At 33.4% G+C, this 115,343-nt stretch carries 104 protein-coding genes, 1 pseudogene and 1 riboswitch (2 of these 106 running past the window's edge); of the genes and pseudogenes, 88 read left to right on the top strand and 17 right to left on the bottom strand.

Annotated features, from left to right (window positions below; all coding sequences use genetic code 11):
* Positions 1-491, top strand: partial view of a glycosyl hydrolase family 18 protein gene (locus VQL36_RS04250; protein WP_349248117.1) — the 3' portion only. Its footprint begins 2,017 nt before the window's first position; 491 of the gene's 2,508 nt are visible here — the last part of the coding sequence; its start codon lies beyond the left edge, outside the window; its stop codon occupies positions 489-491.
* A gap of 302 nt (positions 492-793) precedes the next feature.
* Positions 794-1,693, top strand: a complete 900-nt coding sequence (locus VQL36_RS04255) for a 5'-3' exonuclease (RefSeq protein ID WP_349248118.1) — start codon at positions 794-796, stop codon at positions 1,691-1,693.
* Between the two features lie 64 nt (positions 1,694-1,757).
* Here VQL36_RS04255 and VQL36_RS04260 read toward each other — a convergent pair whose 3' ends face one another.
* The 3 genes from VQL36_RS04260 to VQL36_RS04270 form a co-directional block, all read right to left on the bottom strand.
* On the bottom strand, positions 1,758-2,018 hold the full coding sequence (locus VQL36_RS04260; protein ID WP_349248119.1) for a hypothetical protein: 261 nt from the start codon (positions 2,016-2,018) through the stop codon (positions 1,758-1,760).
* A 138-nt stretch (positions 2,019-2,156) separates the two neighbouring features.
* Complete coding sequence (locus tag VQL36_RS04265) at positions 2,157-2,459, bottom strand: DUF3055 domain-containing protein (RefSeq protein WP_349248120.1); 303 nt, start codon at positions 2,457-2,459, stop codon at positions 2,157-2,159.
* 45 nt (positions 2,460-2,504) lie between these two features.
* Positions 2,505-2,969, bottom strand: a complete 465-nt coding sequence (locus tag VQL36_RS04270) for a DUF2269 family protein (RefSeq protein ID WP_349248121.1) — start codon at positions 2,967-2,969, stop codon at positions 2,505-2,507.
* A gap of 275 nt (positions 2,970-3,244) precedes the next feature.
* Here VQL36_RS04270 and VQL36_RS04275 point away from each other — a divergent pair, with 275 nt between their 5' ends.
* Positions 3,245-3,880, top strand: coding sequence for an HRDC domain-containing protein (locus VQL36_RS04275; protein ID WP_349248122.1), 636 nt, complete (start codon positions 3,245-3,247; stop codon positions 3,878-3,880).
* 5 nt (positions 3,881-3,885) lie between these two features.
* Here VQL36_RS04275 and mgtE read toward each other — a convergent pair whose 3' ends face one another.
* Entirely contained in the window at positions 3,886-5,238 is a 1,353-nt protein-coding gene (gene mgtE, locus VQL36_RS04280) for a magnesium transporter (protein WP_349248123.1), read from the bottom strand.
* A 177-nt stretch (positions 5,239-5,415) separates the two neighbouring features.
* A riboswitch (SAM riboswitch) is annotated at positions 5,416-5,521 on the top strand.
* Positions 5,522-5,641: 120 nt separating this feature from the next.
* Here mgtE and metA point away from each other — a divergent pair.
* Both metA and VQL36_RS04290 read left to right on the top strand, forming a co-directional pair.
* Complete coding sequence (gene metA, locus VQL36_RS04285) at positions 5,642-6,553, top strand: homoserine O-acetyltransferase MetA (RefSeq protein WP_349248124.1); 912 nt, start codon at positions 5,642-5,644, stop codon at positions 6,551-6,553.
* Positions 6,554-6,567: 14 nt separating this feature from the next.
* The gene (locus VQL36_RS04290; RefSeq protein WP_349248125.1) at positions 6,568-7,728 is read left to right on the top strand and encodes a PLP-dependent transferase; all 1,161 of its coding nucleotides are present in this window, start codon (positions 6,568-6,570) and stop codon (positions 7,726-7,728) included.
* A gap of 93 nt (positions 7,729-7,821) precedes the next feature.
* Here the strand turns inward: VQL36_RS04290 and VQL36_RS04295 are convergent, their stop codons facing one another.
* The gene (locus VQL36_RS04295) at positions 7,822-9,615 is read right to left on the bottom strand and encodes an MDR family MFS transporter (protein ID WP_349248126.1); all 1,794 of its coding nucleotides are present in this window, start codon (positions 9,613-9,615) and stop codon (positions 7,822-7,824) included.
* 176 nt (positions 9,616-9,791) lie between these two features.
* On the opposite strand from VQL36_RS04295, the gene VQL36_RS04300 reads away from it, so the two are divergent.
* From VQL36_RS04300 to serC, 16 genes are all read left to right on the top strand, one after another.
* Positions 9,792-10,688, top strand: a complete 897-nt coding sequence (locus tag VQL36_RS04300; protein WP_349248127.1) for a TetR/AcrR family transcriptional regulator — start codon at positions 9,792-9,794, stop codon at positions 10,686-10,688.
* Positions 10,689-10,778: 90 nt separating this feature from the next.
* Positions 10,779-11,909 carry a cyclic dehypoxanthinyl futalosine synthase gene (gene mqnC / locus VQL36_RS04305; RefSeq protein ID WP_349248128.1) on the top strand — a complete coding sequence of 377 codons (1,131 nt, stop codon included), beginning with the start codon at positions 10,779-10,781 and terminating at the stop codon, positions 11,907-11,909.
* A 152-nt stretch (positions 11,910-12,061) separates the two neighbouring features.
* Positions 12,062-12,955 (top strand): putative sporulation protein YtxC, encoded by an 894-nt coding sequence (gene ytxC / locus VQL36_RS04310; protein WP_349248129.1) that lies wholly within the window; start codon positions 12,062-12,064, stop codon positions 12,953-12,955.
* Positions 12,956-13,319: 364 nt separating this feature from the next.
* On the top strand, positions 13,320-15,260 hold the full coding sequence (gene thrS, locus VQL36_RS04315; protein WP_349248130.1) for a threonine--tRNA ligase: 1,941 nt from the start codon (positions 13,320-13,322) through the stop codon (positions 15,258-15,260).
* Positions 15,261-15,423: 163 nt separating this feature from the next.
* Positions 15,424-16,140, top strand: a complete 717-nt coding sequence (locus tag VQL36_RS04320; protein ID WP_349248131.1) for a 3D domain-containing protein — start codon at positions 15,424-15,426, stop codon at positions 16,138-16,140.
* A 103-nt stretch (positions 16,141-16,243) separates the two neighbouring features.
* Positions 16,244-16,393 carry a hypothetical protein gene (locus VQL36_RS04325; RefSeq protein WP_349248132.1) on the top strand — a complete coding sequence of 50 codons (150 nt, stop codon included), beginning with the start codon at positions 16,244-16,246 and terminating at the stop codon, positions 16,391-16,393.
* A gap of 121 nt (positions 16,394-16,514) precedes the next feature.
* On the top strand, positions 16,515-16,925 hold the full coding sequence (locus VQL36_RS04330; RefSeq protein WP_349248133.1) for a YugN family protein: 411 nt from the start codon (positions 16,515-16,517) through the stop codon (positions 16,923-16,925).
* Positions 16,926-17,094: 169 nt separating this feature from the next.
* Positions 17,095-18,579, top strand: coding sequence for a S1C family serine protease (locus tag VQL36_RS04335; RefSeq protein WP_349248134.1), 1,485 nt, complete (start codon positions 17,095-17,097; stop codon positions 18,577-18,579).
* Between the two features lie 146 nt (positions 18,580-18,725).
* Entirely contained in the window at positions 18,726-19,406 is a 681-nt protein-coding gene (locus tag VQL36_RS04340; RefSeq protein ID WP_349248135.1) for a response regulator transcription factor, read from the top strand.
* 41 nt (positions 19,407-19,447) lie between these two features.
* A complete protein-coding gene (locus VQL36_RS04345) occupies positions 19,448-20,917 on the top strand; it encodes a HAMP domain-containing sensor histidine kinase (RefSeq protein ID WP_349248136.1) in 1,470 nt (489 codons plus the stop codon).
* A gap of 61 nt (positions 20,918-20,978) precedes the next feature.
* Complete coding sequence (locus VQL36_RS04350) at positions 20,979-21,929, top strand: 4-hydroxy-3-methylbut-2-enyl diphosphate reductase (RefSeq protein ID WP_349248137.1); 951 nt, start codon at positions 20,979-20,981, stop codon at positions 21,927-21,929.
* Between the two features lie 205 nt (positions 21,930-22,134).
* Positions 22,135-23,178: a 3-deoxy-7-phosphoheptulonate synthase gene (gene aroF, locus VQL36_RS04355; protein ID WP_349248138.1), complete on the top strand. Its 1,044-nt coding sequence runs from the start codon at positions 22,135-22,137 to the stop codon at positions 23,176-23,178.
* 299 nt (positions 23,179-23,477) lie between these two features.
* Positions 23,478-24,902, top strand: coding sequence for a type I glutamate--ammonia ligase (gene glnA / locus VQL36_RS04360; RefSeq protein WP_349248139.1), 1,425 nt, complete (start codon positions 23,478-23,480; stop codon positions 24,900-24,902).
* Positions 24,903-25,495: 593 nt separating this feature from the next.
* The gene (locus VQL36_RS04365) at positions 25,496-26,692 is read left to right on the top strand and encodes a hypothetical protein (RefSeq protein WP_349248140.1); all 1,197 of its coding nucleotides are present in this window, start codon (positions 25,496-25,498) and stop codon (positions 26,690-26,692) included.
* A gap of 49 nt (positions 26,693-26,741) precedes the next feature.
* Entirely contained in the window at positions 26,742-28,946 is a 2,205-nt protein-coding gene (locus VQL36_RS04370; protein ID WP_349248141.1) for a tetratricopeptide repeat protein, read from the top strand.
* Positions 28,947-29,105: 159 nt separating this feature from the next.
* A complete protein-coding gene (serC, locus tag VQL36_RS04375) occupies positions 29,106-30,188 on the top strand; it encodes a 3-phosphoserine/phosphohydroxythreonine transaminase (RefSeq protein WP_349248142.1) in 1,083 nt (360 codons plus the stop codon).
* Positions 30,189-30,323: 135 nt separating this feature from the next.
* Here the strand turns inward: serC and VQL36_RS04380 are convergent, their stop codons facing one another.
* A complete protein-coding gene (locus VQL36_RS04380) occupies positions 30,324-30,836 on the bottom strand; it encodes a hypothetical protein (protein WP_349248143.1) in 513 nt (170 codons plus the stop codon).
* A 197-nt stretch (positions 30,837-31,033) separates the two neighbouring features.
* On the opposite strand from VQL36_RS04380, the gene trmL reads away from it, so the two are divergent.
* On the top strand, positions 31,034-31,495 hold the full coding sequence (gene trmL, locus VQL36_RS04385) for a tRNA (uridine(34)/cytosine(34)/5-carboxymethylaminomethyluridine(34)-2'-O)-methyltransferase TrmL (RefSeq protein ID WP_349248144.1): 462 nt from the start codon (positions 31,034-31,036) through the stop codon (positions 31,493-31,495).
* A 102-nt stretch (positions 31,496-31,597) separates the two neighbouring features.
* Positions 31,598-31,843 (top strand): AbrB/MazE/SpoVT family DNA-binding domain-containing protein, encoded by a 246-nt coding sequence (locus VQL36_RS04390; protein WP_160647100.1) that lies wholly within the window; start codon positions 31,598-31,600, stop codon positions 31,841-31,843.
* Positions 31,844-32,187: 344 nt separating this feature from the next.
* On the opposite strand, the gene VQL36_RS04395 is transcribed toward VQL36_RS04390, so the two are convergent.
* Both VQL36_RS04395 and VQL36_RS04400 read right to left on the bottom strand, forming a co-directional pair.
* The gene (locus tag VQL36_RS04395) at positions 32,188-33,255 is read right to left on the bottom strand and encodes a phosphodiester glycosidase family protein (RefSeq protein ID WP_349248145.1); all 1,068 of its coding nucleotides are present in this window, start codon (positions 33,253-33,255) and stop codon (positions 32,188-32,190) included.
* A complete protein-coding gene (locus VQL36_RS04400) occupies positions 33,252-33,644 on the bottom strand; it encodes a hypothetical protein (protein ID WP_349248146.1) in 393 nt (130 codons plus the stop codon). The genes VQL36_RS04395 and VQL36_RS04400 overlap by 4 nt, the downstream gene beginning before the upstream one ends.
* A 297-nt stretch (positions 33,645-33,941) precedes the next feature.
* Between VQL36_RS04400 and VQL36_RS04405 the strand changes: the two genes are divergently transcribed.
* The 17 genes from VQL36_RS04405 to VQL36_RS04485 all read left to right on the top strand — a co-directional run bounded on the left by VQL36_RS04405 (position 33,942) and on the right by VQL36_RS04485 (position 60,689).
* Positions 33,942-34,712, top strand: a complete 771-nt coding sequence (locus tag VQL36_RS04405) for a sulfite exporter TauE/SafE family protein (protein ID WP_349248147.1) — start codon at positions 33,942-33,944, stop codon at positions 34,710-34,712.
* A gap of 85 nt (positions 34,713-34,797) precedes the next feature.
* Entirely contained in the window at positions 34,798-35,703 is a 906-nt protein-coding gene (locus VQL36_RS04410) for an NAD(P)/FAD-dependent oxidoreductase (protein WP_349251120.1), read from the top strand.
* An 83-nt stretch (positions 35,704-35,786) separates the two neighbouring features.
* The gene (locus VQL36_RS04415) at positions 35,787-35,924 is read left to right on the top strand and encodes a hypothetical protein (RefSeq protein ID WP_349248148.1); all 138 of its coding nucleotides are present in this window, start codon (positions 35,787-35,789) and stop codon (positions 35,922-35,924) included.
* Between the two features lie 152 nt (positions 35,925-36,076).
* Positions 36,077-37,972, top strand: a complete 1,896-nt coding sequence (locus VQL36_RS04420; RefSeq protein ID WP_349248149.1) for a PrkA family serine protein kinase — start codon at positions 36,077-36,079, stop codon at positions 37,970-37,972.
* A gap of 266 nt (positions 37,973-38,238) precedes the next feature.
* Positions 38,239-40,017 carry a sensor histidine kinase gene (locus tag VQL36_RS04425; RefSeq protein WP_349248150.1) on the top strand — a complete coding sequence of 593 codons (1,779 nt, stop codon included), beginning with the start codon at positions 38,239-38,241 and terminating at the stop codon, positions 40,015-40,017.
* Positions 40,018-40,051: 34 nt separating this feature from the next.
* The gene (locus tag VQL36_RS04430) at positions 40,052-41,380 is read left to right on the top strand and encodes an ABC transporter substrate-binding protein (protein ID WP_349248151.1); all 1,329 of its coding nucleotides are present in this window, start codon (positions 40,052-40,054) and stop codon (positions 41,378-41,380) included.
* 70 nt (positions 41,381-41,450) lie between these two features.
* The gene (locus tag VQL36_RS04435; protein WP_349248152.1) at positions 41,451-42,647 is read left to right on the top strand and encodes a response regulator transcription factor; all 1,197 of its coding nucleotides are present in this window, start codon (positions 41,451-41,453) and stop codon (positions 42,645-42,647) included.
* Positions 42,648-42,735: 88 nt separating this feature from the next.
* Positions 42,736-45,957 carry a cellobiose phosphorylase gene (locus VQL36_RS04440; RefSeq protein WP_349248153.1) on the top strand — a complete coding sequence of 1,074 codons (3,222 nt, stop codon included), beginning with the start codon at positions 42,736-42,738 and terminating at the stop codon, positions 45,955-45,957.
* A 351-nt stretch (positions 45,958-46,308) separates the two neighbouring features.
* Entirely contained in the window at positions 46,309-49,851 is a 3,543-nt protein-coding gene (locus tag VQL36_RS04445) for a carbohydrate binding domain-containing protein (protein WP_349248154.1), read from the top strand.
* 330 nt (positions 49,852-50,181) lie between these two features.
* Positions 50,182-51,648 carry a protein adenylyltransferase SelO gene (locus VQL36_RS04450; RefSeq protein ID WP_349248155.1) on the top strand — a complete coding sequence of 489 codons (1,467 nt, stop codon included), beginning with the start codon at positions 50,182-50,184 and terminating at the stop codon, positions 51,646-51,648.
* Positions 51,649-51,947: 299 nt separating this feature from the next.
* Positions 51,948-53,255, top strand: coding sequence for an ABC transporter substrate-binding protein (locus VQL36_RS04455; RefSeq protein ID WP_349248156.1), 1,308 nt, complete (start codon positions 51,948-51,950; stop codon positions 53,253-53,255).
* A 119-nt stretch (positions 53,256-53,374) separates the two neighbouring features.
* Positions 53,375-54,295, top strand: coding sequence for a sugar ABC transporter permease (locus VQL36_RS04460; RefSeq protein ID WP_349248157.1), 921 nt, complete (start codon positions 53,375-53,377; stop codon positions 54,293-54,295).
* 15 nt (positions 54,296-54,310) lie between these two features.
* Positions 54,311-55,132 (top strand): carbohydrate ABC transporter permease, encoded by an 822-nt coding sequence (locus VQL36_RS04465; protein WP_349248158.1) that lies wholly within the window; start codon positions 54,311-54,313, stop codon positions 55,130-55,132.
* Between the two features lie 212 nt (positions 55,133-55,344).
* Positions 55,345-56,676, top strand: coding sequence for an ABC transporter substrate-binding protein (locus VQL36_RS04470; protein WP_349248159.1), 1,332 nt, complete (start codon positions 55,345-55,347; stop codon positions 56,674-56,676).
* 191 nt (positions 56,677-56,867) lie between these two features.
* A complete protein-coding gene (locus VQL36_RS04475; RefSeq protein WP_349248160.1) occupies positions 56,868-57,806 on the top strand; it encodes a sugar ABC transporter permease in 939 nt (312 codons plus the stop codon).
* A 17-nt stretch (positions 57,807-57,823) separates the two neighbouring features.
* Complete coding sequence (locus VQL36_RS04480) at positions 57,824-58,645, top strand: carbohydrate ABC transporter permease (RefSeq protein ID WP_349248161.1); 822 nt, start codon at positions 57,824-57,826, stop codon at positions 58,643-58,645.
* A 304-nt stretch (positions 58,646-58,949) separates the two neighbouring features.
* On the top strand, positions 58,950-60,689 hold the full coding sequence (locus VQL36_RS04485; protein ID WP_349248162.1) for a methyl-accepting chemotaxis protein: 1,740 nt from the start codon (positions 58,950-58,952) through the stop codon (positions 60,687-60,689).
* A 131-nt stretch (positions 60,690-60,820) separates the two neighbouring features.
* On the opposite strand, the gene VQL36_RS04490 is transcribed toward VQL36_RS04485, so the two are convergent.
* On the bottom strand, positions 60,821-61,900 hold the full coding sequence (locus tag VQL36_RS04490; RefSeq protein WP_349248163.1) for a M15 family metallopeptidase: 1,080 nt from the start codon (positions 61,898-61,900) through the stop codon (positions 60,821-60,823).
* 258 nt (positions 61,901-62,158) lie between these two features.
* On the opposite strand from VQL36_RS04490, the gene VQL36_RS04495 reads away from it, so the two are divergent.
* The 5 genes from VQL36_RS04495 (at position 62,159) to VQL36_RS04515 (ending at position 65,439) form a co-directional block, all read left to right on the top strand.
* A complete protein-coding gene (locus tag VQL36_RS04495) occupies positions 62,159-62,545 on the top strand; it encodes a rhodanese-like domain-containing protein (protein ID WP_349248164.1) in 387 nt (128 codons plus the stop codon).
* 77 nt (positions 62,546-62,622) lie between these two features.
* Positions 62,623-63,201, top strand: coding sequence for a TetR/AcrR family transcriptional regulator (locus VQL36_RS04500; protein WP_349248165.1), 579 nt, complete (start codon positions 62,623-62,625; stop codon positions 63,199-63,201).
* Positions 63,202-63,332: 131 nt separating this feature from the next.
* Positions 63,333-64,319: an aldo/keto reductase gene (locus VQL36_RS04505; protein ID WP_349248166.1), complete on the top strand. Its 987-nt coding sequence runs from the start codon at positions 63,333-63,335 to the stop codon at positions 64,317-64,319.
* Between the two features lie 89 nt (positions 64,320-64,408).
* Positions 64,409-64,861, top strand: coding sequence for a VOC family protein (locus VQL36_RS04510; RefSeq protein ID WP_349248167.1), 453 nt, complete (start codon positions 64,409-64,411; stop codon positions 64,859-64,861).
* A gap of 221 nt (positions 64,862-65,082) precedes the next feature.
* Entirely contained in the window at positions 65,083-65,439 is a 357-nt protein-coding gene (locus tag VQL36_RS04515) for a hypothetical protein (RefSeq protein WP_349248168.1), read from the top strand.
* Positions 65,440-65,506: 67 nt separating this feature from the next.
* On the opposite strand, the gene VQL36_RS04520 is transcribed toward VQL36_RS04515, so the two are convergent.
* A complete protein-coding gene (locus VQL36_RS04520) occupies positions 65,507-66,535 on the bottom strand; it encodes a YeiH family protein (protein ID WP_349248169.1) in 1,029 nt (342 codons plus the stop codon).
* 145 nt (positions 66,536-66,680) lie between these two features.
* On the opposite strand from VQL36_RS04520, the gene VQL36_RS04525 reads away from it, so the two are divergent.
* Positions 66,681-67,562, top strand: coding sequence for a LysR family transcriptional regulator (locus tag VQL36_RS04525; protein ID WP_349248170.1), 882 nt, complete (start codon positions 66,681-66,683; stop codon positions 67,560-67,562).
* A 52-nt stretch (positions 67,563-67,614) separates the two neighbouring features.
* Positions 67,615-68,127 (top strand): GrpB family protein, encoded by a 513-nt coding sequence (locus VQL36_RS04530; RefSeq protein ID WP_349248171.1) that lies wholly within the window; start codon positions 67,615-67,617, stop codon positions 68,125-68,127.
* A gap of 145 nt (positions 68,128-68,272) precedes the next feature.
* On the opposite strand, the gene VQL36_RS04535 is transcribed toward VQL36_RS04530, so the two are convergent.
* Positions 68,273-69,112 (bottom strand): 1,4-dihydroxy-6-naphthoate synthase, encoded by an 840-nt coding sequence (locus VQL36_RS04535; RefSeq protein ID WP_349248172.1) that lies wholly within the window; start codon positions 69,110-69,112, stop codon positions 68,273-68,275.
* Entirely contained in the window at positions 69,109-69,765 is a 657-nt protein-coding gene (locus VQL36_RS04540) for a futalosine hydrolase (RefSeq protein WP_349248173.1), read from the bottom strand. The genes VQL36_RS04535 and VQL36_RS04540 overlap by 4 nt, the downstream gene beginning before the upstream one ends.
* Positions 69,766-70,075: 310 nt before the next feature.
* Here VQL36_RS04540 and VQL36_RS04545 point away from each other — a divergent pair, with 310 nt between their 5' ends.
* From VQL36_RS04545 to VQL36_RS04560, 4 genes are all read left to right on the top strand, one after another.
* A complete protein-coding gene (locus tag VQL36_RS04545; RefSeq protein ID WP_349248174.1) occupies positions 70,076-71,974 on the top strand; it encodes a Xaa-Pro dipeptidyl-peptidase in 1,899 nt (632 codons plus the stop codon).
* Positions 71,975-72,123: 149 nt separating this feature from the next.
* On the top strand, positions 72,124-72,591 hold the full coding sequence (locus VQL36_RS04550) for an SRPBCC family protein (RefSeq protein WP_349248175.1): 468 nt from the start codon (positions 72,124-72,126) through the stop codon (positions 72,589-72,591).
* Positions 72,592-72,771: 180 nt separating this feature from the next.
* Positions 72,772-74,058, top strand: a complete 1,287-nt coding sequence (locus VQL36_RS04555) for a stalk domain-containing protein (RefSeq protein ID WP_349248176.1) — start codon at positions 72,772-72,774, stop codon at positions 74,056-74,058.
* A gap of 224 nt (positions 74,059-74,282) precedes the next feature.
* Positions 74,283-74,795, top strand: coding sequence for a hypothetical protein (locus VQL36_RS04560; RefSeq protein ID WP_349248177.1), 513 nt, complete (start codon positions 74,283-74,285; stop codon positions 74,793-74,795).
* 198 nt (positions 74,796-74,993) lie between these two features.
* On the opposite strand, the pseudogene VQL36_RS04565 reads toward VQL36_RS04560, so the two are convergent.
* Positions 74,994-75,572, bottom strand: a pseudogene (locus VQL36_RS04565) (SpoVR family protein); the annotation flags it as partial.
* Between the two features lie 127 nt (positions 75,573-75,699).
* On the opposite strand from VQL36_RS04565, the gene VQL36_RS04570 reads away from it, so the two are divergent.
* From VQL36_RS04570 to VQL36_RS04590, 5 genes are read left to right on the top strand one after another with little or no spacing between them, the layout of a single operon-like run.
* On the top strand, positions 75,700-76,098 hold the full coding sequence (locus VQL36_RS04570) for a TOTE conflict system archaeo-eukaryotic primase domain-containing protein (RefSeq protein ID WP_349248178.1): 399 nt from the start codon (positions 75,700-75,702) through the stop codon (positions 76,096-76,098).
* On the top strand, positions 76,031-77,911 hold the full coding sequence (locus VQL36_RS04575; RefSeq protein WP_349248179.1) for a TOTE conflict system archaeo-eukaryotic primase domain-containing protein: 1,881 nt from the start codon (positions 76,031-76,033) through the stop codon (positions 77,909-77,911). Before VQL36_RS04570 ends, VQL36_RS04575 begins: the two co-directional genes overlap by 68 nt.
* 53 nt (positions 77,912-77,964) lie before the next feature.
* Positions 77,965-78,285, top strand: coding sequence for a hypothetical protein (locus VQL36_RS04580; RefSeq protein ID WP_349248180.1), 321 nt, complete (start codon positions 77,965-77,967; stop codon positions 78,283-78,285).
* Positions 78,286-78,340: 55 nt separating this feature from the next.
* Entirely contained in the window at positions 78,341-78,631 is a 291-nt protein-coding gene (locus tag VQL36_RS04585; RefSeq protein WP_349248181.1) for a hypothetical protein, read from the top strand.
* The gene (locus VQL36_RS04590; protein WP_349248182.1) at positions 78,621-78,935 is read left to right on the top strand and encodes a hypothetical protein; all 315 of its coding nucleotides are present in this window, start codon (positions 78,621-78,623) and stop codon (positions 78,933-78,935) included. The genes VQL36_RS04585 and VQL36_RS04590 overlap by 11 nt, the downstream gene beginning before the upstream one ends.
* A 71-nt stretch (positions 78,936-79,006) precedes the next feature.
* On the opposite strand, the gene VQL36_RS04595 is transcribed toward VQL36_RS04590, so the two are convergent.
* Both VQL36_RS04595 and yhbH read right to left on the bottom strand, forming a co-directional pair.
* Positions 79,007-80,368 (bottom strand): SpoVR family protein, encoded by a 1,362-nt coding sequence (locus VQL36_RS04595; protein ID WP_413789556.1) that lies wholly within the window; start codon positions 80,366-80,368, stop codon positions 79,007-79,009.
* 20 nt (positions 80,369-80,388) lie between these two features.
* Positions 80,389-81,531 (bottom strand): sporulation protein YhbH, encoded by a 1,143-nt coding sequence (gene yhbH / locus VQL36_RS04600; protein WP_349248184.1) that lies wholly within the window; start codon positions 81,529-81,531, stop codon positions 80,389-80,391.
* Positions 81,532-81,862: 331 nt separating this feature from the next.
* Here yhbH and VQL36_RS04605 point away from each other — a divergent pair, with 331 nt between their 5' ends.
* From VQL36_RS04605 to sufB, 8 genes are all read left to right on the top strand, one after another.
* Positions 81,863-83,389, top strand: coding sequence for a bifunctional diguanylate cyclase/phosphodiesterase (locus tag VQL36_RS04605; RefSeq protein WP_349248185.1), 1,527 nt, complete (start codon positions 81,863-81,865; stop codon positions 83,387-83,389).
* A 146-nt stretch (positions 83,390-83,535) separates the two neighbouring features.
* Positions 83,536-83,838, top strand: a complete 303-nt coding sequence (locus tag VQL36_RS04610; protein ID WP_349248186.1) for a YunC family protein — start codon at positions 83,536-83,538, stop codon at positions 83,836-83,838.
* A gap of 231 nt (positions 83,839-84,069) precedes the next feature.
* A complete protein-coding gene (gene hcp, locus VQL36_RS04615; protein WP_349248187.1) occupies positions 84,070-85,386 on the top strand; it encodes a hydroxylamine reductase in 1,317 nt (438 codons plus the stop codon).
* Between the two features lie 477 nt (positions 85,387-85,863).
* Positions 85,864-86,697 (top strand): Fe-S cluster assembly ATPase SufC, encoded by an 834-nt coding sequence (sufC, locus tag VQL36_RS04620; RefSeq protein WP_349248188.1) that lies wholly within the window; start codon positions 85,864-85,866, stop codon positions 86,695-86,697.
* Between the two features lie 16 nt (positions 86,698-86,713).
* Positions 86,714-88,015 (top strand): Fe-S cluster assembly protein SufD, encoded by a 1,302-nt coding sequence (gene sufD / locus VQL36_RS04625; RefSeq protein ID WP_349248189.1) that lies wholly within the window; start codon positions 86,714-86,716, stop codon positions 88,013-88,015.
* Positions 88,012-89,238 (top strand): cysteine desulfurase, encoded by a 1,227-nt coding sequence (locus VQL36_RS04630; RefSeq protein WP_349248190.1) that lies wholly within the window; start codon positions 88,012-88,014, stop codon positions 89,236-89,238. Before sufD ends, VQL36_RS04630 begins: the two co-directional genes overlap by 4 nt.
* Complete coding sequence (gene sufU / locus VQL36_RS04635) at positions 89,225-89,644, top strand: Fe-S cluster assembly sulfur transfer protein SufU (RefSeq protein WP_349248191.1); 420 nt, start codon at positions 89,225-89,227, stop codon at positions 89,642-89,644. Before VQL36_RS04630 ends, sufU begins: the two co-directional genes overlap by 14 nt.
* Before the next feature lie 91 nt (positions 89,645-89,735).
* On the top strand, positions 89,736-91,133 hold the full coding sequence (sufB, locus tag VQL36_RS04640) for a Fe-S cluster assembly protein SufB (protein ID WP_349248192.1): 1,398 nt from the start codon (positions 89,736-89,738) through the stop codon (positions 91,131-91,133).
* A gap of 61 nt (positions 91,134-91,194) precedes the next feature.
* On the opposite strand, the gene VQL36_RS04645 is transcribed toward sufB, so the two are convergent.
* Both VQL36_RS04645 and VQL36_RS04650 read right to left on the bottom strand, forming a co-directional pair.
* Positions 91,195-92,346, bottom strand: coding sequence for a tyrosine-type recombinase/integrase (locus VQL36_RS04645; protein ID WP_349248193.1), 1,152 nt, complete (start codon positions 92,344-92,346; stop codon positions 91,195-91,197).
* A 21-nt stretch (positions 92,347-92,367) separates the two neighbouring features.
* Positions 92,368-92,763, bottom strand: a complete 396-nt coding sequence (locus VQL36_RS04650) for a helix-turn-helix transcriptional regulator (protein ID WP_349248194.1) — start codon at positions 92,761-92,763, stop codon at positions 92,368-92,370.
* A gap of 101 nt (positions 92,764-92,864) precedes the next feature.
* On the opposite strand from VQL36_RS04650, the gene VQL36_RS04655 reads away from it, so the two are divergent.
* From VQL36_RS04655 to VQL36_RS04770, 24 genes are all read left to right on the top strand, one after another.
* Positions 92,865-93,080 carry a helix-turn-helix transcriptional regulator gene (locus tag VQL36_RS04655; RefSeq protein ID WP_349248195.1) on the top strand — a complete coding sequence of 72 codons (216 nt, stop codon included), beginning with the start codon at positions 92,865-92,867 and terminating at the stop codon, positions 93,078-93,080.
* 139 nt (positions 93,081-93,219) lie between these two features.
* A complete protein-coding gene (locus VQL36_RS04660; RefSeq protein WP_349248196.1) occupies positions 93,220-93,507 on the top strand; it encodes a group-specific protein in 288 nt (95 codons plus the stop codon).
* Between the two features lie 41 nt (positions 93,508-93,548).
* On the top strand, positions 93,549-93,737 hold the full coding sequence (locus tag VQL36_RS04665) for a hypothetical protein (protein WP_349248197.1): 189 nt from the start codon (positions 93,549-93,551) through the stop codon (positions 93,735-93,737).
* A 29-nt stretch (positions 93,738-93,766) separates the two neighbouring features.
* Complete coding sequence (locus VQL36_RS04670) at positions 93,767-94,477, top strand: phage regulatory protein/antirepressor Ant (protein ID WP_349248198.1); 711 nt, start codon at positions 93,767-93,769, stop codon at positions 94,475-94,477.
* Complete coding sequence (locus tag VQL36_RS04675; RefSeq protein WP_349248199.1) at positions 94,474-94,734, top strand: hypothetical protein; 261 nt, start codon at positions 94,474-94,476, stop codon at positions 94,732-94,734. Before VQL36_RS04670 ends, VQL36_RS04675 begins: the two co-directional genes overlap by 4 nt.
* A complete protein-coding gene (locus VQL36_RS04680) occupies positions 94,731-94,928 on the top strand; it encodes a hypothetical protein (RefSeq protein WP_349248200.1) in 198 nt (65 codons plus the stop codon). Before VQL36_RS04675 ends, VQL36_RS04680 begins: the two co-directional genes overlap by 4 nt.
* Positions 94,919-95,287, top strand: a complete 369-nt coding sequence (locus VQL36_RS04685; protein ID WP_349248201.1) for a hypothetical protein — start codon at positions 94,919-94,921, stop codon at positions 95,285-95,287. Before VQL36_RS04680 ends, VQL36_RS04685 begins: the two co-directional genes overlap by 10 nt.
* A 71-nt stretch (positions 95,288-95,358) precedes the next feature.
* On the top strand, positions 95,359-95,610 hold the full coding sequence (locus VQL36_RS04690; protein ID WP_349248202.1) for an AbrB/MazE/SpoVT family DNA-binding domain-containing protein: 252 nt from the start codon (positions 95,359-95,361) through the stop codon (positions 95,608-95,610).
* 46 nt (positions 95,611-95,656) lie between these two features.
* Positions 95,657-96,451, top strand: coding sequence for a hypothetical protein (locus tag VQL36_RS04695; RefSeq protein WP_349251121.1), 795 nt, complete (start codon positions 95,657-95,659; stop codon positions 96,449-96,451).
* Entirely contained in the window at positions 96,432-97,250 is an 819-nt protein-coding gene (locus VQL36_RS04700; RefSeq protein ID WP_349248203.1) for a PD-(D/E)XK nuclease-like domain-containing protein, read from the top strand. Before VQL36_RS04695 ends, VQL36_RS04700 begins: the two co-directional genes overlap by 20 nt.
* 16 nt (positions 97,251-97,266) lie before the next feature.
* The gene (locus VQL36_RS04705; RefSeq protein ID WP_349248204.1) at positions 97,267-97,566 is read left to right on the top strand and encodes an HNH endonuclease; all 300 of its coding nucleotides are present in this window, start codon (positions 97,267-97,269) and stop codon (positions 97,564-97,566) included.
* 103 nt (positions 97,567-97,669) lie between these two features.
* Entirely contained in the window at positions 97,670-98,623 is a 954-nt protein-coding gene (locus tag VQL36_RS04710; protein WP_349248205.1) for a DnaD domain protein, read from the top strand.
* Complete coding sequence (locus VQL36_RS04715) at positions 98,624-98,911, top strand: hypothetical protein (protein ID WP_349248206.1); 288 nt, start codon at positions 98,624-98,626, stop codon at positions 98,909-98,911.
* Complete coding sequence (locus VQL36_RS04720; protein WP_349248207.1) at positions 98,908-99,432, top strand: Holliday junction resolvase RecU; 525 nt, start codon at positions 98,908-98,910, stop codon at positions 99,430-99,432. Before VQL36_RS04715 ends, VQL36_RS04720 begins: the two co-directional genes overlap by 4 nt.
* Before the next feature lie 57 nt (positions 99,433-99,489).
* Complete coding sequence (locus tag VQL36_RS04725; RefSeq protein ID WP_349248208.1) at positions 99,490-99,924, top strand: ArpU family phage packaging/lysis transcriptional regulator; 435 nt, start codon at positions 99,490-99,492, stop codon at positions 99,922-99,924.
* A 99-nt stretch (positions 99,925-100,023) separates the two neighbouring features.
* The gene (locus VQL36_RS04730; protein ID WP_349248209.1) at positions 100,024-100,764 is read left to right on the top strand and encodes a DUF5986 family protein; all 741 of its coding nucleotides are present in this window, start codon (positions 100,024-100,026) and stop codon (positions 100,762-100,764) included.
* A gap of 27 nt (positions 100,765-100,791) precedes the next feature.
* Positions 100,792-101,937 (top strand): XRE family transcriptional regulator, encoded by a 1,146-nt coding sequence (locus tag VQL36_RS04735; protein WP_349248210.1) that lies wholly within the window; start codon positions 100,792-100,794, stop codon positions 101,935-101,937.
* 193 nt (positions 101,938-102,130) lie between these two features.
* Positions 102,131-102,604 carry a hypothetical protein gene (locus VQL36_RS04740; RefSeq protein WP_349248211.1) on the top strand — a complete coding sequence of 158 codons (474 nt, stop codon included), beginning with the start codon at positions 102,131-102,133 and terminating at the stop codon, positions 102,602-102,604.
* Between the two features lie 470 nt (positions 102,605-103,074).
* The gene (locus tag VQL36_RS04745) at positions 103,075-105,582 is read left to right on the top strand and encodes a hypothetical protein (protein ID WP_349248212.1); all 2,508 of its coding nucleotides are present in this window, start codon (positions 103,075-103,077) and stop codon (positions 105,580-105,582) included.
* A gap of 37 nt (positions 105,583-105,619) precedes the next feature.
* Positions 105,620-112,405: a S8 family serine peptidase gene (locus tag VQL36_RS04750; protein WP_349248213.1), complete on the top strand. Its 6,786-nt coding sequence runs from the start codon at positions 105,620-105,622 to the stop codon at positions 112,403-112,405.
* 20 nt (positions 112,406-112,425) lie between these two features.
* On the top strand, positions 112,426-112,974 hold the full coding sequence (locus tag VQL36_RS04755) for a hypothetical protein (protein WP_349248214.1): 549 nt from the start codon (positions 112,426-112,428) through the stop codon (positions 112,972-112,974).
* Between the two features lie 1,135 nt (positions 112,975-114,109).
* Entirely contained in the window at positions 114,110-114,454 is a 345-nt protein-coding gene (locus tag VQL36_RS04760) for a hypothetical protein (RefSeq protein ID WP_349248215.1), read from the top strand.
* Between the two features lie 81 nt (positions 114,455-114,535).
* Entirely contained in the window at positions 114,536-114,895 is a 360-nt protein-coding gene (locus VQL36_RS04765; protein ID WP_349248216.1) for a hypothetical protein, read from the top strand.
* Between the two features lie 233 nt (positions 114,896-115,128).
* On the top strand, positions 115,129-115,343 hold the 5' portion of the coding sequence (locus VQL36_RS04770) for an HNH endonuclease signature motif containing protein (protein ID WP_349248217.1). The gene runs 100 nt beyond the window's last position; only the first 215 of its 315 coding nucleotides appear in the window; the start codon lies at positions 115,129-115,131; the stop codon falls past the right edge of the window.

Raw genomic sequence — 115,343 nt, forward strand, 5'->3', positions numbered from 1 at the left:
ATCAAAGTGGGGAATGGGGCGTGTGGAAATATATTAGTACATGTGATGGTGGCGGAGGCGAAATAGATAATGAAGCACCAAGCGTTCCAAGCAATCTCCAAATCACAGGAAAAAGTTCAAACAGTGTAAGTTTAGCTTGGAATGCTTCAACAGATAATGTGGGTGTAACCGGATACACGATCACATATGATTTAGGCAGTGTAGGGGCAACAAATACAACGACAACCATCAATGGATTAAATGCGGATACAACGTATACTTTTAGTGTGACAGCAAAGGATGCGGCGGGGAATGAGTCAGAAGCGGTGTCCATTCAAGCCACTACAGATAAAGGTGATCCATCGGGTGCTGAGCCTTGGGAAGCTGGGATTAGTTACAGTGTAAATGATGAGGTAACCTATAATGGGAACACTTATTATTGTATTCAAGCTCACACTTCTCAGATCGGTTGGGAGCCGCCAAATGTTCCTGCTTTATGGGGTTTAAAATAAATTTGCTGAATAATCACAACAGTAGTCATCAATGAATTTGTCTTAGTTGTTCAATTTTAAACAAAGAGGCTGGGACAAAACCCAATTAAAATGAATAAATCGCATGAAATCAATTTTATAATCCTTGATTTCATGCGATTTTATTTATGCTTATTATGCAAAAATCAGTTAGTTTTCAACTTATGTCCCAGCCTCTTTGTTATAGTGGATAATGTTACTTGTTCAATTTTCCAAAAGGAAAATCCCTAGTTGTTGTAGAAATAGTTTATAATTAGAACTATCACAAATCTAAGGAGACAAAAATGACAGGGAATAATGATTTAAAAGATCAAGAAAATTCTATATTAATTATTGATAGCTTTGCATTATTATTTAGAGGTTTTTACGCTACAGCCGTTACTGGAAACTATATGAGAAATTCTCAGGGTCTTTATACGAATGGTATATATCAATTTACTAGATATATGCTTGATGCCATTGAGCGATTTAAACCTACCCATGTAATCTGTGCTTTTGATATGGGGGAAAAAACGTTTCGCAACGAGATGTATTCTGATTATAAAGCAAATCGGGGAGCTCCACCAGACGAACTCATCCCACAATTTGATAAGCTGTGGGAATTAGTAGAAGCATTTGAAATTCCTTGTATGGGGAAGGTTGGTTATGAAGCAGATGATATGATCGGTTCCATTGCTAAACACTACTCGGATCAAGGCTTAGAGATAAATGTTTTAACAGGGGATAAAGATACTTTACAATTAATCAATGAAAAAACGAAAGTTACACTTATGAAAAAAGGATTCGGTAATTACTTAACAATTGGTATGGATAACTTTAAGGAAGAAACAGGTGTAACTTATCCATATCAAATTATTGAAATGAAAGGATTAATGGGGGATGCGTCAGATAATATACCTGGATGCCCTAAAGTAGGTCCTAAAACCGCAATCAAATTAATTGATGAGTTTGAAAATATAGATCAATTGTTTGAAAACATAGATCAAGTTAAAGGTAAATTACAAGAAAGATTGTTGGAAAATAAGGAATTAATTTATTTATCAAGGGAATTGGCAACGATTCATACTAATGTTAAATTCCAATGTGATTTAGATGACTGTACTTATGTGATTAATCAAGAGAAACTTATTCATAAATTAAAAGAATTTGAGTTTAAATCTTTAATTAGAAAGTTTGCAGTCTAAATATTATTGATTTAATTAGATTAATACCCGCAAAAGTATTCGAACTATGCATCACTTTTGTGGGTTATTCGTCATGAGTAGCATGTCCAGGGGGATCTTGACGAGGAAGCCCCTCATGTAATTCTCGATTTTCATAAGTGAATCGGTTAGGCGGTCGTTGGTCTTCTCTCCAAGGAGTGCTTTTTCCTAAAGATTCACTTAATAAATCCATACCATAAGCCCCTTCTGGAAATTCTTCAGCTGTTAAATCATTACGCTGAGATTCTACTGTTTTTAGATCTGTAAATTTACTTTTTCTTTCTTTTTGAAATGGTTTGTTATTCATGAAAAAACCTCCTAGAAAAGATGTGATAGTACTGTCACATTATTTTTCCCTGGGAGGTTTGTTCTATGCGTAATATTATCCTTGGAAATAAAAATTTATCCGTCTAATTCCCATCTAACTTATATACATTAAATTGGATTATAGGTCAGAGAAATTAACAACACCTACGATAAGGTCTAAAAAGGCACGCAGCTCTATTCCTTCTTCTTCATTTAATTGGTATACATGCTCTAAATAACCTTCTTCTTCTAAATCATCAGGACCAAGAATTGCCGTTTTACCTGATTGTAAATCTGCAACTAATTTTTTGCCGTAAAACCTTCCTGTTGTTGTAATAGCTAAGTCATATCGCTTTAAGCTTTGTTCCCCAACAAATGTAACAAAACGTGTTGATGTTTCTTCAGTGCTATCTGATAGAAAATCAAATGAAATATCAGACATGGGATCACCTCTTTTGCTGAATATATTCTTTTATATTACAACATATTATACAAATACTAAAGGTTTAAGTATCATTAATACAAAAATGAATAATATCAGTGTAGTACTAATATAAAACAATAAGTTTACTTGATTTCGTAATGTTATAATTTCTATAGGTAAATCTGTTTCGCTTTTATTTTTTGGATCAAACACCCAAGCAGCTATTTTTTTTTGCTTTGGAGCGATGACACCTAATAAAATGACTTGGGCGATGATATATAAAACTAAGGAACCAACTAACCATAGTTGAAAAAAGGAACCGTAATTGTTTAAAAGTATGATTAAGAGTCCGGTTAAAACTGCAGTTAAACCACCTATTTTAGGAAATAACAGCAGTTTTTTTGCAATTTTCATTGAAAAACGAAGCTCTTCTACAGATTGCTCTTTTCTTAATAATACATGAATGAAAAAGATCGGGCCCACTCCAATTACAGCGAATAACACATGAGTTAATATTAATAAATTCATTTTTTCCTCCTACATAATTTGAATGTGTATAATCACATGTTTTATAAGTTAATTAAATCGTAAAGAAAAACAGTCTCTATTTCAATAATTAAAATATCGTGGACGTTAGCTTTACTTAGAAAAAATAATATGTAAGTCCTATTGATATCAATAAGGAAATTTTATATGATTTTAAAAAAGATAAGAAATACGAGGGAGCACCTCTTTTGCAAACTTTGTAGAAGAGGTGTTTTTTGTTTTATTACTATCTGATAAAGATGGAAAGGAAGTATAGTATGATAGAAAATTTATTTTACATGAATACGTTGAAAAAGGAATCACAAGAAAAAAATGAAAGCAGTCTTGCTCAAGTTTATTTATTCCAACTTAATTCATCTTGGCAAATGAATTGGAAGGTGATAAGTGATGGGGAAATGGTTAGAGATTTGAAGATTGAGGACAAACGTTTAGAGGATATTTTACTAAAATTAAGATTTGAGTTTAAACAGTATATTGGGGAGGGTTATTTCCCTATGTATGGTGACCATTTCAATCATTCTACATCACTTTCTCCAAAAAATAAAAGAACTCAGTTATTATATTTTTATAGTGAACAAGTGACAAATCATGAGTTGTTTGATCTATTGCGTGGTTGGAGGAGAGAGGAGTCTGATAAGTTAGAAAAACCCCCCTATATTATTGCTTCTAATCGAGTATTAAAGATGTTAAGTACGTTTATTCCAAAAACGAAGGAGGAACTGTTGCAAATCCCTGGATTTGCAACAGCCAAAGTTGAACAATTTGGTGATTCAATCTTAAATATAACGAATCAATTTGAACGTTTAACTACATTTCCTCTTACGTGGGTTGAAGAAGAAATAAACGTTCGGAAATTTGATGATTGGTTTTACAAAAAACAAATGATGAAGTAAACATGTTAAAAATAAGAAATAAACAAGGTGGCTAAACCGAAATAAACAGTCAATGAAAAAATATCATTTAATGTTGTAATTAGTGGTCCAGAAGCAATAGCTGGGTCTACTTTGAACTGATATAAAATTAATGGAATAATCGTACCTGCTAATGTACCTATAATCAGTGTTAAAAATAATGATGAGCCAATGACGAAACTAAGTATCAAATTACCTTGCCAAAAAAAGGAGATCAGTAAAATTAGTAACCCACAAACAGTTCCAATGATAAGGCCCACGCCAATTTCTCGAAACAATAATTTAAATAAAGAAGCTTTATCCAAGTGTTGGGTAGTTAGCCCCCTTACTGCAATGGCTAAAGATTGAGTACCTGTGTTTCCTGTCATACCTGCTATCATAGGCATAAAAAAGGTCAATGCAACTACTTTTTCTAAAGTTCCTTCAAAGCTTGAGATAACATTACCTGACAACAATCCGAGAAATAATAATAGAACTAACCATGGTAAACGACGAATAGACGCAGTTATAGTACTTGTATTAAAATCAATGGATTTACCACTGGCGGATAGTTTATGAATATCCTCATTAGCTTCTGTAATCATAACATCAATAACATCATCAACTGTAATAATACCGGCTAGTCTTTGTTCTTCATCTACAACGGGAACAGCGATAAAGTCATATCTTTCAATTATTGTAGCAACATGTTCCTGATCCATAGTTACAGGCACAGAGATCACTCTGTTATACATGATGTCCTTAATTGAATCTTGAATATCAGCCAATAGTAAATCCCTGTAAGATACAACACCAACTAATTTTTTATCTTCATCTAATACATATAGGTAATAAATATTTTCAGCTATTTGAGCAAATGCTTTTATTTTGTCTATGGCTTCACGTACAGAATAATAACTGCGTATCCATACATAACGGTTCGTCATCATTCCCCCTGCAGTTTCAGGTGGATATTGCATTAAATTTTGAACCGTTTTGGATTCTTCTATTTGCATGGAAGACAAAAATTCTTCCATTTTTTCATCAGACAGCTCATTCAATAAATCAGCAAGATCATCATTTTCCATTATATCCATTACTTTTGATGATTTTTCTATTCCTAGAGCTTGTAATATTTCTAGTTGAAGTTCGCTTTCCAATTCTTGTATTAAAATAGCTAAATGCTTCGGTGATAAACACAAAATAAACTTCATTCTATGTTTATCTGGTAAAGCTTTGTAAAGTTCAGCAATATCATAAGGTTGCAGTTCATCAAATAAATTTTGAACTTCCTCTTTTTTATAATCCTTAATGTATTTAATGACTGTTAAAAGAACATTTTCAATTTGTGAATGTTTCATCTAAGTATTCACCCAAATTCGTTAATATAATTGTAAATTGCCCCATAATGAACAATAGCATAAACAAAATTTTAAATAAATGAAATTTAGCACATTTATTTCATTATATTTATTATTTTTCTTCTTGACTCAAATTCTTTTTTCAATTAAAGTAATAATAATTAAATAATCGTGAAACTCTTATCAAGAGCAGGTGGAGGGACTAGCCCGATGAAACCCGGCAACCGGCAATTTTATGCACGGTGCTAATTCTTGCAGAAGTGAAACTTCTGAGAGATGAGAGAGGATATCATTGAATAATGATATAAAAAACCTTTCTCAGTAAGCAGTGAGAAAGGTTTTTTTCTAACTACTCTGATGAGTTTTGTGATTGATACATTCAAACTAAAGGAGTGAAGTTGAGATGCCCGTTAAAATTCCAGATCATCTACCAGCCAGAGAAGTATTAAATAATGAGAATATTTTCGTAATGGATGAATCGAGAGCTTTTCATCAGGATATTCGCCCATTGAAGGTGATTATGTTAAATTTAATGCCTACCAAGGAGACGACTGAAACACAAATTTTACGCTTATTAAGTAATACCCCTTTACAAGTAGAATTTACCTTAATTCACCCTAAAACACATGCAAGTAAAAATACATCACAAGAACATTTAAAACAATTTTATAAAACGTTTGAAGAGGTTAGGCATCTGCGTTTTGATGGGATGATCATTACTGGAGCTCCCGTTGAGACTTTAAACTTTGAAGATGTGAACTATTGGGAAGAATTAAAGGATATTATGGAATGGTCTAAAGAACACGTTACCTCAACATTGCATATATGTTGGGCGTCACAAGCAGGCTTATATCATCACTTTGATGTTCCTAAATATTTGTTGGATGAAAAAATATTTGGAGTATTCCAACACCAAACGAATGTAAAAAACGTGAAATTATTTAGAGGCTTTGATGAAGTATTTAATGCCCCCCAGTCAAGACATACAGAGATACGTAGAGAAGACATTGAAAAACACGAAAATTTAGAAATATTATCTGAGTCAGAAGAGGCAGGAGTTTACATTGTAGGAACTAAAGATGGCAAGCAAATTTTTGTAACAGGTCATGCTGAGTACGATGCAGAGACTTTAAAATGGGAATATGACAGAGATATTAATAAAGGAATGGAATGTGCGATCCCCAAAAATTATTTTCCTAAAGATGATCCTGCTAATAAACCTTATAGTACTTGGAGAGCACATGGAAGTTTATTGTTTTCAAATTGGTTGAACTATTATGTATATCAAGAAACATCCTATGATTGGGTTATTTAAAGGAGGACATAGTTATGAGAATAGAAAGCCGCTTAGCTCAAATAGGTTCACAAGCTGATCCTAAAACTGGGGCTGTTAGTTACCCCATTTATCACTCTACTGCATTTAGGCATCCAAAACTAGGGGAAAGTACTGGATTTGATTATGCTAGAACTAAAAGTCCAACACGTACCATATTAGAAGATGCCATAGCAGACCTGGAAAGTGGAGACGCTGGGTTTGCATGCAGTTCAGGAATGGCTGCATTACAGACTATATTTGCTTTATTTTCACAAGGGGATCATTTGATTGTTTCATTAGATCTTTACGGTGGAACATATAGATTATTGGAGCAAACAATGTCTCGATTTGGTGTTACATCAAGTTATGTGGATACTAATAATATTGAAGAGATGGAAAAGCTTGTGACTCCAAATACGAAAGCAGTTTTGATCGAAACACCAACAAACCCTTTAATGATGGTGACAGATATTGAGAAAGTCAGCACATGGGCAAATTCGAAAAATATGCTTACCATTGTGGATAATACATTGCTTTCACCATACTTTCAAAGACCACTTGAATTAGGTGCGGATATTATCATTCACAGTGCCTCAAAATACCTTGGCGGGCATAATGATGTTATTGCAGGGTTAATTATTACAAAAGGTGATCAGTTATCTGAGAAGATGTTTGAGTTACATAATTCCATTGGTGCCATATTAGGACCTCAGGATTGTTGGTTATTAATGAGAGGTATGAAGACGTTAGCGCTCAGAATGGAACGTCATCAAGAAAATGCAACGAAAATAGCCGAATTTTTACTTGAACATCCAATGGTGGATGAAGTGTTTTATCCTGCTATACCAACACACCCTGCACATGAAATTCAAAATCGACAATCTTCAGGAAACACGGGTATTTTCTCTTTTAAAATGAAAGATGTAAGAATGATTGAGCCTATATTACGTCATATTGAAATTATTGCATTTGCAGAGAGTTTGGGGGGAGTAGAATCACTAATGACTTATCCTTCAGTACAAACTCATGCTGATATTCCAAAAGAAATTCGTGAAAAAGTAGGAGTAGATGATCGTTTATTACGTTACTCAGTAGGTATAGAACATGTTGAGGATTTAATTACAGATTTATCTCAGGCTTTTGAAAAGGCAAGGATTGAGGTTGACGGGGAATAAGAGCACTCATAACTAATTTCTTCATTAAAATAACCATAAAAACATAAACTAACGCCAGAACTAGTGGAGTTAGTTTATGTTTTGTTTATATATTTATTCCGTCACAAGATCTTTTTTCATTCCCTGTTCTTTCTTTTCTTTTCCAATGATCACAGATTTCTTTTTATCCCGTTTAATACGTCCGTTTCCTACGGAAAGAGCAACAAATATACCTAAAGCAATAATACTTAATCCTGTTAAAAATACAAAGGAGAACGATTGTGACCATGCGGTTTTAATTGCAAGTACAACCCCATGTAATGTTTCTTCAGGAATAGGCAATATTTCTTTTAGTTTATTAGGTGTTGTAATTAAAATGCCAAATAAATCATCTGGTTCATCACCAATAGTAGTTAAAGTAGAGACTACAGTTGGATCACTTTGCTGACTTGTTACATCCGACATTTTATTACTTAATGTATTGTTCATAACAACATTGAAGATCGTTACTCCAATGGTACCTCCAATAGATCTAAAGAATGTAGATGCAGATGTTACAGAGCCCAACTTTTCTTTTGGAAAAGCATTTTGTACAGCAATCATCAATGTAGGCATGACTAGCCCCATCCCAAATCCCATGACAATCATAAATCCATAAGCGGTCCATATCGTTGAATTGAGCCCCATCGTACTCATTAGGAAAAATCCAATACTTGTAATAATCATTCCTACGGTAAGGTTTGTTCTATATTTAATTCGTAATAACAACCTACCACCTATGACGCTAGCAACAATCAATGAAATCATCATCGGTGTCATAGTAGATCCTGCTTCTGTTGGGGAAACACCTAAGATTGCTTGCATAAACATAGGAACAAACATGATGGCACCAAACATCCCTAATCCTAACAGAAAGCCTAGACCATTAGTCGTGGCAAACACTCTATTTTTAAACAGACTTAGATCTAATATCGGTTCATCCGTTTTTCGTTCAATGAAGATGAAAATAATGATTAATAGTATGGAAATTCCAAAAATAATATAACTAGTAAATGATAGCCAAGCAAATTTATCTCCTCCGAAAGTTAAACCGAGCAATAATAAAGTCAGTGCTGGGATTAATGTCATGATTCCAAAAAAATCAATATTTAGTTCTTTCCGTTTTATAAAACCAAACAAAATAAAGATGAAGAGAGGAATTCCGAATATCAAATAACTTTCTATGGAGTTCCATTCAAAGGTATCTCCACCAAGAATTAAACCAATCAATAACAGGGTGCCTGCAATAACTAAAGAAATTTTACTAGTCAATCCGATGCTAACTTTTTCTGTTTGTTGTACAATTTCATTTTTCATACCTATAAAAATTAACGTAGCAGATAAAACTCCAAATGGTACATTAATTAAAAAGATCCAGTGCCAGCTAATCGTATCTACAAAAAAGCCTCCAACTAACGGACCGATAACTGAGCTCAGGCCAAAAATGGCTCCAAATACTCCTTGCCATTTTGCACGCTGTTCAGCTGTGAAAATATCTCCCACAATGGTTTGTGACAATGGCATAATCATACCGCCGCCTATACCTTGAATACCGCGGAAAATGATTAACTGTTCCATTGTAGTTGCAGTTGCACACAACGCAGATCCTACTATGAAAATGACCATTCCAGTTAAGTATAAGTATCTTCTTCCAAATAAATCAGATATTTTCCCAACAATAGGAATAACAGCAGTAGATGTAATTAAGTATGCTGTAGTTACCCATGCAAAAATTTCAAAACCATTTAACTCACCAATAATGGTCGGCATAGCCGTACCAACTACTGTTTGTTCAAGTGCACTGAAAAACATACCAATCATTAAACCTAACAAAACAATTCTTGTATTTATTTGTTTTTGTTGTATCATCTTAAGACTCCCCTTTCTAAGCTATTTGTGTTGACTAAACAGTCATTGTATAATAAAAACAATAAGTCAATTATTTTTACGACCATGTAGACACATTATATATAAAACATAGTGACAGGTCAATTGATAACAAATATAATAAAACTAACTTATTTTTAGATTGAGGGTTGTTTTTTATGAGTGATAAGCGGAAGAATATTATGGAATCTGCAATGAAATTAATATCTCAAAAAGGGTACCACGCAACGTCTATGAAAGAAATTGCAGATGATATTGGTATGGCTAAAGGATCAATATATAATTATTTTGATTCAAAAGAGGATCTTATGATATCCATGTTGAGATATTATTTCGACCCTATGTATGAGAAAGTTGAAATGGTTCGAGAAAATGAAGGGAATTTATCACCAAAAGAAATTTTTACAAGGCAATTAATGGTACAAATGGAACAACAGTCTAAATATAAAGAATTTATAAAAATGATCATGAGCGAACAGGTTTCTCAGATTAATGAAGAAATAAAGCAATTTATGTTTAAAATTAGGGCAAAAACAATTAATTGGGTTACAGGACATATTATTGAGATTTATGGGGAAGAAGTAAAAAAATATGCTTATGATTGTGCAACAATATTAATCGGTATGATGAGAGAGTATATGTTTTATGTCATTATTGATAAAAAGAAAATTGAAATAGAACGATTGCCTAATTTATTAATCTCTGTACTGGATCAAGTGGTATATCATTTTAAACAGACTCAAAATGAACCCTTTCTAACAGAAGATTTATTGGAAAATTTTATAAATATAGAAGAAGAAATAAGAAAGACTACGATTAAAAAGATCAAAAAAATAATAGATGAAACGAAGAACCTATTAACGAATTTAAATTTAAATAAAAATGTAAACAATAAAATTAACGCTTCATTGGTAGCCATGGACGAAGAATTGGAGCTAGAAAACCCACGAATTATCATTTTAGAAGGACTTATGTTGGTTTTAGAAAATGCAGGGATTTCTAAACTAGATGATTATATTAAGGAGTTGAACTCAAAGTTAGAATCTTTAACTTAATGTTTCCATTATATCCAAAAGGTTCATCTACCAAAATAATGACTCTCTTATTTTTTTGTGATAAGATTTGATAGATAAGGAGTGATCGTAATGAGTCAAATAGATCAAATATTAAATAAAGCATTATCTGGTGAAAGATTAACCTTAGAAGATGGTGTTATTTTATTTGAATCTGATGAGATTGAAAAAATCGGTCAAGCTGCGAATAAAAAAATGCTTCAATTTCATCCTGATCCAATCACTACATTTGTGATAGGCAGAAATATAAATTATACTAATTTTTGTGACGTATACTGTAAGTTTTGTGCCTTTTATCGACCACCCGGTCATGAAGAAGGGTATGTACTTCCTAATGAAGTGATATTTCAGAAAATCCAAGAAACCTTAGATGTAGGTGGTACAGAAATATTAATGCAGGGCGGTGTAAATCCTGACCTTCCATTTGAATATTATTTAAATTTATTGAAAGAAATTAAACAAAGATTTGATATTCATATGCATTCATTGTCTACCGTTGAAATTCGTAAAATGAAAGAAATGTCAGGTTTACCATATGAAGAAGTTTTGAAGCAATTACATGAAGCAGGTCTGGATTCCCTTCCTGGGGCTGGAGCAGAAATGCTTATTGATCGTATTCGTAATAAAGTCAGCCGTTTAAAAGGATCATGGAGGGAATGGATGGACATTCACCAAGCAGCACATAAAGTAGGCATGAATACAACGGCTACGATGGTTATAGGGTTTGGTGAAACTTTAGAAGAAAGAGTACTGCACATGTTGAGAGTCAGGGAGGCTCAAGATGAATGCATTCAGAATAATTGGGATTCAGCTGGCTTCCTAGCTTTTATTATTTGGACTTTTCAACCGGAAAACACAAATTATAAACAAGAAAAAGCATCACCTGATGATTACTTAAAAACATTAGCAATCAGCCGATTAATGATAGATAATATCCCTAATTTTCAAGCTTCTTGGGTAACATTAGGAGCTGAAATTGGAAAGAAATCCTTGGAATATGGTTGTAATGATTTTGGCAGTACCATGATGGAAGAAAATGTGGTGTCTGCAGCGGGAACAACACATAAGGTAAATATAGAAACAATTTTGAAATTAATTCGCGAAGCTGGAAAAATACCTGCCCAAAGAAATACAGCTTATGATACTTTAAAAGTTTTTAATGAAGGCTCAAGTGTAGATAAAGATTTTATTATGCAAAATTAAGAAATGTATGATTGATTCCGCCCGATTCAATGGGCGGTTTTTTTCTGTCACCATTTTTTTGGGTATCTAATCCCATTCTTTTCCTTTGTATATCTGCTTCATCTGAAACATATACTTTAGATGGCAGTTATATATGTGAAAGGAGTGTGAATATGGACCTGATTACCATTAATATGGACAATTTTTCAGAAGAAGAAATACAAAAATATTATGCAAAACTACAAAATGAAATCACCCTTCTACATAAAAAAAACAAGCAAAAAAAACAGATTTTTAAAATTATAAAAGTAAATAATAGCCTTGTTACTACAGGTGTCTTACCGCAATTTCAACTAACTAAACATGCGGCAATGCTGTATTATTCAATAAGTCAATCGCTTGCAGATTTTATCATCTCAGATTTACAAAATATAATTGTTCATCGGCTTTTGCAAAAGGAGCAGCCTCAACTTGATAAAAACGAAATTTCAAGGTTGAATGAATATTGCACTGACCTTTTAAACGAATCATCACTATCCACAAGCTTTAATCGAAAAAAACATAAAAAAATAGAAGAGCAGTTGTATCAATATATTGAAAATAATACACAACTAAATTTAGATGCTTTCATTCGTTTTAGATTACAGTTCTATATACAAGAACTTAACGAAGTTGTTGAATATGCAATTGAAGAGTATATCAGTGATCAACAATATAAAGAATTTATGACTTTGTTAAAATCGTTTGTTTTTTCTCAGGAATATAAAGTACCTACTGTTCACATTATCCATGATGGGGAAAGCAATTTTTTGATTTTAGATGAAGAGCTGAAATGTATAGATCAGAATGAAGATATTAATAATGATTCTTATGATAAAAATTTTGATGATCTGATTATAACAAAATTAGTATCTTTATCTCCTCACAAGATCATAATTCATACTAGAAAACCTGAAATACAGGTTATTCATGTCATAGAGCAAATTTTTGAACAACGTACTATTGTTTGTAAAAGGTGTAATGTGTGTGAGAAAATTCTTTCAAACTATCGCAAAGTAGAGAAGTGAAAAATAAATAAACTTGACAAATAGGTATGCTCCACTATAATACAATTATAAAAGTTTAATAATTTGATTAAATAGCAAACATCAAAGACACGAATCATTTTGTTGAATCTGACCAGAGAGAGGCAACCATAGCTGAAAGTTCCTCCTGAATTCAAATTTGATTTACCACTTTGTAGCTGTGAGAATGAACATGAATTTACATAAAGTAGTTCCCACCGAGTTATTCACGTTAACGAATATGAATTGAGGATCGATGTTTTATCGATTGAACTAGGGTGGAACCACGAGCTAAACGCACTCGTCCCTTTTTTGGGAGATTGCGTTTTTTTGTTGAAAAAAAGTATGTAAAATGGAGGAAAATGACATGTCAGTACAAATTACATTTCCTGATGGTGCAAGTCGTTCATTTGAAAAAGGGATTAGCATTGAAGGCATTGCTGCATCAATCAGTCCAGGTTTAAAAAAGAAAGCCGTTGCTGGTAAAGTAGATGGTGAAGTTGTAGATTTAAGTTATAACTTAAATGAAGATGCAAAGATTGAAATTGTGACATTGGACGGCGAGGAAGGTCTAGAAGTTTATCGTCATAGTACTGCTCATTTAATGGCACAAGCAATCAAAAGAATATATGGTGAGAAAAATGTGAAATTAGGAATAGGTCCTGTTATTGAAAATGGTTTTTATTATGATATTGATCTCGATCAATCCATTACTCCTGAAGATTTGAGTAAAATTGAAAAGGAAATGAAGAAAATTATTAATGAGAATTTAAAGATCTCAAGACGTGAAGTAAGTAGAGAAGAAGCGTTAAATATATATACTGATCTTGATGATCCTTTAAAGTTAGAATTAATTCAAGATTTACCGCAGGATTCAGTCATTACAATTTATGATCAAGGTGAGTTTTTTGATTTATGTAGAGGTCCTCATTTGCCATCTACAAGTAAAATAAAAGCTTTTAAATTATTAAGTGTTGCTGGTGCATATTGGCGTGGAGACTCAAAAAATAAGATGCTGCAACGTATTTATGGAACTGCATTTCCTAAAAAAGCCGATCTTGATGAACATTTACGGTTATTAGAGGAAGCTAAGAAACGAGATCATAGAAAACTTGGCAAAGAATTTAAAATGTTTACTTTTTCACAAGAAGTAGGACAAGGGTTGCCATTGTGGCTTCCAAATGGTGCTAAGTTAAGAAGGACGCTTGAAAGATACATTGTTGATTTGGAGGAAAGATTAGGTTATAACCATGTATATACACCTGTTTTAGCTAATGTTGAATTATATAAAACTTCAGGTCACTGGGAGCATTATCAAGAAGATATGTTTCCTAAAATGGAGTTGGATAATGAAGAATTAGTATTGAGACCTATGAACTGTCCACATCACATGATGGTATTTAAAGACGATATGCGTAGTTATCGAGATTTGCCTTTAAGAATCGCTGAATTAGGGACAATGCATAGATATGAAATGTCAGGTGCATTAACTGGACTACATCGTGTGAGGGCAATGACATTAAATGATGCTCATATTTTTTGTAGACCAGATCAAATTAAAGAAGAGTTTGCAAGAGTGATCCATTTAATAAGACAGGTATATAAAGATTTTGGAATTAAAGACTATCGTTTTAGGCTTTCATATCGCGATCCAGAAGATAAAGAGAAATATTTTCCTGATGACAACATGTGGGAATTGTCTCAAAAAATGTTGCGTGAAGTAGTTGAAGAACTAGAACTTGAGTTCTATGAAGCTGAAGGTGAAGCGGCATTTTATGGACCAAAATTAGATGTGCAAATTAAAACTGCACTTGGTAAAGAAGAAACTTTGTCTACAGCTCAAATTGATTTCTTATTGCCAGAAAGGTTTGAATTAGAATATATTGCTGAGGATGGGAATAAACATCGTCCAGTTGTAATACACAGAGGAATAATTAGCACAATGGAAAGAATGACTGCCTTTTTATTAGAGAATTTTGCTGGAGATTTACCAACATGGTTAGCCCCAGTCCAAGCAAAAGTAATTCCTGTTTCAAATTCCTATGACGAATATGCAAAACAAGTAGCTGAAAAAATGCAGCTTAGTGGAATCCGAGTGGAGTCGGATTTGAGAAATGAAAAATTAGGATATAAAATTCGTGAAGCACAGCTTGAAAAAGTAAAATATATGTTAGTCGTAGGTGAAAACGAGAAAAGCTCTGAAAGTGTGTCAGTACGTATTCGTGGTGAGGGTGATGTAGGTGCGAAATCCATTACTGAAGTCATAAATCAGATCACGGAAGAGGTTAATAATAAAGTTATTAATTAATGAAACAATATATTAATATAAGGAAACCGTAGTTGTTAAAATCTTAACACTGCTGTTTCCTTTTTTACTTTTTATAAACGGATATGTTCGTTTTGCTACATAGTGGAAAGGTATATTTCATAGTATTTTTGGAAAACCTCCTTTATTAGGGGAGGTTAGTAAAATGTTTTTTAAAAAGTTAAAAGTGAAAATGATTTCTATTTTGTTTTTGCCAATGATTGCAATCTTAACTACATCAAGTATAACTCCACATATAAAACAGGTTGATAGTGTTGAAGGTTTAGAATATGAAGAGTCTAACAAACAAGTATCTCTAATAAAAACAACAGATTTAACATCAGCTACTCTTCAAAAAGATATTATATTGGAAGAAATAAAAAAAATGAAACAAGAGATCTTAAAAAGAAAAAGTGAAAAAGAACTTCAAAATGCAAATATAAAAAGCGATAAATTAAGCCATTCGGTAGAAATTTTAAGTGAAAACCAAATGCGTAATCAATATCAAGCTGTAGAAGTTGTGGCAACTGGATATTATGCTGGTGTAGAATCGACTGGTAAAACTCCAGATCATCCTGAATATGGCATTACATATTCAGGAGTAAAGGTTAGAAGAATGCCTGACTCAGTATCAACGATTGCAGCAGATTTGAATTTATTTCCTTTGGGTACGGTACTCTATATTCCAGGATACGGTTATGGAATAGTAGCTGATATTGGTTCTGCAATTAAAGGAAATGTCATTGATTTATATTTTAATTCAAAGGAAGACGTTTATAAGTTATGGGGTAAAAAGAAATTAGACGTTTTTATTATTGAGGAAGGTAATGGTCGAATTACAGAGGCTATACTTCAACAGAAAATGGATATCTTTCGAAGTTAAATAATGTTCACAATCCACGAAAATCATATGCATAAAATGTTTTTTATGTGAAATAATACTATCGAATACGAATGAAAGTATTGTGGTGGGAGGTGAATTCATAGTGGCTAAAAATAGAAACAATCAGAGAAATCAGAACAATCAAAATAATCAAAACAATGAGCAGTTTAACGAAGAATTTGCAGAAGAAGTAACTGCTAAGAATACTAAAAAAACGGGTCAGAATGCAAGAAATCAAGAAGCGAACGAGTAAATAGTTCATTTATTATTTAAGGGAAGTGATTTGCAATTGCAAATCACTTTCTTTTTCACACTCTAAGAATTTATAAATATATTTAATCTGACATTAATAAATCATTTGGAGGTAAGAAACGTTGAAACCTATTCAATCTGAAATCGAAAATAAAGAGGATTTATTCTCAAATATATATAAAGGAATAAAACCTTTGCAATTTTCTCTTGGCAGCAATTGGGAGTATGATCATGGTTATTTTGATCATGCGTTAGATGATAAATCACAGGTATGGTTACGTATTCCATTTCAAGTGACTAGTGGACAATTAGATGGTGAAATTGAAAATCAATCAACAATGATTCAATTAGGCACTCCATTTGTACTTAAACATGTCTATAATGAAGGAACTGATCCAAATGCACATATGATGATATATGGGTCCTTAATTAATCAATTTCAAACTCCAATAGACAAAGATGCAGAATCAATTGAAGAGATGTGGTTAATAAAAGCGGATGAACTTATTAAAAAAGTAGAACTTCAAATTTAACTATACCCCATATTATTTCTCCGAAAAAGCAAATTTTTTTACTTCTATTTTATCTATTTTTAAGGTTTATTTAATGTTTATAGTCCATGATATAGACAACAATAAATGATATAATGATTTATGTCATTATTCATAAATAAATCTTAATACAATTTAAGGGGGTTTTCTTATGGATGATAATAATAGAGGTAAGAATGATACTAGTGATTTTTTCAGCGAAGATAAGTCGAAAGAAAGAAAAGACAAAGATATACAAGAACGAAAAAGTGAATATTATTCATACGGCTCATTTAAACCTACTGAACCTTTAAAGGAAACAGATTATACATCTTACTCATCTAGTAGAGAACACTCATCAGATGTGGAAATTAATAAACCAAATCAAATATCCGTTTATAATGAATCTGAACAAAAAGATATATCAAGGAATGGATATAAAGGATCGGAATGGACTTATTCTACCAGGAAAAAGCGATCTTCTTTTAAAAGTACGTTCTCTGCATTTATGGCAGGAGTAGTAGTTGTGGGTGCGCTTATGGTTGCTTCAGATAAAATGAATTTATTTACATCTGACACACTTCTACCTAGTCAATCTGTACCTTCAAATGTAATCCCAGCAAATGGAAATGAAAATCAAGCGTCTATTACATTTGAAAATAGACCAGATAATATAGCAGATATTGTAGAACAAGCGACTCCTGCTGTTGTTAAAATAGAAACATATAATACGAAAAGCAATAATATCAATCGAAATGATGATATTTTCAGATATTTTTTTGGAGACGAGTATAATTCAACACCAAATGGACCCCAGGCTTCTGGTTTAGGCTCAGGTTTTATTTTTGATAAAGAGGGATACATTTTAACAAATGAACATGTAGTTTCAGGAGCAGATGAGATATATGTCGAGCTAGAAGGATATGAAAATAAATTTGAAGCTGAATTATTAGGTTCATCGTATGATTTGGATCTTGCAGTATTAAAAATAGAAGGAAGTGAATCATTTCCTACTTTAGAAATAGGTGACTCTAACCAACTAAGAGTAGGGGATTGGGTAACGGCTATTGGGAATCCAGTAGGATTTGATCATTCTGTGAGTGTAGGTGTTCTTAGTGCAAATGAAAGAGAGATCTCTATTCCTGATTCACAAGGAACAAGAACCTATGAGCATTTACTTCAAACAGATGCATCTATTAATCCAGGGAACTCTGGAGGACCTCTGATTAATCTTAATGGAGAGGTTATTGGAATTAATACTGCGGTAAGCACAGACGCTCAAGGAATTGGGTTTGCTATACCGACAAGTACGATTGATGAAGTATTAGATAATTTGAAAAATAATGTATCAATCCCTAAACCGTATATCGGAGTTGGATTATACGATATAGATGATGAAGTACAGCAAACACTAAATTTACAAGACAAAGATGGTGTTTTGATCACCCAAGTTGAAAAACCAAGTCCAGCATCTCGTGCAGGTATTAAGCCAAATGATGTCATTATTGAATTGAATGGTGAAGAGATCAAAAATGCTGAAGATCTAATTAATAAAGTAAAGGAAACAGCTATTGGTGAGTCTGTCAATTTAACGGTGATTAGAGAAGGTAAAACTTACGAGACAGCAGTAACCATAGGGGATCGAAATGCAAAGTAAAAGTATAGCAGTCAAATAAAAATTTAATAATGAATGTTAAACTTGTAAGAAAGTAGAGTGATATTAGTTTAAGGCTAACTCTACTTTCTTTTTTAAAGGGAATTTATATAAATAAACTCACTCAATTTTTAAAAAGGAGAGTACAGATGAGGAGAAAAATATTAATTATTGATGATGATGAAAAAATCACGTCCATGTTAAAAAGAAACCTTGCATTTGAAGGTTATATGATACAAACGGCTAATCACGTAAATGATGGGCTAATGATTTTAAGGGATGAGGAGCCTGACCTTCTAATATTGGACATTATGATGCCTGTGATGGATGGCTGGGAGGTATGCAGTAGAATTAGGGAGGGTGGAAGTCAAATGCCAATCCTCATGTTAACTGCTAAGGATGAAGTCAGTGATCGAGTGAAAGGATTAGATACAGGAGCGGATGACTATTTAGTAAAACCGTTTGCTTTACAAGAACTTTTGGCAAGAGTCAGGGCTTTGCTTCGAAGAAATCAGGGTGCAGTAGAAGAAGATAGACAACAACTTCATTACGAAGATATCGTTCTTGATTTAGACACTAGGGAAGTATTTCGAAATGGAATATCTATAGAATTAACAACTAAAGAATTTGAGTTGTTGCATTTATTTTTAAGCAATCCCAATAAAGTACTCTCTCGTGATGTCATCATGGATAAAATATGGGGTTATGATTATAGTGGAGAATCGAATGTAATTGAGGTATACATTGCATTACTTAGACAAAAAACAGAAGAAAATGGAGAGAAAAGAATCATTCACACAAAAAGAGGGGCGGGTTATGTCTTAAGATAGGTTATACATCTTTTTGTGTTACTTAGTTGAGGTGAACTTTAATGTCAATTCGTTTACGTTTAACAATTTGGTATACAGGAATTTTAGCCGTTATGATCATTGTGCTTGGCATCGTGTTATATTTAGTTTTATCAACCAATTTATTCAATTCAGAAGAAGATAGTTTAAGAAGTCAAGGAGACGAAGTTTATAATGAAATGTTAATAAATTTAGAAAGAACTTTTTATTTAGCTCCTGATGGAACCCCGGTCATTCAATATGAACTTCCTAATCTCAACTTTTTAACATCCTCGACTTATTTATTACAGGTTGTGAACAGAAAGGGAGTTGTAAAAGATAAAACCTTTAATCTATTTGATAATGAAATTCCATTAAATAAGGAAACATTTGAGGATGTTATAGGTGGAGCCGAAATTATTAAAACAACGAAGATTAAAGATGTCTCTTTATTAACACTATACAAACCAATCGTGCAACAGAATGAAGTCATCGGTATTTTGCTGGTAGCTACCGTTATTGATGATATTTATTCTTATTTAAATATGTTTCAGTGGATTTATATGATATCAGGTGTAGTTTTAATTGGAATTGCAGCTACCATCGGATTATTTATGGCTCGAAAAACATTAAAACCTATTGAAAATGTCATATTAGCTGCTAATCAAATTGAAAAAAGTACAGATTTAGACAACAGAATATTATATGAAGGACCTAATGATGAGATTGGGCAATTAATTAATACAATTAACGGCATGTTATCACGTATTCAGGTTATTTATGGTGAATTGGAAGAAGCGTATCGTTTGCAAAGAAGGTTCGTTTCTGATGCTTCCCATGAACTGAGAACTCCGTTAACTACCATTAGAGGGAATATAGAATTTTTAGAAAAAATGTGGCAGCCTAATGAAGATTCTCATATATCGGATCAGGAAAAAATGAAGCTGACTATGGAGTCTGTAGTAGACATCTCTTCTGAAGCAGAGAGAATGAGTAATCTTGTTAATGACTTATTATCTTTAGCTAGGGCTGATGCCGGTTATGAAATGGAAAAAGAAAACATTGCCATTAAACCTATATTAGAACAAGTAATAAGAAAAGCACAATTCTTACCTAAGAAAGTTGATTTTAAAGTAGGGGATTTAGAGAATATAAACAATATTTTAGTATATGGAAATCATGAGTATTTACAAGAGATGTTATTTATTTTTATTGAGAATGCTTTTAAATATACTGAAGCAGGTTATGTAGAATTAGAAGTGAAAACCTTGGAGAATCAAGTTGGCATCCATATTTCAGATACAGGAATTGGAATGAACAAAGATGATATTCCACATATTTTTCAAAGATTTTATCGTGCTGATGTATCTAGAGGGGCAAAACCAGGAACAGGTTTAGGGTTGTCCATTGCAAAGTGGATTATTGATGAACATCACGGTTCAGTAGAAGTATATACTTCATTAGGATCAGGTACAAATTTTATTATTTGGATTCCTATGTTTCATCATACCTAGATGATTAGTGCTATAATGAGTGTATGAACTTATGTGTTTATTTTTATTTGAGGTGATAAGAATGGAAGTTATCAAAATCTCCCCTAGAGGTTATTGTTATGGTGTTGTAGATGCTATGGTACTTGCTATGCAAACAGCGAAAAACTTAGATTTACCAAAACCCATATATATATTGGGTATGATTGTTCATAATAAACACGTTACAGATGCTTTTCAAGAAGAAGGTGTGATTACCCTAGATGGGGAAAATCGCCTAGAAATATTAGAGAAAGTTGATAAGGGAACAGTGATTTTTACCGCACACGGTGTATCACCAGAAGTGCGTAAAAAAACGAGGGAAAAAGGATTAACGGTTGTAGATGCCACTTGTCCAGATGTAACAAGAACACATGATTTGATTCGTGAGAAAGCGGCAGAAGGTTATCAAGTCATATACATTGGAAAGAAGGGACATCCTGAGCCCGAAGGTGCTATGGGTATTGCACCAGATCATGTGACTTTAATTGAAAAAGAAGTAGAAATTGATAAGTTAAATATAAATGCTGAGCGCATTATTATCACAAATCAAACTACCATGAGTCAATGGGATATTCGACATATTATTAATCGTTTAATTGAAAAATATCCAACTGCAGAAATCCATAATGAAATATGTTTGGCTACTCAGGTAAGACAAGAAGCAGTAGCCAATCAGGCTAGAGATGCTGATTTATTAATTGTTGTGGGGGACCCAAGAAGTAATAATTCTAATCGTTTAGCTCAAGTTTCTGAGGAAATATCAGGGGTAAAAGCATATAGAATAGCAGACGTATCAGAATTAAAACAAAAGTGGTTGAAACATATTAGAAATGTAGCGGTAACATCAGGTGCCTCAACTCCAACTTTGATTACAAAAGAAGTGATTGAATACTTGGAACAATATGATCCAAATGATGATAGTACAAAAGGTATCCAGCGCACGATTAATAAAGATAAACTATTACCGCGAGCAAAAATAAAATCATCTAAATAAATGTACCATTTTTTGCAAACTACTTGACTATAGAGGGAAAATAATATATATTAACTTTAACACTTAAAAGCGTATAAGCGTTGAAGCAAATAGGCACTAGAGTGAATATAACAAAATCTCTTCTTGGTGCCATTAGAAGAGGTAGTCATATCATTTATAAAAGGTATGACAAATTTTATATATAAAAACTGGGAGTGTGGAAATCATGATCGTTATTACATCAAATACTATTAGTGAAGGTCGTTTGACAGAAATTGTAGGACATATTGAAACATATGGAGTAAAGACACATATATCAAAAGGAACGGATCGTACTGTCATTGGAATTGTAGGAAAAGCAGATCCTATTTTAGCTGAGAAGATGCGTCAAATGAAAGACGTAGAAGATGTAATTAAAATTACAAAATCATATAAACTTGCTAGTCGTGATTTTCAACCAAATGATACAATCATTGACATAAAAGGTGTTAAAATTGGTGGAGAAAACTTAGTCATCATGGGTGGTCCTTGTGCAGTTGAATCTGCTCAGCAGATGGATGAAATTGCTGCGATTGTTAAAGAGGCTGGTGGTCAAGTATTACGCGGAGGTGCGTTCAAACCTAGAACGGGTCCGTACAGTTTCCAAGGTGTTGGAGTAGAGGGACTTGAAATGATGGCAGAAGCAGGTAGAAAACACGGTCTTCTAACCATTACAGAAGTAATGACTCCTGAATATGTAGACGTGATAGCTGAACATGCTGATATTTTACAGATAGGTACTCGTAATATGCAAAATTTTGATTTGTTGCGTAAATTAGGGGAAATTGATACTCCTGTATTATTGAAAAGAGGATTTTCTGCGACATATGATGAGCTATTAAATGCAGCGGAATATATATTAGCAGGTGGAAATCCGAACGTTATGTTATGTGAAAGGGGAATTCGTACGTTTGAAACTTACACAAGAAATACCCTCGATCTAACGGCTATTCCAGTTTTACAACAATTAAGTCATTTACCAGTGATCTCTGATCCAAGTCATGGTACAGGACGTAGAGAGCTAGTTGAAACAATGTCAAAAGCTTCCGTTGCTGCTGGTGCGAATGGTCTGATTGTAGAGATGCATACAGATCCTGATAATTCAATGACAGGTGATGGGGTGCAATCATTGTTCCCAGATCAATTCACTTCTCTATTACAAGATATAGAAAAATTAGCGCCGTTAATGGGCAAAAAGTTCAATACTATAAAAGAACCTGTATTAAAATAACTAGACTATTAAAATTGTATATCTGAATAAATAGTGTAAAACAAAAAGAAAACCGTTCTTTTATATCGGTTTTCTTTTTGTTTTACCTTAAACTTTTCAATTTTTTTATATTTTTAGAAATAAAAACCAAACCTATGAACATTGTGTAAGAATATCTAACATTAAACTTAAAAATACCTTACATGACTATTGACTATCATATGTTCAAGTTTTATAATAACGTTAATTATAAAAACTTGAACATTAGCGGACAAATTATCAGTTAACGTTCGGAAAAATCGGAAATGGGAGGAATTAGGATGTCAGTTCAAAACGTTTTAGCTACAATTAAGGAAAAAAACATAGAGTTTGTAGATTTTAGATTTGTAGATTTATCAGGTAAAGCACATCACATCACTGTGCCTGCTTCAGCAGTTGAGGAAGGTACTTTTACAAACGGAGTAGCTTTTGACGGCTCTTCCATCCCTGGTTTTAGAGGGATAGAGGAATCAGATATGGTTATGATGCCAGATCCTGAATCTATTTTTGTAGATGAATTTACTGCACATAACACATTGAACATTATGTGTAACATTTTTTCACCTGATGGCGACCGTTATGATCGTGATCCAAGAAATATTGCTCAAAAAGCAGAAGAATACCTGCAATCTACGGGTATTGGTACTTCAGCCTTTTTTGCACCAGAATCTGAATTTTTTATCTTTGATGATGTAAGGTTTGAAAGTGGGCAAAATGTTTCTTCTTATTCTGTTGATTCTGACGAGGGAATTTGGAATACAGGACGTGAAGAAGAAGGCGGAAACTTAGGATTTAAAATTCGCAATAAGGGCGGGTATGTACCGGTTTCACCAGCAGACACAACTCAAGACTTGCGCAGTGAAATTTGTCGAGTTTTAGAAGAAGCCGGATTAGAAATTGAACGTCATCACCATGAGGTTGCTACTGCTGGACAGCAAGAAATCAACTTCCGTTTCAGCACATTAGTTGATACAGCAGATAATTTAATGAAGTATAAATATATTGTTCATAATACAGCAATTAAATTTGGAAAAACGGCTACTTTTATGCCAAAACCTTTATTTGGAGATAACGGTAGCGGAATGCATGTACATCAAAGTATTTTTAATGGCGATACTCCACTATTTTATGAAAAAGGGGCATATGCAAACATTAGTGAGCTTGGTATGTATTATATTGGCGGAATTTTAAAACATGCTCCTGCCCTAATTGCTCTAACTAATCCTAGTACTAATTCATACAAAAGATTAGTTCCTGGATATGAAGCTCCTGTCAACCTTGTATTCTCCAAAGGAAATCGTTCAGCAGCTGTTCGTATTCCAGTAGCTGCAGTAACGCCTAAAGGTGCTCGTATTGAGTTCCGTACACCTGATTCAACTGCTAACCCATACCTCGCATTTTCAGCGATGTTAATGGCTGGTTTAGACGGAATTAAAAACAAAATTGATCCTCGTCAAGAAGGATACGGTCCTTTGGACAAAAATATTTATGAATTATCTGATGTTGAGAAAAATGAAATCCGCAGTGTACCAGCAAATATAGAAGAAGCAATGGATGCTCTTGAAGCAGACTATGAATTTTTAACTGAAGGCGAAGTATTTACAGAAGAATTTATTAAACATTATATAAGTTTTAAACGTGATGAAGCAAAAGAAATCGCAATTCGCACTCATCCACATGAATTCTCATTATATTACGACTGTTAATCTAAAAATATTTTGTGTACAGACGCCCACCTCTATAGGTGGTACTTCAAGTCAGGTGGAGCAGAATCTCCATCTGACTTCTAGATGTTTAAGCTTTGCTTAAACGAGTTCACTAATCATTTATTTGAAAAAGGCCACCAATTAAGGTGGTCTATTTTTTTTAACTACTTCTCCGAGAAGATCCGATAGTAGCTTTTATTTTAGTTATAGTTTAGAAAATCAAGGGTAAATATACATATATGTATATCAAAATACATTTTATGGTGTTTTTATATAATTTTTTATCATTAATTAACTATAAATGTTAATTATCAAAGATACATAAATTTCTAGTTTGTGATAGCATTTTACTCGAGAAAATGATATCATTTTTCAAATATTTTTTATAGAAAGGAGAAGATACAAATGAAAAAGATTACTGTTAAGAAAACAGAATCAGTAAAATTAACATCATTAGCAGCAGCCTTATACGCAGGAGGATGTGTACAATTTTAATAAAACTATACAGAATCAGTAAAATGAACTTTTAGGCAATATTTACATGAAAGTGGGGCAAGATGCTCCACTTTCATGCATATGGGAGGCCTTTTAAGATGGAAGGTACGAAAAATAAAGATCAAAGAATACAACTTCATCCACTCACCTTCTTAGATCAAAAAGAAGGGGTGCTAATAGGACGATTTGGAACCGATTTGTTTGCCTTGTTTCCAGAAGATGGAGCAAATCTAGTAAAACAGCTTCAAGCAGGTGTTACAATGAAGGAAGCAATAGATTGGTATGAACAAACATATCAAGAAGAAATAGATATAGATGATTTTCTACAAACTTTAAACGAACTTCAATTTATTAATGAAGAAAAAGGCGAGGAAGAGGTTATTCAAAAAGAAAAGATTGCTTGGCAAAGAGCAGGTCAATATGCGTTTTCACCTTGGGCTTTTATTTTATATGCTAGTATAGTTCTTTCTTGCATATTGTTCATATTTAATAACCCAAGGGTTATACCTCAACGTGAACACATTTTATTTTCTGAATATTCTGTCGTTATTACGTTAGGGATACTCTTTGGACAGTTGCCCGGTTTATTTATTCATGAATCAATGCATTACCTAGCTGGAAGAAGATTAGGGTTGCCATCAAAATTTGGTATAGGTTATAGAATGTATTTTCTTGTATTTACAACTTCTATGCCAGGTATATGGGGGATTCCTAAGAAAAATCGTTATCTTCCATTTTTAGCAGGCATGCTAGGAGATATTCTTTGGTATTCATTTTTGGTTATCATTGCTGGATTGTTGTATATAAAAACAGGAGCGATAGAAGGATTTGGAGCTTTCTGTTTAGCATTAGCTATGACAACCTTCCTACGTCTAATTTGGCAATTTTATTTCCATTTACAGACAGATATTTATTATATTATGATTTCGATTTTAGATTGTATAAATCTTCAGGAAATAACACGAAAGTATGTGAAATATAGTTGGTATAGACTCATTCGGAGTGGAAAAACGATTAATTTTGATAAATATACGGAACGTGATCTTAAAGTAGCCCGTTGGTATAGTATCTTTTACTCAATTGGATGGGCTTTTATGGTGGGAATATTGGTTTATCTGCTTCCAGTTGCTATTAAATTTTTATCTAGTGTTTTTGTGAATTTATATAAAGGGGAAGTGTATGTATTAGATTCAGTAATTTTTCTATTGCTATTTGGAATTGAGTTAGGAGCTGTTTTATATCTGTTTTTTAGAGGAAGAAGGAATATAAGGAAAAGATCAGGGGTTAGTGTTTGAAGGGGCTTAAGCAAGGTGGAAACAGTTGATTATAGAAAGGATGAAAGTAATGAACGAAAAAAATATAATTCATAGGTGGATCATAGGAAATAAAAAAAGTGATCGTGAAAAAGAATACATGGCAGAGAAAGATAGACCTATGATTGTAGTTCAGTCCCATCGTTATCGCAGGGGACCCTATACAGGCACGGGTGAATTGTTGCGCAAGCTAATCCCAACTATATATGAAAAGTGGAATGATGTTGTTGAAAAACATAGTATTGAAGTTTTATCGGTAGCGCCGGAACTAAAAACATTGATTTCCACCAGAGAAGAAACGCTGACTTCTCTAGCAGTTCCAAAGGAAAGAACAAGATTTTATTCAAGACTACGAACTCTAAGGATTACTCATGGACTCATCGATTTATTCAATGAAATAACAATATCTCAAATTGTAGGTCCAATAACTATTGTTTTTGAAGAAGTAGATCAATGTGATCCACTAGATGCGGAGTTTTTAGCGAATTTCCTTAGGCGTGCAAATCCACAGCAGATTAAAATTATTATTAGTTCTAAATATGAAATACCGCATGAACAATTAAAAACTGCATTAGATCAATATTCAAACGAGACGTCTATTTCAAATTCTATTTTGGAAGAGGTAGGCATTAATAATTATTCAGAGATTGAACAATTAAAACTTGCAAAGGAATTCATCTTCTCTGATGGAACATCTGATGATTCTAATGAGCTTGCTGCGTACAATTCAATTTCTCCAAAAGATCGTCAACAATTTCATCTTGAACGACTGAATGAACTCATTGGAATGAATCAATGGAGTTTACATATAGGATCTATTCCCTACCATACAGAACGGATCGGGAATAAGCCTAAATCTGTAGAAGTTCTATTAGAAGCTATGGATTATTGTGTAGATATGGGTTATTATGAAGCAACCATTGATTTTAGTAGGCGTGGGCGTTCATTACTTAATTGGCAAGAAGATATGGTTAATATGTGGGCTTTTACTACTAAACTTACATTGTCATCAGCTGCTCTGGGACGGACAGAAGAGATACCTATCCTTTATGAAGAGGTTTTAAATAATACAACTGAGGATTTATCTCACATGCAGGCATCATATGCTCTAGCAATGCTCTATACAAGATTTCAAGAAGAAAAAGAGCACATCAAAGCGAAAGGATGGATATTAAAGGCCATTAGGCACGCAAAAAAATTAGAAGGTGATGATAAAAATAGAGTTTTTCAGATTGTATTTAATGAGAATGGCTTAGCCCTAATAGAGCTTCATTTAGGAAATCCAGAGGAAGCACTTCGTTTAGTTACTGATGGATGGAATACATTAAAAGATAAACTAGAGCCTGATGAGCACCTCCTTCATCGTTCAGTACTTTTATTTAATCGAGCTCAAATCTTAGTTTCCCTAAAAAGGTATGATGAAGCGATACAGATTTATGATCAGGTCATTGAAATTGACCCTAATTATCCAGAATACCATTTTGAACGGGGGAATCTGTATAGTAAGATTGGCCTTCTGGAGAAAGCAATAGAGAATTATAATAACGCAATTCAACTTAGTCCACCATTCCCTGAAGTATTTTACAATCGAGCAGCAGCCTATAATCGTCTTGGCATTAGAGAGAAAGCGTTATCCGATTATCACTATTTGATAGATATTGAACCAGAACATGCTGACGGGTTATTGAATAGAGCCACTTTACTCTATGAAGGTGGGGACTATTTAAATGCTAGGGAAGATGTGAAGAAAGGGTTGAAACTTGAACCAGAAAACCCTCATTTATTATGTGCGTTAGGTTTAATAGAACTGGCTGAGGAAAACTTTGTTGATTCACTTCGCGCCTTTGATGCTGCACTTATGAGCGATCAAAAATTGTGTGAAGCATATACGAATAGAGCAATCGTATATTATGAGCTTGGAAAACTTGATCTAGCAGTTAACGATTTACAACAAGCATTATCAATAGAAGAGAATGCAACGTTGTATTACAACAGAGCCTGGGTATATGAAGCGCTTGGAAAATGGGATGAAGCTATAAAGGATTATACTAAATCATTTGTTTTTAGAGATGTTGATGAACAAGACACATATTACCGAAGAGGAATATGTTTTATTAAATCAGGTGAGGTAGAGAAAGGGCATGAGGATTGGAAAAGACATCTCTCTTTTGGCGATACGCCTTATGCGGAAGAGATGGACAATTTAATTAAAGTGACGAGTAAAGGTGGAGCGTAATGCTCCACTTTTTTCTATCGTCAAACCTTCTTCACTTTTGTGGGATATTTTATCTTGAACACAACGTAGAATACTGCTATCATATGCATAAATAAAAGAAAAAACTAATAATTAATTCCGTTTGCTAGTTTAATATTCGGATAAAGGAGTGGATTCCTATTGAGTAACAGGGCATACAATTTTAATGCAGGTCCAGCAGCTCTACCTCTAGAGGTATTGCAAAAAGCACAGGAAGAGTTGGTTGATTATCAAGGGATAGGGATGTCTATAATGGAAATATCCCATCGCAGCGCAGAGTATGAACAATTAAACGGAGAGACACAGGAATTATTATCAGAACTTCTGAACATCCCGTCTGGATATAAAACTTTATTTTTACAAGGTGGGGCTAGCACGCAATTTGCAATGATACCATTAAATTTTTTTAATGCTAGTAAAGTATCAAACTATATAATCACAGGAAGTTGGGGTAAAAAAGCATTAAAAGAGTCCAAGTTAATTGGTGAAACCATCGTATCAGCTCAGCCAGAAAAATTCTCACACATCCCTGATATAACTCAACTTCAGCTTCATAATCATAGTGCATATTTACACATTACTTCAAACGAAACAATAGAGGGTATTCAATATCAACAATTTCCAGATACCGGAAGCATACCACTGATAGCGGATATGTCTAGTGATATATTATGTAGACCTATAGATATATCTCAATTTGGAATGATTTATGCTGGAGCACAAAAAAATCTAGGACCTTCCGGAGTAACTTTGGTTGTTCTCAGGGAAGATTTATTAGAAGACATCCCTGATCACATTCCAACGATGTTACGGTATGATACGCATATTAATGCAAACTCTTTATATAATACCCCCCCTGTTTATTCTGTTTATATGGTGAATTTGGTTTTAAAGTGGATAAAAGAAAAAGGTGGGTTAGATCAAATAGAGAAAATGAATCGTGAAAAAACAAAATTGATCTATGATGTGATTGATGAGAGTCAAGGGTTTTATATTGGTACAGTGGATCAAAAGGATCGTTCAATCATGAATATTCCTTTTAGATTAAAAGATGAACAATTGGAAAAACAGTTTTTGAAACAGTCTCAGGAGAATGGTTTTGTTGGCCTGAAGGGTCATCGAAGTGTTGGAGGGATGAGGGCTTCAACTTATAATGCTGTTCCTTATGATAGCTGTAAAGCTTTGAGTGAGTTTATGATCGAGTTCCAAAAAAGGAACGGATAAATAGAAGAGTAGGTAGAAATGAAAAGGAAGATCGCCTTGAATAACTAGACGTATCTTCCTTATTAACTTCATTTATTAATATATTTTAATTTTTTTCGTTTTTATATTTAAATCATATTAATTGTTATTAGTTTATTAAGGCTCAAAGGGACCTACACGAGTTATAATACAAGTTGATAATACTGCATTTACTGGTACACCTTGAAATATAATATTAAATAGTACAATACCTTCTCCAACATCTAAAATTTCAACGCCAGCTCCTTCAAGTGCAAATAAAGGAATGAGTGCACTTAGACTGACGGTGTCTCCTATACTATTCTTCAATAGTTTTGTGGCTGGATCTTCGATACACTTACATGCACTATTACTTCTCCTGATAGGAAGCAGCTTAATATCATCTATAATTTCGTCAACAGAAACACCTTTTACTTGAGAAATTGGGAAAGATCCGACTGATGTTTCAACAACACAACCTTTCACAGCAATAATTTCGATAGGCTCTATTTCTCCTTGATCATTTACATTAAAGAATTCATTTTCCGTAGTTAATATAGTAGTTTTACCAACGAGCTGTTGCAATATTTTTTTCATTGGTCTTACACAGCAGTTACAAACTGTATCTCTTTTTTTATGCTTTATTTTCAAACAGTTTCCCTCCTTTCATAATAGAATATTCATATTCATTATGAAAAGCTTGTGCGCTTGCTCCTCGACAAAAGTGGAAAATTTATTAAGAATATATTACCCTACCAAAAAGTTCAAAATTGAAATCTAAAACCTATAAGTAATTACATTAAATATGTGTTAAAATACTGATTAGCTTAAAGTAAAGGTGAGGTTATATGATACACGTAGTACTAGTAGAACCAGAGATTCCATCAAATACAGGGAATATAGGAAGAACCTGTGCAGCCACAGGAGCCAGACTGCATCTAGTTCATCCACTGGGTTTTGAAACAGATGATAAAGCATTAAAAAGAGCTGGATTAGATTATTGGCATGAAGTGGATGTTGAACATCATGAGTCTTTTGAAGCCCTCCAAGCTAAATATTCAGATCATCGATTTTTCTTTGTAGAAACGAGAACGGATCATTTATATACTGACTTTAAATATCAAGATGGAGATTTTTTTGTTTTAGGAAAAGAATCGTCCGGTTTGCCTAAGGAAATGTTAGAAGCTAATGAAGAAACCTGTATAAGATTGCCGATGACAGGAATCGTAAGATCACTAAATTTATCCAATGTAGCAGCTGTTATTGTTTATGATGCTTTGAGGCAAATAGGCTTTTCAAACATGGATTAGTAGAAGTTATAAAATTAGATAAAAATTAGCGAAAATAGAAGGAAATTATCGATTTATGTCGAATGTTATTCTAGATAAATTAAAAATGAGGTGAAAATATATATGAAGCCAATGGGTGTTGTTCGCAAAGTAGATCAGCTTGGGCGTATCGTATTACCAAAATCATTACGTAAAAGGTATATGATGAATGAAGGGGACCCAGTAGAAATATTAGTTCAAGGTGATCATATCATTTTGGAAAAATATAAACCTAGATGTGTATTCTGCACATCTTCTGATAATGTGGTTGAATACAAAGAAAAATACATCTGCTCTTCTTGCCTAGGTGAAATGCAACAATTTGTTTAATTAGTAAATCATAAAAAAACAAACTCCATTGATTAGAAATAATCATTAGAGTTTGTTTTTTTAATAACTGGACTTAGTTAAGTTTTTGAACAACCTCTTATAGTCCCTTTGTTTTATCGTCACTAAACGATGAAGTTAACATGGCTGTTAGAAACATTGCAAACACAATAATAACAAGCCAAAATGTTGAAGAAAGCAAAAACATGAACTTAACCTCCTAGGCGGTAACATAAACAGTTAAATATATTATACCCAAGTAAATATAAAAAACCAATGTGAAATTTCGAATTTTTAATGAATGTTGACTTAAAACTTTATGAAAATTCACTTATTAATATATCCATTCACTTAAAAAATAAAAAATGAGTGGGTATCGGCCTTAGGTTCCCGCTGCTAGGTTGGTTTATGATACTACCATTTAATACTAATGAAGTAGAACCGCCTCCATCAAGGTTGTAAGCATCAATCACACCTAATTCCATTAATTTATCCTGCAGTTCTACTAATGACGCGCCATAATTTCCTTGTGTATCTTGACCTTCAGTTATTAAAAATAATAAGTGATCATTTTTATAGTTGGCAATTACGGTCCGAGCTGCTCTCTTAGGAGAAGTTAACCATTTATGTGGAATGGTTTGTTTATTTTGGTTTTGAATTAAAATTGGGACAAAACTAGCACCAAACCTGGGTTGAAGTTGATCTAAGTAAGATTTTTGCTGAAACTTACCCCCAATTAATTTTCCTTTATCGTTGATACCTGCAAAAAATAAGTCTTTAAAACTCTTTTCAAACCCTGTAACATAATTACCATCCACTATCGTGGTGCTCAAAGGATAACGTTTTCCTGTACGAAAATCATCAGCAAATCCTCCTGCATTGATGCCTGCTATGGCTCCAGTTCTTTGTACAGCTTGTAAAGTCGTTTCGCTTTTACCAAGTTCATTCTTTGCTAATACCATATCCATACCATCCATTGATTTTAGCTCAACTTTTAAAGCATAACCTCTATAATGATCTTCAACGATATTAAATAACTTCAAATCAATTTTATCTGATCGAATATGTTTAATAGGGGACCCTAATTTGCTTAGAATTCTTTTGTCATATATGATTCCAGGTTTATTTACCTGTGCAAAAGCTATATTAACAAGTTGATTTGCAGTTTCAGCGCTTTGATTATAGATTTGAAACAAGTTAGAAAGGGAAGAATGAATTACATTTATTTGGATTTTTGCTTCGTTTAAATCTAATAACATTCCCTCTGATTGTTCTTTAATAGAAACAGTTGATACAGGTGCTAATCGCGGCTCAGAAATCTTAATTTGAATAGTTGAAATATATAATAAAATGAAAGCACCTAAAAAAGGAGCAATAGCTAAAATTATTGTTTTATTTATAGATGTATATTTCATTTAATAAGATCCAATTCTTGCTGCAATTTGTTTAGCTGGTCTTTTAATTGGAGTAATTGAGAATAAAGTTGATTACTGTTGTCTGTTTGGTCGTTCGTACTGTCCTTAGTGAAACTTAATAATTCATTAAAGGAATTGATTTGCTCTTGAAGAGCTTCAATGTCTATCAGAATGTTACTTTCCATAACACTAATTTGTTCATTAACATCTGATTGTACATTTGAAAGTTGATTTTCCATTTGATTTGATAAGTCCGATACTATTTGTTGTTTTAAATGCTCGATGTATATTTTACTACCAAATATTCCACTGCTGATTAAGAATGCCCAGAGCAAGAAATATGAGATGATACTTAGCCATTTATTTCTTTTCTTTTTTTTCTCATTCATCAGTATCTTCACCTCGATGTCTATAATTTTAAGTTAGTCTATTTACTAGTATACTAGATTTTTGTGAGACCAAAAAGCGAAGAATAATTAGAAATATACAATCATAAACATTTTAGAGGTCCTAAATTTGTAAAAACAAACATAATTGCTAGTTTCATAGGGCTTGGTTAAATTTTTTAGGGGACAAAAGAATATTTTTACTAGTCTTTTGCGGTTTCTTTGAAAAAAAACTTTACTTATCTAATTCATTGCCTTATAATCCTATGTAAATACTCGGAATTACTTGGGGTGTAGCTTATGGGGTTTGGAATAGAGATGACTATACTTGGACTCGTTGTCGGGTTTTTAGTAGGATTAACTGGGGTAGGAGGAGCTGCATTATTAACTCCAATTATGATTATGCTCGGAGTCCCTGCAACCATCGCTGTGGGAACCGACTTGTTTTATAATGCAATTACAAAAATGTTTGGAGCTATCCAGCATTTTAGACAGAAAACGATCAATTTGAAGCTAGTGAAATTTTTTGCTATAGGTAGTATCCCAGGAGCAATAACGGCGGTAGGAGTCCTCCAGTTATTTGAGAACTTTTTTCAAAATCAAGAATCAATCATTAGAACGTCTTTAGGAGTGATGTTAATTATCATCGCTTTGGCAACCATTTTCAGACAAATCTTTGATAAAAGATGGAGAGAAAATCGTTGGCAAAAGAAACCACTTGAAGAGAAAAAGGTGCTAACAATTACAATTGGTTTTATTTTGGGATTTTTGGTTGGACTAACTTCAATAGGCTCTGGCTCTCTTTTTGCTTTAGCACTACTTTATTTATATAAATTAAAGGGTTCAGAAATTGTAGGTACAGACATTGCTCATGCTTTATTACTTGTCTCAGTGGCAGGATTTTTACATGCAGGATTAGGCAATGTTGATTACCTTCTAACTTTAAAGTTATTATTAGGATCAATACCTGGTGTGTTAATTGGCAGTACGTTATCAGCGAAAGTACCTACCAAACCATTAAGAACCATTTTAGCAACAATTATATTATTTAGTGGAATAAAAATGATATAAATTAAAAACACTGATATAAAGTAACCTTACTTCTCAGTGTTTTTTTGTGCGTATAAATACAAGAAAGGGAAGAATCATTTTGGATATGTTATACGATTGTATTATCATTGGTGGTGGGATAGCTGGATTACAAGCTGCTATTCAATTAGGTAGATATGAACACGATGTTCTTGTGATTGATAAAGGTGAAGGAAGATCAACTTTATGTAAAGGGTATCATAACTTATTAGGATGGCCCAATGGTATATCGGGTTCGAAACTAAGAGAACTTGGTAAAAACCATGCCGAAAGTTTAGATGTTGAATTTTTGCATGGTGAGGTGATTCAAGCAGAAAAAAAGATGAAACAGTTTCACATTTATTTAAAAGATGATCAACAAGTATATAAAGGCAAGACTTTATTGCTTGCAACTGGAATTTTAGATCGCATGCCTGATATTCCTGACTTAATTTCATGTTTAGGGTTATCTGTTTACGTATGTCCAGATTGTGATGGTTATGAGGTGAAAAATAAAAAAACCATTATATTGGGAGCTGGTGAGGTTGGGGCTAATATGGCATTTGCTTTAAATCGTTGGACAGATGAATTAGTTTATATCAATCATGAACAAAAACAGGTGAGTCCACAAATTAGAAAAAAATTAGATGAGATTAAAATTCACTATATAGAAGAGCCTTTTGAAAAAGTGTTGGAGGTTAGAGGGATGATTTATGGCGTTGTTTTAATGAGTGGGGAAGTGATCCATTGTGAAAGAGGTTTTGTTGCTTTTGGCGGAAATGACGTAAAATCTTCTCTTGCTTCACAATTAGGTGTTGAAAGGCTGGAAAATAAACATATTATAACCGATCCACGAACAAAAATGACAAATGTAAAACATGTATGGTCAGCTGGAGATGTGAATGTTCACTCAGAGCAAGTGTCAATAGCTATGGGAGAAGGCTCTCAAGCAGCGATTTGGATACACAAATCAGTGGTGAATAATTCCTTTTGACAATTGACAATCTAATAGAGGTAGTTCAAAAGTTTCCTTGAACACTATAAATAATGACCACAAATTTTAAGGAGGTAATAAAAATGCATAATGAAAATCAAGAGGAAGAAAATGTACAAATAAATAAAAATGAGCAATCTCCAAAACAGAAGGATGATGAAGCAATTCAAACTTTAAAAGCAGAAATAGAAGAAAATGATGAAAACCCTAGAGAATGTTAGGCTTTTCCTATAATTAAACATTTAAAAGAAACATAAATTTCTCGTCAACATCCTCTCACTTTTTGCATAAATATTATTACGAATCATTTTTTTCCTTTCGTAGTTGTTACCTATTTATTGCAATGCCCATGATGAGTTGGGAGGAGTGAAACATGGATATATTTAAGAGGATCACTAGCCATCGGGCAGATGAGGAGAAGTTGAATTGGTCTGGCACCTTCAAGGATTACATCGACATTGTTCGTCAAAACCCTAAAGTATCAAGAACTGCTCATGCAAGAGTATATGATATGATTGCTTCACATGGCGTGACAGAAAAGAATGGAAAGAGAATATATAAATTTTTTGAAAAAGAAATTTTTGGATTAAATAAAACTCTAGAAAAATTAACAGAAGAGTATTTTCATTCAGCTGCACGCAGATTAGATGTGCGAAAAAGAATATTGTTGCTAATGGGTCCTGTGAGTGGAGGGAAATCCACACTTGTGATGATGTTAAAACGTGGATTAGAGCAATACTCACGTACGGATGAAGGGGCGCTATATGGAATTAAAGACTGCCCTATGTACGAAGAACCTTTACATCTAATCCCCCATGAACTCAGACCAGACATTGAAAAAGAATTAAATGTAAGAATTGAAGGTAATTTATGCCCATCATGCCAAATGCGTTTAAGAACAGAGTATAATGGAGTTATAGAGAACGTTGAGGTTGAAAGAATTACATTGTCAGAAGATAAGCGTGTTGGGATTGGTACTTTTAGTCCATCTGATCCAAAATCTCAAGATATTGCGGACTTAACTGGTAGTATAGATTTTTCTACTATAACTGAATTTGGTTCTGAATCTGATCCAAGAGCATATCGTTTTGACGGGGAACTGAACAAGGCAAATCGAGGAATGATGGAATTTCAAGAAATGTTGAAATGTGACGAGAAATTTTTGTGGAATTTACTTTCACTCACACAAGAAGGGAATTTTAAAGCAGGAAGATTTGCATTAATTTCAGCAGATGAGTTGATTGTTGCTCATACAAATGAATCTGAATATAAAGCCTTTATATCAAACAAAAAAAATGAAGCCCTTCAATCAAGAATGATTATTATGCCTGTTCCTTATAACTTACAAGTTACTCAAGAAGAAAAAATATATCATAAATTAATTAATCAAGGTGATGTAGGTCACATTCATATTGCACCTCATACCTTAAAAACAGCTAGTATTTTTTCTATTCTGACCAGATTAAAAGAAACGAAAAAACAAGGTATGGATTTCATTAAAAAAATGAGAATGTATGATGGTGAATCTGTTGAAGGGTTCAAAGATGCTGATTTAAAAGAAATGCAAAATGAATATGATGAAGAAGGAATGACAGGTATTGATCCAAGATATGTAGTGAATCGTATTTCAAGTGCGCTCATACGGCAGGATATAAACTGTATAAATGCACTGGATGTGCTCAGATCGTTGAAAGATGGATTAGATCAACATTCTTCTATCACTAAAGAAGAAAAAGAGCGATATCTGAATTTTATTTCATTAGCTAGAAAAGAGTACGATGAACTTGCTAAAAAAGAATTACAAAAAGCTTTCGTTTATTCATTTGAGGAATCTGCAAAAACATTATTTGAGAATTATTTAGACAATATAGAGGCATTTTGCAATCATAATAAAATAAAAGATCCTATAACAGATGAAGAATTAGAGCCTGATGAACGTTTAATGCGATCAATTGAAGAGCAGATCGGTATTTCAGAAAATGCTAAAAAGGCATTTCGTGAGGAAATTTTGATTAGAATGTCTTCTTTTTCAAGAAAAAATAAAAAGTTTGATTATAGTAGTCATGAACGTCTAAAGGAAGCGATTGAGAAAAAATTGTTTGCTGATTTAAAGGATATTGTTAAAATTACAACTTCAACAAAGACACCGGATGAAAAACAATTGAAAAAAATTAATGAAGTATCAAAAAGATTAATTGAAGAACATGGGTATTGTTCAATATGTGCAAATGAAATGTTAAGATATGTAGGTAGTTTATTGAATCGATAAATAAAGTTCACTAGAAATGTTCACTAAAAAATTAAAAGAACCGTCCGATGGTATTTTTCGAACGGTTCTTTTGCTTATTGTAAACAGAGCTTTAGTATATTATAATTTGAGGTTCCATTTAGTTAACGATGATGATTCGTTTCTAATTTGACAGAAGGAAACACAAGGACTAAGCTAAAGTTGTAGTATTATCATTCAGTTTTTTCAAATTATTAATATAATAAATGAATTCGATTTCTTAAGCAAATTGGGGGTGAGTAAGTAAGTTGAATAAAAAAATACCGATTTTAGTACAATTGATGTTAGTTTTTTCAACGATATTGCTCATCACAGTTAGTTCAATTAGTTACTTTTCAATTCGAAATTCTTCTGAAGTTGTTTTAATAAAAACCTCTCAGTACTTACAGGAGTCTGTTATCCAACTAAAAGGGAAAATTGATGTCAATCTATTAGAGTTTGATAAGGTATCACAGACGGTTGCATTTCATCCAGTTGTACAGGATTTTCTCTTAGATATACATAAAGGAGATATTCCTACACATAATAGATTTGAAATTAACAATATTATAGGAGAACAGAGTCGTTTTATAAAAGAAGATTATATTATCCATGTCATTGATAGTGTTGGAGATGATTACTTTGAAAATAATACGTTATATTTAAATCAAGATCTTCACGAACTAATGAAAAATCGATGGTTTCAAAAAGTAAATGAGTACAGTGGGAGAATGGTGTGGGTTGCTGGAGATGCTTGGAGAGATGAGGAAGTATTACCTAGTGTGATTGGTGCAAGACAAATTAATGATTTAAATCATTTAGAGTCAATCGGATACTTGTTTACAGTTTTTCCTATTGAGACCTTAGAAAGACTTGTTGGAGAAGTTAACTTTGGTGCGAGCGGAAAAGTGCAGATTGTAGATAAAGAAGGTTACGTCATCTATTCTGAAGATAAAAGCCAAATAGGTACACAAGTAGAAGCGGGTTTGATGAATGAGATGTTAAGTCATCCAAATGATATGATTGACTGGGAAATTGATGGAGAAATAACGTATATTTCTCATGCTCAATCTGAATATGCTGAATGGACATTTATGGTCTATGTAGATATTGAGGAGGCATTTAAAGACTTAAAAAGTATCGAAAACAATTTGTTGATTATTGGATTGACCGGCGTGATTACTGCACTAGTCTTTACATTGTTTTTTTCGTGGTCATTATCCATACCAATTCGAAAGCTTGCCTCTAGGTTTAAGCGGATTGAACAAGGGGCGATAGAGCCTTATAAAGGAATCATGGGAAATAGGGAAGTATACATGCTGTATAAAAGTTACAATGATATGTTGCAAAATTTAAATCAAACAGTGAAGGATTTATCAGATAAACAAATTAGTGAGAAACATGCACAGTTGGTTGCTTTAAAAGCACAGTTTAAACCGCATTTTTTATATAACACTTTAAATACAATTTATTGGGAATTAATTAATGAAGGTCAGTACAATACAGCAAATATGGTATTAAGCTTAAGTGATTTGTTGCGTTACAGCATTCAGCCTGGTTCAGAGTTAGTAACGATTGATGAGGACTTAAAACATTTGAATCATTTCCTGGATATTTTAAAAGCTAGGTATGGTGAGAAGCTTAAGGTAAACATAGAGATAAATCCTGAATCCATATTATCCACTTATATTATGAAGCTTTTATTGCAACCTTTAGTTGAAAATGCCATTTCACATGGATTGGAGCCAAAGAGGGCACCAGAATGGATGATCAATATTCAAATTTATCGAATTGAAAACCTTATCTATTTTATTGTAGAAGACAATGGAATTGGAATGTCAGAGGAGGATATGAAGAAATATGAGGAAGTTCAAAACCTTGCAGAGATGAATGATCAAACCATTATGCATTCTGGAATTGGATTGTCTAACCTTAAATATAGAATACAATTAGTATACGGAAAAGATTTTGGATTACAACTTTCAAATAGTGAATTAGGAGGTTTGAAAGTCGAAATTAAACTTCCTTTAAAAAGAGATAAAAGTTAGAACATTGTATTAATTTGCGATTGGAGGTATTTTGATGTTTGAACTATTTAGAAAGTCAATTCTAATTGTACTGTCTATTTTTTTACTTCTTTACATTTCGGCATGTGATTTAGTGAAATATAATGATTTTGGGAATATCGCTTCCAATCGAACGAATGAGAATCCAGTTGTTGAATTAACAATTTGGCTTTGGCCAGGAAGTGGATTAGAAGATATGATACGAGAATATGACTTACAGAATCCAAATGTGAATATTTCGATGATTATATTACCTTATACAGATGTTCATAACAATTTACAGCATGCATTTGCAGCAGGGTATGGGGCACCTGATATTAGCCTTGTTGAGGTAAGCTATTTTGAACGTTTTAAAGAATTTGATAAAGCGTTTTATGATTTAACTTTATATGGAGGGCAAACTTTGAAGGATAAATATTTGGATTGGAAGTGGCAGCAAGCTTCTAATTTAGAGGGTTTCTTGTTTGGCTTGCCTACGGATATTGGTCCAATAGCTATGTTGTATAATAGAACATTGTTTCAAGAAGCTGGTATACCGACAGACCGTAAATTAGTTGCAGATCAAATTAAGACTTGGGATGATCTATTTGAGATTGGGGAAAAATTAAAGGAACATCATATTTATATGGTAGATAACATTTATATATTATACCGTATGATTCTAGGTCAGGGATCACAACAATATTTTGAAGAAGGAACAAATAAACTCATTGTAGAAACGAATCCATCTGTAAAAAAAGCTTGGGAATATGCAGTGACTGCAAAAGAAATGGGGTATTCAAGAGGAATACCGCAATATTGGGATCCTGAATGGGGTGAAAGGTTAAGAGCAAATGAATTTGCAATTACTTTTGCAACTTCATGGATGCTGTCATCGATTGAAAAATCGTTTAATTCATCCTCTGTAATTAATGTTAGTAATATGGGGGAATGGGATGTAACTTATTTACCTGAAGGTGGAGGAAACTGGGGAGGATCATTTTTAACGATGCCAAAAGAAGGAAAGCATCCTAGAGAATCTTATAAATTAATAGAGCACTTGACCTCACCAGACAGCCAACTTAGAGTATTTACTAAGGACAAAAACTTTCCATCATCTCCATTGCTTTATGATCATCCCATCATTCTAGAGACAAAATTACATTATTTCAATAATGCTCCTGTAGGTGAGATTCTCGTTGATTCAGCTAAAAACCTAGTGCCTGTATATGAGGGTCCAAATCAACACATTGTAACTAGAATTATAGATAATGCTTTAATACAGGTTGATACAACAAATACTCCTCCGGAGGAAATATGGGATGAGGCAATGAGGTTAATCAAAAACCAGTTAAATAATGAGTGATATTTTTATGTCAATTTTATATTTTTAGTTCTTCTATATATTTAACAAAATTTATTTGAGGGAGGTTATCATGAATATATTAATGGTAGATGATGAACCAATTGTGAGAAATGCAATAGCCAATATGATTCAATCTATGGCGGATTATTATGATGTGTTAACTGCTGAAGATGGTGAAGATGCTATAACTAAATTAAAGAAAAAAAAGTTTGACATCGTGATTACAGATATTAGGATGCCTGGAGTAGATGGATTAAAACTTGCAAAATATATTTACGAAACTCACCCTAAAACCTATATTGTGATGTTAACAGGGCACGCTGACTTCGAATATGCTCGCACTGCTCTTCAATATAAGGTGGTTGAATATTTATTAAAACCTACCTCAATGGAAAGTGTGAAAGATATTATTAATAATATAGAAATGATGATTAAAAGTAGGAGATCGAAATCTGAAATTGATCGTTTAAGAGAAAAAAATTTATTGGAAAAACGAGTCCAAGATCTATTTTATGAGATGCCAGTTCCGTATTACGACGAATCACTATTTCCTGAATTTCAATCTATTTATTTATTTTCCATTACGATGAAACCAGAGGAATTAAGAAAAAAAACGATACGATTTTCCATTAAAAATATTATATCTGATGTAATGAATGAGCTGGGAACTTCCATTGTAGTAGTGGAGGAAAGCCATCTATCCACCGTTTTATTCTCTTATGAGGATCAATCAAAACAAGTTGAAGAAGTATTGAAGAATATTTCTTCTGCTATTGAACAAATTTTAAAAAGAAGTTGTGAGATTGGAATAGGAGGTGTAAGTGACCAGCTGCATGAAGTCAGCGAATTGTATAAAAAAAGTTTAATGGAATTAGGCTTATATAAGGAAGAGGTTTCAGTTGAAAATGGAAAGTCAAATGATTCTATACATCGATTAATTCGTTCTGTTATAGAGTATGTGGAAAAAGATTATTCGAAAGAAATTACTTTGACTTCGTTGGCTGAGCAATTATTTGTAAATCCCAATTACTTGAGTAGTTTATTTAAAAATGAAATGGGGGTTACTTTTAGTCATTTTGTAACGAAAACTCGAATCAACAAATCCAAGGAGTTATTGCGTGAGACCAATCATAAAATATATCAAGTTTGTAAAATGGTTGGTTATACAGACCAAGCACATTTCAGTAAGGTATTTAAAGCTTTTGAACATACGAGCCCTTATGAGTATAGAGAAAATAATAAACCTCAACAAAAACATTCGCAATAACGTCAGTTTAAAGCACTATAAATTTATCGGTAAATTTGATATATTAAAGTGATAAATAAAAAAAATAAAAAAACACTTGGAGGTTCTAATGAAACCATACTTTTTTGATGACAAAAAACGTTTTGTTATTAAAGATTATAATAATCAGAAGCCATTTTCTAGCTTTTTCCCAGGTATTGCAGGAACTATGGGTATTCCTCTTTGGGCTTTCTATGTGAACAGAGGTCAAGGGATCGCTAGTTTTGGAATACAAAATAAAGACAGTTCTATTATGGAGTTTTTTCCAGCGAATAAATCTTATCAGCAAGTTCTTACAAATGGATTTCGTACTTTTATAAAATATAATAAAAATAATGACAATGGCTATTATGAACCTTTTTCATATCAAACAGGTGGATTGAACTTAGAAGAAAATATGTATATTTCAGCAAACTTTCTTGAAATCGATTCCATAAATAAAGAGGTAGGTTTACAGGTTAAAGTTAGCTATTATACATTACCTAATGAATCATTTGCTTCTTTAGTTCGTACAGTAACCGTTAAAAATATTTCTCAAGAAAGTATGAAATGTGAAGTATTGGACGGAATGCCTTCTATCCTTCCATACGGTATTACAGAAGAACCATATAAAAGATTAGGTCATACTTTAAAAAGTTGGATGGATGTATATAATCTAGATCAACATGTACCTTATTATAAACTTAGAGGAGATACCGCTGATTCAGCTACTGTTGGTGAAATTAAAGGTGGCTATTTTTATTTAAGTTTCGAAGATGAAAAACTGATTTCACCGATTGTAGATGCAAATCTTGTATTTGGGATGAATACCTCCTTTAATAAACCTGATGCTTTTTTGAGAAATTCTTTAAGTGAGTTATTAAAACAGCAACAAGTGACTACAAATAAAGTACCTGCAGGTTTTTCAGGAGTTGAAAAACAATTAAAACCTGGACAATCTGTTGAAATTAATACATTTATTGGATTTGCTCAAGATATTGAACAAATCAATGGGCGTAAGGATGAATTATGTAAAAAAATTTTTATTGATACAAAAAGGAATGAAGCACAACAGCTAGTTGATGAATTGACAAACGACATTAATACAAAAACCTCCTCTAGTTTGTTTGATGCTTATTGTAAACAAAATTATTTAGACAATCTATTACGTGGTGGGTATCCTGTCACGTTTGAAGCCGATGAAAAGCCACTTGTTTATCATATGTACTCGAGAAAACATGGAGATTTAGAGAGGGATTATAACTTTTTTTCTTTAGAAGCAGGATATTATTCTCAAGGTAACGGAAATTTTAGAGATGCAAATCAGAATAGAAGAAGTGATGTGTTATTCCATCCTGAGATTCATGATTTTAATGTGAATATGTTTTTCAACTTAATTCAGACAGACGGATATAATCCTCTTGTAGTAAAGGGATGCAGTTTTACAGTTAAACAAAATCAAATAGATGAAATTTTGAATTTTATTAATAAAAAAGATAAAAATAAATTGAAAACATTCTTTAAAAATCCATATACTCCAGGTGAACTTCTTACCAAATTAGAGAATGAAAATATCAAGTTAACTATTTCTTCAGAACAATTCCTATTAGAAGCACTTCAAATTAGTGAACAACATGTAGAGGCAGAGTTTGGCGAAGGGTATTGGGTCGATCACTGGACATATAATATGGATCTAGTGGATAGTTATCTTGCAATTTATCCAGATCGTATACAACAATTTCTATTTGAACAAAAAACTTATACTTACTTTGATAGTCCGGCTGTTGTGTTACCAAGAGAAGACAAATATGTTTTGGTAGATGGAAAGGTACGTCAATATGATGCTATTGAAGAAGATACACAAAAGGAGGCTCTACTTCATTCAAGAACAGAATTGCCAAATTGGGTAAGAACAAAATACGGTAAAGGTGATATTTATTATACGAATCTTTACAGCAAAGCAGTTTCATTAGCTTTAATTAAATTTGCAACTTTAGATCCCCTCGGGTTAGGCATAGAGATGGAAGCTAACAAACCAGGTTGGAACGATTCTATGAACGGATTGCCAGGTTTATTTGCCTCTGGTTTTAGTGAAGCTAGCGAATTGAAAAGATTGCTTCAATTTGTCATTCGCTCTAGTGAAGATATCAACAGAACAATCAAACTCCCTGTGGAAATAGCGGAATTGTTAACCTATGTAGATCGTTTACTTGATGTTTATAATCAATCACAAGAATCAGATAAGGATTATCAATATTGGGACCAGGTTTCTAAAGCTAGAGAACAATATCGTGAGCAAACTAAATTTGGGTTAAACGGAGCGGAAACAGAGCTGAGTGTATCTGGTATTATGAATATTTTTAAGAAATTTGTGTTAAAAATGAATGCAGGAATGAAACGTGCTTTAGAGCTGAATGGTGGAAAGTATCCAACTTATTTCTATTTCGAAGCGGAAAGTTTTGAAGAACTTGTTGATAATGATGGAAAACAAAAAGTGAATAAGAATCATTTAACTAATGTTAAAGTGACAAAGTTTAAACTACATAATCTTCCACAATTTTTAGAGGGACCAACGAGAGCATTAAAGGTATTGGATTCATTTGAGGAAAAACAAATGTTATACAAGCAAATTAAAAGCAGTGGAGTATACGATGAAAAGTTGAAAATGTATAAAGTTAATGCATCCCTTGAAGGGCAGCCTTTTGAGCTAGGAAGGGTTAGAGCATTTACTGCAGGCTGGCTAGAAAATGAATCTGTCTTTATGCATATGGAATATAAGTATATTTTAGAAGTATTAAAAGCAGGTCTATATGATGAGTTTTTCGAAGATATGAAAAATGTTATGGTTCCATTTCTAGATCCAGAGGTTTATGGAAGAAGTATTATTGAGAACAGTTCATTTATCGCTAGCAGTGCAAACCCTGATGTTACACTACATGGTACAGGATTTGTGGCAAGGTTAAGTGGATCAACAGCAGAGTTTTTATCTATGTGGCATATGATGATGGCAAACAAACAACCTTTTCAAATGGAAGAGGATAAGCTTTGTCTGAAATTAGAGCCAATTTTACCAGGGTGGTTATTCGATGAGAATGGTACTGTGGAATTTAGATTTTTATCAAAATGTGATGTCACTTATATTAACAAATCAGGTAAAAATACGTATGGACCTAATGGATTAAAAGTTAAGAAATTGATACTTACAAAACACGATGGTGAACAAATCATTATCAAAGATGGTACTGTTTCTGATCCATTCGCTTCTATGATACGTGAAGGTCTAATTTCTAAGATCGATGCTTTTTTAGATTAAAATAAATCCCTAAGGGAATAGTTATTGACAACCTTTTGTGAACAGATTTATTATTGAGGGAGGGAGAATAAGCTTCCTCCTTCCTCGATTAAGTATTTCTAAAATAAAGAGTAATTTAACCATCATAACTACTTTTTATCTTCTCAAACTAACTAAATTGAAAACGATTTCATATATTTTCAAACGTTTTTTATCACTTTTATTTCTTTATAAGTTTATTTTTTGAAAGGGGTGGTGCTTTTTAGGGAATCTATTTAAATTTTCATAGTTGTCTCTGAATTTAGTAGGTAGTAATCAGCTTGTTTAATTTAAGATTATGCACTTATTCTAACATTAAAGGAGAGAGTTCATTTGAAGAAATTATTAACCCTTTTACTAGCTTTAATGATGGTGCTAAGTAGTTTCCAAATTGTATTTGCTGAAAAGAAAGGGAATGCAAACGACGCACCTGCAACTAATAATTTTAATCCCAGAGCTTCTAAAGGTCAGTTACATGGTTCAACTGAAGTAGATGTAAAAATTAATGAAAGCGTACATCATTTGGCTGTACAAGTTGCAAGTCAACCCATCGAAATGCCTAATGTAGGAGATGAAGTACCAACAGATTTTTCTATCAAAAATCCATATGTTGCACTAGATGATATTTCAGGTGTAGATGCAGAAATCAATAAATACCTTGGTGTTTATCTAGCTGATGACAAGAACAAAGTCGTAGATTTCAAATTACTTGAACTCACAAAAGGTAAAATTCAAAAAGAAAAATGGAATCTAGTTTGGGAAGATAACTTTGATGGACAAGCAATAGACGAAACCAAATGGAACTTCATCCAAGGTGGTGGAGGTTATGGGAATAATGAGCTTCAGAACTATACAAACCGTGAAGAAAATGCACGTGTAGAAGATGGTTCATTAATTCTTGAAGCACATGAAGAAAGCTTTGGAGGAAATGATTATACTTCTGCTAAGTTAACTACAGAAGGTAAAGGTGATTGGACTTACGGTAAGTATGAATTTAGAGCGAAAATGCCAGAGGGACAAGGAATATGGCCAGCGATTTGGATGATGCCTACAGATTATGGAGTCTATGATATTTGGCCTTCCTCAGGTGAAATCGATATTATGGAATTTTTAGGACATGATCCTTATACGGTTTATGGAACACTTCATTACGGGGTGCCTTGGACTCATACGGGTCAGTCTTTCCAACTACCAGGTGGAGAAAGCTTTGTTGATGATTATCATACATTCACATTAGAATGGGAACCAGGTGAAATGAGATGGTACGTCGACGGGATTTTATTCTCTACTCAAAATGATTGGTTCTCTAGAGATCCACAAGGAGCAGATAATTTTACTTATCCAGCACCATATGACAGAGATTTTTATATTCAAATGAACTTAGCTGTTGGAGGAAATTGGCCAGGATATCCTGATGAAACAACTGAATTTCCGCAGCAATTTTTAATTGATTATGTTCGAGTATATGAGTTAGACGGGGAATATAGAAAAGCTGGTGAAAGACCAGGTCCATCTCCGCATGGCAACAATGATTCTGAAGGAAGAGAGCCACTAGAAGATGGCAATTATATTTATAACGGTGGATTTGATGAAGATTTAGCTTATTGGGATTTCCAACCTTTTGAACCAGATGATTTATTCGGTGGTGAGGGAGAGGTTTCAGTTGTTGATGGTGTATTAAATACTGCAATCACAAGTGCAGGCGATGCACTATGGGCTATACAATTTATTCAACCGAATCTACCAATTGAAAATGGTGAAAGATACAAGTATTCTTTTGATGCTTGGTCTACAGGGGATCGCTCTATGATGGTAAACGTATCTGGTCCAGATCATAACTTTACTCGTTATTTGCAAGATGCAACGATTGAATTAACGGATACACCGCAGCATTTTGAGTTTACTTTTGATATGGTTCAACCTACAGACTTCAATGCACGATCTGAGTTTAATATGGGGCAAGCTTCGACACTTCCAGTATTCATAGATAATGTGCGTTTAGAAAAAGTTGAAAAGGATCCAAATGCCTCTAAGGAAGTATTACCTGATGGAAACTATATATATAATGGAACATTTGATCAAGGAACGAATCGATTAGGCTTCTGGGAGTTAACTACAGATGATTCTGCGGATGCTACCACTTCGGTAAATAGTGAAATCTATTACCGTGAATTATATGTATCTATTGGTGAAGAGGGAACTTCATCAGATTCTATTGCTGTAAGCCAAGACCATTTAAACATTGAAGAGAACCAAAGTTATATTGTTTCTTTTGATGCTAGAGCAGTAGAAGAAAGGACAATTGAAATTCAATTAACAGATGTTGATCAAAATGAAATCTACATGAATGAATCTATTGATTTATCAACAACTACAAAAGAGTATTCAAAAATATTTAGAATGAACAATCCAACAGATGAACATGCATTATTCCAGTTTTTATTCGGAAATGATGATGCAGGTGTTTATGTAGATAATGTAACAATGAAAGCCATTTCTCCACCAGAAAATGTTGTTGGAAATACACAAATTGAAGCGGAAAACTATGTTAGTATGTATGGCGTGATCGCTGAAAATGATGGTCAAACCATTGGTTTTATTGATGAGGGAGATTGGTTGCAATACGCTATAGACGTGCAAGAAGCTGGGGATTATGTAATTTCATACTCTGTTGCGTCTAACGTAGATACAGGAAGTTTGACTTTATTAACAAAAGCGGGAAGTGCATATACGGGTGAATTAGAATTTAATAATGAAATAACAGAAGCTGAAGCTGATGGTGTATATAACATGGACATTGCTAGTACTGGTGGATGGAATAACTGGAGTATTGTAAGTCATGCTGTTCATTTAGAAGAAGGTGTACAGACGCTTCAAATTGCATCACCAGGAGTAAATTTAGATTGGTTTACAATATCAACTGAAAGCCAGAGCCAAGGTGAAGATCTTATAATAAATGGTACGTTTGATTCCGTTGTTGAACCAACTTTTGTTTGGTGGGGAGATCAATGGAATGGGTATGCAGAAGGTGAAGCCTCAATAGAAGATGGTTTACTTAAAGTTCATCTTGAAAGTTTAGGAGCACAGTCTTTCATTCCACAAGTTGTTCAAGAAGGATTGCAATTTATTAGTGGACAAACCTATACAGTTAGTTTTGATGCGAAATCTACTTCACCTAAAAAAATCAACGTAAATGTTGGTAGAGGTTTGGACACTGCACCCTGGTTTATTCCATATGTAGATACACAACAGATACAATTAAATAATGAATTACAATCTTATCAGTTTACATTTACAATGAACGAAGCATCTTACGACAATGGAAAGATCGTATTTGAATTAGGTCCAATAGATGGTGAAGCAGTTGTCGGTGACGTATATTTTGATAATGTAAGTATTAAAAGAGATATCATCCAAAATGGACACTTCAGTTCTTCGATTGAACCATGGCAAGCTTGGTGGGGAGATCAATGGGCTGGTTATGCAGTTGGGGAAATAAATGCGACAGATGGACATTTGGTGATTGATATTGAGCAGACGGGGGATCAATCGTATAGTCCACAAGTTTTTCAAAATGGTTTATATTTAGAAAATGGAAATACCTATACGGTTTCCTTTGATGCAAGCTCAAGTGTGGATAGGCAAATGAATGTAAATATTGGAAAAGAATTAACCGAAGCACCGTGGTTTATTCCATATGTAACAACACAGGTTATTGATTTGAGTATAAATCAAGAGAATTATCGTTTTACTTTTACTATGAGTGAGGACACTTTCAATAATGGGAAGATTGTTTTTGAATTAGGAAATATCGCAGGTGAAGCGATCCCTGCTACAATTAACTTAGATAATGTGAGCATTGTTGTAGGTGAATGAAAATATAGACATAACTAAATGATGAATAACCCTAACCAAATTGCAGATTGTTTGTAAAGGTTAGGGTTTTCATTTAGGTTACAAGTTGTGATAATAGCAATTTCAATATAAATTGGATAAAATGAAAAGGAAATTAATTCTAAAGATAAGACAATGAAAGACTTAGTTAGATCAGTACAGGAGGTTATTACAATGGCAAATGAGCGTGTAATATATAACTTTTCTATTGGGTGAAAATTTGATATGAATCTGAAGAGTAGACTAATTTTAATTTAAAATGGAGGCATATTAATTATTAATAAACAGAAAAGGAAAAAGAAAGGAGATACGATGACAAAGAAAATTGATACAGGGTGGAACTTAGATAACAGTTATGCTAGCTTGCCGAAATTATTTTTTTCCAGCCTCAATCCAAATCCTGTACATTCACCGAAGTTGATCATTTTCAATGACTCTTTGGCAACATTACTAGGGTTAAATGCTCAGGGATTACAGAGCGAAGATGGGATAGCGGTACTTGCAGGCAATCAGATTCCCGAAGGATCTTCGCCTCTCGCTCAAGCATATGCGGGGCATCAATTCGGACATTTTAATATGTTAGGGGATGGACGGGCCCTGTTACTTGGCGAGCAGATCACTCCTCAAGATGAACAGTTTGACATTCAGCTTAAGGGTTCAGGTAGAACCCCATATTCCCGCGGGGGGGATGGTCGAGCGGCACTTGGACCTATGTTGCGCGAGTATATCATCAGCGAAGCAATGTATGCTCTTGGGATTCCTACCACTCGTAGTCTAGCCGTGGTGACTACAGGTGAGTCAGTAATCCGAGAAACAGAGCTGGATGGTGCAATACTGACCCGTGCAGCCTCTAGTCATCTACGTGTTGGTACTTTTCAATACGTTGCAAATTGGGGTACAGTTGAGGATTTAAGGGTTCTTGCTGATTATACTTTACAAAGACATTTTCCAGACATTCAAGCTGACGAAAATCGATATCTTGCAATGCTTCAGGAAGTGATCAAGCGCCAAGCTTCGCTGATTGCAAAATGGCAACTGGTTGGCTTTGTTCATGGAGTAATGAACACTGACAACATGACGATTTGTGGAGAAACCATTGATTATGGTCCTTGTGCCTTTATGGATTATTATGATTCAGCTACAGTATTTAGTTCCATTGACATACAAGGTCGTTATGCTTATGGTAATCAGCCGTATATTGGTGGATGGAATCTTGCTCGGTTTGCTGAAACTTTAATACCGCTACTGCATGTTGATCAGGAGCAGGCTTTTAAACTGGCCCAGGATGCAATTTCAGATTTTACAGAGTTGTATCATATTAATTGGCTCTCAGGAATGAGAGCAAAATTGGGGATATTTAACGAAGAAACAGAAGATGAATCTCTTGTTAAAGATCTTCTCAGTTTGATGCAAAAGTATCGTGCGGACTATACCAATACTTTTCGCGTATTAACTTTTGATACGCTGGAGGAAACGGACCTGTTTCGAAGTCTTGAATTTGATAACTGGCATGAGAGGTGGAAGGGGAGACTAAGCAGACAGCAAGAAGAGAAAGAAGCTTCGCATCAGTTGATGAGAAACAGCAATCCTGCGATAATCCCTCGTAACCACCGGGTAGAAGCTGCATTAGAAGCAGCGGTGAAACATGGGGACTATAGTGTGATGGAGCAGCTTCTTCATGTTCTTTCTAGTCCCTACGCTTACTCCTCCGAACAGGATGAATACTCCAAGCTGCCAGAGCCATCAACCCGTCCTTACCGGACCTTTTGTGGTACATGACATTTTTTTCTATAACGAAAATATGAGAATCGTCAGATGTCTCTCTACTAAATGTAATTCAAGCTGAAAAGTAAGTGCTGATTCACAAGATGTAGATAAAACTATTCATGAATAATTTTCTTTACTTATACAATACTATGAATCGAAGACAAGTTAATATCTTTGTGAACATTTTTCACATAGAGGTGAAAAATATACAAGAAATATAAGAATGACCACATAGTATTGTGAAATCGAATCCACTATACTTTTAGTAGGACGTATTTCACGTCAAGATAAAAAAATAGGGGGATATTGAAATGAAAAAATTTAGTTTAGTTTTAATGAGTCTAATGCTTTTATTTTCTTTTGCATTAGCAGCTTGTTCTACTGAAGGCGATACAGAGCCAGACGAGTCAGGTAAAGAAAATCCAGGTACTGAAGCTCCATCAGATGAAGTCATTGAACTGACATTCCAAAACATTCCTAACACTGGATTAGACGTATTAGTTGAACAATATCAAACAGAAAACCCAAATATTAAAATCAACTATCAAGAAGTTGAGTTTAATGATCATCATAACGGATTGGTAACTGCATTAGCTGCTGGATCTGGTATTCCAGACATTGCTTTTGTGGAAATTGGATTCTTAGAAACTTTTAAAGGTGATCAAGGCAACTTTACAAACCTATATGATTTAGGTGCGAAAGATGTTACTGGTGACTACTTGGATTGGAAAATCAAACAATCAGAAAATGCTGACGGCTCTTTCCTATTTGGATTACCAACAGATATTGGTCCAATGGCAATGGCTTACCGTACAGATATCTTTGAAGCAGCAGGTCTTCCAACAGACCCAGATGAAGTTTCTGCTTTAATTACAAACTGGGATGAATTTGTTGAAGTTGGTAAAACAGTGCTAGAGAAAACTGGAAAACCAATGACAGATTCAGGCAGTACAATTTATGACACAATGGTAGGTCAATTAACTGAAGTTTATTTTGATGAGAATAACGAATTATTATTAGAATCTAACGCGGGTGTAAAGGAAGCATACGATAGAGCTACAGCAATGGTAGAAGCAGGAATTACTGCGAAAGTGGGACAATGGTCTCCAGAATGGAACGCAGGAATTAATGATGGTGGATTTGCTACATTAATGGCACCAGCTTGGATGATGAACCATATGAAGAGTACTGCACCAGACGGTTCTGGAAACTGGAACATTGCTCAAATACCAGTTGCGTCAGGTAACTGGGGTGGCTCTTTCTTAACGGTCCCAGCGGCAACTGAACATCCAGAAGAAGCATATGCCTTTATCGAGTGGTTGTTAAGTGTAGATAATCAATATGAAATCTTTAAAGCAACAGGAAACTTCCCTTCTACACCTGGAATTTATGACAAGCCAGAAATACAAGATTGGACAGATGAGTACTTCCAAGGAGCTTCAGTAGGGAAAATTTATGCAGAAGCTGCTTTAAAAGTTGTTCCTGTTTACTTTGGTCCTGATCATCAGACTGTGAATACTGCAATTAAAGATGCAATTAACAACGTTGAAAACAATGATGCCGATGCACAAGCAGAGTGGGATGCAGCTCTTGAAAGAGTAGAACGTGATTTAAGATAATAAATATATTTAAAAAATCTTATAAATAATATAATGTGCGCTGATCAACTACGATCAGCGCACATATAATCTGGATAGGATTTATTTCCATATTTTTGGTAGGAGGAGGTCGTATGGCAATGAGTGCAAAATCAGATAAAAAACCTCGTTTTAAATATGGTTCACAAGCAAGTAAAGATGCATTATCAGGTTATTTATATGTAGCTCCTTTTTTTATTTTGTTTTTAACGTTCGGTATATTTCCGATTTTTTATAACTTGTATATCTCCTTATTTAGCTGGAAATTATTTGGTGCTGAGCCAGAGTTTATCGGTTTACAAAACTATATCTGGTTATTAACGGATGATCCAACTTTTATAAAATCAGTAGTGAATACTTTTTCCATTTGGATTATTTCTACTATACCTCAGTTATTCATCGCATTAGTGCTCGCTTATGTATTAAACCAAGCTTTTATGAAAATGAAGGATTTGTTTCGAATGGCTATTTTTATGCCATTTATCACATCCATTTTAGCGGTAACGATTATTTTTAATTCTTTATTTTCAAGAGATTTTGGTCTAATTAACTTTATAATAGGTACCGAAGGATTAGATTGGAAAAATAATAGATTTTTAACTCATTTTGCTATAGCTACAATGGTGAATTGGAGATGGATTGGTTATAATACGATTATTTATATGGCAGGATTACAAACAATCGGTAAGGATTTATATGAAGCAGCAACAATAGATGGGGCAAATAAAATCCAGCAGTTTTTCTATATTACGATCCCACAGCTTCGTCCTATTATTCTCTTTACGATCATCATGTCTTCTATAGGTGGCATGGCATTATTTATCGAACCATTAGTGTTCTTAGATATAAGAGGAGGATCTGCAAATCAAGGTTTAACGATGTTTTTATACTTATATGAAACTGCATTTGGAACCAAATACAATGTTGGATATTCTGCAGCCATTTCTTGGGTGATGTTTGTCATTGTTGTATTGTTTGCATTATTGAATTGGTTTGTTACTACGAAAGTTATTAAGGATTAGAAGGGATGAGAGGTCATGAAAAACAGAACAGGACGTTTTATATCTTATATATTTTTAATTATCTCATCTTTAGTTTCAGTATTTCCGTTTTATTGGATGTTTGTCATAAGTACAAATACGACTGCGGCAGCCAATAAATTTCCACCCAAAGTTATTCCTGGTGATCAATTTTTTGCCAATCTCCAAAATGCATGGCAAAATGCAGACTTTATCACTGCTCTTTTTAACACTTTAATCGTTGCAGGGACAATCACCGTGTCTCAGCTATTTTTCTGCTCGCTAGCAGCTTTTGCTTTAGCAAGGTTGGAGTTTAAAGGACGGAAGTTCGTATTCTTATTAATTGTAAGTACGATGTTATTACCTCCGGCCAGTCCGATCCCACTATACATCATAGTAAGCAAATTTAATTGGATCAATAGTTTATCTGCGGTTATCATCCCATTTTTAGTTGGAGCTTTTGGTGTATTTTTAATGAAGCAGTTTATAGAGTCCTCTATACATCCAGAGCTAATAGAGTCAGCTAAAATGGACGGAGCTAGAAACTTCCAAACGTATTACCGAATTGTTCTACCTATCCTTAAACCAGGATTAGCAACACTGGCTATCATTACATTTATGGGAATTTGGAATGACTTTGTATGGCCATCTATTGTACTTAAAGAACAATCTGTTCAAACATTACAGCTAGCGGTTCGTGGTTTACAGAACGCATATAACCGTGATACAGCATTAATCGTCACAGGCGCATTTATTACTACATTACCTTTACTTGCAATCTTTATCCCATTTAGCAGACAATTTATTGCTGGTTTAGCTGAAGGATCTGTTAAGGGGTAATCATGCTTTGTGAACATATTTAACGCTTAGAGGTCTATCTAAACTATTCTCACCTTGATTAATTATTGTAATCAAGGTTTTTTTGTTTTGAAATATTCAAACATATGAGATATATACAAGAAATATAAGAATTACCACATACCAAAATGAAATCGCTTACATTATAATTTTAATAGGACGTATTTAACGTTAAATAAAGGGGGAAATTTTAAATGAAAAAATTTGGTTTAGTTTTAATGAGTCTAATGCTTTTATTTTCCTTTGCATTAGCAGCTTGTTCTACTGACGAAGGTGGAGAATCTACAAGTGACAAACCAGCTGATGAAAAACCAGCAGGTGATGAAACTCCAGCAACTGAAGCCCCATCAGATAAAGTCATTGAATTAACATTCCAAAACATTCCTAACACTGGATTAGACGTATTAGTTGATCAATATCAAACAGAAAACCCAAATGTTAAAATCAACTATCAAGAAGTTGAGTTTAATGATCATCATAACGGATTGGTAACTGCATTAGCTGCAGGATCTGGTATTCCAGACATTGCTTTTGTGGAAATTGGATTCTTAGAAACTTTTAAAGGTGACCAAGGGAACTTTACAAACCTATATGATTTAGGTGCGAAAGATGTTACTGGTGACTACTTGGATTGGAAAATCAAACAATCAGAAAATGCTGACGGTTCTTTCCTATTTGGATTACCAACAGATATTGGTCCAATGGCAATGGCTTACCGTACAGATATCTTTGAAGCAGCAGGTCTTCCAACAGACCCAGATGAAGTTTCTGCTTTAATTACAAACTGGGATGAATTTGTTGAAGTTGGTAAACAAGTTGTTGAAAAAACTGGAAAACCAATGACGGATTCAGGCACTACAATTTATGACACAATGGTAGGTCAATTAACTGAAGTTTATTTTGATGAGAACAACGAATTATTATTAGAATCTAACGTGGGTGTAAAGGAAGCATACGATAGAGCTACAGCAATGGTAGAAGCAGGAATTACTGCGAAAGTGGGACAATGGTCTCCAGAATGGAACGCAGGAATTAATGATGGTGGATTTGCTACATTAATGGCACCAGCTTGGATGATGAACTATATGAAGAGTACTGCACCAGACGGTTCTGGAAACTGGAACATAGCTCAAATGCCAGTTGCGTCAGGTAACTGGGGTGGATCTTTCTTAACGGTCCCAGCGGCATCTGAACATCCACAAGAAGCATATGACTTTATCGAGTGGCTGTTAAGTGTAGATAATCAATATGAAATCTTTAAAGCAACAGGAAACTTCCCTTCTACACCTGGAATTTATGACAAGCCAGAAATGCAAGATTGGACAGATGAGTACTTCCAAGGAGCTTCAGTAGGGAAAATTTATGCGGAAGCTGCTTTAAAGGTTGTTCCTGTTTACTTTGGTCCTGATCATCAAACAGTGAATACTGCAATTAAAGATGCAATTAACAACGTTGAAAACAATGATGCGGATGCACAAGCAGAGTGGGATGCAGCTATTGAACGTGTAAATCGAGAATTAAGATAATAAGATAAAAATAAAAAAATAGCATAATTAATAAATTTTGACGCGCTGATCAATATAATGGTCAGCGCTTATAATCAAGAGGGGATAAATCCCATCATGGGAGAAGTCATCGTATCAACTATACATTCATGACTAGAGCACACAATATGAATAGGATAAGTTTACTTAACTATATGGAAGGAGGATTTCCAATGGAAACACATACAAAAGTGGGTAAAAAAACTAATACAAAACCTCGTTTTCAAAAGGGTTCCCAAGCAAAAAAGGATGCACTATCAGGTTATTTATATGTTGCTCCTTTTTTTATTTTATTTTTATCGTTTGGAATATTTCCGATTTTTTATAACTTATATATCTCCTTATTTAGCTGGAAATTATTTGGTGCTGAGCCAGAGTTTATCGGTTTACAAAACTATATATGGTTATTAACGGATGATCCAACATTTATAAAATCAGTAGTGAATACTTTTTCCATTTGGATTATCTCTACTATACCTCAGTTATTTATCGCATTAGTGCTCGCTTATGTATTAAACCAAGCTTTTGTGAAGATGAAGGATATGTTTCGAATGGGTATTTTTATGCCATTTATTACATCCATTTTAGCGGTAACGATTATTTTTAATTCTTTATTTTCAAGAGATTTTGGTTTAATTAACTTTATAATAGGTACCGAAGGATTAGATTGGAAAAATAATAGACTTTTAGCTCATTTTGCTATAGCTACAATGGTGAATTGGAGATGGATTGGTTATAATACGATTATTTATATGGCAGGATTACAAACAATCGGTAAGGATTTATATGAAGCAGCAACAATAGATGGGGCAAATAAAATCCAGCAGTTTTTCTATATTACGATCCCACAGCTTCGTCCTATTATTCTCTTTACGATCATCATGTCTTCTATAGGTGGCATGGCATTATTTATCGAACCATTAGTGTTCTTAGATATAAGAGGAGGATCTGCAAATCAAGGTTTAACGATGTTTTTATACTTATATGAAACTGCATTTGGAACCAAATACAATGTTGGATATTCTGCAGCCATTTCTTGGGTGATGTTTGTCATTGTTGTATTGTTTGCATTATTGAATTGGTTCATTACTACGAAAGTCATTAAGGATTAGAAGGGATGTGAGGGATCATGAAAAACAGAGCAGGACGTTTTATATCATATTTGTTTCTAATTATATCATCAATAATTTCAGTATTTCCGTTTTATTGGATGTTTGTTATAAGTACAAATACGACTGCGGAAGCCAATAAGTTCCCCCCAAAAATTATTCCTGGTGATCAATTTATTGCAAACCTTCAAAATGCCTGGGAAAACGCAGATTTCATTACTGCTCTTTTTAACACTTTAATCGTTGCAGGGACAATTACTATTTCTCAATTATTTTTCTGTTCTCTTGCGGCTTTTGCACTTGCCAGATTGCAGTTTAAGGGAAGAAATTTTGTTTTTATGTTAATTGTAAGTACTTTATTATTACCACCTGTTAGCCCGATTCCACTCTACATCATTGTAAGCAAATTTGATTGGATCAATAGTTTATATGCGGTTATCATTCCATTTTTAGTTGGTGCCTTTGGTGTATTTTTAATGAAGCAGTTTATTGAAACCGCTATACATCCAGAGTTAATTGAATCAGCTAAAATGGACGGAGCTAGAAATTTCCAAACGTATTACCGAATTGTTTTACCTATCCTTAAACCAGGTTTGGCTACATTAGCGATTATTACATTCATGGCGATTTGGAATGACTTTGTATGGCCATCTATTGTACTTAAAGATCAATCTGTTCAAACATTACAGCTAGCGGTTCGTGGATTACAGAACGCATATAACCGCGATACAGCATTAATTGTAACAGGCGCATTTATTACGACGCTTCCACTTCTTGCAATTTTCATTCCATTTAGCAGACAGTTTATTTCAGGATTAACAGAGGGTTCTGTTAAAGGTTAGAGCAAGTATAGGTTTGTGAACATTTTAATGTATTTATTATATATTTTTGATCTTAACTGCATTTGCAGTTAAGGTTTTTTCTTATCATTTAAGAATTTCTAAATTTTTCAAATTCTAAGTTTCAACAAAAGCTCCCGCTAATGAAGTACTCGGTTACTTCTCCGAGAAGCTTCAATAGAAGTTTTTGTTAATGATGCAGATTAGTACTTTTATACTATACAAAGCAAACTGCCACTTCATGGACATATTTTCCTTATAGATGATATAATATTGTTAGTTTTTACAAGGAAGGGGGACATTTATGTTGAAAAAGATCGTGAGCAAAGTCAGTGCAATATCAAATGTAATTAATTTAAGACTTAAACTAATTATTTTATTTTTATTTATGTTTATTTCATTGTTAACTCTAGCTTTAATATTAAATACCTCTCTAAATACGATTAAGGAGACAATTAAAGATTCATATGAAAATAAAATTGGTTCCATGAATGAGTTGCAAAACTTAACAACTAAAATTTTAGAATTTAATCAATTGATTATGACGGCATCGAATACGGCAAGTTTAGCAAAGAATTATGAAAAGAAAATAACTGAAAAGATGAGTGAAATCGAAATCATTGTGTTACAACAAGAAGAATTGGCTAGTGGAGATAAACAAATGGCTATAGCTGAACTGTTAATTAAAGATTGGAACAGTTTTTTAAATTATAAGGATAATATACTTAATGCAATAATAGAAAATGATCAAGCAAAGTTCACTAAAGCTTATCAATCTTCTTTAAGAAGCTTAAATGGCATCGTTAACAATTCTTCAACATTGTATGATTTGAAGTACAATGAAGTCTTAAATTCTCAACAATCGATAGAAGATTCACAAAATACAGCGCTTAAAAATAATATGATTGTTATCGTTACAGCTATTATTATTTCCTTGTTATTAGGCTGGTGGATATATGGTAGTGTTGTAAAACGTCTTCATCGTTTAGTTTCTTACAATTATCAATTGTCTAATGGCGATTTAACAGCATCCAAATTAAATATCTCAAAAGATGAACTTGGATTGTTAGCTAAAAGTACGAATCAAATTGTAGATAATTTAAAAATGATGATCTCAGATGTAGGTCACTCTATTCAATTAGTGAATAATAATGTGAAAAATGTAAATCTTGCAATTTCTGAAAATTATAGTTCAACAGAAATCATTGCTAAAAATGTAGATGAAATTTCAAAAGGGATTTCAGAACAAGCCAGTTATTCAGAAAATTCATTAGTAAATATATCTGACTTAGATCAGTCTGTTACAGACATTATCGATATTGTAGAAAAGTTTAAAATATCATTAGAAAATACATATGGAAAGATTGATTCAGGTACAATGGATCTAAATGAAACGATGGGACAAATTAAATTGGTTGAAGACTCTAATTTAGATTTAATCTCATCATTTGAAAATTTAAATCAAGAGCTTGTGCAAATACGTAGATTTTCAGAAGAGATTGTTAAAATCTCTCGAAATACAAATATATTATCTTTGAATGCATCGATTGAAGCCTCAAGAGCAGGAGAGTTTGGAAAAGGGTTTGCTGTTATTGCAGACGAAATACGAGAACTATCATCTGAAACTACGAAAGTTGCAAATGGGGTAATGGAAGTAGTGGCTAAAAACGAAGAAAAGACGAAACAATTTCAAGAGTCACTGCATAACTCAAATAAAAGAACTTATGATGGAAGAACAACATTTAAATCAACATATGATAATTTTATGGAAATCAACGAAATGTTTAAGCAGATGAGTTATCAAATGAATGAAGTGCTTCAAAGAGTAAACGATATTAAGAAGCAAAGTGAAGAAGTAAACAATAACATGTCAGACATAACAGCCATTTCAGAAGAGACATCCGCTGGAATTCAGGAAATCGCTTCATCTACAAATCAACAGGTTGCTCAATATAAAGATATCGTGGATTCGATAGATGAACAGAGTGAGCTAGCAAATAAAATGAATCAAAATATCAAACGCTTTAAATTAGAAGATGACAATTAAACAAGAAACTGTTCTACGAAAAAATCACCTTTATGGTGTTTTTTTGTTTTAAAAAGGTCCACCATAGTTATTCGTTAGTGGACCCATGAAAGTGACGCTATAAACTGAAGAGCTAGAAGTAGTAGTGGTAATTACTCTGTACTTACTGGTGTACTATCATTAAAATACTCTTCTAGTGTAATGTTTTTATCCATTATTTCTTTGGCTATTTCTTTTCCTACATATCTTAAATGCCAAGGTTCATAAGCATATCCAGTAATATGCTCTTTGTCTTGAGGGTAACGAACAATAAAACCAAATTCAGCAGCATGATCAGCTAACCACTGTCCTTCTGTAGTAGATCCCAAACTTTCGTGTAATACATTATTCACACTAGGGCTAGAAACATCAATGGCAAGTCCAGTTTGATGTTCACTTGTTCCAGGATATGCACTATATCTTCGAGCTTGCTCTTCTCCTTGTTCCTGTACATTCCAATTAAATATAGATTTTTGGGTTTGATAAGAACGGTATCCGGAAACTCCATTTAACTGAATATTTTCTTGTTTTGCTTTATCAAATAATTGTTCTAGTGCTCTAGCAGCCTCTTCTCGCAGCCATTTTTTTTCACTTTCTCCTGCAAAGGAAAAAGGAATATTTGGCTTAACAAGGTCTGTAGGTGTATAGTCGTCTTGTAAGCTTCGCTGTTTATTTACTAATGCAGCAATACTATCTTGGTTCGTTATTTGTGGAATTTCACTTTCTCCAATTATAATTGTATCTTCCAATTTATATTTAACTGTAATCGTCATTTGGGTTGAAAAACCTTCATAAGTAGCCAAAATTTCAATTTTCGACCCTATTTTTGCATCATTGGATAGAGTAAGTAATCCGCTCTCATCAATGAAAGCAAGATTAGAAGGTTGGATTTCAAACATGATATCTTCAGAGATAACTTTAATCTCAATTTGATCAGCGAATAAAGAATAGAGAACTAGTGAATAGTTTGATTCAGGTGCCATAGTGATATATTCTTCACTGAAAAAGATATTTTGTATTTGATCAGATTTTATTTCATTCTCTGATAACTGAATCGGTTCAGCTTCTTCTTGTACAATCTCTTCTGGAGAGCTTGCATTAGAAGGGATTGGTGTATTTGCACACCCTGTCAATAATATAGAGCTGCTTATAATGGTAACTGCACTATATGTAAGAAAGCGAGATTTTAACATAAAATGTTCCTCCGATGTCTGGAATAAAATTGCAATGATAAAGAACAAAAAAAAGGCCCTTACATGAAGTAAGGTTAACTTACACTTTAAGAATTTATAATATATTAATGTGTATACCCCTCTGTCTTCACCTTAAAGACTCGCTAAATCAGTCAATTTTTTTTATTATACCATGAATAAAGATTGACACAAACTGAATCGTATTTTAATATTTAAATGCTCGACCCAAAAAAGACTTATTAATGGAGAGGATATGAAATGGATAGTTCAATTATTTTTTCAGGCATCGTACTTGGATTGTTATTTTGGTTCATATATCAGCAGCTACCAGTCAAAAGATTAAAAACGTTAAACACAACTGATTTTTCAGAGGTCCTAAATAAAAATAAATCAAATATTCTCATTGACGTTCGTGAACCACATGAATTAAAAACAGGATATATCAAGGATGCTGTGAATATTCCGCTTTCACAAATGAAAAAAAGATTAGATGAAATTCCTGAGGATAAAACCGTTATGTTATATTGTAGAAGCGGGTTTCGAAGTAAAAAAGCGGCTAGAATACTAAAGAAGAAAAAAGTAAATATGATTCATTTACGTGGCGGGATTATGTCTTGGCACGGTGAAATTAAACATACTAAATAAAAAATAAATTGAAAAAAAATACAATCTTTGATAAAATACTACCTAACGTTTGGTAGGTATAGAGAGTGAGAGATCTTATGACTAAAAATAAAATTTTACAAGAATCTTTAGGTTTATTTGCAAAAAAAGGGTATTTCGAGACTAGTATGGGAGATATAGCGAGTGCAGTAGGGATAAAAAAAGCTTCTTTATATTCTCATTATGCTGGAAAGGAGGATATATTTTCCGCTGTTTATAATAAAATATTAATTGATTATTCAGCATTCATAAAGGAATTAACAACATTCAACAAAGACATACAGTCTCAAGATAGGCTGAAATTTATTTTTAATCGTTATGTGAAAAACTGTAAAAATAATGTACAGATGGAGTTCTGGGATCGTTATTATTATTATCCACCTAAATATTTGAAGGATTACATACATGAAAAAACGGAAGAAACAGAAAAGGGCATGATGAAAGAAATTGAAAAGATCATTGAAGAAGGCATTAAAAAGGAAGAGTTTATTCAGAAAGATTCCTCAGATGTTGCACTTTCTTTTTATTATATGATGATTGGCTTTGCAATGAGTGTTAAGTTTTACAATGATAAAGATATTGAAAAGGACCTGGCTAGATGTTTTAATGTCTTTTTAGACGGAATAGAGAAAAAGTAATTTTTTATTATTAAAATGGAATAGCAATAACTAACTATTTGAAAGATGATGATTATTTCGACCTTTAGCTACCAAACGTTAGGTTGTTGATATATATTTTATTAAAAAACTTTAAAATGGAGGAATAAAATATGCAAACACAGAGAAAAACTGAATTAGGAAAAACAGGTATTCAAGTTAGTTTATTAGGTTTAGGGTGCTGGGCTATAGGAGGACCGTTTTTACTTGATGGAAAGCAAGATGGTTGGGGGGAAGTTAACGATGAAGAGTCTATATTAGCTATTCATGAAGCCATAGAACGTGATATTAACTACTTTGACACCTCTGATGTTTACGGTATAGGGCACAGTGAACGACTTCTTGGTAAAGCATTAAAAGAATATAGAGATAAAGTTGTTATTGCTACTAAATTTGGATTTACTTATGATGAGGAAAAACGTGAGATTACCGGACAAAATATATCACCAGAATATATTCGAAAAGCTTGTGAGAAATCATTAAAACGTTTGCAAACAGATTATATTGATGTATATCAAATTCACCTTTGGTCTTTACCTGAAGAGAAGGTGAATATCGTGATAGAAACTTTGAATCAACTTCAGGAGGAAGGTACTGTTCGTACATATGGTTGGAGTACCGGTGATTTGAAATGTGCTCAGTACTTTGCAGAAAATTCAAATGGATCTTCTATTTTACATCCAGTGAATGTGTTTGGATACAACAAAGAAATTGTTAAATTATGTGAAGAGCAGAATTTAACAAGTATTAATAGTACTCCATTAGCAATGGGATTCTTAAGTGGAAAATTCAATGAAAATACGAAGTTTACACCAGATGATGTAAGGGGGAGTGGCTTTGACTGGATTTCATATTTTAAGGAAGGAAAACCAGCACCAGAATTTTTGAAAAAATTGGAGTCTATTAAAGAAATTCTGAAAAGTGATGGAAGAACGTTAGTGCAAGGAGCATTAGCTTGGAATTGGGCAATTAGTGAGCAAAATATTCCTATACCAGGTTTTAAGACTGCAGCACAGGTAATTGACATTGCAAAAGCTATGGAGTTTGGACCACTAACTCAACAAGAAGTTGAATCTATAAATCTATTAATAAATAATTAGTTTTATAGTAGGAGGTATAGGAGCAAATGAATAGAATATACAAGCAGAGTTAAGACTGTTCAGTTATTCTTATGAGAAGGAAGGTAAGTATGAGCAAAAACATGTTAAAAACAAATGTGGTTACACAAATTGGAATCATCGTTAAAGACATTGAGAAGACTTCAAAAGTGTTTGCAGATTTTTTCGGTGTAGATCAACCCGAGGCGCTTTGGACAGATGGAGATAATAAAGCACAAACAGAATATAAAGGCAGCTCAACTAAAGCAAGAGCTAGATTAGCTTTTTTCGACATGGGATCCCTTCAATTGGAATTGATACAGCCTGATGAAAATCCAAGCACATGGCGGGAGTTTCTAGATGACAAAGGAGAGGGGGTACATCATATTGCTTTTGAGGTTAAAGGATTAACTGAAAAAATAAAAGTCATGGAAAGTCAAAATATGCCTCTTGTTCAAAAAGGTGAATTTGATGGTGGAAGATATGCTTATATGGATACTAGTCGTGATTTAAAGGTAATTCTTGAATTATTGGAAATTGATTAATACATAACAGTGATCATTAACATGCTCCTTTCAATCCATTCTCTAAATTGAGAATGGTTTTTTTTGTTAAATAAACTTAATATTGACTTCTGTGGTCAATAAATTTGCACGGAAGTCTAAGGATATTCATACAATCAATATTAATAAAAGCTTCATATGATATGATGAACGGCAAATAAAGATAGAATTCGTTCAATTACTAGACAGGAGGTGTATGAAAATTGGCTTTTTGCGTTCGTATTAAGGAACCTGTTAATGCAGTAGTTAATATACAAGAATTTATTCAAGTTTGTGCTTTTACAACTACCCCAACAGATAAGGACACTTATGTTTTAGTATCCTTGGGGGATCGTAACCAAGTTGATGATATAGATTTTGTATTTAGTGATGGGACTCAAATAGTATTTAATGAAGTGGGAGCCCATAGGTTTGATGGTGTTATTTTGAACACATGTGCTAATATTCTTGGTACTTTTAAGAAGCCAGGGGAATATTTATTTAATGTAGCTCTATTAGAGCAAGATTCTAACATTCCACTGGATGTCGAAGTTGCAGTTGTTAAAGTAGCTAGAACTTAATCATAACCTAATAAGAGGGACTGACAATATCAGTCCTTCTATTCATGGTTCTTTAAATTAATTATTGTTAAACGATGAAGAATGTTAGAAGAGATAATAGAATAGAAGTGATGAGCATCGCAATGAATGGATGTATAGCTTTTGAACGGAGTGCTTTTAGGTTTACATTTAAACCTAAACCTGCCATTGCCATCGTTAATAAAAAGGTTGTAAAGAACGATATTTTACTTAAGACCTCATCTGGAATTAAAATGACGCTACCCATCATATAACTTCCAACTAGACTCATTGCAATAAAGCCTACTAGGAACCATGGGAAATGAATTTTCGTGCCTTCTGATTCTCCCGATTGTTTTTTTCTTTTCCAGAAAATTAGAATAAAACATAAAGGAACAAGTAAAAATACACGTCCTAGCTTAGCCAGTAATGCAATGGCTAACACATCCTCGCCAGCAGGCGCAGTAGCTGTAGCAACATTTGCTAATTCATGTAAACTAATTCCCGCCCAAATCCCAAATTGATCTGGTGTGAGTTGTAAAACTGGGATAAATAACGCATAAATGATAGAAAATATTGTACCAACTAAAGCAATGATTCCTATACTGATTGCGGTATCTTCTTCTTTAGATTTTAAAATAGGAGAGACGGCGGCAATCGCTGCAGCACCACAAACCCCGGTTCCTACACCAACTAACAACGATAAGTTTAAATCAGCTTTTAACCATTTAGCAATGAGGATGGTCAATACGATTGAAAAAACAATGGATATAATTCCGAAACCAACTAAACCTAACCCTTGATTGAATATAATATCAATATTTAACTTTAATCCATATAGAATAATGGTAAGACGTAATAGTATCTTTGCTGAAAAAATCACCCCTGATTTTATTTTTTCAGGATAACCAAAGATTTGCCGATAAAATATGGAAATGATAATGGCAGATGCTAATGGACCAATGTAATTAAAACCTGGAATTTTAGTTATTTGAAAACTCAAAAGTGCAATGATGAAAGTAAACATGACTCCACTAATCCAGTATAAAAATGGTTTAACATTAAAATAGACTGATTTTTTTAAAACGTTTTCTATCATGAGAAAACCTCTCTTTTAAAATGTTCTATGTTAAATTCAGCATAAATCATCTCAATGAATAAGAAAAATAAATCATAATTATATTTATAATAATAATTTACTTATGGTACAATAGAAGGAACATAAAGAGAGGTCGTAGTTATCCATGGATCATCATTTACTTGTTTTTACTACAGTAGTAGAGAAAGAAAATTTTTCACGTGCAGCTGAAGAATTACATATGACTCAACCTGCTGTTAGTCAATACATTCAAGCACTTGAGCAGCAGGTGGGGACAAGATTGTTAGAGAGGAGCAATAAGTTTGTTCGATTAAATATGGCAGGTGAAATAGTATATCATCATGCGAAAGAAATACTAGGTCATTACACACGGATGCAATATTTAATAGATGATTTAATGAATAAGGCAAGCGGAGATTTATTTATTGGTGCAAGTTATTCTTTTGGTGAATATGTATTACCTCAAATGATTTCAAATATGATAGAGGATTATCCACTTATCAAACCTTCGATAACGATAAGAAATTCAAAAAGAATTGTAAATCTAGTTATCAAAAATGAATTAGAAATTGGGATCGTAGAAGGTGAATTCAATCATCAAAGTTTAAATATCGAACCATTTGCAGAAGACTTAATGTATGTAGCGGTGTCTGCAAATCATCCATTTGTAAGTCAAAAAAACATAACAAGAGAAGAGCTAGAATCTGAAACATGGATCATAAGAGAGGAAGGTTCTGGTACGAGAGAAGCAGCAGATAAAATGTTTAAAACCTTTCAACTAAATCCTCAAAATAAAATGGAGTTTGGAAGCACACAAATTATAAAGGAATCAGTAGAATCAGGAATTGGCATTTCCTTGCTTTCAAAATGGACAATCCAAAGGGAATTATCTTCCGGTACATTACATGTAATAGAGTATGAAGGTTTGCCAGTTACAAGGAAGTTTTCTATTGTGACTAAGACTGTCCCTTTTCAAACAAAAGCGATGGAAATATTTTTGAAAATATTACGTGAAAAATGTAAATAGGTTTGTTTAAATCATTTAATTTGTTGATATCGTTTAATTTGGAGGAAATAGAATGCTTGGATTACCAAAAGGAGAGGTTTTTTTAATTCCTTGGACAGATCAATGGGATCGGGAGTTTTTATCAGAAAAAGAGAGAATAGCAAAAGTAATTGGACAGCATATTTTAGCTGTCTACCATATTGGAAGTACTTCAGTGAAAAATTTAAGTGCTAAGCCCATTATAGATATTGCTATTGAAATTAAAAACTTTGAGGATGGAGAGAAGTGTATTACTCCACTAGAAACACTAGGTTATTCTTACAAGGGAACGAATATATTACCAGATAGATATTACTATAATAAAGGTGAGCCAAGAACACACCAAATTCATATGTACCAAAGTGGAAATAAATATTTGCTTGAACAGTTGTCGTTTAGAGATTTTTTAAGAAATAATGCTACAGCAAGAATTGAATACGAACAACTTAAACTGAAGTTAGTAAAAGCAAATTATAGTAATAAACATAAATATGCAGAGGAAAAAACTTATTTTGTTAAATCTACTCTTAAGAAAATACAAAAATAATCAAATTTTGTTACTTGATTAAAAATTAATTAATAGTAAAAAAGGGAACTTTAATTTAATGGAAAGTTCCCTTTTAATTTCTATTCACGCAATCATTCTTTCAACGGCTCGTAATTTGAATATGTCCTTTACGATCAATAGAGTTTTATTTTAACTGATTTAAATTTATTTTAGGAACTAATTCTTGTTCTGCGGCTCTGTTAAGTAAAGTATAAATCGCTTCATATCCTTTATCCCCTAGATTGTCACTGAATTCATTAACATATAGATTTATATGAGCTTTAGCAACTTCTTGAGACATTTCCTGAGCGTGTTCCATAACATAATCTTTTGAAGATTCTGGATGTTTCCAAGCATATTGCACAGAAGCACGAATCCAAGAAGTTATAGCCTCAAGATCCAGAGATTTATGTGCAATGATAGCTCCGAGTGGAATAGGTAGATCTGTGTCTGATTCCCACCAGTTTCCTAAATCGACCATCATTGATAAACCATAGGATGGATAAGTAAAACGTGCTTCATGAATCACTAAACCAGCATCTACTTTTCCATCGCGAACAGCTGGCATAATTTCATGAAAAGGCATGACGATAATTTCACCTACTCCACCATGTACGTGCCCGGCAGCCCATAGTCTAAATAATAAATACGCTGTTGACTTTTCACTCGGAACAGCTACGCGCTTACCAGATAAGGAAGTGGGATCCTTTGCATTTTCCTTTTTGTTGGTAAGAAGCAGAGGTCCGCAACCTCTTCCTAGTGCACCACCACATGGCAAAAGCGCATACTCTGAAAGAGCCCATGGTAGAGCTGCATAAGATATTTTTAATATATCAGGTTTATTATCATTGGAGAGAACAATTTTGTTGGTGATGTCAATATCCGCATAGGTAACATCAAGTTTAGGTGCATTAGGGATGAGACCGTGTACCCATGCATGGAATATAAATGTATCATTAGGACAAGGTGAAAAATAGATGTTCAATTGAACACCTCCTGTAGTATTGTACTTGTTTTAGTAAGACCTTCAAAAGCCTCTTTCATACGCCATGCTTCTCTATCCCTTGGTCCAACAGGGTTTGAAATTGCACGTATCTCTAATACGGGTATATTAAATTCATGCGCTGCAGTTGCAACTCCAAAACCTTCCATGGCTTCAACCGCTGCTCCTTTTATTCGACTTGAAAGTTTTAAAGCCGTTTCCGAAGTACCTGTAATGGTTGATAGTGTTAAAATGGGTCCAATATGAACAATCATTTTTGTTTTTTTCAGTGCTTCATATACTTTGTTCATGAGGTTAATATCCACTTTCAAATGAGTGGAGCCAAAACCAAGTTCATTTAACCCGCAAAAACCTTCAGCAGTTTCAACACCTAAATCAGCGGCAATAATTTCATTTGCAATCACGATCGAGCCAACTTTAGCTCGATCAGCAAACCCTCCACCTATTCCCATGCTGATGACAAGATTATATTTTGATGTACATAATGCTCTGGTTGTATTGGTTGCTGCTGCCGCAGGACCAACACCAGCGGCTATAACATGAATATTATTTGTACTATGAAGGCCTTTTAATATCGCCTCTTTTTCTGCTTCAACCGCAGTCACAATAAGTATTTGTTTATCTTTTGCAGTCATTGCTATCATCCTTATATTTAATTACTAATCTGGCATGTTTAAAAAATGCCTTTCGAATACCTTCTAATTATAAGCATACTTATTATTGGTTAGAAAATCTACCTGTCATGAGAAAAACTATCTAGACTTTGGAATAAAGCTCTTTAAAGCTTTATATATTTTATATTTTGTGTGGTTTGAATGAATTGAATATGATATGATTAACATAATTTGGTTATTGTGATAAAAAATTTCTAGTTGAGTTAAGGACCTTTTTCATATACTAGCTTCCAAAAATTGTTTTAATCTATATTAGAAAGAGGTGCATTTAATGAGTAAAAAAAGTCTTGTAATGATATTTAGTACCATAGTAGTGCTAGTATTCATATTGTTAATATCTATTCAAAGTTTATATATAAACGGAAATGAGCAACGACAAAAAGATCAAGAAGAGATAACAATAGATCTAAATATTCAAAAAGACAAAGAAAGCAAACAAACTATAAACACGGGCGATAATGATAATGTGGAAGTTCAAAGTAATGATCGCAAGACTCAACCTGCTTACTCTTATAGTGATGCTATTGTTGAATCAGTGTTTGTTGAGACAACTGTTGATAGTGACAATGATGGTCATTTTGATCGGATCCATGCCAATATAATTAGACCTAAGGAGACAGAGAATGACCTTAAGGTTCCAGTAATATATGAAATTACACCCTATTTGAAAGGGCTGAACCCACTAACTTTTCATGATGTGAACGTTGAATTAAATGCTGTAGATGGGAATGGGAATGCTAAAGGAAAACCTTTTATTAGTTCGGATTTCCCAGGTTCTTATGACGATTATTTCGTACCACACGGATATGCTGTAGTTATTGCTGAAAGTATTGGAACTGCCCTATCAGATGGTTGTCCTACTATAGGTGATGAAAATGAAGTGCTCGCTGCTAGTTCCGTGATTGACTGGTTGAATGGTCGTGCTAATGCTTTTTCTGAAGATGGACAGCCTGTATATGCTGATTGGTCAACAGGTAATGTTGGCATGATCGGGATGTCCTACAATGGCACATTAGATAATGGAGTTGCTGTTACAGGTATAGAAGGGTTAAAAACAATTGTGCCGATTGCAGCAATTAGCAGCTGGTACGATTACTATCGTGCTAACGGTGCTGTAGTAGCACCGGGGGGTTACCAAGGAGAGGACACTGATATTTTAGCTAATGCAATACTTACGAGAGAAAATTCTGAAGTATGCAATGAAGTTGTAAATGAATTGGAGCATACTCAAGATAGAGTGACGGGAGATTATAACGAATTTTGGGATCATCGAAATTATTTGAATGAAGTAAAGAATATAAATGCTAGCGTTTTTGTTGTTCATGGTTTAAATGATTGGAATGTTAAAACAAAACAATTTTCTCAATGGTGGGATGCTCTGGGTAAAAATGATATTTCACGTAAACTTTGGTTACATCAAGAAGGGCATAGGAATCCAAAAAGTATACGGGAAAATGAATGGTATGAAACATTACATAGATGGTTTGACTTCTGGCTTTATGATATAGACAATGGAATAATGGATGAACCCATGGTGAATATCCAACGTGAAGATTTATCTTGGGAGATTGAAGACAATTGGCCAGCTGAAGGGGCTGAATCTACAACGCTTTATTTAAATCACAATTCTAACATTCAAGTTGGAACGCTAAACCTTCAGTCTATCCCTAATAATCAAAAGAATTCAATTACATTAATAGATGATCCGATGGTACAAGCTGAGGTATTGGTGGCTAATCCTGAAGAAAGTAACCCTAATCGAATAGTATTCATGACAAATGAACTCATTGATTCTGTTAGAATTAGTGGTACACCAGAAGTAAGCATACGTGCAAGTTTAGATCATCCTGTATCAAATCTTACAGCGATATTAGTAGACTATAGCAAAACTTCGTCTAAGATAGTTACACGTGGATGGATGGATCCACAAAATATAAATGATGTGAATAAATCAAAACTTTTGAATCCAAATCAGAACTATACTTTTAATTGGGATATGCAGCCTGATGATTATGTATTTGAAGAAGGTCATCGTATTGGTATTGTTTTTATTGCAAGTGATTTTGAATACACATTACGACCTCCAGCAGGTAAGAAATTAACGTTATATCCAGAAAAGAGCAAAGTGATTTTACCTATTGTGGGGGGGAGTGATGCATTAAAATGGTAAGTGAGTAGGTTATAATATAAAAACTTACGATTGATTAGCAACCAATCGTGAGTCTTATAATGGGAATCAACTATTATATAATATAGTATATATCCATTTTATTTTGTAATTTTTTTCAAATGCATTTCACAAGATAGGAGCGGATGAACATGCCTATCGTTAAGATTTCAATGTTTATTGATGCACCTCAGAAAGTTTGCTTTGATCTTGCTCGAAGTATTGAAGTACATATGTTGTCTACTTCAAAAACTAGGGAGAAGGCAATAGCTGGTAAAACAAGTGGATTGATAGAATTACATGAGTCCGTTACTTGGGAAGCAGTGCATTTTGGTATACGTCAAAGATTAACAGCAAAAATTACTGAGTTTGATTCTCCAAATTTATTTGTGGATGAACAAGTAAGTGGTGCTTTTAAACGATTTAAACATATTCATGAGTTTATATCTTATCAAGGTGGAACACATATGATTGATACCTTTGAATATACTGCTCCTTTTGGTGTATTTGGAAAACTAGCTGATATTATTTTTCTAAAGAAATATATGTATAAATTCTTAACAACAAGGAATGAAACTTTGAAAATGATGGCGGAGGAAGTACAAAAGAGCAAATGTTAATTAAGAAAGATTGATGAAGTGGAATTATTTAGGGTACTAGTTTAATAGAGGAGCATTTAAACTAACTGAAATGACTTTACTTGGAGTGGCGGTCATGATAAACTATCAAAAAATGTGCGATACCTTATATTAAAATCTTAGTCCATGAATCAAATTTAAATAAATAAGGAGGAGTTAATTTTGAAAAAAAGCACTATATTTTTAATCTTGTTTATTCTATCTTTTATATTTTCTGCGACGGTATTAGCAGCAGAAGAATCAAAGATAGAAGTTTGGATTGACGGAAAGCAAATACAATTTGACCAAGGACCATTTATAAAAGATGGGACTGCATTTGTTCCTTTTAGGGCTTTGTTTAGTGAGTTGGGATTAAATGTGAAATGGGATCAAGATACAAAAATAGTCATTGGGGAAAATGACGGTTTAATCGTTGAATTGTCACTAAATAATAATCAATTTACTGTAAATGGAGAAACGATCGAATTGTTAGTCCCTCCGGAATTAGTTAATAATCATACTTATGTACCCTTAAGAGTTGTAGGAGAATCTACAGGGAAAAGTGTAAAATGGAATGTTGAAACGAAAGCAATATCTATTTTGAGCCATGAATCACAGGTAAATGAACAATCAGAATCAGTTGCAGACTCAAATTATATTGTTAAAGTGAATGGGGAAAGCATTGATAAGGACAAGCTAATTGACCTGATGGTTCAACAACTAGGGAAAGAAAAGACTGATGCTTTAGTTCAACAACTTATTAATCGAACTTTAGTAGCCCAAGAATTAGCAAAACAAGGGTTGAATGTGACAGATGAAGAGCTAGCAAATGGTGTAGCCAAAGAAATTGAACGCTTTAAAGCTTCAATTGGTTCTGATGAAGAAGTGGAAGCTTATTTACTCCAATACGGAATGACTATGGAAGACTATCAAAAAGTGGTAGAAGATATTATTCCATTCCAACTTCAGATTGAAAAATTATTTGAATCAAGAGTCAATGTAACAGATGAAGAAATTGCAACTTATTATGAAGAAAATTTATTTTTTTATACAGAAGAAGAGCAGGTAAAAGCCTCTCATATCTTAGTAGAAACGAAAGAAGAAGCAGAGGCTATCATGCAACAAATTAATGATGGTGCAGATTTTGCAGAGCTGGCTAAAGAACATTCAATAGACCCAGGAAGTGGTGCGAATGGAGGAGATTTAGGTTTCTTTGGACGAGGTATGATGGTACCTGTATTTGAGGAAGCCGCTTTTAATTTATCCGTTGGTGAAGTTAGTCAAATCGTACAAAGTAATTTTGGATTCCATATTATTAAAGCAACAGATAAAAAAGAGGCAAAAACACCTACTCTTGAGGAAAAACAAGAAGAAATCAAAGAAGAGTTATTAAAAGTTAAAAGCAGAGAACAATACCAATTGTGGATAGAAGATGCTAAAAATCAATCAGTAATTGAAGTTTTATTTTAACTAAACAGAAGTATAAAAAGATTAGGAGCACCGTCCACCTTTGAGCAGAAGGTGAACGGTGCTTTATCTATTCCCAGCAGACTTCAACCGCAAATCATTTATTCATTTTTTATATATATAAAAACATGTTATCTACAGAAATTAATCCAATGTTTGAGAATTTGATTTGGACTCGTTTGTTCTGGAGTGTTGTTGTATATAATTTATAATTAGGTGGAGATAATATGAAAAGGTTATTCTTATATACCATAGCATTTTGTATAGTAATAATCTCAGGTTGTTCATATGAACAAACATTTGAAGAATATTTTCATGCAAAAATGGAGGGCATGCATGAGGGTGAAGAGGACTACTCGTATAAATTAGTTTTTAAACAAATGAATGTGATTCATCAAGATGATGCAATTGCTATTTTTAGAGAACATAAATCTCAAGAAGATAAAATATTCATAGCTTATTTTGAAAAAGAAAATGAAAAGTGGGGGTGGAAACATACGAGAGGATCAGAATGGAATATGCGTGTAAAGTGGTCATCCATGCTTAATATGCCTTATATTTATTCAGGTACTATTTCAGATGACACGATATCTGAAGTATATGCGGGAAAATATAAAGCCAAAATTATTAATGTGGAAAATGAAAAAAGGTTTTGGTTTGCAATTAGCCATGAAAAGGATGTAAGGGTCAGATATATTTATGATAATGATACAGAAGTATTCATTGAAGAGGTAGAATAGCAGGAGATGCTTCTAGGGAGCACCTCAGTCAAAAAACAATGGCTTACTTCTATCTATTGTGTTTTCGCCCTTTGGGGGGAGAGCCTTCAATTTTTATTGCCTAATCTTTGAAATTTCCCCAATATGGGAATTAGAAGTTTGAAAGAAATTGAAAGTGAAAAAAATTAAATATAAAGATGCCCCATAAGGAGCATCTCATCACAAAAACCTTCTCTGCATCTTTCCATCCTTATATGAAAACACAACAGATTTTTCTTCAATTTTAGTTTCCAAATGAACATTTTTCCCCCATAATTGTTCTAAATAAGGGAGAGTCCGTTCAGTATATTTTAAGTCTAGTTCAAGTCCTTCATATTCATGTTTGAGGTATAATTCTCCGTTATTTTTGAAATTGCCATTCTCTACGACAAGATATGGGAAACCGCCATTTGTTCTAGATGAAACAAGTTGATCTCTAATGTTTTCCCACGTTTTATCAGTAATCTTTCATTCCCGGCCTTGTTTTTCAAAAATATAAAGGTCTAAATCTTCAACAAGTTCTTTAGTTAAATAGTTTCTTATAAATGAAGTATCTAAATCGATTTCCCGCACCTCAAATATCTTATCTCTATCCCAACGTTTTTCAATGTCCTCAAAAATCTTTATTCCTAGATAATAAGGATTTAACGTTTGCTGTGATGGCTGGACTACAGAGGAATTCAGTTTTGCAAACTCAACTGTTTCCTCAGAGGTCAGATCCATTTCTCTTAGGATGCGTACTTGCCAGTATGACGCCCAAACGTGTTTCTTCTAAGGATTTTGAATATATGATGTTTCAATTTATGGTTAATTTGAATATTGAATACTTCTAGGGGTAAAATGGTATTATTATGATTCTCAGTATAGAGGAGTTTATTTTTATTAGATGGATGTGTTAGGTTTACATAAAAAAATAAAAAAATTATTACTAGAAATAGAACAACTACAAATCGAAAACATCTCTCTAAGAAATGAAAATGCTCGACTTAAAGAAATATGTAAAACAAACAAAGATATGTTAAAAATAAATCATTCTAATTTACAACAGCATAAAAAAATAGATAAATTACAAGAAAACATAGATAAAGTTCATCAATATTCAAATGCAGATCTAAAAATTTCTTTATTTAGAAACTTGTTTTGCACTAGAGAAGATATATACGCTGTTCGATGGGAGAGTAAAACAGGTAAAATGGGTTATTCACCTTCATGTTCAAATGAATGTTCCAGTGTCAATAGAAAAATCACGTTCCGGTCATGGTGCCCATCTATGGATCTTCTTTGAAGAAGCAATTTCAGCATCTTTAGCAAGGAAATTAGGTTGCTTAATTTTATCCAAAACAATGAATAGTAGACATCAGATTGGGCTAGATTCATATGATAGATTATTTCCAAATCAAGACACTCTTCCAAAAGGAGGTTTTGGTAACTTAATAGCATTACCTCTGCAAGGTCTTCCAAGGAAGAAAGGCAATAGTATATTTGTAGATATGTATTTTCAACCATATAAAGATCAGTGGGAATTTCTGTTCTCAATAAAAAAATTGAAGTTAGATGAAGTAGAAGTTATTTTACAAAAGTCTTCAAATGTTTCTTCATTACTGGACGCTAAGAGCTTCTCAGATATTAATGAACTTTTCGGAAATGAACACTTTAATAAATCAGCTAAATCTAATATTCATGAAACTTTACCAGAAGTAGTGAAGGTAACAATGTCTAATATGGTTTATATAGAAAAAAAACTAATCCCAGCCCTTTTGATGGGTAAAATAACAAAATTAGCTACATTTCCAAATTCAGAGTTTTATAAAGCACAAGCAATGAGGCTATCTACACATGGGAAACCTAGAGTGATTTCGTGCTCTGAGGAATTTGAAAATGAAATTGCATTACCAAGAGGATGTTTTCAGAATGTGAAAGAGTTATTTGAACAACATGAAATAAAAATAGATCTTAGTGATGAGCGAACCGAAGGGGTTAAAATTGATGTTCAGTTTACTGGTAAATTAACAATGCTACAAGATGCGGCTACCCGTGCTATTTTATCTAATGATATTGGCATTCTTTCAGCAGCAACAGCATTTGGCAAAACAGTAGTTGGTGCAAATATAATAGCACAAAGAAAAGTAAATACTTTAGTATTGGTTCATCGAAAAGAACTTATGATTCAATGGAAGGAAAGGTTAAATGCATTTTTAGATTTTGAGACTATAGGTGTGATAGGAGGAGGTGGAAAAATAAAAAGAACTAATTTAATTGATATTGCAACTATTCAAAGTATGAACCAAAAAAGGATTATTAAAGATTTTATCAATGACTATGGTCAAATCATTGTTGATGAATGTCATCATATTTCCGCTTTCCGTTTTGAGCAGGTTTTAAAGAAAGCAAATTCAAAATATATCGTAGGTTTAACTGCTACACCTACACGGAAAGACGGACATCACCCAATCGTTATGATGCAATGTGGACCAATACGTTTGAAAATAGATGCAAAGTCTCAAGCAGCAGAGCGAGCTTTCCAACTTAAAGTAATCCCTCGCTACACTGAATTTAAATTATCTACTAATTCTACAGATTCATCAATACAGGACATTTATAAATGGTTGATTTACGATGAATCGAGAAATAATCTTATATTTGATGATATATTAAACTGTCTTGAACAAGGAAGGTCTCCAATTTTATTAGTTGAAAGAATGGCTCATTTAGAATATTTTCAAAAAAGACTTGATAAATTTGCAAAAAATATAGTCGTCTTACGTGGAGGTATGAGTAAAAGGCAGAGGGAAGCAATTAAAAAACAACTGGAGTCAATCCCAGATTCAGAAGAACGGGTATTGATTGCTACAGGAAAGTTAATCGGAGAAGGCTTTGATGATTCTCGTTTAGATACATTGTTCCTAGTTCATCCAATATCTTGGAGAGGTACTTTACAACAATATGCAGGTAGGCTACACCGTAATCATAATGGAAAAAATGAAGTGCTAATCTATGATTATGTTGACCACCAAGTACCTGTGTTGGCAAACATGTATAAAAAACGAATAAAAGGATATCGTTCTATGGGTTATCAAGGTATGGAGAGTACAACTTGATGATTGGAACTATCGTATGGGTAAATCACTTGAGCTATGGAGAGGAAAATATTATGAATAAAAAAGATAAGAAAGAAGCAGAATGGGCAGATGCTAAGAACATATGTCGTTTGAGCAATGTTGAGATCAAAATGGCGAAGGAACTTGGAATGACTCCAAAAAGTTTGACTAAAAATATACCAACAAAATCACAGAAGTGGAAGCAACCAGTAAAGGACTGGATTCGAGATCTGCATGAGACAAAGTTTGGAGAGACAGAATTTAAATCTCAGTCGCACATACCTCCCATTAATAGAAACGTAAAAGAACGTTCTAAAGATCGATCTGAAGATGAAAAAATACCAAAGATATTAGATGATCAGTTGCCATTTTGAACTTATTTATGAACAACTTTTGTGTGGTATAATGATGTAAAGGCAGGTGATTATAGTGGATTACATTACAAAAGATACCTTAGATAAATACATTAAGGGTAAATCAGTGATTGAATTTAATATTTTTGTGGAGTTATTTGAAAAAGAATTTGGGATAGTGCTTCCATTTAAAGACAAAGTTGATTTTGAACAATTGACAGAAGGACAGCGGACGAAAATGACAAAGGCGATTTTTACAAATGATGATGTATTGGAACAACTTCGTAAAGCTTCAGTTCATCATGATTATATAGAAGATGACAACGAAGCATTAAATATAATAAATGAGGCTCGACATGGGAAATAAGTATAAAGTAATTTGGGAGAGAACAGCTCTACGACGACTTGGTCAACTTTATAATATTGATCATGAAAAAGTGTACAAGAATACGAAATCATTACTATCACATAACCCATATGGTCAATCTTACGGTTCTGCGGATTTTCCTGGATTTAAATTTAATGGTTATCACTGGACATGTATTAATAATGCTCTTGTTGTATATCGTATTTCTGATCATGAAGAATCTGTATTTGTTGATGCTTGTTATCATGCTAATACAGGCTGGGCGCTTAAGGTGTTTTTCGGAGAACATGATCCATTAGATTAAACATTTAATGTTTAAATAAAACAGTAAAGAGATGCCTAGAAGAGGCACCTCCAATTTAAATTTATCTATAATCATAAAAACCTTCTCTGCATCTTCTGATCCTTAAAAGAAAACACAACAGGTTTATCTTCAATTTTAGTTTCCAAATGAACATTTTTCCCCCATAATTGTTCTAAATAAGGGAGAGTCCGTTCAGTATATTTTAAGTCTAGTTCAAGTCCTTCATATTCATGTTTGAGGTATAATTCTCCGTTATTTTTGAAATTGCCATTCTCTACGACAAGATATGGGAAACCGCCATTTGTTCTAGATGAAACAAGTTGATCTCTAATGTTTTCCCACGTTTTATCAGTAACCTTCCATTCCCGGCCTTGTTTTTCAAAAATATAAAGGTCTAAATCTTCAACAAGTTCTTTAGTTAAATAGTTTCTTATAAATGAAGTATCTGAATCGATTTCCCGCACCTCAAATATCTTATCTCTATCCCAACGTTTTTCAATGTCCTCAAAAATCTTTATTCCTAGATAATAAGGATTTAACGTTTGCTGTGATGGCTGGACTACAGAGGAATTCAGTTTTGCAAACTCAACTGTTTCCTCAGAGGTCAGATCCATTTCTCTTAGGATGCGTACGTGCCAGTATGACGCCCAACCCTCATTCATGATTTTCGTCTGAATCTGAGGCCAAAAGTATAACATCTCTTCTCTTAACATAGATAGAATGTCACGCTGCCAATCCTCTAAAATAGGAGAATGCTCTTCAATAAACCACATAATATCTTTTTCAGGTTTTTTGGGGAACTTTAAAACTGGTTTATCAGATTCATCCTTTTTTTCAGCTTGTTCTGATTGATTTTCTAAATCCCATAGGTCTTCAAATCCGGTTTTTCCTTCTGCACTTTCTTCGTTTTTCATTTTTTTCTTATTTTGATCTGTATTATATTTTCTATAAAGACTAGGATCAACATGTTCCTGTATGGCAAGAACTGCATCAATAAACTTTTCTACATTTTCAGTACCATGTTCATATTCATATTGATGTATTCTTTCTGCTGTGGAAGACATGCTATTGATCATATCTCGATTCGTATTTGAAAAATGTGCGTTATTTTTGAAAAAGTCACAATGAGCGAGTACATGTGCAACAATTAATTTGTTTTGGATTAAGGAATTTCCATCTAGTAAAAAAGCGTAACAAGGGTTTGAATTAATGACAAGCTCATAGATTTTGCTTAGCCCTAAATCATATTGCATCTTCATTTTATGAAAAGTTTTTCCAAAACTCCAATGAGAGAATCGAGTTGGCATTCCATAGGCCCCGAAGGTGTAAATAATATCAGAAGGGCAAATTTCATAACGCATTGGGTAAAAATCAAGCTGAAACTCTTTGGCGATTTCAACTATATTCTCAATTGCTTTTTCAAGTTGTTTCATTTCTTCAACATTCAATATTTTCACCCCACTTCAGGTTTAGAAAAGAAGCTTTTTAGTGCTTTGAAAACTTCTCCTTTTTCACGAATAATACAATGGCGAAAAGTAGGATGGTGTATATTCCGATATGCTGACATCAATGTGGAACTTCGATTGTATTGATTTACTTCACCATAACCAAACATGTTGCTTTTTTCCAACAATTTACTTATTAATTTCGTACATCTTTCATTATCTGAAGTTAAATTATCTCCATCGGAAAAATGAATAGGGTATATATTGTAATTTTTAGGTGAATACCTGGTTTCAATGATTTCTAGTGCTTTTTTATAAGCTGAAGAACATATCGTACCTCCACTTTCCCCTTTTGTAAAAAATTCCTCTTCTGTAACTTCCTTAGCTTCAGTGTGATGTGCTATAAAGATGATTTCAACATTTTCATATTTTTTTCTTAAAAACCGAGTCATCCAAAAGAAAAAGCTGCGTGCAATATATTTTTCAAAACTTCCCATAGATCCTGATGTATCCATGATCGCCATGATTAAAGCGTTAGACTGCGGTTTTGTAATTTCATCCCATGTTTTAAAACGAAGATCATCGGGGGAAATACCGTGAATACCAGGCTGACCTGTAGATGCATTTCGTTTTAAATTTTGTAAAATGGTTCTCTTTTTATCTATATTCGACATAATGCCTTTTTTACGTATGTCATTAAACTCAATATCTGTGACTTTTAATAAGTCTTTTTCTTTTTGCTTTAAATAAGGTAATTCAAGTTGACTAAAGAGCATCGTTTCAAGTTCTTCCATATCAATCTCAACCTCGAAATAATCCTCTCCTGGCTGATTGCCAGCACCTTCCCCTTTACCAGCACTGGATGGAGCTGGCTCCTGACCTAAGACATCTCCTACTTTGCTTTCCCCATCCCCTTGACCAACATGTTTATTTTTATTGTAATTAAAACGGAATTTATACTCATCTAAACTTTTGATAGGCACTTTAATAATTTTTTTGCCATTAGATAAAATGATGCTTTCATCTGTAATGAGATCAGGCAGGTTTTGTTTTATTGCTTCCCTTACTTTTTCCTGGTGTCTGGTTTGATCTTGATACCCTTTTCGGTGTAATGACCAATCTTCTCTGGAAACGATAAACGATGAACTCAACGTCTCGACCCCTCCTTCCTGTTTATATCAATATATTCAACATACAGGGTGTTATGTGAACAAGAATATAAAAAAACATCAAAGATGGTCTTTTGGCTGATAGGTCTCGAAAATTGTACACTTATCTCATTTGAAAATCCATTGACCTCACTATCATCCCACACCTAAAGGAGTGGGCTTTCCCATTCGGAAATTCTGTAATTTTTAAATCGTTTTCAAGGCAAATTATGTAAGGGATATAGGAGGAATTTGTAGATTTATGGAGAATAGTATTTTTGAGAAAGCTTAATTATTTGCTGAGTTAGAAATAGTAGGGGAGTGACAGTGTATAATGAAAAAAGAATTGGAAGCAAGCATAAAAACACATAGATTTCTTACTATTTTAATATATATACTTCTCGTCAATGTATGGACAATGATGGGTGGTGAGTTTTGGTTATTATTTTCATTTTCAATTGTAACAATACTAATTTTAGTTTCTTTTTATATAAGGGATTCCAAAAATACTAAAAACATGTTAGATCTAGTTATTAAGTCGGAACGCAAAAAAACAGAAGATAATATAAAACAGCTCATTTATTATGATGATTTAACTGGACTACCAAATCGAAGACTCTTTCAAAAACATCTAGATGAAGTCATTCAGCATATAAAAACAAAAAAAACAAACTTGGCTGTTGTGACCATAGATATTGATAGATTTAAACTAGTAAATGATTCTTTAGGTCACGATTTCGGTAACATTTTATTAATGCAAATGGCAGAGAGACTAAACCGATGTATTACGGAAAATGATTTTGTCGCACGAATTGAAGGTGATAAATTTTCGATTTATTTGATTGGTTTAAATAGATCAGAAGAACTTGAATCAAAAGCATTTCATATAATTCAAGTCATGGAAGAAGTATATACGATCCAAAATCATAAAATTCACATCTCAGCATGTGCTGGCATTTCAATATATAACCACAATGCTAATGCTGATTTACTCATAAAGCAAGCAGATATTGCATTATATAATGTGAAGGAAAAAGGAAAAAGCAATGTTCAAATATATACTTCTTCGATGAATAATACATCTTTGGAAAGATTTAATTTGGAAAATGATATAAGACGTGCGATTGAAAATGAAGAATTTATTTTGTATTATCAACCACAAATAAATACTGATACAAATGAAATTGTCGGAGTTGAAGCCCTTATTCGCTGGGATGATCCAATAAAAGGGCTTATATCCCCTAATCAGTTTATTCCAATTGCAGAAGAAAGTGGAATGATCATAGATATTGAAAATTGGGTGATTAAAACAGCGTGTGAACAAAATAAAGCATGGCAAAATGAAGGGCTCCCCAAAATCCCTATCTCTGTAAATCTCTCAACGAGACATTTCCTTCAGCCAAATATTGTAGAAATGATTACACAAGTATTAGAAGAAACGGAACTAGCCCCTCAATTTTTAAATATTGAAATTACTGAGAGTATGACAGTAGATATTGATAGAGCTATTATTACTTTGCAAAAATTAAAGAAATTAGGGGTACAGATCAGTATAGATGATTTTGGTACAGGGTATAGTTCTCTTAATTACCTTAAGAACTTTCCAATACATAAATTGAAAATAGATCGGTCATTTGTTAGAGATATTAAAAAAGACTCCAACGATGCCGCTATTGTTTCCACTATAATTTCTATGGCCCATCATTTAAACCTTGAAGTGATTGCAGAGGGAGTTGAATCTGCTGAACAATTATCATATTTAAATAATAAACGTTGTAAAATTGTACAGGGTTATTTTTTCAGTCCACCAATTACAGCAAAACAATTACATGAAAAGTTGTTGAAAAATAACTTCGGATAAAGATCCCTGAACGTTTGGGGTTTTTTTATGCTTTTTTGGAATGATCAAATGTATTGTTATAGGGATATAATAGGTGTTTATCCTCGCACTGTCTTATGAAACTAATCATATATTAGCATCAAGAAAGTGTAAGGAGTTGCTGCCCAATGTTTCGAGTTGAACCCATTATAATTGATGATCTGGTTGCAACAGGCATAGAAGTCAAGCTACCTAAAACTACATTGTTAGTTGTTAGTACAAATAAAGGTTATATTATGTGCGGTGCATTGGATGTTGCATTATTGAATGAAAAGCTTAAGGATAGAAATATTATAGCAGGTAGAGCTACTGGGGTCCGCACTTTAGAGGAACTATTAGATGCTCCTATGGAATCGGTTACTTATGGTGCAGAGAAGCTTGGAATTTATGCAGGTACAACAGGTCATGAGGCTATTCGTAAAATGATGTAAAATGAAAAGATTATAGGTCCCCAAAGAACCTCCTAAATCACTAGTTAGTGATTTTGAAGGTTCTTTTTTTGAAATCCGTGTTATAAATCACATAATAATGTTTGTTTTGTCATTTTTCAAAACTTTTACATAAATTCCCCTTTTTTGTGTCTGATTGTGATATTTGTCACATACATGGATCACATTTTAAAGTAAATTGAAAACAGTACAAAGGATAGGGAGAGATGTGAAATGTTTTGTTATCAATGTGAACAAACGCCATCAGGTGGATGTAATGTAATTGGTGTCTGTGGTAAAAATGAAACAATTGCAAGTTTACAAGATATCATTGTTTTTGCTTTAAAAGGTATCGCAGCTTATAGAACACATGCAAATCAACTTGGATATACAGATTCTTTTGTAGATGAAACTACACATGAAGCATTATATATGACATTAACCAATTCCAATTTTAATACACAAGAACATATAGATATGGCTATGAAGGTTGGAAAAGCAGGCATTAAAGTTATGGAATTGTTAGACAAAGCGCATACAGATCGACTTGGGATACCAGAGCCTGCTATGGTTACTCAAAATAAAATTGAAGGTAAATGCATTGTAGTAACAGGACATAACTTGTTGGCATTAGAAGAATTGTTAAAACAAACAGAGGGTAGAGGTATTAATATTTATACTCATTCAGAAATGTTGCCTGCTCATGGATATCCTCATTTAAAAAAATATCCTCACTTAAAAGGAAACATTGGAAAGGCTTGGTTTGATCAAAGACGTTTGTTTGAGAAGTTTCCAGGGGCCATTTTAGCTACTACCAATTGTGTTATGCCAATTAAAGGTACTTATGCTGATCGATTCTTTTCTTATGATGTAGCAGGTTTGGAGGGTGTTCATAAAATAAAGGGAAATGATTTTGAACCACTAATAGAGAAAGCGATTGAGTTGCCTGAGGCTAACGTTCATTCAGATGAAACATTAACCACTGGTTTCCATCACGAAACGGTAATAGGATTAGCTCCAGAAGTAATTCAAGCTGTAAAGGACGGTAAAATTAAACGTTTCTTTGTAATTGCAGGTTGTGATGCACCAGGAACAGGTGGAGAATATTATCGTGAGTTAGCATTATCTTTACCAAATGACACGGTAATTCTAACAACATCTTGTGGGAAATTTAGATTTAATGATGTTGATTATGGGACAGTCCCTGGTACAGACATTCCGAGATATTTAGATTTAGGGCAATGTAATAATTCAGTTTCTACTGTGAAAATAGCCCTGGCTCTAGCAGATGCTTTTGAATGTGATGTGAATGATCTTCCTGTAAGCATCGTCTTATCATGGTTCGAGCAAAAAGCAGTGGCAATTTTATTAGGATTATTTAGCTTAGGAATTAAAGATGTTCGAATAGGTCCAAAACCACCTGAATTTATTTCAGAAGGAGTATTAAATGTGCTGCAAGATACATTTAATTTGAAACTCACAGGTACCGTTCAAGAGGACATGAAAGATATGATGGAGAACAAAACATTCCAAACTATTTCTAATCATTAATGAAAATCGTTTTAATCGGAATTATATCATTAACAGAAGACGTGAGTGATTCTGTTGAATCGCCTTATTATAAGTATTTAATTTAGTTTCGAAATTAGCTACAAGTTAAAATTAATTTTAACTTGTAGTTTTTTTTTATAAAATTTCAAATTCTAAGTTTCAACAAAAACTACCTCTAAAGAAAACTCGATGATTAGCAAGTCTAGACGAATGATAGTGTAAAGAAGTATTCATCTACCTCCTCGAGAACTCCGGTAGGAGTTTTTATGCACTTGAGATTAATGTTTTTCCAAGGTTAAAAAAAGTACAAGTACTTTCTAAACAAAAACGTATAAAAAATATAAAAAAAGACTTTATTGCAAAGAGGGGTTAAGTTATAATAAAATTAATCATTGAGAATCACTGAGAATCATTTGAGAACTATTATTATATAGTTTTCATTTTAAAAATAAAAAGATGTTGGAGGGAACATTAGCAATGAGTAATTCACCAAAGTTTGTCATCGATGGATTAAAAGCGACTATCGAAAACAAAGAGATTTTAAAAGGGATCAATCTTGAAATTAACGGTGGCGAAGTCCATGCTATTATGGGTCCAAATGGTACTGGTAAAAGCACCTTGGCCTCAGCAATCATGGGACACCCAAAATATGAAGTAACGGAAGGAACAGCAACACTAAATGGTGAAGATTTGCTTGACATGGAAGTTGACGAAAGAGCACGCGCAGGTGTGTTTTTAGCAATGCAATATCCAAGTGAAATCACAGGAGTAACGAATGCAGATTTCTTGCGTAGTGCAATGAATGCTAAACGTGAAGAAGGCGATGAAATTTCTTTGATCAAGTTCATTCGTAAAATGGAAGGTAAAATGGGCGAACTTGAAATGAATCCTGAATTCATGCACCGTTATTTGAATGAAGGTTTCTCTGGTGGAGAAAAAAAGAGAAACGAAATTTTACAAATGGCAATGTTAGATCCTAGTGTTGTTATTTTAGATGAAATTGATTCTGGTCTTGATATTGATGCTTTGAAAATTGTTGCAGATGGTGTAAACAACATGCGCAGTGAGGAAAGAGGATTTTTGATTATTACTCACTATCAGCGTTTACTTGACTACATTACACCAGATTTTGTACATGTAATGATGCAAGGTCGAATCGTTAAATCAGGTGGTCCTGAATTAGCAAAGCGTTTAGAAAGCGAAGGTTACGATTGGATCAAAGAAGAATTAGGCATTGAAGACGAAACTGTAGGTCAAGAAGAAGAAGAATTTAAAATGCCAATGAATACAGTGGCACCTGAGTTCAAATAAGTAGGAGGAATTTTGTATGACAACTCAAATCACTCTTCCAATTGACCAAAATGAAGTTCGAGCTTTATCACAAAGCAAAAATGAACCAGAGTGGTTATCTAGTCTTCGTTTAGAAGCTTTAACATTAGCAGGCCAATTGGACTACCCTAAATTAGAAAAAACAAATTTAAACCGTTGGAGCATTGATTCTTACGGAAAATATAAATCATCAGAGCCAATAAACTCTTTAGCTGATTTACCTGAAAAGTTCCAAACTTCTTTACAAGATCAAAAAGATAATTTATTAGTTCAGCGTAATTCAAATGTTGTATTTCAAACTTTATCTGATGAACTTGCTAAACAAGGGGTTATTTTTACAGACTTAGAAACAGCGGCTAAAGAACATTCAGAATTAGTACAGCAATATTTTATGCAAGCTGTGAAGAAGGATGAAAGCCAATTAACAGCAATTCATACTTCACTGTGGTCTGGCGGGGTATTTTTATACGTACCTAAAAATGTACAGGTTGATATTCCTTTACAAGTATTATTTTTAAATGAAGATGATTCATCTATCTTCTCACCACATGTATTAATTGTCGCTGAAAGTAATAGTTCAGTATCGTATGTGGACCATGTAACTTCTGAAGGAGTTTCTAACGAATTAGTTCATAATAGTGTTGTTGAGGTATTTGTGAAACCTGGGGCAAAAGTTCAGTTTTCAACACTTCATAATTTAAATGATAAGATCACAGACCTAAGCTACCGTAGAGCAGTTGTAGAAAATGACGGTGGTATTGAGTGGATTATTGGAGAAATGAATGATGGAAATTGTATGTCTGATACGAGTTCCATTTTAAAAGGCAATGGCTCTACATCCGATGCAAAAATTGTATGTATAGGTACTAATGACCAGAAACTAAATATCACAACAAACGCCACTCATTTTGGTAAGAGCTCAGATAGTGACATGATTACAAGAGCAGTTATGAATGATAACGCAACAGCGATTATTAATGGAGTAACCAAAATTGAACATGGAGCTAAAAATGCAAACGGAGAACAGACTGAAAAAGTTTTAATGTTAAGTCCAACCGCTCGTGGAGATGCAAACCCAATGTTATTAATTGATGAAGATGAAGTAACAGCAGGTCATGCAGCAAGCGTTGGTCAAGTAGATAAAAATCAAATTTATTATTTAATGTCACGTGGAATCTCAAAAGAAACAGCAGAAAGATTAATTATCTATGGATTTTTAGCACCAGTTGTTTCACAAATTCCAATTAAGCAAGTTGCAGATCAACTGCAAGCTCTAATCGAAGGAAAACTTGAACGATGAACGCTCTAGAGATAAAAAAACTGTTTCCGATATTAAATCAGGAAGTGAATGGCCATCCACTAGTTTACTTGGATAGTGCGGCGACTTCACAAAAACCAATTCCTGTAATAGAAGCTTTACAAAAGTATTATGAATTAGATAATTCTAATGTACATCGTGGTGTTCATACTCTAGGCACAAGAGCTACAGATGCGTATGAAGGGGCGAGGGAAAAACTTGCCCGTTTCATTCATGCTAAGTCTACTCAAGAAATTATATTTACAAGAGGAACAACAACAGCAATTAACCTTGTGGCTGGAAGTTATGCTAGACAGGTATGTAATCCTGGTGATGAAATTGTAATTACGCCAATGGAACATCATAGTAATTTAATTCCATGGCAGCAGGCAGCAAAAACAACAGGGGCTACTTTAAAATATATGCCCCTACAACCTGATGGTTCCATTCGCTTAGAAGATGCTGAGGAAGTTATTACTGAGAATACCAAAATTGTAGCTATGACTTATGTATCCAACGTTCTAGGGATTGTAAATCCGATTAAAGAAATTGCAGAAATTGCTCATCGTAAAGGTGCGGTCATTTCCATTGATGGAGCCCAAAGCACACCACATAAAAAAGTGGATGTCCAGGACTTGGATTGTGACTTTTATGCTTTATCTGCTCACAAGATGTGTGGACCAACCGGAATTGGGGCACTCTATGGGAAAAAAGAATTATTGGAAAAAATGGACCCCATTGAATTTGGTGGAGAAATGATTGACTTTGTTGATTTGTATGAATCAACTTGGAAGGAACTACCTTGGAAATTTGAAGGAGGTACTCCAATCATAGCTGGTGCAGTAGGTTTAGGTGCTGCGATTGATTTCTTACAAGACATTGGTTTAGATGAAATTGAAGCACATGAAAAGAAAATTGCAGCATATGCTTTGGAAAAAATGAAGGAAATCGAAGATATTCAAATCTATGGACCGCTGAAAAATCGAGCAGGTTTAATTACTTTTAACTTGGGAGATGTTCATCCACATGATGTTGCAACTGTGTTGGATTCTGAAGGAGTTGCCGTAAGAGCTGGACATCATTGCTGTCAGCCTCTCATGAGATGGTTAGATGTTTCTGCAACAGCAAGGGCAAGTTTCTATTTATATAATACAGAAGAAGATGCGGATCGATTGATAGATGCTTTAGTAAAAACAAAGGAGTATTTTGGTCATGAAATTGGATGATTTATATAGAAGAGTAATCATGGACCATTATAAGACGCCGAGAAATCGTGGGGAATTAGAAGAAGGTGCAGTAACCGTTCATTTAAACAATCCAACTTGTGGAGATCGTATATCTTTACAAATGGAAATTGCAGATGGAATTGTAAATAATGCCAAATTTTCTGGAGAAGGTTGCTCCATTAGCCTTGCTTCTGCATCCATGATGACAGCCGCGATTAAAGGGAAAAAGTTAGACGAAGCTTTAAAAATGGCAGATGATTTTTCTGATTTAATGAAAGGTGAAACACCTGAATTTGAATATGAAGACATTGAAGCTTTATCCGGGGTGAGTAAATTTCCTGCACGTATTAAGTGTGCTACACTTGCTTGGAATGCGATGAGAAAAGGCATTGAAGAAGGAAATTAATAAGATTATACCCAAAAAAGTGAAACAGAGATTAGAAGTTAAAAGTTAGATTTAGAATAGAAGTTTAAATATTTTAAGGAGGTAAAATGTAATGGCTAAAAAAATGCCGGAAATGGAAGAATATCAATATGGATTTAAAGATGAACATAAAGCGATATTCCAAACAGGTAAAGGATTAACAGCAGAAATTGTTACAGAAATTTCTCGCCAAAAAAATGAACCTCAGTGGATGTTGGATTTCCGCTTAAAGTCATTAGCTCAGTTTCAAAAAATGCCTATGCCTGACTGGGGCGGAGATATGGATGAATTGAATTTTGATGACATCCAATATTATGTAAAACCATCTGAGAAACAAGGGAAAACTTGGGAAGAAGTACCATCTGAAATTAAAGAAACATTTGATAAATTAGGTATTCCAGAAGCAGAGCAAAAATTCTTAGCAGGGGTTTCAGCACAGTATGAATCTGAAGTGGTTTATCACAGCATGCAAAAAGAATTGGAAGACCAGGGTGTTATTTTTATGGATACCGATACAGCTTTACGTGAACATCCAGAAATTTTAAAAGAACACTTTGCGACTGTTATACCTCCTGCAGATAACAAATTTGCAGCTTTGAACAGTGCGGTTTGGTCTGGAGGAAGTTTTATTTATGTTCCAAAAGGAGTGAAATGTGAAGTACCTTTACAAGCATATTTCCGTATTAACTCTGAAAACATGGGACAATTTGAGCGTACTTTAATTATTGCCGATGAGGGTAGTTTCGTTCATTACGTTGAGGGTTGTACAGCTCCTGTGTACAGCACAAACTCACTTCATAGTGCAGTAGTTGAAATCATTTGTAAAAAAGATTCTCGTGTTCGTTATACTACGATTCAAAACTGGGCGCCAAACATTTTTAACCTAGTTACAAAACGTGCGGTTGCCGAAGAAAATGCAACGATGGAATGGGTAGATGGAAACATCGGTTCTAAATTAACAATGAAATACCCAGCGGTTGTATTAAAAGGTGAAGGTGCAAAAGGGAATGTATTATCCATTGCAGTAGCAGGTAAAGGTCAGCATCAGGATGCAGGTGCAAAAATGACTCATCTTGCTCCAAACACAACTTCAACGATTGTATCTAAGTCCATCAGTAAACATGGTGGTAAAGTAACTTATCGTGGTTTGACTTCATTTGGAAGAAATTCAGAAGGCTCCAAGGCAAATATACAATGTGATACCCTCATATTGGATAATGAGTCTACATCAGATACAATTCCTTATAATGAAGTCAAGAATGATAACATTACTTTAGAACATGAAGCAACAGTATCTAAGGTTTCTGAGGATCAATTGTTCTACTTAATGAGTAGAGGGTTAACTGAATCTGAGGCAACACAAATGATCGTAATGGGATTCATCGAGCCATTTACAAAGGAACTTCCAATGGAATATGCAGTTGAAATGAATAGACTGATAAAATTCGAAATGGAAGGTAGTATCGGTTAAGCTTTATATATCAAGATCTTCATGGTGCGGAAGTGGGGTTTGCCCATGATTTGCCCATGATTTAATTCTCAACATATTTTTCATAAAGAGTTAAAGCATCATCTTCAATTTTTTTAGTAACATGTAAATACGTGTCTGCTGTGACTTTCACACTTGCGTGTCCTAGTCTCTCAGACACGTATTTTATATTTGCTCCAGCCTCTAACAAATGCACAGCATGTGTATGACGTAATGCATGAGGGGAAAGGATAGGAAGTTCAGCTCTTTTACATACTTTTTTAAAATATTCTCTGACAACATTAGTGCGGAGCCATCTACCATCATGTTGGTGGAAGATGATGTTATCTGTTGTTTTTTTATAATTTTCATACTTTAAGTACACTTCTTTTTGATTGATTTTATGTCGTTTTATTAACTTTATCATATAACCATCAAGTTTAATTTCTCGATTACTCGATTTTGATTTAGGTGTAGATATATATGGTTTTGAATTAATTGGATATACCAATGTTTTATTGATGGTCAAAGTACCAAATTCATAATTTAAATCATCCCAAGTTAATGCTAGTGCTTCACCAATTCTCATACCTGTTCTTGCAAGAAGATTAAACAAAACATAATACTGAATGGATAATTTGTATTTAGCATTTTTTACGGGTTTAGTATTACTTAAAAAATCATCTAATTGCTGCTTGGTAAAAAAACTTACTTTGTTTGATTTCTCAATATCTTTAGGGATCTTTATTTTAACTAACGGGTTTTCTCTTATGATCTTAAATTCATGAACAGCATCGTGTAAGGCAGTACTCATAATACTGTGGATTCTCCTTACAGTTCCTTCACTATAATGTCCTCTTAGCTCATTAATCCATTTTTGATATTCAGAACGAGTTATATCTTTCAGTCGATATTTACCCCATCGAGGGATAATATTCAGTCTTACATTACGTTCTTGAACTGAGTAAGTTATAGGTTTAACGTATGGTTTTTTATAAATTTCTAACCACTCTTTAAAATATTTTTCAACAGGTTCGTTTCCATTTTCACTAAATCCGTAATAATGAATCTTTGTTTCTGCCTCATTAGCTGCTATTTGTGCTTCTTTTTTAGTTCTAAAACCTCCTTTCATCTTCTCTCTTTGTTTCCTGCTTTCTCGATCAGTATAAACGATACGATATTCCCATTTAGAACCCCTTTTTCTAAATGAAGCCATCTAAAATCCTCCTTCTAATATTTAGTCTTCTTTCAAATCGTCTTCAAGCATTGCTTCCATCACTTTTAAAACTTTTTCTTTTTCTTTTTTACTCAGAGGAACACCATTAAATAAAATTTCTGAATCATCTTCTAAAATAACTTTAAAGTCTGTTTTGGAATGGTTTAGATTAGATCCGCTAATTAAATCATTTTTATTTACCTGTATATGATGTTCAACAGGTTCGTTACCTACAATTTCGTTTATGTCAACTTTAAAGAAATCACATAATTTTTCGAGCATATCAAAACGAGGTTTAGCTATGTTGTTTTCCCAAGAATTATACCTACCTCTCTGTATGCCAAGTTTTTCAGCCACCTCATACTGGCTTAAACCTCTTTTATTACGAAGATTTTTTAATCGTTGTCCAAGTTTCATAATATTTATACCCCCTAGAAAAAATAATTTTCCACTTTTGGGTTGATGGATAGTTTAATTATCCGTTATAATCAAATTACCAAAAGGTGGTGATGCATAAAATGTCAAAAAAAAGGTGCTTTTTATCAAAATGTCGTAAAGAAAAAGGTACTCAAAAAAAAGTTGCTTTTGACAACGGAATATCTACTGTTTATCTACGAATGATTGAAAATGGGACGTTTACCCCTGGCAGGGACTTGATGTTTAAGTTGTGTTCGTATTTTGATCAACCGGCAGAAAAACTGTTTCCAGACTATTTTGAAGAAATGGTTATTTAGTGACGCCAAAAGCGATAATTTAATTATCTATTAGTTATTATAGATAATTAAATTTAACAAGTCAACAGAAAGTTTTATTTTTTTATCCGAATTGATAATTTATTTATCCACATCTTATAAATTAAAGGAATGATTTTATATGAAAAATACACAAATGCCTTTTATAACCGTAAATGTTGACGAAGGAGAAGTTAAGGAGTTATGCAATCAAAAAATATTAGAGTTAGTAAAAGAAGCTGACGTTGAGTTTGTGTTTTGGGATAGAAAAGAATTAATGAAGAGAACTTGTATGAGTTGGGACTCTATTCAGGAAAAATTCTTTAGTGATCCAAGATTCATTAAAAGGAAAATAGGTCAAAAATGGTACTTCCCCGCAAGAGAAACAAGAGAGTTCTTAGTTAAATGGTTAGAGGAGCAAGTTTATTAATTTCTCACTCTCAAATCTATCAAATAAAGGAAGGTGAAAGAATGAATCAATTACAAGAATATGCAGTGTACAGAGGTGATGAGCTTGTATGTATCGGTACTAAAGAAGAATGTGCAAAAAAATTAAACGTGCAGCCTAAATATATCTATTGGCTTACAACGCCAACAGCAAAAAGGCAATTGGCTAAAAGGAAACATCCTGAAAAATGTACAGTCGCTTTACGGTTATGAAATTACTAAATGAAGGGAGGTGAAAGAGAATGAATCAATTAGTATACATCGAAAATGATCGAGTTGTAACAGACAGTTTAACAGTAGCAGATGTGTTTAAAAAATCACACGATAAAGTCTTACGTGACATAAGAGAGTTAGAATGTAGTGAAGAATTTCGACTCGCCAATTTTGGAGAGTCCTCATACACCAATCAACAAAACAAACAAATGCCAAAATACTTAATCACTCAAGATGGATTTTCATTCTTAGTTATGGGGTACACAGGGAAAAAGGCTGCTCAGTTTAAAGAAAAGTACATTAATGAGTTCAATCGTATGAAAAACCAAATTCAAAATCAAATAGACTCTTATATGATTGACGATCCAGTAACAAGAGCACAGAAATGGATTGAAGAGCAGAGAGAAAAACAGTTGTTACAAGACAAAATTGAATTGGACAAGCCTAAGGTTGAAGCACATGACAGATTTTTAAGTGCTGAGAATAATCAAAAAATGAATCATGTAGCAAAATCCTTAGGAGTAGGAAGAAACACTCTATTCAAATTTTTAAGAAAAGAAAAAGTACTAATGGCAGATAACACCCCATATCAACGTTATATAGATCGAGGTTATTTCATTGTAAAAGAAAGAACAGTAAAGATGGGGGAAGATGAAGTAAATACCGTTCAGACATATGTAACAGCTAAAGGAGTTGACTATATAGATAAGTTAGTGAGTGAGAAAGGAGAGATAGCATGACAATACACCTAATAGACAACCTTTACTTACGAAGTGACGAGAGAAACTTCATTATTGCTAAAAAAACAGGAGAAGATAAATTTCTAAATACTAACTACTTCTCAAAGTTAGATTCCTTGCTCAAATTTTTACTAAACATGAAGCTTCAGGAATCAGACTCCAAAACACTAAAAGAACTTTTTAACGAATACTTAAAACTTGCTGATACCATAACGTTGGCTGTAGGACAGATTAAGACGAAAGGAGAGATAGCATGAAGCCTAACTTAGACCGATTTGCAGAAATTTATGAAACGCCAGTGTTTGAAACAGTAGATCACTTAAATACATGCGGATGTGGAAATCAAGCAGAATGGTTAGTTTACAAAGATAAACAACCTCATTGTAAAGAGTGCTTTAAAGATGCAACTGAATGTGGTGATGTGGTGGAGGTGAAATATTTATGCACTTGAATGTAACAAAAATACTAGATCAGATTAAAAAGCAGTTAGTTTCTCAGATTGATGAATACATTGAAACTTATCCAGCAGAGCCAAAAATTTTACTCATGGAAATAGACGATAATAAAGAATTTTGGATGCTTGATAATGGGTGGAAAAGTATGAGGTTTGAATATGAACATGTTGAATTTAGTTTTTTGGAATTATGTAATTTTATAGAGTTACTTCATGGGGTAGAAGTAGAAAAGAAATTTATATCTGAAATTACTGAGGAAGTAAGAAAGATAACTGAAGGTAGAGTTAAAGTATTTATTTATCAATGTATGGTAGATGAAAAAGAAAAGGCGAGCTGCGCCAACAGCATCGCTTAGAACTAAAAAAAAAATTTAATTAGAGGTCATTATAACATTATTTTTAAAATTTTGAAAGGTGGATGTTATTTATGAAAGCAACTGGAATGGTAAGAAAAGTTGATGAATTAGGAAGAGTTGTAATCCCTATGGAGTTAAGAAGAACGCTTGGTATCGCAGAAAAAGATCCTATGGAGATATTTACTACTGAAGATTCGATTGTATTAAAGAAATATGCACCAGGTTGTGAGTTCTGTGGTGACTTAGATATAAAAGTAGTTCTGAATGGTAAACAGGTATGTAATGAGTGTGTTTCAACCGTAGCTGAGAAAGCAGGTGCTTAATTTGGAAACACAAATTGATTATTCAAACTATATTCCGCCTGCAAAAATGGAAGACACAAAAAGTGCTACAACTGCTGCATTAGTAAGTAGACAAGCTCAAGAGGTTCAGGCTGCCATTGTAGGGGCTAAACAATTTCCAAGAGATCAACATGCAGCTTTTGCAAGGATCATGACTGCTTGTGAACGAAAGATTTTAGCCGAAAATGCAATGTACGAATTTCCGAAAGGTGGAAATAAAGTGATTGGTCCATCGATCAGATTAGCGGAAGTACTAGCCCAAAATTGGGGCAATATCGATTTTGGAATCATTGAGCTTGAACAAAAGCAGGGCAGTTCTCAAGTGATGGCTTATGCGTGGGATTTAGAGACCAATACACGTCAAACAAAAACCTTTACAGTGAGACATGAAAAAAAAGTAAAACAACAATTGAAGAAATATACAGACCCTAGAGATATTTATGAGTTGGTAGCAGGACAAGGGGCTAGACGTGTAAGAGCGTGTATTCTTGGTGTGATACCTGGGGACATTGTCGATGCTGCTGTAGAGAAATGCAAAGAAACGATTATTAAAGGGTATGAGGAACCATTACAATATAGAGTTAGAAAAATGATTGTTACGTTTGATAAAGAACATCAAGTTTCTCAAGAAATGCTTGAAAAATATATTGGTTGTAAATCTGACGTATTTAGTGAAAATGACTTCTTGAGATTAACGAATGTATATAGAGCGTTAAGAGATAACATGGGGAAACGTGAAGATTATTTTGAAATAGCAAAGCCAACAGTAGAAATAGACTCCCCTCTTAATAAGGAAAATCCAAATGAAACTAACCAAGGATAATTATTATTCAAATGAAGCAAATCGACATTACATGTCAGTAAGCCAGTTCAAAAACTTCACACCTGCTTTTGGTGGGTGTGAAGCTAGAGCACTAGCAGAGGTTAATGGAGAGTATGAACAAGAATCCAGTACAGCTTTTGACGAAGGACATTATTTACATGCGTGGAACGAAGGTATATTAGAAGAATTCAAAACAAGCAATCCTCATTTATTCAGTAGTCAAGGTAAAACAAAAGGGCAATTAAAAGCAAATTTCAAACATTGTAACAAAATGATTGAGGTACTAGAGAATGATCCACTGGTCATGGAAGCATTAGCAGGACAAAAAGAGGTTATTATGACGTCTAAATTGTTCGGTATTGATTGGAAGATCATGATTGATAGTTACCAACCTGAAATTAGGGTTTTCACAGATTTAAAGGCAATCAAAGAAATGGATGGTAAGTGGTGGAATAAAGAAGCACAGGTATATGAAAACTTTCTGGATCATTATGGTTATATCATTCAAATGTCTGTTTATGCGGAAGTAGAAAGGTTAGCAACTGGTAGAGGGTATGAAAAATGGTGTGTTCCTCACATGGTCATTGTTACTAAACAAGATCCACCAGATCATGAAATTATCGCATTTGATTTTGATACAATCGTGCAACATTTACAAATTGTAAGTAATCATATAGAACGAGTTAAGGCTGTTAAAACAGGGAAAGAAAAACCGAATAGATGTGAGAAATGTGAGTATTGCAGACAGACAAAAAAGATACAGAGAGTTAAACATTTTTCAGAATTTTCACTTTATTAATATGGACGGTGATGTTATGGGATTACCTTATAGACCAGTACCAAAACCCAAGCATAAACGTCGTACTCCTAAGAGGGTTAATAGAGGTAAGTTTAAAAAGGATACAAGAAATAGAATCGTAGAACGTGACAATGGTTTGTGTGTCCGTTGTTATAGAAAGTTTGATGATATACATCATATTATTTTCAAGTCTCAAGGCGGCGCAGGAACGGTTGATAACGGAGTTTGTGTCTGTAGGAAATGCCATAGCTGGGCGCATACATCAAATGAAGGTAGACGATGGTTTGAAGGTTATAGAATGAGGTATTTGATTTAAGTTTTAGGAGGGTATTATGCATAACCCAATATATCTATTCAAATGGATGATAGGTTTTTATATTCAAGAATTTAAGAGAAAATCCGCATAGGGGATGAAATAAATGAAAGAGGCGTATTACTTTTCACACGATGCAAATGCACGCCATGACCCTAAGATATTGGCAATGCGAAGCGTTTATGGAATGGAAGGGTATGGACGGTATTGGGTACTTGTTGAATTTCTCAGAGAGCAAACGCAATACAAGCTTAGGAAATCTAAACACTTATGCAATGCGTTAGCAATGCAAATGCAATGCACAGTAGAAGAAGCGCAAAACTTCTTGAATGATTGCATTAATGAGTTTGATTTGCTTGTAGAAGATGATGAATTTATATGGAGTGACTCTTTGTTAAAACGAATGAACGAAAAAGATAAAAAGTCTGAAAAAGCAAAATTGGCGGCTAAAAAGCGATGGGATAAAGCCAGTAACAACAAGGGATCTATGCAAGACGAAAAAGATAGCAATGCAGATGCAATGCAAACGCATAGCGAACGCAATGCATTAAAAGAAAGGAAAGTAAAAGAAAAGAAAGTAAAGGAAAGTAAAGTAAAAGAAAAAGATATTAAAACAACTACTACTACAACAGACGAGAATTGTTTCACCTTGTTTCAACAAGAAATAGGACAACTATCTCCATTAGTCGCTGAAGAATTAAATACATGGTTAGACGACTTTGGAGAAGACCACAGAATTATAAATCTAGCAATTAAAATCGCAGTAAAGAGAAACGAAAAGAGATTGTCATATATACAAGGCATTTTGAAAAAATGGTATGACAAGAACGCAAAAACGTTTGAGGATTGTGAAGCCCTGCAAGTTGAATTTGAAAACAGACAACAGCAATACAAGAAAAAAAGATCAAACGGAACATCTGGAAAACCTAAACTCTCTGTTATTCAACCATCCAGAGGTGGAAGGACAGAATTCACAAAAGATGAATTAGCAGAAATAGAAAAGTTAACACGACAAATTGATGGTGAAGATGTAAGGGAGTTAGTAGGTGGAAAAGGTTAGTTGAGAAAGGGTGAGGATATGAAAATCATAGGTCAAGGGAAAGTAACTGGCGATGAAAGAGAACTCATAGTTAAGACTACAGATAAAGAGTTAAGGCTACTTACAGAAAACCCTACAGATTACTGGCAGACCTTGAAGGTTGGGGATGAAATTGAAGTTAGCAGAAAGTATGAACTATTCAACCAAATTCAACGTTACGGAAATGCAATATTAAATGATTTTGATGGTTTACGAAATGTGTTTATAGATATTGGTTTAGGAGATATGAAAGAAGGTGATTCAGATTGACATACGCTAACCGAGGCATGGGATTTGAACAATTGATAGATTACACGAATGCCATGTATGAACGGAATGGACAAGCTGTAATAAATAAACGTCCAACACCTGTGAAAATACTCGGAATATTGAGCGGAGGCAGGATATCAGGGTTTCTTCAAAAACCTTCAACAGTGGACTATGACGGGACATATCAAGGGAGATCAATAGTGTTTGAAGCTAAGTCAACTAAGGAACTTAATAGATTCCCTCTCAAAAACATTGAGAATCATCAATACGAATATTTAGAGAAAAGTCACAAACATGGAGCCATTAGTTTTATCCTCATTTCCTTTGAGAAACACAGAACAATATACCTCATGCCTTTTATCACCTTAAAGCACTATTGGGAGGGTAGAGTCAAAGGAGGACGAGGAACGCAAAGCATAAGCCTTGAAACATTGGATGTAAATGGGTACCTAATCGATCAAGGGAAAGTACCAGTTGATTATTTAAAGGTTGTGGATCAAGTGTGGAAGTTAGCAGCATGAATGACTACTATCCGAGAGTACGAGAGGATTTATTTGATAAGGTAGCGAGGTGAGGGAATGGGACAACTCAGTTTTGATTTACCTAAATTGGATCAACAAGCCACAAAGAAACAAGTATTAAAAGTACTTAGAATAGCAAGAGAGTATCAGCAAATTGGGTTTGTAAGAAAACAGATCAAAACAACACCTTCATACGCTCCAAGAGAACATGGAAATACTTATGCAATTAGTAAACAGGTTGAAGATGTCGGGAGCTGGAATGTAGATAGAGAGATAATGATGAAAGATGCTTATGAGGCTGTTCAACTGGCTCTTACGAGACTGTATAAAAAAGAAAGAGAGATCATAGTAAGAAGATATCTTGAAAGAGAAGATGTGTGTGATTTTGAAGTTTATACAGCTTTGCATATGAGTGAGAGAAAGTATTACAGAATGAAGCTGCAGGCGTTTAATAAGCTAGCATATATGCTAAGAATAGAAGTGATAGGGTAAAAGGTGAACTAAAATTCACAAAAATAAAAACTCATCTTGACAAAAATAAACTTTGACGTAAAATTAAAGTTAATTATATGTAAATTAGGGGTGAGTTTTATGGAAACCAATACTTTACATCAAGAGTTACCGGATGAGTACAAAGAATTAATAGTTAATAATATTCAACAAGGCATAATAGATGAGTATAAACGGATAAAAAAAGAGGGTCTGTACACTAACGTTAGCAAAGGGTCTTCAATTACAGATTACATCAACAGGAATCTAAAAAATAGCTTACCTGAAGAAGAGTTTGATGTTTATAAAATTAAAACAGGATATAATCATGAACACATTCAAATATACTACAAAATAGACAATACATTGTATTTACTCATGAATGATGCTCGTTTCGATACAGTCAAAGAAAGTGACAGAGAAGAAGAGAAAAGACATTATATGAAAGCATATGTTTTAAAAAATGAACCTATTGATAAAGAAATAAAAGAAAAAGGTGAAGGTCAGTTAGTTTTAGATTTTCAATTAAATGAAATAATTAGCGAGGATATAATGGCTCTTAGGAAAAAACTAAGAACTCTCACAACTAATATTCAGGGCGAAATAGGGAAAATTGTAATCATATCTTATATAAGAATGGGATCTAAATTAATCTCTTGTTTCCAAAACATACCTGATTCTAAGTTGGAATATGTAGATACAACTAATTGGAGTGAGTTTATAAAACCGTTTGAAGATCCTACAGATGAAAAAACAAAATCCAAGAAGAAACCAGATGAAGATAGGCAAGATGTTAATGATATTGGTTTAAGGCAACAAGATAATGAGGAGAAAGACGCTTAAAATAATCTCCTCACAGGAGGAGTTAAGATGTTAAAATTTAATCCTGATCGATTAAGATCAGCTAGGCTGTATGAAGGTTATACAATTGAAGAACTCGCAAAGAAAACAGGTGTATCCAAACAAGCAATTTCTCAGTATGAGAATGATAATAATGATCCAAGTTTAGAGACATTAATGGCTTTAATGCACACATTAGATTTTCCTAGAGAATATTTTTATGGGAAGGACGAAGAGACTAGGTATGTAAATACTTTTTTCAGGTCTCTATTTACAACCAGTAAGAAGGAACGTAAGGCACAGGAAGAAAAACTGAAACGATTAACCCAAATTTATCGAGTAATTAACAAGCATGTTAAATTTCCGAAAACAAACATTCCTGATATTTCAGACAACATGATTAATGATATTGAGTCGTTAACAATGTATCTTAGAGAGTATTGGGGCTTAGGTGATGAACCTATCTCCAATATGGTTTATGTTTTAGAGAAAAATGGTTTTATTGTCACCTCATTATCAACGAATACAAAGAAGATTGATGCTTGCAGTAACTTACAAGTTGTAAAGTCAGAAGAAAAATGTATTGTTGTGTTGGGTAACGATAAAAGGACAGCAGTTCGTAGACAGTTTGATTGTGCGCATGAGCTAGGACATTTAATTATGCACAAATGGGCTTTGGACATGGAAACAGTAACACGTGAAGAATACAAGGTAATAGAGAAACAAGCAGATCAATTTGCTTCCAGTTTCTTATTACCAAAAGAAGCATTCTTGAATGATTTAATAAAGCCTAAAGATATTAATTATTACATTGAACTTAAAAAGAAATGGAAAATATCAATTCAAGCTATGATTATTCGAGCTTATCATTTAGACGCAATTAATTATAATCAATACCAGTACTTAATGAGAAAAATAGGGTATGAAAAGTGGAGAACACAGGAACCGCTAGATGATGAAATACCTATTCCTGAGCCTACCGCACTAAATAAGGCAGTGAATTTAATCATTGATCATAACGTCCTAACACCACGGCAATTTTTAAAAGAAATAAACATGAACCAAGAAAAGGCTGAATTATTGCTTGGGTTGGAAAAAGGGACGCTATCCGAAATAAAAGAAGAAAGTGATTTAGTATTAGAGTTAAAAACAGATACTCATGCAGTTAAAGCTTAAAAAAGTGGCAGTTTATTGGCAGGATTCTGACAGAAAAATATGTAAAATCCATAGTATTATTATATTATGAGATATAAAGAAAGGGCGCACATAAGCGCTCTTTTTCCATTCCAGCCCATAGATAAGAGTCCAAGCAACTTCATTAGATTGTTCATAAGATATAAGATAGTTTAATGAGTTGGGAGGTAAGATTATGGGATTAAATAAAGGACCTTTTGTAGTAGCTCAAAGTTTTTCGGTAGAGAACCCATATGGTGGTGAAGGATCAATCGAACTTCCCTTTCCTGATCCTGATGAAGTTCCTGTGGTTGTAGCTACAGTTGATGTTTGTGTCCAACAACCACAGAAAACTCAAGTATCAATTGATTCAATGACCCAAATTGCTGTTATAGGTAATCCAGGACTTGATTCTATATCTTTTGAAGTGAAATATGAGATCTTGCGAAATGGCACTACCATTGCAACAATAAATGATGAAATGGATTATGCAAAACCTAATTCTATTGAATTTAGACATACAAACTTTCCAAACTTTCCTTTAGTAGATGAAGATCCGGATCCTGGAATCAATAAGTATGATCTTAGATGTACATTTTTATCATTCTTCGGTGTGAATTCTATCTTTGCTGGCTCTAGAAGTCTTAAAGCCACAGTAATAACAATATAGAACTAAAGTTTAAAAATAAAATTTTATGATTAAACGGTTAACAGAAAGGGCGTAGAAATGCGTTCTTTTTTTGTTGGGAAAATATCATCCATTGTGCTAGGGGAGGGAAGCAGGGTGATAAACAACAGGATCAATTATATCCTTACAAGTGCTACATGTTAGAAACAAATTATAATAGGATAGCAAAACGATTTATAGATAATAAGAGAAAATTTAATTGTTCTTCTTAATATTTTATATGTTAGCTTTTTATAAAAGTAAATTGTTTAATTCTAGATCATCGTAGCATTAGAAAGAATATTTTTCCATTAGAAATAAAAAAATTTTTTTTATATGATTTAAAGGTAAATGAAAGTTTTATTAATTGAAGGGGGATGTTGGTTTGAAGAGGAGTAGATCTCTTAAATTTAGAAGTTGAAGAGAATTATAGAATATTTAAAAAAACTTAATATTTCTAAGGAGGAAGTACATTGATTACCAAAAGAATAGGAGTATTGCTATGTGTATTGCTATTAATTTTTCCTACTCTATTAATAGCAAATGAATATAAGCAAGATATAGGAGAAAGCCAACATTTAATTGAAAAAATAATATTTAATGATGTAAAAGAGGTATCTGCTTTAAATCAAATGCCTAGTTCAGTTTTACCTTTATCACAAAAAGATGCTAAAAGCACTCATATTAATTCAGGACTAACTCATACGGTGGGATTAAAAAAAGATGGAACTGTAGTAGGGGTAGGGGATAATAGACATGGTCAATTGGAGATCTACGACTGGACAGATATTGTACAAGTGAGTGCTGGAAGATATGGGTATAATACAGTTGGCTTAAAAAGTGATGGAACAGTGGTAGGGGTAGGTAGCAATAGCTATGGTCAATTGGATGCAACAGAGTGGACAGGTATTATACAAGTATCTGCAGGCGGCTATCATTCGGTAGGTTTGAAAAGCGATGGAACAGTGGTAGGGGTAGGTAGAGATCATTATAATCAAATAAAAGTAACAGGTTGGACGGATATTGTACAAGTATCTGCAGGATATTATCATACAGTAGGTTTGAAAAGTGATGGAACTGTTGAAGCAATTGGAGATAATAGAAAAGGTGAATTGGATGTTTATGATTGGACAGATATTGTACAAGTGTCTGCAGGAAAAGAATTTACAGTAGGTTTAAAAAGTGATGGAACAGTAGTAGCGGTAGGTTCGTCTAGTTATGGTGTATTGAATGTAACAGACTGGACAGATATTGTACAAATTTCTGCTGGAACATCTCATACCGTGGGCTTAAAAAGTGATGGAACTGTGGTAGTAACTTCCAGTGAGTTTGGTGTTAGCGGTTGGACAGACATAGTAGAGGTCTCTGCTGCAAAATCTCATACAATAGGATTAAAGAGTGATGGGACAGCAGTAGCAGTAGGTACATCATCATTATTAGAAGTTAGCAGTTGGACCGATATTGGTAAAATAGAAGCAGGAGGTAAACATATATTAGGGATTAAAAATGATGACAGTTATATAACCGTAGGGTCAAACACCAATGGTCAAATTGAAATAGATAGTTGGACAGACATAACAGAATTTGCAGGGGGATCTTTACATACAGTAGGGTTGAAAAATAACGGAACTGTAGTAAGTGTTGGAAGAGATTATGGGCAATTATCAACAGAAAGTTGGTCGGATATAATACAAGTAGATGCAGGCAGATACCATACTGTTGGTTTGAGGAGTAATGGAACTGTACTTGCAAAAGGAAAAGATTACGGTCAACTATCTTTAGGAAGCTGGAGTAATATTGTAGAAGTTGATGCGGGTGATACTTTTTCATTAGGATTAAAAAGTGATGGTAGAGTTGTGGCAAAAGGAGATAATAATTTTGGTCAATTAGGTGTCACAAGCTGGACAAATATTAAACAAATAGCTGCAGGTAATTACTTTTCTGTAGGATTAAAAAAAGATGGTACAGTCGTGGCAGTGGGGGACTATAATGATGGTCAATTAGAAGTATCAAGCTGGACAAATATTAAAAAAGTAGATGCAGGATATCAGCATACTGTAGGCTTGAAAAATGATGGTACAGTCGTGGCAGTAGGAGATAATAGTTGGGGACAACTGAAAGTAACGGATTGGACAGATATTGTAGATATCTCTGTATCTAATAGTTATACATTAGGATTAAAGAATGATGGGACAGTATTGATGGCTGGTGGAGACTCCTATAATCAAGCAGCAGAGATAGTAAATTGGACAGAATTAAAAGCACCTTCATCTCGTCCAAATCTCCCATCTGACCTTGATCAACCGACTAATTTAATTGTGACAACTACTGATTCAGAAATAATAATTGATTGGGATGAAGTAATTGGATCAAATAGCTATACAATTAGACGTTCTACTATTTCTGGGGGACCTTATACGGTTTTATCATCTAATCTAGTAAATAGGAGCTTTATTGATTCATCTGCAATTCATGGTGTAACTTACTACTATGTGGTTACTGCTGTAAATAATAACGGAGAAAGTAATTACTCCGAAGAAGTAAGTGTGACACCAGAATTTCCATTAGATATTCCATCTGTGCCCACTGGTGTTACATCAATTGTAGGAGATGATCAAGTTAAGATACAGTGGGATAATGCAATAGGAGCTAGTAGTTATAATGTAAAACGATCATTAACCCCTGAAGGGACATACTCTACAATTGCAAGTAATTTAACTACGACAAGTTATATAGATAATGATGTTATCAATGGTACATCATACTATTATGTTGTCTCTGCAGAAAATATTTACGGACAAAGTGAAAATTCAGAAGAAGTAGTGGCTATACCTGAAGATAACGGAACAGTATTTGGGACTTTTATATATGAATATGATGATGAGGGGAAACTTACATTTGTTATCCTTCCTAATGGGGACAAAATTGTTTATGAATACGACCAGAATGGGAATCTAAAAAGGAGCTATATTCAAGAATAAAACATTAAATTTGATTTAAACTTCAGGAGGTAACAGAGTGAATTATAAAAAAATTATTATATTTGTATGTGTTTTTACTATGATTTTTTCAAATCTAGCCTATGCAAATCCAAGTGAATTACTAGAAGGGGAAGAATCTCAAAACTCATATTTAATAGGTTTACATAAAGACGTTTTAGCAGATGAATTTAAGGAGCAAAAATTAAAAGATAAAAAGATAAAAAAAATCAAAACGAAAAACAAAGAAATCATTGTAGCAATGTTAACCGAAACAGAGTTATTAGAAGTAGCTAGTAATGATGAGGTTTTATTTGTAGAAGAAAATGTAGTGGTAGAAGTTGCATCCGTAGATAAACCAAAAAAGAAAGAAATAGAAGAGAATGATCAGTTGATTCCTTGGGGAATTGATGCTATTAGTAGTGAACTTGTTCATGAAAATGGTATGGATGGTAAAAACATTAAGGTTGCCATTTTAGATACGGGAATCTCAGAACATCCAGATTTAAAGATGAAAGATGGCATTTCCTTTGTGGAAAGTGAATCTTTTAATGATGATGATCATGGACATGGTACACATGTTGCAGGAACCGTCGCTGCACTTGATAATGAAATGGGTGTTGTTGGGGTTGCTCCTGAAGTGGACTTTTATGGGGTGAAGGTCCTTAATGAAGATGGAAACGGCTCTTATGCACAAGTCATAGAAGGAATCCAATGGGCAATTGATCAAAAGATGGATATTATCTCTATGAGTTTTGGGGGACAAGCCTACAGCAGAGCTCTTCATGGAGTGATTCAAGATGCAGATGAAGAAGGCATTTTGATCATTGGTGCAGCTGGAAATGCAGGTGAAGGAACTCAAACTATACAATATCCAGCCTTATTCCCTGAAGTTATTTCGGTAGGAGCTGTGGATGAGAATTTAGAAAGAGCCAGTTATTCAAGTACAGGAGAAGAACTGGACCTAGTTGCACCAGGTTCTGACATCTTAAGTACTTTACAAAATGGAGAATATGGTGAAATGACAGGAACATCGATGGCCGTTCCTCATGTCACAGGTGCAGCAGCTCTCATTTGGTCCACAGATAAAAAATTATCTTCAGAAGAGATTAAAAATAAACTGTATAACACAGCAACACCACTAGGGGATGCACATGAATATGGTTATGGTCTCATCAATGTAGAAAAAGCATTAGGATTAATACATGAAGATGAACTAACTGAAGATGATGTAGTTGAAGAAGAGGAAACTGAATTAGATGAAACAACAGATGAACAAACTGATGAAACGATTGATGTAGAAGAAACAGAAGAATTTGAAGAAATTACAGAGATGCCGACTCCCAATATAGGAATAAAAGGAATTCCTTCAAAAGAGAATGTAACTGTTCCTCAATTAAATGGAGATTTATTATTAATTACTGCTTATTTTGATCCATCATATATGGATCAGTTAGATGATGAAGATTTAGTTCAATTCATTGAATTGGATACAGAACTAGTTAATGCAAAAATTTCTGACTTGAGTTTAGAAGATTATGAGTTGTTAGAAGAATTACTTCCAACAGCTATTACTCAATATAGACTCGATTTAGATCGGGAAGCATACATTGAAGAGTTAAACACATCTCAAAAAAAGAAATTAAATGTGAATAGAGTAGCTGAGTTAAATGAAATGATGTCTATTTCTGCTTTAGAAGAGTATACTTTCACTGAATTTAACAGTACCTATAATTTTGACATTAAATCTGATCAATACGTTGACTCATTATACCGAACAGCAAATAGAAGTGTAGCAGATATTTATTTACCTGGAATAAACGGCTTTGATTTTATATTAAAAAGACAATATAACTCTTTAGATAGTAAATTAATGAAGCCAGAATCAAGAAGTGGTGAAAACTATTCAATTCCTTTTGATACTGAAGAAGTGAAAAATGGATTCATTGCTAATGGATGGAGCTTGAACCTACCTTTTTTGGAAATCGATCGCGATATTGAAGGTAAGATCGTTCATGATATTAATTATTTGACTACGGATAGTGATGGTAAAGAAATATATGAAAGCAGCTATGTGTTTGACTCTGATGAACCTTCATTTAAAATGGTTTTCACAGTAGATGATGGTAGTTCATATGAGTTTCATTTAACCGATATTAATGGTTCTCCAAAGATGGAATTAATAGACTACCCATATGTGAATGAAGTTTCTCTAGAAGTAAGAGCGAATGGCTATAGACAGAAATTCGATTTTGAGAATGGCCCTGATAATTACATCGATAATATGTTAGGTTTTGATATAGAGATATATACATTAGGAATAGGTAATACCTTGTACGATTTCGATGATCAAGGACGAATTATTCAAAAGTATAGTCACATTAATAACATGGTTATAAACTATGAGTACGTTAATAATGATATTATCATAACAGATAAACTAGATAGAACAGTCAAGATTTATAGAGACGCTGATCTTGTTGTCTCCAAAATCGAAGCTAAGGATAGTGCAGGTAATATTATTGAAGAAATTAATTATGAAACGACTAAAAGAACTAAGACAATTACTTATAAGGAAAAAACAAATGATGATCATCCTAATGATTTAACAACAGAAAGCATTTCTTTTTGGCAACTTAACACTGTCAAAGATGGAAGTGGCAATGTTTTAGAGACGTATGATTACTACGCTATCGATTCAAGTACAATGGCAGACTTTAACTTAATACTTCCTACGGATGGGTATAGATATTATTCTTCATTTCAAGGTAGACCTTTATCGAGAGATGAAAATGAGGAATATGGTGAGTGGTTAGCATACTGGGCTGAAGATGGTGAAACATATGAACTCGGAGACATTTATGACGCACAACTATATGATTTTGCAGAACTTCCTTATTTATTATTAAAAAATATAAATTTTAATAATGGAACTACTCTTCAATTTGTTTATGATAAATATAATCCTCTTTGGTCAGTTGAACATGATGGTTATGATGAAGTTGGAATTGCTGAGGAGCTTAGAAATACGACAAGATTATTTTTAGATGAATTTGGCTTACAACATATTTCTTTCCATGCTGTGAATCGAGTATTGTATTCATATGAAGAAGATTCGCAATCGAAAGTGAATTATGAAACTTACTCTAATGAACATATGGATCATGGATATAACTTTAAGGAATATTGGAAATTTGATCGATACGACAATGATAGAATTCTAGGATATACTTCACGTTTCGGAGATAAACAAACGATCAAGAATGTTCAGGATTCAACTGGGGAAACCACTTTTTATCATTATGGAAATCATGGAAAAAGATTTTTGTTAGAATTCTCATGGATTAGAGATTCAAAAGAAAGTGAATTATTATTTTCTGAAGATGGAACTTCCTATTTGTCTAACACAGATGTTGTAACGGCATATGAGTACGATGATGATTACTTCAGACCGTCAAAAATTCATCAATATTCTGATCAAATACCAGATTATTGGGATGTAGTAGAACGTTTTGCAGACAGACGTATTAAATTTAGATATCCTTTGACTCAAAAGAATGTACAGTATCCTGTTCTACCTGTTTCTTCAGAACAAATCAATATGCAGACCAGTACTTTAGAATATGATACTTATGGAGAAATAACAACAGAAATTGATCCTTTAGGAAACGTAACAATGTATGAATATGATGATGAGAATTTCCATCAGCTTTCAAAGTTAACGGTGAATTCAGTAGATGGTCTAACAACTTATTTAAAGCAAGTTAACTATAATGATTATATGCCAGATTTCACTACTGAAACATACACTTATCAAGATCCATTCGAGCCATCGCTTCAAAAAACCGATGTTTTTAAAACAGATGTTCAATATGATGGTAAAGAATTATTAACTTCTATGGATATCTATGCCTCTGGAGATCAATTTGACGTGGAACAATTGATAACGGAAAAAGACTTTACGTACACTGATGATGCAAAATTAAAAACTGAAACTACAAAAGTTACTCTTGAAGAAGGATTAAGCCCGATATCTTTAACCGTTCAATATGATTATGATAACGATGGTAACTTAAGAGAAATCATCTATCCAGATACAAGTGAAGTCGAATATGATTATGATTACCTAGATCGCATTACATCATATAGTCAAGTCCCAGTTGGTGGAGATATTCGAACCACAACCGCAGGTTACTTAGACGATGAAAGAAAAGTAACAGTAAATACACCTGATGGTGAGCAAATCGAGAGCTTTTACACTCCATTTGGCTTAAACGTAAAACAAGTTAGAAAAGTAAATGAAGTATTTAGAGTGATGAATGAAATTGAATCTAATGATGGCATCATTACAGATGCAACAAAACCTTATGGAAATAGCGAATTGGGAACCAGTTATACGTATGATAACTTAAATCGTGTCATGAGCATGGAGGATGCTGAAGGCAATATTACAAGATATTATTATGCCAATACGGTTCAAGGTGCTGATGGATATAGTACCCTTCAACAAACAACCAAAGTAGTCTATCCTAACGGAAAAGAAGAAATCTCCTACTTTGATGTCAGTGGAAATCTAGTAAAGTTTGTTGAACGAGATGTCAATGGAAATAAAGAAAGAATCACAACAAATCAATATTCATCTTTAGGTCAATTACTAGAGGCATCCGTCACTTCTGAAGGAAAAACACAAACGAATCAATACGGTTATGATGGAAAAGGAAACCTAATCTTCTTAGAGGATGATCTTGGGCAAACATACAAGTATGTATATAACCCACTAGGACAAGTGGTAGAATACTATATCAATGACAAAACTGAGCCTGAAGTTACGAAAACATATAACGAAGTTGGGTGGTTGTTAACTGAAACTTCTCCATCAGGAGATCAAGAAACTTATACGTATAATAACAAAGGTCTAATTGAAACATTTGTAGATAAAAAAGGTCAAACGTTTACGTATACGTATAGCCCATATAACGAAGTTGAACATATGACGGTGACAGATAACACTGGCCAAGAAGTATTATGGGAAGACTATACGTATGACCCAGAAACAAGATTGCCAACAGAGCTTTCAAATAGTGAAGGGCAAACTCTTTCCTATACGTATGATGAGTGGAAACGATTAAACACACAAGAAATCGCTGGGAACACCTATACCTTTAACTATGATGATTTTGATAGACTAGAAGCTTTAGTTTATCCAGATTTAAAACAAGTAGATTATACGCATGACAATTTAAGTCGCATTCAAAACGTTTCTTATGACGGTCAATTGATGGGAGACTATGACTATACCATTTCTACAGATGGCACTTCTTCATCACTAAATTATGAAGCCTTATCCATGGGATTCCAAACGGATATGAATCCATTTGGAGAAATCATTTCTCATGAACAAAAAGATACTGGAAGTATTACTTGGGCTGAATCTTTTGGATATGATGGACTTGGTAATATTGAATCCATCAATCAAAACGGTGAAATTAGTAAGTATCAATATGACGATCTAAATCGAATCATTCAAGAGGATGTAGTGGAAGGTATCCAAACCTACACGTATGATGAAAAAGGAAACCGTAAAACAATGGAAGGAACAATGAAACTTCCATTAGGTCCAAGAGAATTTACGTATAATGCACTAAATCAATTAAGTACCTTTAAAGAAAATGATGAGGTAACTACATATCAATATTATGTAGGTGGACTACGTGCAACTAAAGAAAGTCAAGATGGTGACTTTACAAGATATATTTACTTCCAAGGAAATGTCATTGAAGAATTAGATCAAGAAGGAAACCCAACAGCAAGAAACATTTGGGGAAATCAGTTATTATATAGAGAAGATATGACATCTAGTCTTGGTGGATATTACTTCTATAACGGTCATGGTGATGTGGTTAAAGTCATCGCAGGAGATGGTAGTAAAGATGTTCTAAAAGAATATGACTACGACATCTGGGGTAATGTTTTAACTGAAACTAGTCATGAAACAAAAACCTTTGATAACCCATTCTTATATACAGGTGAAATCTATGATGAAGAATCTGGATTGATCTATTTACGTGCAAGATACTATGATCCATCCATGGGTAGATTTATTACTGAGGATACGTATGAAGGGGAGATTAATAATCCGCTTAGTTTGAATTTGTATACGTATGTACATAATAATCCATTGAAGTATGAAGATCCAAGTGGTCATAGGATTAAAGGAATAGATCCATCTTACTTTTATTTTTTATATAGATATAAGTCGTGGGGAGTTGCAAACATTGTTGAGGCTTATTTTGAAGAGGATATTAACGATGAAGAGTTTCTTCATTTAACTGGCATTGAGTTTAAAGAAAGGGAAAAAGCTGACTCAGCTGGGGCTATATCGTTTGAAGCTGGAGCAACTGCTAATGGTGCAGAAAGAGAAGTCGCTGAACAATTAGCTAAAATAGGATATGATGTTATGCATCTCAAAGAAAAAAATGATGGGAGTAATGGAACTAGAACCCCTGATTATTTAGTTAACGGCGAGTTTTTATTTGAACTTAAAACATTAGGGGGAGATAACTTTAACTCAAATACAGGTGCAACAAATGCAGCTAAAGGGATTAGCCAAGGAGCCAATACTATTATAATTGATGCCCAAAAATATGGAGATGATTATAACCTTATAGATATTTTTGATGTAGTTTATATGGGTGTATACTACGCTCAAAAAAATGGATATAGTATAGAGGATAATACAGAAATACAAATATGGACAACAGATGGAATTTATTATCACAATGTCGGGGAACTAGAACCTGAATTTAATTCAAATGCCATTTATTAATATTATTGGAGGTAATATGCTTGGGAGTCAATTTTAATGCGATGTTTACACATTCGTATAATTTTAATGAAATTAAGGCTATACCAGATACTATAAATAATAATGGCCAGATGGTTTATTTGAATAATATAGTCTATGAGAATTCTCACAGCAAGTGGGAATTGCCAGAAGCCTATAGTGAACTGGATTTTAATATTGGTGGATTTGTTACTGTAATAGGACCTAATTTTTTGGAGCTCACCTTTGGTCAATATTTATGTAGTTTACATCATGTTATTAGGTGGAGTACCTTTATATCTAATAAAGAAGCTCAAATGTGGCTAAGAAATATATGTTATGAATTATCAAGTGTTTTAGGAAATCCGATGTACATTCCTGATAATTATGATGATTGCCTTACTTTTGTCTTAGAGGAAGGCAATCATCAAGACGTCAATAGATTCTTACAGAAAAACTTTGGAAGTCCAAATAAAACGATCGAATCTTTGAATGAGAAGAACGAGGACCTTGGATTTAATGGATATCAAGGATATTACATCGACACATTTGCTGACTTGAAAAAAGAATAAAGTTATTGATAGAAATTTTAAATTAGCCAAATTGATTCTTTAACTATTTAAAAGAAACTTAAGAGAGGATACAGTTGCTCTCTTAAGTTTTTTATATGTAAGTCCCCTAAACGATCGTTTAGGGGATGATCCAAGATTGATTCATAAACACTTGATTTTTTATGTATTTCTAGACCCATCACTCATCTTTTTATCAAAATTCCGTTATTATCTCGATTCACCCTTTATAGTACAAGTTATATTCTTTAATTTAGAGAGTATAGTTATATTTCAAGTTTAAACCTTTTGACTAGGAAAGGTTATTTTGATTCTCTTTAAGGTCTAACAAACTTTAAAAGTAACATATTTCCATTGGAATAAGAAGGGATATTTATATATGATGAATAAGGTAAATAAATGAAAGTTTTAAAAATAAGCAAGGAATTTAATTTAGAATGTAGGTGCACAAATAAAATATGGGGAAAAACAAAAAAGATCTAATTATTATCAATTTAATTTTTATGAGTGCAATATTAACTGCTTGCACAGGTTTGTTCAGTGACTTCAAGAGTATACTGCTTAGCATTGATACTAATAACACAATTAACGATTTAAATCTTTCATATTTTAAAGTAACTGTTTACACAGCTAGAGAAACTTTTCATTTAGATTTATATCTTCCGCTTATAATTACAATTATCGGTATTATTTATAATGTTACGTGTTATCTAATTCATTTTCTAAAGGACGAGTGATTTATATATTTTAAACTTATGATATCATAATGTAGTGCAATCCTATCAAACAATTATAATAATTTTCATTCTTCTTTAATGATAAGAAAATATCAGCGTCATGTTATAACTAATAGAAATACCTTTAACCACAGGTGAACTAACCTCGCTTGTGGTTCTTCTTTTTTGGGAAAAATAAAAGCCGATGATTCCTTAGCGTTGGAAAAATCGGTTTTATCATATTGAAATTTGCTTAGCGTATGTTTTCCGCGTTTTGTTGGTAGGACCCCATATAGAGAATATGATATTAATCTCAAAATAAGAGATGTTGGTAGAGGTGGAGAAAGAATTGTTATAGATCAAAATGATGGTTCAGTTTAGATATTTACCCCCTTTGAATAAATAGGATGGAGGAGTAACACATGGATACATTAGACGATATAATTAAAAAATATGTTAATTCAACAATAATTCATGGAAAAGAAAGTGAGGAGGGAAATTATAAGCTTGCAAATAAGCATTATAAGCTAAGATCTAAATTCTTCGAGCAGATCAAAGGTCATGGTGAATTAGGTCGCCAGGAACTAATAAAGTTATTATCTCATGAAAATGGTCATGTCAGGGTTGGTGCTGCATTCCATGTTTTATCATTTAATCCTGATCTTGCAAGAAATGTATTAAAAAAATCGGTTACTGAACCTAAAGGTGTAGGTTTTAAAGCAAAGATGATTATTAAGGAATTCGAAAAAGGAAACCTAACAATATAGAAAAATGTTCTTGATTTCTAAATTACATCATAAATACTTTCAACCTTAAGGGAGTTCAATGCTTCTTTGAGGTTTTTTTGTATGAGGAAGATTTTAAAAATTAACAAAATAACAGAAGGAAGGGATTTAATGTTCGATGATATTAATTTTAAAAATGGAAACATTGTTTATGATGATTTCCAAATTGATACAAAATTACCATTGGAAAAACAGGCAGATAATTTGAAAGAAGATATGTTTCAAGTTAGATTTTTGAATAAGTATACAATTGATATCGGCTGGTACCCTTGTACCGATATTAATGGTAAGTTTATTATTTATTTAATTAAAGAATATAATTGGGAAGAGCCTCTGTATAAAGAAAGTTGTAGAAGCATTGAGGAATTAAAACAACATTTAATTAAATGTGTAAATATTGTAGAAACTCAATTAAATATTTAAGATATATGAATAATTCCTAATATACAATTTTAATTAAGGACTACAAGTAATGATCAGTACATTGTTTGTGGTTCTTTTAATTTCCTTGATTTTAGTTTCCATAAAAAATCCATTTTAATTTACAAACGAGAGTTTAGAATAGTTCAATTATTTTATTTTCGTTCAGTCTCAAAGTCTTATAGAGAGGGGATTTCAAACAAATACAATTTGTTTGAAAGGTGATAAGATAATGCATGGACAAAACAGACAAGAAAAAATTCTACGATAGTCAAACATGGAAAGATTGTAGACTACTTGTATTAAATCGGGATAATCACTTATGCCAAATCTGTTTAAAACAAAAAAAAATTAGATCTGCTGATATTGTCCACCATAAAGAACACTTAGAAGATTATCCAGATAAAGCATTAGATATGGATAATCTATTAAGTGTTTGTTCGTCGTGCCA

Source organism: Chengkuizengella sp. SCS-71B, from assembly GCF_040100845.1.
Classification (GTDB): domain Bacteria; phylum Bacillota; class Bacilli; order Paenibacillales; family KCTC-33759; genus Chengkuizengella.

Excerpts from the sequence above, each read along its gene's own strand:
- VQL36_RS04255 (WP_349248118.1), top strand. The coding sequence starts at position 794 with ATGACAGGGAATAATGATTTAAAAGATCAAGAAAATTCTATATTAATT.
- VQL36_RS04260 (WP_349248119.1), bottom strand. The coding sequence starts at position 2,018 with ATGAATAACAAACCATTTCAAAAAGAAAGAAAAAGTAAATTTACAGAT.
- VQL36_RS04265 (WP_349248120.1), bottom strand. The coding sequence starts at position 2,459 with ATGTCTGATATTTCATTTGATTTTCTATCAGATAGCACTGAAGAAACA.
- VQL36_RS04270 (WP_349248121.1), bottom strand. The coding sequence starts at position 2,969 with ATGAATTTATTAATATTAACTCATGTGTTATTCGCTGTAATTGGAGTG.
- VQL36_RS04275 (WP_349248122.1), top strand. The coding sequence starts at position 3,245 with ATGATAGAAAATTTATTTTACATGAATACGTTGAAAAAGGAATCACAA.
- mgtE (WP_349248123.1), bottom strand. The coding sequence starts at position 5,238 with ATGAAACATTCACAAATTGAAAATGTTCTTTTAACAGTCATTAAATAC.
- metA (WP_349248124.1), top strand. The coding sequence starts at position 5,642 with ATGCCCGTTAAAATTCCAGATCATCTACCAGCCAGAGAAGTATTAAAT.
- VQL36_RS04290 (WP_349248125.1), top strand. The coding sequence starts at position 6,568 with ATGAGAATAGAAAGCCGCTTAGCTCAAATAGGTTCACAAGCTGATCCT.
- VQL36_RS04295 (WP_349248126.1), bottom strand. The coding sequence starts at position 9,615 with ATGATACAACAAAAACAAATAAATACAAGAATTGTTTTGTTAGGTTTA.
- VQL36_RS04300 (WP_349248127.1), top strand. The coding sequence starts at position 9,792 with ATGAGTGATAAGCGGAAGAATATTATGGAATCTGCAATGAAATTAATA.
- mqnC (WP_349248128.1), top strand. The coding sequence starts at position 10,779 with ATGAGTCAAATAGATCAAATATTAAATAAAGCATTATCTGGTGAAAGA.
- ytxC (WP_349248129.1), top strand. The coding sequence starts at position 12,062 with ATGGACCTGATTACCATTAATATGGACAATTTTTCAGAAGAAGAAATA.
- thrS (WP_349248130.1), top strand. The coding sequence starts at position 13,320 with ATGTCAGTACAAATTACATTTCCTGATGGTGCAAGTCGTTCATTTGAA.
- VQL36_RS04320 (WP_349248131.1), top strand. The coding sequence starts at position 15,424 with ATGTTTTTTAAAAAGTTAAAAGTGAAAATGATTTCTATTTTGTTTTTG.
- VQL36_RS04335 (WP_349248134.1), top strand. The coding sequence starts at position 17,095 with ATGGATGATAATAATAGAGGTAAGAATGATACTAGTGATTTTTTCAGC.
- VQL36_RS04340 (WP_349248135.1), top strand. The coding sequence starts at position 18,726 with ATGAGGAGAAAAATATTAATTATTGATGATGATGAAAAAATCACGTCC.
- VQL36_RS04345 (WP_349248136.1), top strand. The coding sequence starts at position 19,448 with ATGTCAATTCGTTTACGTTTAACAATTTGGTATACAGGAATTTTAGCC.
- VQL36_RS04350 (WP_349248137.1), top strand. The coding sequence starts at position 20,979 with ATGGAAGTTATCAAAATCTCCCCTAGAGGTTATTGTTATGGTGTTGTA.
- aroF (WP_349248138.1), top strand. The coding sequence starts at position 22,135 with ATGATCGTTATTACATCAAATACTATTAGTGAAGGTCGTTTGACAGAA.
- glnA (WP_349248139.1), top strand. The coding sequence starts at position 23,478 with ATGTCAGTTCAAAACGTTTTAGCTACAATTAAGGAAAAAAACATAGAG.
- VQL36_RS04365 (WP_349248140.1), top strand. The coding sequence starts at position 25,496 with ATGGAAGGTACGAAAAATAAAGATCAAAGAATACAACTTCATCCACTC.
- VQL36_RS04370 (WP_349248141.1), top strand. The coding sequence starts at position 26,742 with ATGAACGAAAAAAATATAATTCATAGGTGGATCATAGGAAATAAAAAA.
- trmL (WP_349248144.1), top strand. The coding sequence starts at position 31,034 with ATGATACACGTAGTACTAGTAGAACCAGAGATTCCATCAAATACAGGG.
- VQL36_RS04390 (WP_160647100.1), top strand. The coding sequence starts at position 31,598 with ATGAAGCCAATGGGTGTTGTTCGCAAAGTAGATCAGCTTGGGCGTATC.
- VQL36_RS04395 (WP_349248145.1), bottom strand. The coding sequence starts at position 33,255 with ATGAAATATACATCTATAAATAAAACAATAATTTTAGCTATTGCTCCT.
- VQL36_RS04400 (WP_349248146.1), bottom strand. The coding sequence starts at position 33,644 with ATGAATGAGAAAAAAAAGAAAAGAAATAAATGGCTAAGTATCATCTCA.
- VQL36_RS04405 (WP_349248147.1), top strand. The coding sequence starts at position 33,942 with ATGGGGTTTGGAATAGAGATGACTATACTTGGACTCGTTGTCGGGTTT.
- VQL36_RS04410 (WP_349251120.1), top strand. The coding sequence starts at position 34,798 with ATGTTATACGATTGTATTATCATTGGTGGTGGGATAGCTGGATTACAA.
- VQL36_RS04415 (WP_349248148.1), top strand. The coding sequence starts at position 35,787 with ATGCATAATGAAAATCAAGAGGAAGAAAATGTACAAATAAATAAAAAT.
- VQL36_RS04420 (WP_349248149.1), top strand. The coding sequence starts at position 36,077 with ATGGATATATTTAAGAGGATCACTAGCCATCGGGCAGATGAGGAGAAG.
- VQL36_RS04430 (WP_349248151.1), top strand. The coding sequence starts at position 40,052 with ATGTTTGAACTATTTAGAAAGTCAATTCTAATTGTACTGTCTATTTTT.
- VQL36_RS04435 (WP_349248152.1), top strand. The coding sequence starts at position 41,451 with ATGAATATATTAATGGTAGATGATGAACCAATTGTGAGAAATGCAATA.
- VQL36_RS04440 (WP_349248153.1), top strand. The coding sequence starts at position 42,736 with ATGAAACCATACTTTTTTGATGACAAAAAACGTTTTGTTATTAAAGAT.
- VQL36_RS04450 (WP_349248155.1), top strand. The coding sequence starts at position 50,182 with ATGACAAAGAAAATTGATACAGGGTGGAACTTAGATAACAGTTATGCT.
- VQL36_RS04455 (WP_349248156.1), top strand. The coding sequence starts at position 51,948 with ATGAAAAAATTTAGTTTAGTTTTAATGAGTCTAATGCTTTTATTTTCT.
- VQL36_RS04460 (WP_349248157.1), top strand. The coding sequence starts at position 53,375 with ATGAGTGCAAAATCAGATAAAAAACCTCGTTTTAAATATGGTTCACAA.
- VQL36_RS04465 (WP_349248158.1), top strand. The coding sequence starts at position 54,311 with ATGAAAAACAGAACAGGACGTTTTATATCTTATATATTTTTAATTATC.
- VQL36_RS04470 (WP_349248159.1), top strand. The coding sequence starts at position 55,345 with ATGAAAAAATTTGGTTTAGTTTTAATGAGTCTAATGCTTTTATTTTCC.
- VQL36_RS04475 (WP_349248160.1), top strand. The coding sequence starts at position 56,868 with ATGGAAACACATACAAAAGTGGGTAAAAAAACTAATACAAAACCTCGT.
- VQL36_RS04480 (WP_349248161.1), top strand. The coding sequence starts at position 57,824 with ATGAAAAACAGAGCAGGACGTTTTATATCATATTTGTTTCTAATTATA.
- VQL36_RS04490 (WP_349248163.1), bottom strand. The coding sequence starts at position 61,900 with ATGTTAAAATCTCGCTTTCTTACATATAGTGCAGTTACCATTATAAGC.
- VQL36_RS04495 (WP_349248164.1), top strand. The coding sequence starts at position 62,159 with ATGGATAGTTCAATTATTTTTTCAGGCATCGTACTTGGATTGTTATTT.
- VQL36_RS04500 (WP_349248165.1), top strand. The coding sequence starts at position 62,623 with ATGACTAAAAATAAAATTTTACAAGAATCTTTAGGTTTATTTGCAAAA.
- VQL36_RS04505 (WP_349248166.1), top strand. The coding sequence starts at position 63,333 with ATGCAAACACAGAGAAAAACTGAATTAGGAAAAACAGGTATTCAAGTT.
- VQL36_RS04510 (WP_349248167.1), top strand. The coding sequence starts at position 64,409 with ATGAGCAAAAACATGTTAAAAACAAATGTGGTTACACAAATTGGAATC.
- VQL36_RS04520 (WP_349248169.1), bottom strand. The coding sequence starts at position 66,535 with ATGATAGAAAACGTTTTAAAAAAATCAGTCTATTTTAATGTTAAACCA.
- VQL36_RS04525 (WP_349248170.1), top strand. The coding sequence starts at position 66,681 with ATGGATCATCATTTACTTGTTTTTACTACAGTAGTAGAGAAAGAAAAT.
- VQL36_RS04530 (WP_349248171.1), top strand. The coding sequence starts at position 67,615 with ATGCTTGGATTACCAAAAGGAGAGGTTTTTTTAATTCCTTGGACAGAT.
- VQL36_RS04540 (WP_349248173.1), bottom strand. The coding sequence starts at position 69,765 with ATGACTGCAAAAGATAAACAAATACTTATTGTGACTGCGGTTGAAGCA.
- VQL36_RS04545 (WP_349248174.1), top strand. The coding sequence starts at position 70,076 with ATGAGTAAAAAAAGTCTTGTAATGATATTTAGTACCATAGTAGTGCTA.
- VQL36_RS04550 (WP_349248175.1), top strand. The coding sequence starts at position 72,124 with ATGCCTATCGTTAAGATTTCAATGTTTATTGATGCACCTCAGAAAGTT.
- VQL36_RS04560 (WP_349248177.1), top strand. The coding sequence starts at position 74,283 with ATGAAAAGGTTATTCTTATATACCATAGCATTTTGTATAGTAATAATC.
- VQL36_RS04570 (WP_349248178.1), top strand. The coding sequence starts at position 75,700 with ATGGATGTGTTAGGTTTACATAAAAAAATAAAAAAATTATTACTAGAA.
- VQL36_RS04575 (WP_349248179.1), top strand. The coding sequence starts at position 76,031 with ATGAATGTTCCAGTGTCAATAGAAAAATCACGTTCCGGTCATGGTGCC.
- VQL36_RS04580 (WP_349248180.1), top strand. The coding sequence starts at position 77,965 with ATGAATAAAAAAGATAAGAAAGAAGCAGAATGGGCAGATGCTAAGAAC.
- VQL36_RS04590 (WP_349248182.1), top strand. The coding sequence starts at position 78,621 with ATGGGAAATAAGTATAAAGTAATTTGGGAGAGAACAGCTCTACGACGA.
- VQL36_RS04595 (WP_413789556.1), bottom strand. The coding sequence starts at position 80,368 with ATGAAACAACTTGAAAAAGCAATTGAGAATATAGTTGAAATCGCCAAA.
- VQL36_RS04605 (WP_349248185.1), top strand. The coding sequence starts at position 81,863 with ATGAAAAAAGAATTGGAAGCAAGCATAAAAACACATAGATTTCTTACT.
- VQL36_RS04610 (WP_349248186.1), top strand. The coding sequence starts at position 83,536 with ATGTTTCGAGTTGAACCCATTATAATTGATGATCTGGTTGCAACAGGC.
- hcp (WP_349248187.1), top strand. The coding sequence starts at position 84,070 with ATGTTTTGTTATCAATGTGAACAAACGCCATCAGGTGGATGTAATGTA.
- sufC (WP_349248188.1), top strand. The coding sequence starts at position 85,864 with ATGAGTAATTCACCAAAGTTTGTCATCGATGGATTAAAAGCGACTATC.
- sufD (WP_349248189.1), top strand. The coding sequence starts at position 86,714 with ATGACAACTCAAATCACTCTTCCAATTGACCAAAATGAAGTTCGAGCT.
- VQL36_RS04630 (WP_349248190.1), top strand. The coding sequence starts at position 88,012 with ATGAACGCTCTAGAGATAAAAAAACTGTTTCCGATATTAAATCAGGAA.
- sufU (WP_349248191.1), top strand. The coding sequence starts at position 89,225 with ATGAAATTGGATGATTTATATAGAAGAGTAATCATGGACCATTATAAG.
- sufB (WP_349248192.1), top strand. The coding sequence starts at position 89,736 with ATGGCTAAAAAAATGCCGGAAATGGAAGAATATCAATATGGATTTAAA.
- VQL36_RS04645 (WP_349248193.1), bottom strand. The coding sequence starts at position 92,346 with ATGGCTTCATTTAGAAAAAGGGGTTCTAAATGGGAATATCGTATCGTT.
- VQL36_RS04650 (WP_349248194.1), bottom strand. The coding sequence starts at position 92,763 with ATGAAACTTGGACAACGATTAAAAAATCTTCGTAATAAAAGAGGTTTA.
- VQL36_RS04655 (WP_349248195.1), top strand. The coding sequence starts at position 92,865 with ATGTCAAAAAAAAGGTGCTTTTTATCAAAATGTCGTAAAGAAAAAGGT.
- VQL36_RS04660 (WP_349248196.1), top strand. The coding sequence starts at position 93,220 with ATGAAAAATACACAAATGCCTTTTATAACCGTAAATGTTGACGAAGGA.
- VQL36_RS04665 (WP_349248197.1), top strand. The coding sequence starts at position 93,549 with ATGAATCAATTACAAGAATATGCAGTGTACAGAGGTGATGAGCTTGTA.
- VQL36_RS04670 (WP_349248198.1), top strand. The coding sequence starts at position 93,767 with ATGAATCAATTAGTATACATCGAAAATGATCGAGTTGTAACAGACAGT.
- VQL36_RS04675 (WP_349248199.1), top strand. The coding sequence starts at position 94,474 with ATGACAATACACCTAATAGACAACCTTTACTTACGAAGTGACGAGAGA.
- VQL36_RS04680 (WP_349248200.1), top strand. The coding sequence starts at position 94,731 with ATGAAGCCTAACTTAGACCGATTTGCAGAAATTTATGAAACGCCAGTG.
- VQL36_RS04685 (WP_349248201.1), top strand. The coding sequence starts at position 94,919 with ATGCACTTGAATGTAACAAAAATACTAGATCAGATTAAAAAGCAGTTA.
- VQL36_RS04690 (WP_349248202.1), top strand. The coding sequence starts at position 95,359 with ATGAAAGCAACTGGAATGGTAAGAAAAGTTGATGAATTAGGAAGAGTT.
- VQL36_RS04695 (WP_349251121.1), top strand. The coding sequence starts at position 95,657 with ATGGAAGACACAAAAAGTGCTACAACTGCTGCATTAGTAAGTAGACAA.
- VQL36_RS04700 (WP_349248203.1), top strand. The coding sequence starts at position 96,432 with ATGAAACTAACCAAGGATAATTATTATTCAAATGAAGCAAATCGACAT.
- VQL36_RS04705 (WP_349248204.1), top strand. The coding sequence starts at position 97,267 with ATGGGATTACCTTATAGACCAGTACCAAAACCCAAGCATAAACGTCGT.
- VQL36_RS04710 (WP_349248205.1), top strand. The coding sequence starts at position 97,670 with ATGAAAGAGGCGTATTACTTTTCACACGATGCAAATGCACGCCATGAC.
- VQL36_RS04725 (WP_349248208.1), top strand. The coding sequence starts at position 99,490 with ATGGGACAACTCAGTTTTGATTTACCTAAATTGGATCAACAAGCCACA.
- VQL36_RS04730 (WP_349248209.1), top strand. The coding sequence starts at position 100,024 with ATGGAAACCAATACTTTACATCAAGAGTTACCGGATGAGTACAAAGAA.
- VQL36_RS04735 (WP_349248210.1), top strand. The coding sequence starts at position 100,792 with ATGTTAAAATTTAATCCTGATCGATTAAGATCAGCTAGGCTGTATGAA.
- VQL36_RS04740 (WP_349248211.1), top strand. The coding sequence starts at position 102,131 with ATGGGATTAAATAAAGGACCTTTTGTAGTAGCTCAAAGTTTTTCGGTA.
- VQL36_RS04760 (WP_349248215.1), top strand. The coding sequence starts at position 114,110 with ATGGATACATTAGACGATATAATTAAAAAATATGTTAATTCAACAATA.
- VQL36_RS04765 (WP_349248216.1), top strand. The coding sequence starts at position 114,536 with ATGAGGAAGATTTTAAAAATTAACAAAATAACAGAAGGAAGGGATTTA.